A 112077-nucleotide genomic window follows, 5' to 3' on the forward strand; every position below is an offset into this window, starting at 1 on the left:
GCCGCCCCGGGCGTGGCTCGTCCAGCAACCCTTCGAGCCGATCTGCGGCGAACCGGTTACGCCACTTAGTCACCGTGTTCCGGGAGACCCCGAGTTCCTCGGCGATCACCCCGTTCGGCGCACCGGCCGCATCCGCACAGGCCAGCACCACCCGCGACCGCATCGCAATCGCCTGAGCGCTCGACGGACGCCGTAACCAGGCAAGCAACTGCTCCCGCTCATCATCAGTGAGCACGATCGGCACAGCTATCGAGGACGGCATACCACCCACCGTACCCACTGACAACGATCTAACGACTCAGGACACTAGCGAACCGTGCCCCGCGCCCTGCGAACCGTGCCCCGCGCCCTGCGAACCGTGCCCCGCGGCCTAGTGACCCCTCGCCTTATCGGACATTTCCGTTAAGCCACGCTATAACCGGCTCGCTGGCGCGGAAGAAGTCGACGATCCGCTTCTTGGCGGCGGCCGTGCCCAGCCAGGGCGCGGGCTCCCAGTCCTTCCAGGTGGAGAGTCCCTTGTGGCGCAGCAGGTCGATCCGCGGGTGATCCTTGGGATAGCCACGCGGCGCCGTCTTGAGGCTGTCGTGGCCGACGACACCGACCTTGCCGTCCGCGATGATCTTCGCGAGCTCGGGCCCGGTCAGGTCGTTGGCCACGGCCCGCCGGTAGCGGTCGAGCTGCTCGGGCTCCATGTGGTAGATCCCCGAGCCGGCGGCCAGCCCGTCCGCCGAGAGCTGCACGTAACCGCCGAACTCCAGCCAGGCGCCGAGATGCGTCTTGTACGGGGTCTTGTCCTTGCTGAACCGCACGTCCCGGTACGGCCGGAAGATCTTCCCCGGCCCGAACTCCGGCTCCAGCTCGTCCAGCAACTCCTGCATGGGCCCGCGCACCTGCCGCTCGTAGAACTCCAGGTGCGCGGTCCAGTACGTCTTCGAGTTGTCGGCGCTCAACCCGTCGTAGAACTCGAGCGCCTCACTCGGCCAGCCGCGAAAACTCACGGCCCCAGTTTTTCACTTGATGACGCGCACGCTGAAGGTGGGCGAGGTGGTCGTGCCGAGCGCTTCGAAGGAGAACGCCGGCGGGTCGGTGGTCGCGCCGCCGTTCGTCAGGGCCTGGTTGCCGTACGGGTTCACGTTGAAGCCCTTGTGGCTCACGTTGTAAAGGCCGAAGAGCCACACTTTGTACGCGCCGGAGTCGATCAGAATGCTGTCGGTCCAGCACTGGCCCTGCGGCACCTGGGTGAGCTTGATCGCGCTGCCGGTACTGGTGACCACCTTCGCGTACGCGGTGTAGTTGCCGTGGGCGCACACCTGGATCTTCGCGCGGAGCGTGGTGGTCGCGGCCTCGGCCGGTGTGGCGGTGAGAACGCCGCCGAGTAGGGCCGTGGTCACACCGAGGGTGGCAGTGATGGAGGTACGCATGCCCTCTACCACGGGCCGAGAAGCCCGGAGTTCACCGCGCGGCGCTGATGAACAGCTCCACCAGGTCGAGGGTGGCCTCGCCGGTCCAGACGATCGAGGCGAGGGCCAGGGCGACCGGGATCGCGTACAGGACACGTGGCGCCTTGCCCGTGCTCGGCTGAAGGAGCCGGGCCACCCGGCGGGGCACGACGCCGCCGGCCGCGGCCGCGTGCAGGTGGGCCGGGGTGCGTGGTGCGACGCCGGCCAGAGCCGCGGCTCCGATCGCCCGCGCCACCAGGCTCCGGCTGCCCAGGTCGGCGGCGGCGCGCTCGTCGGCCGCCCGCTCAATCAGGTAGTCGACGTGCCGGCCCACCCACCACAGCGCCGGATGCGCGGCCACCGCGAGGTCGGCCGCCCGGGCCAGGCGGTGGTGGCGCTCGGTCAGGTGGGCGTTCTCGTGGGCGAGCAACGCCTCGAACTGCCGCTCGGTGAGCGCCTCGCGCATCCCGGTCGTGACCACGATCCGGCCCGGCCGCCCCGGCACCGCGAACGCCCGCGCCTCGTCGTCGTCGACCATGACCAGCCCGCCGGCGTCACCGCCGTCCGGGATCATCGCCAGCACCCGCCGGTGCCTCCTGAGCCGCCACACCAGGGCGATGACGGCGTACGCCAGAAGCGCGATGCTCAGCCACGGCACGAACGGCACCCGCTCGGTGTCCTCGTAGACGACCCGCGTCGACCACCCGAGCGCCCCGCCCACGAGCGGAATCTCGGCCACCGCGTGCAGCGCGAACAGCACCAGGTTGAACGTGCTGGCCGCCGCCACGGCAAGGGCCGACCAGGCCACGGCCCGCGCGGCCGCGAAGGGCGCGAGCCGGTCGGCCAGCCACCGCACCGCCAGCACCACCAGCGGCGGCACCACGACCACGGACCAGAGGAAGTGGTCCAACATGACGCTCTCCCCCTCCATCGGCTCACCCGACTGTACGAGAGAGGGGGTCAGGGAGCCACTGCCGGGAACGTCACACGCAGATCGCCGAGAAACGCGAGGTAGTGGTCCCGGCCGTGGGCGACCGCCGCCGACTCCACGGCGGCCACCGCCGCCACCAGCGGAGGGGCAGAGGAGACATCGTTGAGCGCGGAGAGGCCGTAGAACTCGACGATCCACTCCCCCGTGTCTTCGTCGCCGCCGGGCTGGAAGGGAGGCAGGTGCGGTACGGGTGTCCTTGTCGGCACGTTCTCGATGGCCGACATCCAGCCGTGCTCCTCGTCGAACGGCGCCGGAAGCGGCTCGCCGGCCCGCAGAGCGGCGACGGCCGGCGCGACCGTAGGGTGTTCGGCCAGCCCAGCCTGGGTCACCGCCCGCAGCGCTGCCCACCGGGCGATGTCACGCAGGGTGTCGTCATCAAGCTCGGACAGCGCGATGACCAGGTCCCGGTCGAGCAGGACCATGCCGGCGGTGCAGCCGTCGGCGGCTCGGAGCCGGGCGTTGGGCGTTCGGCCGTACTTGTTCAGAAAATACTGTTCGTCCTCGGTGTCGCTGGTCTGGCGCAGGATCCGGTCGGGCGACGGCGGGGCCGGCCAGAACTGGAGCAGGTAGAAGTCGACCGGGTCGGCACCCTCGTCGAGCTGGTCGACGTCGCGGCCCTCGTCGATGCCGCGGGCGCAGTAGCGGACCCGATAGTCGCCGGGCGGCACGGGCAGCTCATAGCCGTCGCTCTCCCAGCCCGCCAACCGGACTCCACCGGGCTGGGCGGCGAAGGAGACCTCGACCGCCTCCTCCCACTCCTCCCCCAGCGGCGGCTCGGTGGCGTGCACCTCCACGTCCAGGCCCACCTCGCCGAAGCGCAGGCCGGTCATGAGGAACAGCGCTCCGGGGACGGCCGCGCCGCAGAGCCCGTTCGCCTGACCCGCGAACGCCTGTTTAATGTCCGGCTCGGCGTCGCCACTGAGCACGTACATCTGGGCATAGTCGACCCTCATCCCGATGATCTTTCCAGAAACAAGGTATTGACATGCATGAATCAACGGCGTAAACCGTTGTTAACGTTCACAGACGCGTGACTCCCCGAGTGGCGAGAGCTGCTCCGCGCGTAGCGAAAGGGGTAATCATGAAACTGTGGCGAACGGCGGCGGTGCTGCTGCTGACGGCCGGCGGGCTGGTGGCCGGGGGCAGCGCGGCCAGCGCGGCCGGCACCGGGCCGTGTGACATCTACGCCGGTGGCGGCACGCCCTGTGTGGCGGCGCACAGCACGACCCGGGCACTCTTCGGGTCGTACGGCGGATCGCTCTACCAGGTTCGGCGATGGTCGGACGGCGCCACCTCGAACATCGGGGTGCTCAGCGCCGGCGGCTACGCCAACGCCGCCACCCAGGACTCGTTCTGCTCGGGCACCTACTGCACGATCGTGCGGATCTACGACCAGACCTCGCGGCACAACGACCTCACCATCGCGCCCGGCGGCGGCGCCAACCCGACCGCCGACCAGGGGGCCAACGCCGCCGCGCTGCCCGTGACGGCCGGTGGGCACAAGGTCTACGGCGTCTACATCTCGGCCGGCAACGGCTATCGCAACAACGCCACCAACGGCATCGCCACCGGCAGCGCGCCCGAGGGCATGTACATGGTCACTGAGGGCACGCACGTCAACGACCGGTGCTGCTTCGACTACGGCAACGCCGAGACCAACAACATGGACACCGGCAACGGCGACATGGACGCCATCTACTTCGGCAACCTCTGCTGGTTCTCGCCCTGCTCGGCCGGGCCGCGCGTGGCCGCCGACCTGGAGAACGGCCTGTTCGCCGGCGGCAACGGGTCGTGGACGGCCAACACCGGGCGCAACAGCGCCTTCGTCACGGCGGTTCTCAAGAACAACGGCACTTCGACGTACGCCATCAAGGACGGCAACGCGCAGTCGGGCGGCCTGAAGACCCAGTACAACGGGTCGCTGCCGACGCAGTCCGGATACAACCCGATGACCAAGCAGGGCGCGATCATCCTCGGCATCGGCGGCGACAACAGCAACGGCTCGGTCGGCTCGTTCTTCGAGGGCGTCATGACCAGCGGATATCCGTCCGACGCGACCGAGAACTCCGTACAGGCCAATATCGTCTCGGTCGGCTACGGCAAGAGCGTGACATTCCCGGCCAACGGGGCCACCTATCGCCTGACCAACCTGGCCGCCGGCAAGGTTCTCGACGCGGTCAACTGCGGCACCGCCAACGGCACCGGCGTGCAGGTGTGGCAGTCGCTGGGCAATACCTGCCAGCAGTGGCGCTTCAACAGTGTGGGCGCTAACAAATGGACGATCACCAATGTTAACAGCGGCAAGGTGCTCGACGCCGTGAACTGCGGCCTGGCCCTCGGCACCGCGGTCAACCTGTGGCAGTCGCTCGGCAACACGTGCCAGCAGTGGGCGGTCATCCCGGCCGGCAACGGGCGGTACGAACTGGTCGTCGAGAACAGCGGCATGGTCCTCGACGATCAGAACTGCGGCACCGCGAACGGCACGAAGGCCCAGCTCTGGATGTGGTTGAACAACACCTGCCAGCTCTGGGCCATCGCACCTTAGACGTCGACGCTGGTGAACTGCTTTCCGGCCGTGTTCACGACCCGGACCGACGCGACGTCGGAGGGGTCGATCAGCGCACTGCCGTTGAGCGTGGTGCCACCGGCCTCACCGGCCGGCGACACGATCCAACTGCCGGCCTGGACGGCGTAGCCGTCCTTGGCCACCACTTCGAGAATGCACCGCTCACCAGCCGGAATGCCGGACACCGCGGCCGTGACCCGCACCCACCCGGGCGCGGGGGCCACCGCCGCGGTGATCCGGGCTCCGGTGGTGGGGTCGACCGCCGTCCCGGTACGCGTCCCGGGAACGTCGGTGGGAACGGATGCGATCGGCGGCTGCGCGGTGGGGGTTTCGGGAGCGGTGGCGCGACCGGCGAGCACCCCGGCCCCGATGACCGCGACGGCGACGACCGCGGCGGCCGACGCGAGCAGCGCCCTCGATCGGTGGCGCTGCCCTGACGATTCCTGGCGTACCTGACGCAGCGTGCGCTGCAGCAGGAGGTCACCGCCGTCGGGCGGTCCCTCCATCAGCATGGCCTCGGGCACCGACTCCAGCGCCGTCCGCCAGCTCCGCAACGATTCGACCTCGTCACGGCACCGGGCACAGCCTGACAAATGCCCCTCGACCTCCCGGCGCTGCTCCGGGCTGAGTGTCTCGACGAGATAGCCGGCGAGATCGACGTGCTCGCTCATGTTTCACCTCCCTACAGACGCTAGAGACACGACGTGCGTACGCCTCGCGGTTCATCCTGATCTCGAACCGGCGGTGTCGTCGCACGCCCGTCCCGCGTTCAGGCAGGTCACGACCCGTTCCATCAGGGCGTCGGGCATGAGGTTGACCATGAAGCCGTGGTCGGTGAGCGGGCTGTAGCGCTGCCCGTCGAAGGCGTCGATGCGATAGCGGCGGCCGGCCGGCACGGCGTACGTCATCGAGATCTCGAGATGGGGAACCGCGAAGGTGCCGGCCGGGCATCCGCCGCCGGCCGCCGGGAAGGCCATCTGCTGCCGGTGGTTGGGACTGTCCAGCTGGCGGCCGTCCCAGCAGCTCGGGAAATCGAAGATCCTGACCACCTCGGCGCCGTCGTCGCAGATCGGGTACTTCATGGTCGTGCGATCCGGCGTGTTCGAGCAAGACCAGACAGCACGGGCCAGACCATTCTTATTGGTGTACGCGTACGCGTCGCCCACGGCCGCCACGAGCAGGCGCGGCATGGCCACGACCGGTCCGCGTAGGTTGCCCAGATATCGCATGGTCAGCGAGGTCGGGACCAGCGCCGGGCCGTGATGGTCCGTCGAGCCGCCGAGGCGCAGCACCGGCCAGTAGTACGTGGACGCGTCACCGTTCGTACAACTGGTGGGCTGCCCTGGAAGATCCTCCACGCTGGAGACCGGCCCGACGCCGAGGTTGCCGATGAAGTCGTGCTCATGGTGGGCCGGTCCGGCGACGCCCGGCGAGACGACCGGATTGCCGGTGTTGCGGTGGCCGTCCTGGTTGCGGCCGCAATCCCAGGTGTACGAGCCGGTGGAGGCTCCCGCCACGGGTTTCGCCGCCGCGGGCACCCGCGCGGCGTCCGACATGGACGTGTAGAAGGCGCGGTCCGCATCCCGTACACCCAAATAAGCGGCCGAAGCGCCCAGAACGACCACCGCCAGCACGGCCTCGAGCCTGAGCCAGGGCCGTCCCATCGACATGTCTCTACGGTACGCAGCGCGTCGCCATGGTCACTGTCCGATGCAGAATTTTCTCGCTGGGAAAACTTGCACGTTGGGCACGTATTGAGGAAAGCTTGTCTGTGGCATTCATCGAATCCTGGAGAAAGGCACGTGCCATGGACGGCGCCACGCAGGCGGTAGCCGAACGCCTGCAGGACCTGCTCAAGGTCACCCGGCTGCTCAAGCACCAGCGGACGGCGGAACGGCCGGCGATCCCGGCCGGACTGGTCGGGCTGCTGGCCCACATCGACCGCACCCCCGCCGGCTGTCACGCCCGCGAGCTGGCCCTGCACGCCGCGCTCGACCCGTCGACGATCAGCCGTGCCGTGGCCACCCTCGTCACCGACGGCCTGGTGGCCCGCGAGCCCGACCCGCACGACGGGCGGGCCAGCGTCCTCGTCGTGACCGACAAGGGCCACGCCGCGATGGAAGAGGCCATGCGGTGGTACGGGAGCCGGATCGAACAGGCGCTGGCCGACTGGACCCCCGACGAGATCGCGACGTTCAGCCACGGACTCGACCGCTTCACCCGGGCGCTCGGCGGCGCCACCACCTCGCACGTCACCACGGAGGCCGCGGCATGACCACAGCACCACCCGCACCGTCGAACCACCGGCAGACCCTCGAGGCCCTCAGCGGCCTGCTGCTGGTGCTGTTCGTCGCGATGCTCAGCAGCACGGTCGTGTCGACCGCGCTGCCGAAGATCATCGGCTCGCTCAACGGGTCGCAGACCCAGTACACCTGGGTGGTCACGGCCACCCTGCTCACGGCCACCGCGACCACGCCCATCTGGGGCAAGCTGGCCGACCTGTTCAGCAAGAAGCTGCTGATCCAGCTCTCCATCGTCATCTTCGTGGCCGGCTCGGTGGTGGCCGGCTTCAGCCAGTCGGCCGGCGCGCTGATCGGCGCCCGCGCCTTCCAGGGCATCGGCGTCGGCGGCCTGCAGGCCCTGGTCCAGGTCGCGATCGCCGCGATGATCCCGCCGCGCGAGCGCGGCCGCTACAACGGCTATCTGGGCGGCGTCATGGCCCTGGCCACCGTCGGTGGCCCGCTGCTGGGCGGCCTGATCGTCGACACCTCCTGGCTGGGCTGGCGCTGGTGCTTCTTCATCGGCGTCCCGGTCGCGATCATCGCGCTGGTCCTGCTCCAGTTCACCCTGAACCTGCCGGTCATCCGCCGCGAGAACGTGAAGATCGACTACCTGGGCGCGACCCTGATCGCGGCCGGCGTCAGCCTGCTGCTCATCTGGATCTCGTTCGTGGACAGCTCGTTCGCCTGGCTCTCGTGGCAGACGTACACCATGGTCGGCGGAACGATCGTCCTGCTCGCCCTGGCCGTGCTCGTGGAGTCGCGCGCCAAGGAACCGATCGTGCCGCTGCCGATCATCCGTGAGCGCAACACGGCCCTGGCCATCCTGGCCAGCCTCGCGGTCGGCATGGCCATGTTCGGCGGCGCCGTCTTCCTCGGCCAGTACTTCCAGATCGGCCGCGGCTACAGCCCGACCGAGGCCGGCCTGCTGACCATCCCGCTGATGGCCGGCGTGCTCGTCACCTCGATCATCTCCGGGCGCCTCATCACCGCCAGCGGCAAGATCAAGCCGTACATCGTGGCCGGCGCGATCGCCCTGGTCGGCGGCTTCGTGGTGCTCTCGCCGATCGACCACGAGACGCCGCTGTGGTACATGGGCATCGGCATGTTCCTGGTCGGCGCCGGCGTCGGCATGAGCATGCAGAACCTGGTGCTGGCGGTGCAGAACAGCGTCTCGCTCAAGGACATCGGCGCGGCCAGCTCGACGGTGGCGTTCTTCCGCTCCCTGGGCGGCACGATCGGCGTCTCGGTCCTGGGCGCCGTGCTGGCCCGCCGCGTGGCCGACCAGATCACCGAGGGCCTGACCGCGGCCGGCATCCCGGCCACGGGCGGCGGCGACGGTAGCAGCAGCCTGAATCTGGCCGCCCTGCCCGAGCCGATCGTGCGCATCGTCCGCGCCGCCTACGGTGACGCGACCGGCCACATCTTCCTGATCTCGGCCATCATCGGCGTCGTCGGCATCATCGCCGCCCTCGCCCTGCGCCCGGTCATGCTCCGCACGAGCATCGACCTGCCGGACGAGCTGAAGTCGGCCGCGGTGGCGGCCGACGCCATCGACGGCTCGGGTATCGACATCGCCCGCACTCCCAGTCGTTAGTTCACAGGACGGTGGTGAGCACGCCACCGTCGACACGCATGGAAGACCCGTTGATCGCGGACGCGACCGGACTGGCCAGGAAGGTCACCGCGTCCGCGATCTCGGCCGGCTCGATGAAACGCCCCAACAGAGACGTCGCGTTGGCCCCGATGATCGCCGCCTTCATCTGCTCCTCGGGAATCTGCTGACGGCCGGCCAGCGCCTGAACGGTGGTGGCGACGCCGTCGGAGTAGGTGGGGCCACCCAGCACCGAGTTGACGGTCACGGCGGTGCCCTTGGTGAGCTTCGCCAGCCCGTTGCCGACGGCGAGCACGGCGGTCTTGGAAGCGCCGTAGTGAATCATGTCGGCCGGGACGTCGACCCCCGACTCGCTGCTGACGAACACGATCCGGCCCCATCCCCGCTCGAGCATCCCGGGCAGGAGCCGCCGGGCCAGCCGAACCCCGCTGAGCACGTTGACCTCGTAGTAGAGCCGCCAGTCGTCGTCGGAGATGAGCTCGAAGGGCTTGAGCTCGAAAAGCCCGACATTGTTGACCAGAATGTCGACGCTCGGGAGCTGGTCGCACAGCCGCTCGACGTCAGCGGCGATCGCGAAGTCGGCCGGCACGCCACTGACGGACGCCCCGGGCACCTCACGGCGCAACTCTTCGACGGCCTTGCCGAGCCTCGCTGCGTCGCGCCCGTTGAGAACCACCTCGGCACCCTCCCCGGCCAGGGCCTTGGCGGTGGCGTAGCCGATGCCCTGGCTGGATCCGCTGACGAAAGCGGTCTTACCGGCGAGCTGCAGATCCATACGTCCTCCTCGAGACAGGCCACCATCCGGCGGCTGGTCCCAGGTTGCCGCGCCCCGATGAGCATCCGATGAGCACGGCCTTCGGCGGCTACCGATAAAGTTCGGCCATGGGCGGTCCCACCAGCGAGTTGGTCGGCCGGTCGCAGGAGATCGACCGGCTCACGGGCGTGCTGACCGGTGATCTTCGGGCCCTGGTGGTCGAGGGGGACGCGGGGGTCGGCAAGACCGCGCTGCTGGATGATTTCGGCCGGCGTGCCCGGGCCGAGGGCTGGTCGGTGGCCCGGTACCAGTGTGTGGAGGCCGAGCGCGACTTCCCGTACTCCGCGCTGGACCAGATCCTGCGGCCGCTCGTGGGCTACGCCGGCGAGCTGGCCGACCATCAGCGCCACGCCGTGGACGTCGTCCTCGGGCGCACGGTCGGCGATGCTCCCGGCGTGATGGCCCTGGGCACCGCGGTTCTCAGTCTCCTCGTGCTGGCCGGCGCCGATCGCCCCCGGGCGGTCATCGTCGACGACGCGCACTGGATGGACGCCGCGAGCGGCCAGGTGCTGATGTTCGTGGCTCGCCGGCTCAGCGGGCCCCCGGTGTGCGTCATGCTCGGCGTGCGCACCGGAGAGCCCACCGACCTCGACATCACCGGCATCGCGCATGTCGACGTCCGCCCCCTCGACCCGGCGAGCGCGGCCGAGCTCCTCGACGCTCGTCACCCTGGTCTGTCCCCGGAGCTGCGGGCCGAGGCGCTGCGGTGGGCTGTGGGCAATCCGCTGGCCCTCACCGAGTTGCCGGCGTCGCTGGCCGCCCGGTCGCCGGCGGCTTCGCGGGTGGAGCTGCCGCTGCCGCGGCGCCTCGAGCAGGTCTACGCCCAGCGACTCGGCCGGCTGCCCGACGACGAGAGGTTCGCCCTTCTGCTCCTCGCGCTCGACGGCGTCGCGGACGCCCTCCCGTACCGTCTGGACGGGGCCCGCGCGGCCGGGCTGGTGGACCAACATCGGCCCGACGACCGGCCTTCGTTCCGGCACCCCCTGGTGCGCTCGGCGGTGGTCGGCTCGGCCCGGCTGGAGCAGGTGCGGGCCGCGCACCTGATGCTGGCCGAGGTCCGGGGGCACGATCCACTGCGACGGGCCCACCATCTCGCGGCGGCCACCGACGCGCCCGACGAGACCATCGCGCGCCAGGTGCAGCTGGGCGCGGAGTACGCGGTTCACCGCGGCGGAGCCGCCGTCGCGGTGCAGCTGCTGGTCCGAGCGGCGGCGCTCAGCGAGCAGCCGGACCGGCGTGAGCGCCGCCTCGCCGACGCTGCCTTCGCCGCCACCCGTGCCGGCCTCCTCGATGAGGCCGCCAGGCTGGTGGGGCGGCTCGACCGGCTCAGCGGCGACCTGGTCGCACCGTCGACGTTGCTCACCGACGCCACCTTGCAGCTCTACCGCCACGGTGCCGTCGGGCCGACGCATCGCCTGGTCCTGGACCTGGTCCGGCGGCAGGGCCACGATCTCGACGACGAGACGCTCGCCCGCCTCGTCGGCCTGCTGCTGCCGCTCTGCATGTACTCGGCCGACCCGGGCCTCTGGGAGCGGACCGAGCCCGTGATCGACGAGTACGCCGACCGGCTCAGCCCGGTGACCCTGCTGGTCCGCGATGTCGGAGGTGATCTGCTGCGCCATGCCGACGGGGCCCGTGACCGTGTGGCCGAGGCGTTCACCCGGTCCGGCCGCACGACCTTCGAGGGGACGATCCTGGCGCTCTGCGCCTACTTCGTGGACTCCCTCGGCGAGCATCGCCCCCTCGTCGACCGGATGGTGGAGCGCGAGGCGGAGGCCGGGTCCCTGACCGACGTGATGACGTTGCTGCACCTGACGCTGCTCGACGAGACGGTGCGGGGACGGTGGGACGATGCCGCGAGGAGCTTCGCTCGCGGCCTGGAGCTGAGCGCCCGCCTCGGGAACGAGATGTTCGGTTACCTCTACCGCGCGTTCTACGCGCGCGTCCTGGCTCAGCGCGGCGACATCGCGGGCGCCCGTGAGCTGGGCCTGGCGGTGGACCTCTGGGCGCGACCCCGCGGCCTGGGGGTGATGGTCCAGCACGTCGAGGCGGCCGCGCTCGCCGGATCGCTGGCGATCGGTGCCTACGACGCGGCGTGGACTCACGCGCTCGGCCTCACCTCGCCCGGCTCCTTCCGGCCGTACGTGCACGAGTCATTCCGGTGCGTGCTCGACGTCGTCGAGGCCGGGATGGCCAGCGGCCACGTCGACGAGGCGCGCCGGCACGCCGAGGCGGCGGCGGCTCGGCACGTGGGTGCGGTGTCGCCCCGGATGGACATGCTGTGCACGGCGGCCCTGGCGATCACGGACGCCACCGAGGAGGCCGGCCGGCTGTTCGAGGCGGCGACCGGCCACCCGGCTGCGGCTTCCTTCCCGTTCGACCTCGCCCGCGTCAGCCTCGCGCACGGCCGGTGGCTGCGGCGCAGGCAGGACCTGCCGGGCGCCCGCGCCGCCCTGAGGCGTGCCGTCGACCTGTTCGACGGGCTCGGCAGTCCGCCGTGGGCCGAGCGCGCCTCGCACGAGCTCTCGTTGGCGGGGGCGTCCGCCGACCACCTCACACTCCTGACGGCGCAGGAGATGCGCATCGTCGAGCTAGCCGCGTCCGGGCTGACCAACAAGCAGATCGGCGCTCAGCTGTTCCTGTCGCCCCGCACGGTGGCCACCCACCTCTACCGCGCCTTCCCCAAGCTCGGCATCACCTCGCGCGCCGCCCTGCGCGACGCGCTCGCCGGCACCTACGTCGACAGGTGAAGTCATTCGACTGACAGCGACCGCGTGATCCGTCGCGAGGCTGGTGGCGAAGCCTTCGACACACGGATGCGAGAACAGAATGCCCAAGATCACGGTAGGCGCCGAGAACGGCGCGCCGGTGGAGCTGTACTACGAAGCTCACGGGAGTGGGGCGCCGGTCGTCCTCGTCCACGGATGGCCGCTGAGCGGCCGGTCCTGGGAGAAGCAGGTCACCGCCCTCGTGGAGGCCGGATACCAGGCCGTCACCTACGACCGCCGCGGGTTCGGCCACTCCACGCCGACCTGGGACGGCCACGACTACGACACCATCGCGTCCGACCTCGACGCCCTGCTCACCCATCTCGACCTGTCCGGCGTGACGCTGGTCGGCTTCTCCGCCGGTGGCGGCGCGGTCGCCCGCTACATCGCCCACCACGGCACGGCCCGCGTCGCCAAAGCGGTGCTCGCGAGCTCGGTCACCCCGTTCCTGCACGTCACCGAGGGCAACCCCGAGGGCGGGCTCGACGACGGCACGATCGCGCACTTCGAGTCCGGCATCCGCGCCGACCGGCCCGGCTTCGCCGACCAGTTCGTCACGCTGCTCTACTCCGCTTCCGGCACGTCCTCGGTCAGCGAGGCGCAGCGTCTTTTCGCACGCGACCAGGCCAGCCTGGCGTCGGCGCGGGCCACTCTCACCGGTCCTTCGCAGTTCGGGCGCACCGACTTCCGGCCCGACCTGGAGAAGTTCGACGTGCCGACACTGGTCATCCACGGTGACTCGGATGCGGTCGTGCCGTTCCACGTCAGCGGCCGCCGGTCGGCCGCCGCGATCCCCGGCAGCGAACTGGTCCTGATCGAGGGTGGCCCGCACGGCGTCAACGTCTCGCACGCCGACGAGTTCAACACGGCGCTGCTCGCCTTCCTCGCCCGCTGAAAACAGTAAGGAACGACTATGTTCTCTCTCTCGAAGAAGACCCGCCGGCTGGCGATCGGAGCGGCCGGCCTGGGCGCGCTGATCGCCCTGACCGGGGTCGCCGGCCCGGCCGTCGCCGGAACCGGCCTGCTGCACCACGGCAAGGACAAGCCGACCGTCGTCCTCGTGCACGGCGCGTGGGCCGACGGCTCCAGCTGGGACAAGGTGGCCGCCAAGCTCCAGCACGACGGCTACACCGTGGTGACACCGCCGAACACGCTGACCGGCGTGAGTGACGACGCGGCGAACCTGCGGGCGTACCTGGACACGATCACCGGACCGGTCGTGCTCGTCGGGCACTCGTACGGCGGCATGGTCATCACGAACGCCGCGCTGGGCGACAAGCAGGTCAAGGCCCTGGTGTACGTCGACGCGTACATCCCGGACAAGGACGACACCGTGCTGTCGCTGACGACGGCCAAGCCGGGCTCGGTCTTCGCCGTCGCCGACACCTCCACCGTCTTCAACCAGGTGCCGATCCCGGGGAACAAGGACGCCGGCAACCTGTACGTGAAGCCGTCGGTCTTCGGCAAGGCGTTCACCGGCGGCTTCGTGCCGGCCAAGGACGTGGCGCTGCTGGCGGCCCGGCAGCGGCCGCTGTCCTCGGCGGCCCTGGGTGAGAAGTCCGGTGCGCCGGCGTGGCGCTCCATTCCGTCCTGGTCGGTGATCGGCAAGCAGGACGCCGTCATCCCGCCGGCCGAGCAGGTAGTCATGTCCCAGCGGGCCAAGGCGCACACCATCGAGATCAACGCGCCTCACCTGTCGATGGTCACCGCGCCGGGTGCGGTCACCGGCCAGATCGAGGCGGCGGCCAAGGCCACCGACTGACACAGCAGCCGGCCGTGGCATCGCTCACCGCGGCGCCACGGCCGGCTACCTGGTCAGAAGCGGTGTGTCGACTCGGCCAGGCGGGTCAGGGCGGGCAGGGCCTGGACGATGGCGTCGCGGTCGGGCTTGTCGAGGTCGTCGAAGAGCTTGTCGATGGTGGCGGCGTAGTGGGCGTGGGTGCGCTCGACCAGGTCGCGGCCCGCGGTGGTGGTCTCGACCAGGACGCCGCGGCCGTCGGTGGGGTCGGGGACCCGCTTCACCAGGCCCGCCTTTTCCATGCGGCCGACCAGCTGGGTCATGCCGGGCTGGGACGCCCGCTCCTGGCGGGCCAGGTCGGTCAGGCGGATCGGGCCCTCGCGGCCCAGCCGCCGCAGGACCGAGAGCGCCACGGGGCTGGGGTTGTCCGGGCCCTCGAGCTGGCGCAGGAAGCGGACCAGCTGACCGAGCACCGGCAGCAGCTGGGATCCGCGACTGGGGGTTTCCATAACCCCATTATGCACGGCGTGTCGAATCAGGGGACGACCGTGACCGGCCAGCGCCCACAGCGTACGAGCTTGACCGCCAGCGAGCCCGCGATGCGATGCAGCACCTTAGCCGACTTGCCCACGATCACGGCGTCGGCCCTGGCCTCCTTGGCGGCGGCGATCAGTTCCGCGTACGGCTCGCCCGTGCGCACCTGGAAGCTCGCCTCGATGTCGAGCTGCGGCACATGATCGCGGAACGCCGCCCGCAGCTCGCGCTCGATCTCGTCCTGGGCCTCGATCGCGGTGGCCGCGGCGGCGCCGCTGTCGTCGCCCAGCGGGATCATCGTCGGCGGGCCCTTGCGGACGTACACCGCGATCAGCCGGCATCGCTGGCGCCGGGCCAACCCGGCCGCGTAGGCGGCGGCACGAAGGGACGACGTCGATCCGTCGACACCGACCAGGATGGCGCTCATCTCAGCTCCCGTTCACTTGCCGGCAAGGCTATCCTGACGGAAACCGTTCAGCAATGCGCCGGGAGCCACGTGACCACATCATCTTCGCCGGGGCGCCCCCGCGACCCGGAGGTCGACCGCCGGATCGCCCGGGCCGCGCTCGACGTCTTCGGTGACACCGGCTGGGCCGGCTTCGCCATGGAGACCGTGGCCCGCCGCGCCGGCGTCGGCAAGGCGTCGCTCTACCTGCGGTGGAGCAGCAAGCAGGCGCTGCTGACAGACGCGCTCGGCGAGGGCCTGCCCCGGGTCAGCGACGTCGACACCGGCACCCTGCACGGCGACCTGGTCGAGCTGGCCACCCAGATGCTCGGCCTCTACGCCGGGCCGTCCAGCCGGGCCGCGCTGCGCCTGTCGGTCGAGGCCGGCTCGATCCCCGGCGTGGCCGAGCATTACGAGGCGCTGCGGCAGGCGCAGATCCTGGCCGCCCGGGCCATCGTGCGGCGGGGCATCGCCCGCGGCGAGCTGCCGGCCGCGGCGTCGGTCACGTTGCTGCTCGAGACGCTGATGGGCGGGGCCATGATGCACGCGCTGACCACACCGCCCGAGAGGCGCCCGGAGCTGGCGAACGACACGGCCGCTCACGCCCGCCGGCTGGTCGACTTCCTGATGCACTCGGTGACCGCGGGCGCCCACGCATGATCGTCACCGGAACCGCCCAGCACCGGGCGTGGCAGGAGCGCGTCCTTCCGCCGGTCGAGCAGGTGCGTCCCGGCCTGTGGTCGATCCCCGTGCCGATACCGGACAACCCGCTGCGCTACACGCTCAGCTACGCCTTCACCGGCGAGGACGACGGGGTCCTGCTGATCGACCCCGGCTGGGATTCGGCTGAGGGCCGGGCCGCCCTCACCGCGGGCCTGCTCACGGCCGGCGCCGCCATCGGCGAGGTCACCGGCGTCGTGGTCACTCACGTGCATCCCGACCACCACGGGCTCAGCGGCTGGCTGAGGGCCCAGGGCGCCTGGATCGGCATGCACCCGGCCGAGGCGGCGACGCTTCCGAGCCGCTTGTGGAGCGACCGGCGCCCGTCGCAGGACCGGGACTGGCTCCGCCGGCACGGCGTTCCCCCGGCCGACGCCGAACGGCTGGCCATCACGCCCGAGCGCATGCGCGGCCTGCTCGCCATGGCCGAGCCCGACCGGCTCGTCGAGGACGGCGACCTGCTGCCGCTGACCGGCCGCTCGGTGCGGGCGGTGTGGACGCCGGGGCACACCCCCGGCCATCTGTGCCTGCACGACGCGGAGGCCGGCCTCCTGCTCACCGGCGACCACCTGCTCCCCCGGATCAGCCCGACGGTCGCGGTGCACCCCCGGGACGAGGGCGATCCGCTGAGCGCCTATCTGGAGTCCCTGGAGCAGACCGGCAAGTTCGCGGCCGAGGAGGCGCTGCCCGCCCACGAGTACCGCTTCCGCGGCATCGACAGCCGGGCCGCCGCGATGATCGGCCACCACGACGACCGCAACCGGGAGATCCTGCGCGCGCTCGACGCCCAGGGCACGGCCACCGCCTGGCAGATCGCCGCCGCCCTGACCTGGTCGCGCGGCTGGGCCAGCCTGCGCGGCCTGATGCGCCGGATGGCCCTCGGCGAAACCCTGGCCCACCTGCACCACCTGACCACCGTCGGCGCCGTCCGCCAAGCCGCTGAAGAACCGACGAGGTGGGCCCGCACCTGACGCCGCCGTCACGTATTCACAGCGGCGCGGGCGTCACGGGATCGGGCCGGTGCGGAGCTGCACCGTGACCTCGCTCCCGTAGCGAACGACGCGGCCCCCGGACGGCGGCGGCTTCCACACCCAGGCGCCGGGGCCGGTCTGGCCGGCGAACCTCGGGACCAGGCCCGCGGCCACGGCGCTCTGGTGGGCGATGTTCTGGCGCAGCTCCTGGACGAACGGGACCGTGGCCGGCGAGAAAGGCAGCAGGACGCGGCGGACCTGCTGGGCGCAGACCGCGCAGAACTCCCGGTCGATTTCGCGCATCCGGCAGTCGAACTGCGGACGGAACGCCCCGCAGCGGTAGTAGTGTGCGCCCTCGTACAGGCCGACGGTCGCCGCCGGGAGCAGTCGGCGTTGCGGGTCGCCGGGATCGGCGTGGCCGCCGCGACCAGCGAGCGTCACTTGAGGGTGGCGCGGTTGGTGTTGACTGTGACGTTGGGCTCGCCCGGCTCGACCGCCGGATGCCGGTCGCGGTCCGTGTCCACACCGCATCCGACGAAGTACTCGGACTCGTCGGCCAGGCCGAACGCCGAGTGGCCCAACTCGTGCAGGGCGATCTTTTCGGCCCCGGCGGCCAGGGAGTACGCGGCCGCGGCGCCACCCGAATCGCGCCCCTGGCGATTTGTGCGTTTGTGCGGCGAGTACTAGACACCAGGGCCTAGCCCTTCCCGCTACGTGAAGGCGGTACGACGGTCCGTGATCGGCGCCGGAAACTCAAAAGGGTATGAGCTGCGGAATTGCATTTCCGGGTGATCAGGAAAGGTGATCTGACTAGTCAAGTCCGCCTATTGACCCTGCGTGCATGATGTTTGGCGTGGCAACGGAATCGCATGTGGGGCGACGGCGCCGGGCTGACCCGATCACCTATGACAGCCGGCCGGTGAATCCGCGCGAGTTCATACCCGTGGCGGCCCGGCCGTCGCATGCGGCGCCGGTTTATCCCGGTGATCTGCCCGAGCGGGGCGAAGCCATTCAGGCGCTCACCCGCGAGGTGCTGATCCGGCGGTCGCTGGAGGTGTCGCCGACCGCCTTCATCACGATCATCAGCATCATCCAGGGTGTCGCCCTGGGCCTGCTCGCGCAGAACGCGTTCGCCCGGCCGGGGCTGCTCGTCGCCGTACAGGCCGTCACCATGCTCCTCGTTCTGGTCACGGTTTTCTATTTTTACTTGACCATTAGCATTCTGCTGCGCTGGGCACCCTCCTTTCTCGACTGCCTGCTGCCGTTCGGCATCGCCGGGCTGGAGATCCCGGGCGCCTTCTTTCTCGGCAATGTCCGCGCCTGGAATCTGTGGCTGGGCGCGTTCTGGTTCGGCACGTTCATCGGTTTGTGGATCACCAAGAAATGGTCACCGCCGTCGCACTTCGGGAAGGAGGTCGACGCCCACCGCACGCTGCACGACATGCTGCACGAGTTGCGGCTGACCGCCGGGACGGGCGCGCTCGCCGTGGGCTGGTGCGGCCTGTTCGCTCTGCTGATGCCGGCCGGTCAGCTCTTCTGGGGCCTGCTCGGGGCCGGAATGGTGCTGGCCACGGTGGCCATGGTGGTCGCGCGCACCGAGCTGCGGTCCTCGCAGATCCACGCGCACTACGGCGTCAATCGACCACCGTTCAATTGAGACGGAAATCGTGTAATGATCGCGGCATGAGGCGGCGAGGCATAGCCGACGTCATCGGCCGGCGCTACGACGAGTTCTTCCGCGACCGCACCCCCGTGCCGTTCGAGGTCCTGGACCGCGACGGCACCACCCACTGTTTCGGCGTCGGCGGTGACGCTCCCCCGCGCTACACGGTCATCGTGCGCGACGACAAGGGCCGCGACGCGTTGACCTCCCTCGATCAGCTGCAGGTCGCGCTGGCGTACCTGCGCGGGCATCTCGACGTCGACGGTGATCTGGCCGCGGCGCTGAGCATGCGTGAGTTCTTCTCCGACATCCATCCGGTCGCCTTCCTCGGGCGCTGGATGCCGTCGCTGTGGCACGGCAAGACCGAGCACGACAACCGGGCCATCTCGCAGCACTACGACGAGGATTCCGAGTTCTTCCTGACCTTCCTCGACACCCGGCACCGCTGCTACACGCAGGGTGTCTTCGCCGCCGACGACGAGCCGCTCGAGGAGGCGGTGACCCGCAAGCTCGACATCGCGCTGGACGCCATCCAGGTCAAGCCCGGCGATCGGGTGCTGGAGGTGGGCGGCGGCTGGGGCGCCTTCTCGGAGCACGCGGCCCGGCGCGGCATCGACGTCACGACGGTCACGCTGGCCGCCGAGTCGGAGCGCTTCCTCAAGGACCTGTTCGGCCGCGAGCAGCTGCCGGTCACCGTGGTGCGCGAGCACATCCTGCGCTACCAGAACGACCGCCCCTTCGACGCGATCGTGAACATGGGCGTCACGGAACACCTTCCGGACTACAGAGCGACGCTTCAGACGTACGCCCGTCTCCTGCGCCCCGAGGGCAGGGTCTACCTCGACGCTCTGGCGATGCGGCGCAAACACACTGCCTCGACCTTCTTCAAGCAGTACGTCTACCCGGGCCGATCGGCGCCGCTGCTGTTGCACTCGTATCTCCGGCACGTGGCGCACTCGCCGTTCGAGCTGCTCAACGTGGAGGACGACCGGCACAACTACTTCCTGACGTGCCGGGCCTGGGCCCAGCGCCTCGACGCCCGCCGCGAGGAGATCGTGGCCCGCTGGGGCGACGAGCTCTACCGCCGCTTCCGCATCTTCCTGTGGGGCTCGGCGTCGGGCTTCGACACGCGGCTCGTGCAGGCCTACCGCTGGACGTTACGGCTGACTTAGCCGCTCGAGCCGGGTCCATCGCGCCCAGCCCCGCTCGCGCATCAGCGCCAGCAGCCGGGTCACGCGGGGATCCGTCTCGACGGCGAGCACGACCGAGGTCATGGTGGCGAGCAGTGAGGTCGGCACGTGTGCCCAGAGCACGCCCGAGCGGGCGATGGGCATCGACTGGAAGCGTTCGAAGATTCCGCTCTGGAGGTCGGTGAGCTCGGCCAGGGTGCCGTCGACGATGATCCGGCCCTCGTGCAGGATCGCGATCCGGTCGGCGAGCTGCTCCGCCTCGTCCAGGTACTGCGTCGTGAGGAGAACCGTCGTTCCGCCCTCGGCCAGCGTCCGGACGGCGTGCCACACCTCGATGCGCCCCCCGGGTCGAGCCCGGTCGCCGGCTCGTCGAGGAACACGACCGGCGGGCTCCCGATCAGGCTCATCGCGATGTCGAGGCGGCGGCGCATGCCTGTTCTCGCGCCCGGTGAGGATCTCGTCGACGGCCGCGAACTGGCCGGTCGGGCTGATCGACGCGCGGACGCCGGCCGCGCGCGCCGCGACGTCGAAGCCGTTGATCCGGGCCGTGCCCGCGTCGGCCGCCAGCAGGGTGGCGAGGATCCGCACCACAGTGGTCTTGCCCGCTCCGTCAAGGCTGGTCGAGGTGGGTGCGCAGCGCGGCGGCGATCTCGGCGGCGGCGGCGATCTGCGCCGGGGTCAGCGCGTCGACGAAGAGTTCGCGGATGGCCTTCAAGTGGGGAACGGTGGCGGCGTCGAAGGCCTCCGTGCCGGCGGCGGTCGGCCTCACGAAAGCGCCCCGGTTGTCGGTGGCGCAGTCCTCGCGCTGGATCAGTCCGCGGCGTTCCATCCGGCCGAGATGGTGCGACAGACGGCTGCGTTCCCAGCCGATGTGGGCGGCGAGGTCCGACGAGCGCATCTCCGACATTTCACTCAAGGCGAGCATGACCGAATAGTCGCCCGGGGAGAGACCGGTCTCGTCGTGCAGCCGTCCGCCGACGCGCGACCGGAGGGCCTCGGTGGTCTCGATGAAGTCGCGCCACGCGGCGAGTTGGTCCCGGGTGGGGAGCCTGCGGTTGCCGGGCATAAATCCGAACCTCCGGTAGTTGACGTGTCCAGCATAAGCGATTGACACGTCAATTATTCCTGGGAGCAGTCATGATCCTCGGTCTGGACAACTTCGGCGACGTGCCCGCCGGCCTGACCCACGCCGCCGCGATCCGGCAGGTCGCCGACGAGGCCGTGATGGCCGACGAGCTGGGCGTGGACGCCATCGCGCTCGGCGAGCACCACCGGCCCGAATACTCCATCTCCACCCCGGAGACGGTGCTGGCCGGCATCGCCGGCCGGACGAAGCGCATCAAGCTCGGCTCCGGCGTGACCGTGCTCAGCTCCGACGACCCGGTGCGGGTGTTCCAGCGCTTCGCCACCGTCGACGCGCTGTCCAACGGCCGGGCCGAGGTCATCCTGGGCCGCGGTTCCTTCACCGAGTCGTTCCCGCTGTTCGGCTACGACCTGAGCGACTACGACGTGCTCTTCGAGGAGAAGCTCGACCTGTTCGTGAAGCTGCTCGACGAGCAGCCGGTGACCTGGTCCGGCACCACCCGGGCGCCGCTGGTGGACGCGGACGTCTTCCCCAAGACGGAGTCGGGCCGGCTGGCCACGTGGGTCGGTGTCGGCGGATCGCCGCAGTCGGTCGTCCGTACGGCCAAGCACGGTCTTCCGCTCATGCTGGCCATCATCGGCGGGCAGCCGGAGCGCTTCGCCCCGTACGTCGACCTCTACCGGCGCGCGGCCGAGCAGCTGGGCACTGTCGCCCACCCGGTCGGCATGCACTCGCCCGGCTTCGTCGCCGACACCGACGAGCTGGCCAAGGAGAAGTTCTACCCGTACTACAAGGAGCAGCGGGACCGGATCGGCGCCCTGCGCGGCTGGCCGCCCCTGCGCCGGCCGGAGTTCGACGCCGAGGTCGAGGGCGGTTCGCTGTACGTCGGGTCGCCGGATACGGTTGCCCGCAAGATCGCCCACGCGGTGAAGGCCCTCGACGTCGGCCGCTTCGACCTGATCTACACGGTCGGCGCGCAGCCGGTCAGTGACCGTTCGCGCGCCGTCGAGCTGTTCGGCTCGAAGGTGGCGCCCATGGTCCGCGACATGATTTCGGAGAACTGATGACGACCGTAGGCATCCTCGGCGCCGGCAAGCTCGGCACGGTGCTGGCCCGGCTGGCCGTGTCGCACGGGTACGACGTGCTGGTGGCCGGCTCGGGCGACCCGGCCAGGATCTCGCTGATCGTCCAGATCATCACGCCGGGCGCCAGGGCCGTGAGCGCGGCCGAGGCGGCGAAGAAGGCCGACATCGTCATCCTGGCCCTGCCGCTCGGCAAGTACGAGACGCTGCCGGTGGACGCGCTGCGCGGCAAGACCGTCGTCGACGCGATGAACTACTGGTGGGAGGTGGACGGCATCCGCGACGACCTGACCGATCCGCGCACCTCCTCCAGTGAGATCGTGCAGGCGTTTCTGCCCGATGCGCGGGTCGTGAAGGCCTTCAACCACATGGGCTATCACGACGTGGAAGGCGAGTCCCGTCCGGCGGGCTCGCCCGGCCGCAAGGCGATCGCGCTCGCCGGGGACAACCCGGCCGCCATGGCCGAGGTGGCCGGGTTCATCGACACGCTCGGCTTCGACCCCGTCGTGGCCGGGTCGCTGTCCGAGGGCGTACGGATGGAGCCTGGAACCGAGCTCTTCGGTGCGAACACCGACGCCGGCCAGGTGAAGGCCATGCTCGCCCGCTTCGAGGAGTCGGAGAGGGGCCGGGCCGTCACCGAAGCCCGGCGTTGACGACGGCTTCGCAACATTGCGATAGTTTTCGAATGAGCGGAGATCAGCGGCGGGCCACCCTGGCGGCGGTGGCCCGCGAGGCCGGCGTCTCGGTCCCCACCGTCTCGAAGGTGGTCAACGGGAGGACCGACGTGGCGCCCGAGACGCGGGCGCGCATCGCGGCGCTGCTGACGCGGCACGGCTACGTGGGGCGCGCACAGGCCGCGGCGCCGGCCGGGGTCCGTACGGTCGACCTGGTCTTCGACGGCATGGAGACACCGAACAATTTGAAGATCCTCAAGGGGGCCATCGGCGCCGCCGCCGAGGAGGACGTGGATGTCGTGGTGGGGCTGGCGCCGGCCCGCCCGCAGAGCGCCCATCGCGAAGGCATCGTGCTGGTCACCTCGAGCATCACTTCCGAGCAGTGGCAGCATTTCACCGAGCGCGGCATCCCGATCGTCACCATCGACCCGCACGACGTGCCGTCGGCGGAAGTTCCGAGCGTCGGGGCCACGAACTTCCAGGGCGGCATGGAGGCCACGTCCCACCTCACCGGGCTCGGCCACCGGCGCATCGCCTTCATCGAAGGGCCGCCCGAGCGCGGGGTGAGCATCGCCCGGCTGCACGGCTACCAGGCCGCGCTGTCGCAGGCCGGCGTGGCGTACGACCCGGAACTGGTCAAGGCCGGGCCGTTCACCTTCGACGCCGCCTTCACGGCCGGCATCGCGCTGCTGACCTCGGAGAACCGGCCGACGGCGATCTTCGCGTGCAACGACACCCTCGCCCTGGGCGCGATGGAGGCGGCCCGCACGCTGGGCCTGCGCATCCCGTCCGACGTCAGCGTCGTCGGCTTCGACGACATGCCGGTCACGCAGTGGTCGGCTCCCCCGCTGACGACTGTGCGGCAGCCGTTCACCGAGATGGGCCGGGTCGCCATGCGGCGCCTGCTGCGCCTGGCCGCCGGGGAGCCGCTCGACTCGCCGCGGATCGAACTGGCGACCGAGTTGATCGTTCGGAAGTCGACCTCGAAAGTTTCGAGCATTGACTGATAATGTTTCGCAAAGTTACGTTGGGCCGGTCCTCCTTCACGAAAGGCCTGACATGACGCTCCTCCATGTGGCGACGACCGGATCCGATGACGCCGAGGGCTCGGAGAAGCAGCCCCTGCGCACCATCAACCGGGCCGCCGAGCTCGCCCGCCCCGGCGACACGGTGATCGTGCACGCCGGCGAGTACCGCGAGTGGGTCACGCCGCGCCGCGGCGGTCTCAGCGACGCGCGGCGCATCACCTTCACGGCCGCCGAGGGCGAGCACGTGGTGATCAAGGGCTCCGAGCGGATCACGAACTGGGTCAACGACGGCGGCACGGTCTGGAAGGCCGAGGTGCCCAACTCGCTGTTCGGAGAGTTCAACCCGTACGCCGAGGAAGTGGCCGGCGACTGGATCGTCTACCCGGCCGGCGCTGCCCACAAGCACCTCGGCGACGTCTACCTCAACGGTCTTTCGTTCTACGAGGCCGCCTCCCGGGCCGACCTCGACAACCCGCCGGCGCGCACCACCGTGCTCGACAACTGGACCGCCGTCGACGACACCGTCCGCAACGTCGAGCAGACCCAGCTCGTCTGGTTCGCGACCGTCGACGCCGAAACCACCACGATCTGGGCGAACTTCCAGGGCGCCGACCCCAACGCCGAGCTGGTCGAGATCAACGTACGGCGGTCGGTCTTCTACCCGCTCGTCCCGCACCTGAACTACATCACCGTGCGCGGCTTCGAGCTGGCCCAGGCGGCCACCCCGTGGACCCCGCCGACCGCCGACCAGCCCGGCCTGATCGGCCCCAACTGGGCCAAGGGCTGGATCATCGAGGACAACGTCATCCACGACGCCAAGACCTCGGCCGTCTCGCTCGGCAAGGAGGCCTCGACCGGCCACAACTACGCCACCGAGCGCCGCGACAAGCCCGGATATCAGTACCAGCTGGAGTCGGTCTTCTCGGCCCGCCAGATCGGCTGGGACAAGGAGCACATCGGCTCGCACGTCGTGCGCCGCAACACCATCTACGACTGCGGGCAGAACGGCGTCGTCGGCCACCTCGGCTGCGTCTTCTCGACCATCGAGGACAACCACATCTACAACATCGCGCTCAAGCGCGAGTACTACGGCTACGAGATCGGCGGCATCAAGCTGCACGCCGCGATCGACGTGCAGATCCGGCACAACCGCATCCACGACACGTCGCTGGGCATCTGGCTCGACTGGCAGACGCAGGGCACCCGGATCACCCGCAACGTGTTCTACAACAACAACCGCGACCTGTTCATCGAGGTCAGCCACGGCCCCTACCTGGTCGACCACAACGTGCTGGCCTCCAAGGCGTCGTATGAGTCGTTCAGCCAGGGCGGCGCATTCGTCGGCAACCTGTTCGCCGGCACCGTGCGCCTCGAAGCCGTGATGGACCGGGCCACGCCGTACCACCAGCCGCACAGCACCCAGGTGGCCGGTTACGCGTACATCCGCGGCGGCGACGACCGCTACGTCGGCAACGTCTTCCTGGGCGGGGAGCTCTCGCAGGCGTACGGGCAGGGCGGAGACGGCAAGGCGGTTCCGGCGTACGGCCTGACGGGTTACGACGCGCATCCGGCGTCGTTCGCCGAGTACCTCCAGCGGATCGAGGAGCAGCCGCCGGGCGACCACCAGCGGTACCTGGACGTGCTCCAGGCCGTCTACGCGAAGGGCAACGTGTACGCCTCGGGCGCGCAGCCGTTCGCCGGCGAGACCGACCCGCACGTCATCGGCGACGCGACCTTCCGCGTGGTCGAGGAGGGCGACGAGGTCTACCTGGAGACCGACCTGCCGGCCGCCTTCGACCAGGCCGGCTTCGTCACCGTCGGCGGCCGCGACTTCGAGCGCGTCCGCTTCGCCGACGCCGACTTCGAGGAGCCGGACGGCACCCCCGCGGTCATCGACGTCGACCTGACCGGCACCCGGCGCCCGGCCGGCGAGTCGGCCGCGGCCGGCCCGCTGTCGACGCTGGCCTCCGGAAACACCCGCACCCGCATCTGGTGATCGGCAAGGCCCGGGAGTTTCGGCTCCCGGGCCTTGAACCGGAAGTGATCCCATCCGTCGTCAGGGCGTGGATCAGCCCTCGATCAGCAGTTTGGCCGGCCGTTACAAGCTCCTGAGCCCGCTCGGGCAGGGCGGGATGGGAAGGGTCTGGAAGGCGCACGACCAACTGCTCGGGCGGGATGTGGCGCTCAAGGAGATCGCGCCGGACGGGGTGAGCGCGGCTGAGCTGGGCGACCTGCGCGAGCGCGCCATCCGGGAGGCAAGGGCCATCGCCCGGATCGACCATCCCCACGTCGTACGGATCTTCGACGTGGTGGAGCACGAAGGCTCGCCGTGGATCGTGATGGAGCTGATCCGGGCCCGATCGCTGTTCGACGTGGTGAACGAGGACGGGCCGCTGGAGCCGGCCCGGGTGGCCCGGATCGGGCTTGACGTGCTGGGCGCGTTGCGGGCCGCTCATCGCGCCGGGATCCTGCACCGTGACGTGAAACCGGCCAACGTGCTGGTCGGCGTGGGCGGCCGGGTGGTGCTGACCGACTTCGGCCTGGCGATGACGGCCGGCGACTCGGCGATGACCCGGACCGGGGTGATGCTCGGCTCCCCGTCGTACCTGGCCCCGGAACGGGCCCGCGACGAGCCGGCGTCGGCGAAATCGGACCTGTGGTCGCTGGGCGCGACGATGTTCGCCGCGGTCGAGGGCAAGCCGCCGTACCAGCGCTCCTCCCCCATGACGACGCTGGCCGCCCTGATGGTGGACCCGCCGGCGACCCCGGAACGGGCCGGCCTGCTGGAGCCGGTCCTGGAGGCGCTCCTGGAGAAGGACCCGGCCGCCCGGGCCACCGCCGAGGAGGCAGCCGACCTCCTGCACTACGTCCTGGCGGAGGCGTCGCCACCGCAGCCCTCCGTGGCCGCGGTGCTCTCCCACCGCGGCGTGCGGGAGCCGGTGGCGCAGCCGCTGTCGAGCGCGGAGACGTCCGGCGTACCGGCAGTGACCGGTGCCACTACGCCCAGCCGCCGGGCGGTGGCTCTGCCACCGCCCGCGAAGGCTTCTTACGCGCCCAGCGGGCGGCCGCCGAGCGCCAAGCCGTCCAAGTCTGGGCAAGTGAGCGCGCAGGCCGCACCGAGCGCGACGCCGGCCCCGGTCAAGGCCACGACGACCGTGGCGCCCAAGCCTGCTCCCGTGGTGGTGAGCTTCGAAGCCGAGAGCTACACCGACAACCACGGCACCGAGGATTCGTTCCCGGACGGGGCCAGCGGCGGCCGCGTGGTCGGCAAGACCGACAACGGCGACTACGTCGGGTACGGGAACCGCTCGCTGGCGGGCATGCGCAAGGTGAGCCTGCGCTACGCGGCGGGCGACGGCGCCACCGAGGTCGCCATCCGTGCCGGGTCCGGCTCCGGCGCGGAGCTGGCCCGGGTGACGTTGCCCGGCACCGGGAACTTCCAGACCTACGCGACCGTGACGGCCACGCTCACCGCGGCCGGATCCGGAGCACCGTATCTGGTCTTCCTCGGCCCCAAAGCCTCCGACATCGATGTCGTGACGCTGTCCACATAGCCGCGCCGGGCGCGCCTGTGCCAAGATCCTCCGGGCCGGGACGGCGGATCTTGATACGACCGGCTACTCTCCCGGGCCGTAAGTGAGAATTCTTCACGTTGAGCACGGCAGGAAGAGAACGGTGACCGTACTCGCGGAAAAGATCGCGCCCGCTCCGCTCGCCCCGGCACCGGAACGGCCGCCCGGCCGGCGTTTCCGGCCATCGGCCGGCTGGCTTCCCTTCCTGCTCGTCGTCGCGGCCGTCGCGCTGACGCTGGACCACTACGGCGTCGCGCCCGCCGAGACCGCCACGTTCGCCGGGTACACGCTCTTCGCCAACACCCTGCCGGGCTTGCTCATCTGGCGGTCGGTGCGCGGGCGGGCCGACTACCTGCCCCTGGACGCGGCCCTGGGCACGGTCGCCGGTTTCATCGTCGAGTTGCCCCTCTACATGCTTGTGCGGCAGCTCGATGTCCCGTACGCCATCGGGGTCTGGCCTTTGATGGTCCTGGTCCTGTTCGCCGTCGTGCCCCGGCTGCGGCGGCATTGGCGCGGCGGTGGCCGGCGCCTGCCGCTCGGCACGTCGTGGACCGTGGCGGTCAGCTTCCTCTGGATCCTCGCGCTGGTCGCCTTCTCGACGCTGCGCTCGAACGGCTTGAGCGAACCGCTCAACGGCGCCATGAGCGTGGACTTCCCGTTCCAGTTCGCGCTGGCCGGCGAGTTCAAGCATCCGGTGCCGCTGAACACGCCGTGGGTGACCGGCATCGGCCTGAACTACCACTGGTACGTCTACGCGCACGCCGCCGCCGCGAGCTGGCTCACCGGGATCGAGCCGCAGACGCTGATCCTGCGCCTGCTGCCCCTTCCCATGGTGGCCGCTTTCCTACTCGCCCTGGTGGCCGCGGTACGGCAGATCACCGGCCGCTTCTGGCCGGGCAACGTGGCCGTCCTGCTGATGCTGGCCGGAACTTCGGTCAACCCGTTCTCGTGGACCGGATCACCTTTCCTCAGCGGCATCATCACCACGAATCTGTTCGTGAGCCCGACACAGACGTACGCGGCGCTGTTCTTCGCGGCCGTCGTCCTCCACCTGGCCGTGCTGTTCCAGCTCGACCGGAAAGCCTTGCGGCGCCCCATGCCGTGGGCCGTGCTGACCGTTCTGATGGGCGCGCTGGCCGGCGCCAAGGCGACGTTCATCCCGATGGTGTTGTGCGGCCTGCTGCTGGCCGTGGTCCTGCGCGGCGTGTTCACGCGCAGGCTCGGACCGGAGCTGCCCGTGCTCGGGATCACGTTGCTGTGGTTCGCGTTCGCGCAATTCGTGCTCTACGGCTCGGGTTCGCAGGGCGCCGTGGTCAATCCATTTCAGACAGTCAAATGGAGCCCGGTCGGTCAAGCCGTGATGGGCCTTCCCGACGAGGCCGATCAGTGGCCGCCGATGCTGGCGCTCACCGGTTTCGGCATCCTGGCCACCGCGTTCGGCTGGGCCGGGATGGCCGGTCTGCTGCGCCGCGGATGGCGCTCGAACCCGATAGTGCACGTGATGCTGGGCTTCGCGGCGGCCGGCACCGGCGGCATGTGGCTGGTCGCGCATCCCGGCCTGAGCCAGACGTACTTCGCCCAGTCGGCCACGCCCTACCTGGCCATGGCGTCGGCGGTCGGCCTGGCCGCGCTCATCCCGGCCGGCCGGCGGGCGCCGAGAAAATTCATCTGGCTTGGTGTGTACGGGGTGACGGCCGCCGTCGCGGGTCTGCTCGTGATCCGGTCGACGGCCGGGGCGGACGCTCCCGCGTCGATGTTCGGCGGTTTCCCGTTGCGGAGCGTCGTCATGGCGTACACCTGGACGGTCTCGCTCGTCGCCGTCGTCGGCGTGACGGTGGCGCTGATCGCCTGGCGGGTGCGGCTGCCCCGGCGGCTCACCGTGGCGGTGCTGGCCCTGACCGTCCTGAGCACCGCGGTGGCCAGCGGCCTCATCGGCAGTACCCGCTATCTGGCCACCTCGGCCACGGCGCAGGAGCCGGCGCGCCTCAGCACGTTCCCGCGCGGCGCGCTCGAGGCCGGCCGCTGGCTGCGTGACCATTCCGGCCCGCGCGACGTGGTGGCCACCAACAGCCATTGCCGCCAGAACATCCACGGCTGCGACAGCCGGGACTTCTGGCTGGCCGCCTATTCGGAACGCCAGATCGTGGTCGAGGGCTGGAGCTACACCGAGCCGGCCTTCGCCTCCGGCGGCCTGTGGGACGGCACGCTGTCCCGCTCCCCGTTCTGGGACCAGGCCCTTCTGGCCGAGAACGACGCCTTGTTCTACGTACCGACCGCCGAGAACGTGGCCGCGTTCACCACCGCCCACAACGTCCGCTGGCTGGTGGCCGTCGACTGGACCCAGGACCCGACCGACATCGGCCGAACCCGTTTCCTCAACGCCGATCCGGCTCTTGCCGACTTCGCCACCGAGCGCTTCCGGTCCGGCGCCATCACCGTCTACGAGGTATCGCCGGCTCCTTCGGAAAGTCTTCGATGATGTCGGCGTCCGGAGCGGTCGCCCCGGACGCCGAGAACATCAGACCGACGGCACCCAACAGCAGGGCCGAGACGGCCAGGAACACGTCCAGCGCGCGTGGCGAGAGCAGCAACGTCGGCGATCGCGTTCCCAGGTCCCCCGCGACCAGCGCGGCAACGCCGGACGCGAGTATCACCAGAATCGGCGCCCAGACCCGACACCGCTCGGCATACGCGGCCATGACCGCTTGCACGCGAGAAGTCAGCGACACGGCCAGCACCAATCCGAGCGCCACCGTCAGCCCGGCGCCGAGCGGCGGTATCGCGGCGACACAGGGCTCGCCGCGAAAGGCTGCCCGCATGGCTTCGGTGTCGGCGGCGCCCTGAGCAACGAAGTACATGGCCAGTGCGGGAAACACCACTACGCCCGCGACTCGCGCCGCACGCGCGGCGACAGGATCCACGCCGGCCCGGCGCATGAGAACGGCAACGCCTTGAAACAGGGCGACGACCGCCAGTCCGAAGGCAAGACCATCGATCAACTCGACCGTCGCCGCCCTGGCTCGGGCCGCCTCCATGTCCTCACCGGCGAGCAGGGAGTACAGCAGCGTCGTGACGATCAGAGCGATCAACGCGCTCAGCAGGGTCAGGGAGGCGCCGGCGCTCCAACTGGGCGTCCGGGTCGAGCCGCTTCCGGGCGCCAAAATGAGAACCAGCGCGGCGAAGGCGAATCCCGCGAGAACGCCGGTCATCTGGCCGTAGTTCTCCGCGATCGTTGCGAGGTCGACAAGCGGTGTGCAGGACACCGCGCCACCATGCCGCGCGCCCAGGGGCGCCGCTAGTACGCGGCCGCGAACCGGACGTCGGGCGCCGGCTCGGTGCGCCCGGTTGCGGCTACGAGTTCTCCTGGCGCTGGGCCAGCTCCGCCAGCTCGGCCCGGCCCGCGGTGCCGGTCTTGCGGAGCATGTTCGAAACGTGCACGCTCACCGTCTTCTCGCTCAGCACCAGCGCCCGCGCGATCTCGGCGTAGGTCCGCCCCGCGACGAGGTGGGACAGGACCTCGCGTTCGCGCGCGGTCAGTCCCGGAATCGTGTCGCCGGCCGCCGCTGGTTCCGCCGCGACCGTCAGTGGCACGTGGGCGTTGCGGGCCAGGAGGTCGATGCTCGCCAGCAGCGGCGCCGCCCCCAGGTCCAGCGCCAGTTCGTGCGCGCGCCGCAGCGCCGCCGTCCCCCGCCTGCGGTCCACCCGGCCGCGCAGGGATGTCTGAGCCTCGCGCCATCGGCAGTACGCCTCGTCCCACGGTGCGATGGCCGTGCGGCACGCCTCGGCGGCCCGGTGCCAGGCGGCCGGCTCGCCGGGGTCGCGCCGGGCGCGCAGCGTCTCGGCCTCGGTCAGGTCCTGCATGGCGGCGATCCGCCGTGCCTCGAACTGCGCACTCGCGCCCCGGTCGACGACGACGGCCGGGCAGCGCTCGCGGAGGTCGCGGAGCCGGTCGAGCTCGGCGGCCGGGTCGGCGCCCCCGTCACGGCAGGCCTGTGCTCGGTCGGCCAGGGCCCGCACGGCCAGCGGCAGCAGAAGGTCCACGTCCAGCGGCGGCGGGGCCATCTCGAGGCCGTGCAGCGCGTACGTCAGCGCTCGCTCGGTGTCGCCGACGGTCACGGCGAGCTCCGCCCGCACCGCGTCGAACGGGAACGGCAGAAAGCCGGCCGAGTCCGCGATCAGCTCCTCCGCGCGGCGGGCGTGGGCCTCGGCTTCGGCCGCCCGCCCCTGACGGCAGGCGAGCAGGGCGGCGGTGTGCCGGCCCCGCGCGTCGGCCAGCGGGCTGGGCCGGGCGCCGAGCGTGACCCGGAGCCGCTCGACGCAGCCGCGCCAGTCACCGACGATCAGCAGGTGCTGAGCCTCGAGCGAGCACACCTCCGACACCTGGGCGTGTGGAGCGCCCGCGCGTTCGAGCAGCTGACGACACTCCCGGAGCACGTCGACGACGGCCCGGAAGCTCGGACCGTCGGTGTTGTTGACGATCCAATAGGTGGCCTCGACCGCCCGCGCGAAGTCGCCGCGGCTCATCGCCAGCGCGAAGGCTTCCCGGGCCGCCGCCGCCCCGGCGACCAGGTCACCTTCGACCGCGCGGGCGTGCGAGACGGCCACCAGGGCCTCCGTGATCGCGTCGGGCCAACCGCCGGCGCGCGCGAGCCGCAGCGCCTCGTCGGCCCTGTCGGCGGCGCCGTCGACCGCGTGCCACAACCGCGCGTAGGCGGCCGTCGCGAGCGCCAGCGCGTGTTCGCGGCTGCGCGGGTGTGCCGCCGACAAACGCTCAGCTTCCGCCGCGTCGGCCAGCACGATGAGACCGCGACCGGCCACGGGTCCGCGCTTCGTCCGCCGCGCCAATAGCTCGGCCGCCGTCAGGGGCCGCGCCGCCCGGTCGACGTGCTCGAGCAGTTCGTCGATCGCCTCGAGCTCGTCCACGGCCCGGCCCGCCGCGTGAGCGGCTTCCCGGATCCGGTGCAGTATCTCCTCCGCGTGCGCGCTGTCGTCCGCGTGCAGCCGGAGGGCGCGGCGGAGCAAGCGGATGGTTTCGGCTCCCCCTCCGGCCGCGTCGGCGGCCGTCAAAGCCCATTCGTAGGCCTCGTCGGTCATCCCGGCCTCGAAGTAGTGGTCGGCGCGGGCGATCGGATCGCCGGCGGTCGCGGCGAGCGCGGCGTGCCGGGCCCGGCGCTCCTCCGGCAGCAGACTGTCGGCCAGCACTTCGGCGAGCAGCGGATGAGCGAACCAGTAGCGCCCGTCGGCGGTGGCGGTCAGCACGCCCGCGTCCACGGCCTCACGGAGCGCGGGCAAGGAGAAGGAGCCCGACCGCGACGGCTGACCGGCGGTGGCGAGTTCCATGGTCAGCTCCCGGGCCGGTGCGGGCAGATCGCGCCACGTCCGGGCCAGGGCGCCGCGCAATTCGTCCGGGAGATGGGGCGGCAGATGGCGGGCGTCCGGGTCCAGACCACGGATCAAAAGCTTCGTCAGGTACGGATTCCCGGCGCTGCGGGCGAACACCTCATCCACCAGCGACTCGTGTGGTGGGCGGGCCAGCAGCGCGGTCATCTGCTCGTGGGTCTCGGGGCGGTCCAGGCGGCGCAGCGCCCTCTCCCGTACACCCGGAAGCCGGCGTATGTCGGCCAGCCAGCGATGCAGCCGGGTCTCCTCGCCGGTTCTCAGGGTGGCCAGCACGGCCAGGCGCCGGTTCGGGCGGCCGGCGATGACGTAGTGCAGGACGTCCAGGGAGCTCTGATCGGCCCATTGCAGGTCGTCCACCACCAGCGCCGCCGGTTCCCGCTCGGTCAGCCGGTCGAGCCAGGTGTCGAAGGCCAGGACGGCGTCCGGGGCGTCCAGCGATGGCGGATCGGGGATCGTGCGTAACCCCGTACGCAAGGGAAGAAGTGGCATTGCGAGCGAGCTCAGTGGGAGGCAGGGCGCCCAGATGACCCGGACGGCGGTGGTGTCGCAGGCGTCGCGGAGCAGCGTCGTCTTGCCGGCGCCCGCCTCGCCCGAGACCAGCAGCGTGCCGGAGTGGCCCCGGGTGGCGGCGCCGATCGCCGCGAGCACGGCGGCGGCGTCGTCCGCCCGGCTCCCCATAGTCCGAGCATCCTCGCCCGCCCGGAACCGTGGAAGCCCCGAACCGGCGACGAAGGCGGTCAGGCGCGGTTGACCCGGTTGCGGCCGCCGGCTTTGGCCGCGTACATCGCCGAGTCGGCCCGGCGGAGCTCGCCGTCCGGGTCGGCGCCGGTGGCGGCGGTAATGACGCCGATGCTGGCGCCGATGTAGACCGGGCGGGCCGGAGTGTCGAACGGCTCGGCCAGCGCGTCCAGGATGCGGGTGGCCACCTTGTCCGCTGTAGCGTCGTCGGTCCAGGGCAGGATCACCGCGAACTCGTCGCCGCCGAGGCGGGCCACCACGTCGCCGGCCCGGATGACGCCGTTGATGCGCTCGGCCACGGCCACCAGGACCGCGTCGCCCGCCTCGTGGCCGAACGTGTCGTTGACCGGCTTGAAGCCGTCCAGATCGATGTAGAGCAGCGCCGTCGGGCCCACCGAGTCGTGCAGGGCCGAACCCCAGCGGTCGTGGAAGCGGCGCCGGTTGGCCAGCCCGGTCAGCTGGTCGGTCGTGGCCTGCTCCTCGACCTGGCGCAGCGCGCCCGACAGCAGCCGCACCAGGCCGTCCAGGCGGGCGATGACCAGCAGGAACAGGACCACGCTGCCGACCACGATGATCGGCACGTCGATGGTGCGATCGGTCAGCCACTGGATGGCCAGCACCGCGGGCGCGGTCAGGCTGGCCACCGCGAGCCCGATGACCCGCAGCCGGGGCGCCTCGCCCTGGCCGGCCGGCGGGCTCTTGCGGGACAGCGCCGCCACCGACGGGTGCAGGGCCGCCGCGCCGCCCAGCGCCTGCATGGCCAGCCAGCCCAGATCGACGATGCTTCCGGGCTCGTAGGTGCCCATCAGGCCGAGCACGGTGTACGCCGTGTCGGCCACCAGCAGCGACAGGATGCTCCCGATGAACAGGAAGAACGCCGGCGGCCGGTCGCCGCGCCCGGTGACCAGGCGGGCCAGCACGGCCAGCACCAGCAGGTCGGAGGCCGGGTAGGCCAGTGACACCGCGCGCTCGAACGCGTTGAGCGTGTCGTCACGCACGTACGGAACGATCAGGAAGACCCAGGCCAGCATGGCCGCGCCGGTCGAGAGCACCAGCGCGTCGAGCAGTCCCGGCCGGTCCTTCCCGGGCCGGCGGGCCCGCACCAGGCCGACCACCGCGATCGCCAGCAGGGCCGCGAAGCTCAGGTAGAACCCGTCGGCCGGCCCCGGGAACATGTCGCCGCCGGTGACGAAGACCTGGATCCAGTAGACGAGCTCGCCCAGCGCGAAGCACGCCCGCGCGGCCGCCATGAGATACCAGGGCCAGCGCACGGCCGGCTTGTTGATGCGGACGCCGACCAGGATCGCCGCCGACGAGGACAGCCCGAGCACGCTGACCAGGACGGTCTGCACGGCCTCGACCGGAACCAGGTAGTAGACGGCCGCGATCACCGCGGACACCGCCAGATAGACCTTCCAGGCCTTCGTCACGTCGGGGTCATCGGCCGCCCGCGCGAACCCTTGAGGGGAGTGTCGGTCAGACGTTTTCAGGTTGATCGACGATCACCCGGGTAGGTGCCAGAGTGATCAGAACGCGAAAGGGGTTCACAGTGCCGGCAGTGACTCACGACATCGAGGACCTTCGTCAGAACAGCCGCATGTACGACGCCGTCATCGAGGAGATCGACGGGCGCCGCATCCGGATCGGCCGGGACTGGCTGGTCGACTGGGCGTCCTGCAACTATCTCGGCTTCGACCTCGACGAGGAGGTCATCCAGGCCGTCGAGCCCCAGCTGCGCCGCTGGGGCACCCACCCGAGCTGGTCGCGCATGCTGGGCAGCCCGAAGATCTACCCCGACCTCGAGGAGCGCCTCACCGAGCTGCTCGGCGCCGAGGACGTCCTGCTGCTCCCGACCATCTCGCAGATCCACCTGGGCGTCATCCCGGCGCTGATCGGCCAGGGCACGGTCATCATGGAGAGCCGCGCGCACCGCACCATCTACGACGGCTGCGTCTTCGCCCGCGGCCAAGGCGCGACCATGAAACGTTTCCGCAGCGGCGACGTCGAGGAGCTCACCCGCCTGCTCCAGGAGGCCACCGCGCGCCCGGTCATGGTCTGCATGGACGGCGTCAACAGCATGACCGGCGACGTTCCGGATCTGCGCGTTTACGCAAAACTGTGCAGAGAGTTCGACGCGACGTTGTACGTCGACGACGCGCACGGCATGGGCGTGATCGGCGAGCGCGGTCCCGAGGAGACCTCGCCGTACGGCATGCGCGGCAACGCGATCGTCCGGCACTTCGGCGAGACCTACGACAACGTCATCCTGGTCGGGGGCTTCTCCAAGGCGTACTCCTCACTCCTGGCCTTCCTCGCCCTGCCGACCGCGGTGAAGAACCAGCTCAAGGTGGCCGCGCCCACCTATCTCTACTCGGGCCCCTCCCCGGTGGCCTCGCTGGCGACGGTCTGGGCCGGTCTCGACGTCAACGAGAAGCGAGGCGACGACCTGCGTGGTCACCTCTACCGCCTCACCGATCAACTGCTTTCCCATGTACGGGGTATGGGCGTGCACACCCTCAACGTGGACAACACCCCGGTCGTCGAGATCCCCATCTCCCCCGACCACGACCTGATCGCCGTCTCGGAGCGGCTGTGGGCCGCCGGCCAGTACGTGACGCTCGCGCCCTACCCCGGTGTGCCGCGCGACGAGATCGGCTTCCGCGTGCAGCTCACGGCCGCCCACACGAGCGAACATGTCCGTTCGCTCACCGACGTGCTGACCGAGCTAGCACAGGACGGCGCGCTCCGCCCGGCCCTCCCGCAGCAGCGCCGCCACGCCTGACAAGGCAGGATGCGGGTCATGCCGGTGATTCACGATCTCAGTTCCCTGCCGTACGCCGAATACCTGCGGCCGCTGGACGAGGAGCTGAGCCACGACGGCGACCACAGCGAGATCCACCTGGACGCCGTGGAGCTGGACGGGGCCACGGCCGCCGGCTCCCGCTTCTCGGAGAGCGCGATGACCGCGGTCACCTTCACCGGCGGCACGTACGACAAGGTGCGCCTGGACGACGTGTGGCTCTCCCGGTGCCGCTGGATCGGCGGCACCTGGGGAGAGGCCCAGCTGCTGGACACGACGGTCCTCGACAGCGCCATCGCGGGCGTCCAGGCGTACGGCTCGCAGTGGCGCCGGGTGGTCGTGCAGGGCAGCAAAATCGACAGCCTGAACCTGCGCGGCGCCCGATTGCAGGACGTCGAGTTCCGCGACTGCGACCTGTCGGAGGTCGACTTCGGCGGCGCCACCCTGATCAACGTGACGTTCCCGGGCTCGGCCCTGCGCCGGGCCCGCTTCGACAAGGTGACGGTGAAGAAGCTCGACTTCCGGGGCGCCCGCGAGCTGGACGTGGCCCAGGGCTGGGACGCCCTCCGCGGAGCCGTCATCTCCTCAGGTCAGCTGGCCGAGGCCGCCCCCGCCCTGGCCCAGGTCCTGGGCATCGTCGTCAAGGACCGCTGACCTCCCCGCCGGGGTGCGCCCAGCCCGCGCCGATCACGCCGTGCTCGCCGCCTTGGCGTCCTGCTCGATCTCGGCGGTGTCCGCCTTGAGCTGCCGCGCCTCGACCTTCTCAGCGTTCTTCAGCGCCTTCTCCACCTTGGCCCCCATGTCGGAGACGGCGACGACGACAAGCCCCGCCTGCCCTTCGTCGAGGTGTTCACCGAGCTCCTTGAGATCGGACCGGCTCATCCCGGCCGCGGCGTGCCCGGCGACGGCTCCCAGCACGGCCCCACCACCGGTGGTGGCGGCCAGAAGCCCACCACCGAGCGCGGCGAACGGGAAGAGCGCCACGACAAGCCCGGTGGCAAGCCCGATGCCACCACCAAGCACCCCACCCACCCGGGTCGGCGTCTCATGCCGCTTCACGATCTTCGACTTGCCGTCAGCGCGGCGCTCGATGACGGCAGCGTCGTACGCGTCGATCAGATCCGCCTTGCGGTGCAACTCCTTGACCACGTCATAGTCGGCCTCGGCCTGCGCCACCGTGGGGTAGACACCGACATACACCATGAACGTATCGATGGCCATCGCCTTCTCCTTCCGGGCTGGTCCCGCCCTAGACAGTGGCGGAAGCCCTCCGGAGGCGCCTCATCCGTAAGGAATGACCACTCAGCGCCCGGGACGCCGCAGCCGGATCATCTCGACCCGCTCGACGCCACCACCCACGACGGGCACCTCAGGCCGCGCGTCGCCGTCGCCCTCCAAGTGCAGCGGCTCCATGAGATCGAGAACCTCCGGGATGGCGATTCCCCATTCTTTGGAGATTGCCCGGATGACGATTCCCGGAGAACCGAAATTGCCTGTGGCGTACCACCACACGCGGGCATCCCATCCGTCACCGGCCGGCTGCGCGTCGGCGAAGGCCTGGTCCTTCGGAGAGGGAAGAATCTCCTCGGGGAAAAGCCATCTGGTGTAAAGACTGACGAAGAGGCAGTTGTCGCCGAGACTCAGTTCCCGATGGTGACGCGACATGAACCATGGCCGCCCGCCCTCACGGAAGTGGACGTAGAACAACACGTTCGACACCAAGAAGATCTCATCGCGAGCGCCCACCCACCGATGAATCGCCGGGACGTCCAATGCGGCCGAGTTGGTCAACCCGCACGGGAGCCCGGCGGCCATCGCGCCCAAGCCTCTCGCCACTCCGCTGAGAATATGCCGGGACTCCGTGTCCATGTTCTCGAAGGACGCCGCCTGAGATTCCGCCCACTCGGTCAATCGTCCGGTGCCGATGTCGGGAAAGGCCTGCAACCGGTCCGCGGTCAAGGGGTTCCCGGAGAAGACGCCCATCGTCTCGGCCAGCGTGGCGGACTGGAGACCCCCGACGTAGATATGGGATTCGCAGAACACGTACCACCCGACGCCCTCGGCACCTTCCCAGACGGACGCCATCATCGCGCGCCCGACCACGCGACCACTCTCGTCCCGGAGTACCTGGGCCCGCTCCAGGAAACGCTTGCAATACACGTCGAGCGCCGCCCGCTCCTTATAGCTGTCGTCCGGGCGGCGATAGACGCGGTCGAACAGCTCCGTTTCCGAGATCGATGTCCAATCATCGGCGGAAATGACACGCACCGGCCTGGCGTCATCCGGGCCCTGCACGTCGATGTTGACACGGGCAAGCGCGCACAACGGCCGTACCAGAGCGTGCAGGTGTTCCGTATGGCTGAGTTGCCGACTGCCGCTTCGGAACAAACCGTTCATCGACCGGGGGTCCTCGCGAAGCCGGGCGGTGACTTCGGTACCCGCACGGCGCAGCCACTCATCCGGCTCGGCCGTGCGGAGCAGTGGGCGGACCGCGAGGCCACCGGTGAACTCGAGGAGATGTGTGTCCCTGGGTGCCTCGTCGAGGGCAAGGCTGCGCACCCTGACTTCGTCCGCCACCATGAAGACCGCAAAGAACCCGATGCCGAATCTGCCCGTCGGCTCGAATCCGACGAGATCCGGGTGCTCTATGAGCAGGTCGGTGGAACGCCACCGGGAGTTTCCGAAGTCGGTCAGCGACGACACCATCGCCTCTCGCCGCATCCCGATGCCCTCGTCAGCGACGGTAAGCCACCAGACATCGTCGATCTCGGCGAGTTTGATGGTCACGGTGCCCGGCTCGGTCCCCTCCCGCAGGGCCCGCGCAAGCGTCGCATCGGAGGCGTTCGCGACCAGTTCGCGCAGGGCTATGTCGGGCCGCTTTCCGTAGAGTTTGTCGCCACCCAGATTTCCGACCACTTTGCCGACATCCGTCACCCGAATACGGGCGTCTATCGGGTGCCAGCGATCGGTCCGCAGATATCTGGCAAGCCGTTCAGGACTGTCGGCACCGGCCACCGAGCGCACCGGGAACCTAGGGCGGCCCAGGTCGGCCAGCAGAGCATCGACCCGCCGCAACTCCGTGTCGATCATCTTGATGATGTCGTAGGCGAGCCACCATGACGGTGCCTCACTTCCCGTGAACCGCCGGGTCGAGGTGTAGGCCAGGCGATCCTGTTGCACGTCGGGACGCATCAGCCGTTCCTGGAATTCCCAGTGCTGCGCCGACACCCCCGTCGGGTGCCGGAAGGCGTACAGGTGGCATGGCGCCCGCCTGCTGTCGATATGCGCGGCATCGGCGAGACGGAGGATACAGGCGATCTTGAGCTTGTCGACCGCCCACTCGCGCGGGTGATCCGGCCGGGAACTTCGGGGCCCGTCCAACTCGTGCAGTCGTTCCACGTCCCACCAGTGGCTCGCGGCGATCTCGCCGATCATGTCGCCGTAATCGAGCCGAAGACTCAGATCCTGGAGCAGATGAAACGTGCTGCCGTCGGAGAGCGTGAAGGGAATTCGCAGCAGCTCCTGCGCGCGGTCCGCATGCCGGCGGCGGAGCAGTTCGACGATAGCCTCCGACCGAGCCCGCTCGGCGATCGACGTCTCTTCGGCCGACGGCTCCAATCGGCGGATGCGGTCGGTGGCCACGGCCAGGAGACCGGCATAGGAGCGGTCGGCCGTCACTTCGTCAGCCCCGTCCGGATAGGCGCACAGGCCCATGCCGAGATCGTGCATGAGGAAAGCTCCGCCCAGCACGAACGCCTCGGCCGGGTTCAGCTCGAAGTCATCGCCGCAGATGATCGAGGCTGTGTCCCAAAGAGCGTCGATGTGGGCAATCGAATGATCGGTGAACATCGGCATCGACAGGGCGATCTCGCCCGCCAGAGGGGCGACTGTCTCCCGGAACTGCCGGTAGGCCGCCCTGAGTTTCTCGCGCTGTTCGTGCCACGGATCGTCCGGAATCTCGGCCAGAGTTCGACGCCACAAGGGCGTAGCTTCATACGGACTCTGCGCGAAGCCGGACAACGCCACTCCTCGTCAGCCGCGGGTGGACCAACCTTATTGGACTCGCGGCTCGGGAAACAGACACGGTGTCCGAACGGCTGACCGGTTCCGGTTAGCGCAGCACCACCACGCCGTCCTCGTCGGAGACGATCTCGGCGCCGGGCGGGAAGTCGCAGCCGCCGATGTGCAAGGTGATGTCGCGGTCGCCGGCACCCGTTTTCGTGCTCTTTCGGGGGTTGGAGCCCAGCGCCTTGATGCCCAGCGGCAGGGTGCGGAGCTCGGCCACGTCGCGGACGGCGCCGTTGATGATGACGCCGGACCAGCCGTTCGCGACCGCCAGGCCGGCGATCACGTCGCCCATCAGGGCGCGGTGCAGGGAGCCGCCGCCGTCCACCACCAGGACGCGGCCGTGGCCGGGCTCGGACAGCACCGACTTCAGCAGCGCGTTGTCTTCGAAGCAGCGGACTGTCACTGCCGCGCCGCGGAACGCGGTGTTCGCGCCGTACTGGCGGAATTGGGTGTCGCAGGAGCCGATGGTGTCGCCGTGTTCGTCGATGAGGTCGGCGGTTTTCGTCATGGTCGGCCCTCCAGGAAAGCGGTGATCACCGGGGTCAGGTCGTCGGCGAACTCGTCGAAGAAGCCGTGGCGGCCGCCCTCGTGCAGATGCAGAGTGGCGTCGGGGATGCGGCCGGCCAGCAGTGGGGCGTTGGCGCTGGGGACCATCAGGTCGTCGGTGCCGTGCAGGATCAGGGTGGGTGCCTCGATCCGCGGGAGCACGTCCCAGGCGTCGTGGCGGTTGCTCGCCCGCAGGTGGGCCCGCGCCTCGGGCGGCGACATCGTGGGGTCGCCGAAAAGGTGGCTGTGGCCGGACCACGCCGGGGTGTAGAAGAGCTCGCGCAACGTGTCCCGGCGGGCGGTGGCCAGGCGCTGGCGGATTTCGTTCGAACGCTCAAAAGCGTGCACGCCGCCGGGTGAGGTGCACGCGAGGACCAGGCGGGAGACCAGCGACGGGTGGTGGGCGGCCAGGAACTGGGCGACCCGACCGCCCATCGAGGTGCCGTAAACGAAAGAGGAACGACCAGCCAGGACGCGCGCGGCATCCGAAGCGAAAAGGGCGGTGGACCAGTCTGCGACCGGGCCGCGGCTTCCGCCCGTACCCCGGTAATCAAAGGTGATGACGCGGAAGCGGGACTCGAAACGCGAACGGATGCCCGTCCACCAGTCGTGCGAGTTCGCCTGGCCGGACAACAGGAGCAGGGGTGGGCCCTGGCCGCTCTCCTGAACGGCCAGGGGGAACTCGCTCAGGGCTTGCGGCCCACGGCGGTCCAGACGTTGATGTCGGAGCGCTCGGGGATCTCAGCGCCCGGCTCGGGGCGCCACTCGCTGGCGGGGACGACGCCCGGCTCGACCAGCTCGAGACCCTCGAACAGGGCCTCGAACTCGTCCTTGGGGCGGGTCCAGACGTCGGACTTGCCGGACTCCACCAGCTGACGATAGAGCGCCTGCTGCTCGGGCGTGCCGAAATCGGAGGTCGCGTGCGTGGCGACCAGGTAGCTGCCGGACGGCAGGGCGTCGAGCAGGTGGCTCACGATGGGCTTGGCCGCGCCGTCGCCGTGGATGAAGTGCAGGACGGCGATCAGCATGAGGCCGACCGGCTGCTTGAGGTCGAGGGTCTCGTCGATCGCCGGGTCGGCCAGGATGCGCGCCGGATCGTTGAGGTCGGCCTCGATGTACGCCGTCCGGCCCTCGGGGCTGCTGTTCAGCAACGCCCGGGCGTGCACCATGACGAGCGGGTCGTTGTCGACGTACACGATCTTCGAGGTGGGCGCGTAGCGCTGGGCCACCTCGTGCGTGTTGTCGGCGGTCGGCAGGCCGGTGCCGATGTCGAGGAACTGCCGGATGCCGGCTTCCTCGGCCAGGAAGCGCGTGGCCCGCTGGAGCATCGCGCGGTTGGCGAGGGCGCCCAGGCGCACCTTGGGGAAATGGCGTTCGAGCTCGTCGCCCGAGGCGCGGTCGGCGGCGAAGTTGTCCTTGCCACCGAGCCAGTAGTTGTAGCGCCGGGCGGGGTGGGCGACGTTGGGGTCGATGCCGGAGGCGACGGGATCCACAGGGGAACAATAGGTCAGCAAGATTCGTAGTGATACCCCGCCTCGCCCTGTGGGATGACGTCCCGATCGCGCAGGATGATCGATATGCGCGCCCCGTGATCCCGGCACGCCTGACGGTAGGCGCCGATGCCGTTATCGGTGTATTCGATCTCGTACACCTGGTCGCCGTAACGCCCGAGATAGGTGCCGCACTCGTCGTACACCGCGCATTCCTCGGTCACCGCGAAGTCGAACCCGATGCGCCGGCCGTCGAAGTCGGCGGCGTTCTTCTGCCCGATGGCCAGGCCGCTTTCATGGGCCTTCACAACCAGGATTTGGGCGTACGCCACGGCGTGCTCCTCGGAGAGCAGACCCCCGGACCGGGTGTACGAGTCGAGGTTGTCCGGCTCGACCGCACGGAACCCGCTCGCCGCGCATCCGGCGAACCAGCCGCCGACGATCTCGCCGAGCGCCGCCCGCTTGGCCGGGGTGGAGATGTCCAGGAGATGTTCGCCCGGCCAGTCCGGGTCTTCCTTCTTCAGGACGAGGTCGGGATGCTCCGCCTGCCACCAGTCGTTCTCGCCGGGCTGGGTCTGATAAGCGTTCACATAGCAAATGCCGTAAATATCGGGCAGAGCCGGGGCGGTTCGATCGCGGTCGACGATCGTGACTCCGGCCGCCGGCTGATAGGCGCCCCCGAGCTGGTAGTCGAAGAGCCCGTTGGCCGGCGGCGCCGCCCATCCCCGCGCCGCCGCCGAGTTCGGCCCGGAGGGGGACCGCACGGGCTCAGGGTCGGCGCCATCGCAGGCCGCCGCGGCCAGAACGGCGGCGATCGACGCCGCCGCCAAGATCCGTCGCATTTCTCTACGGTAGGCGGTCACGATGCGGGCGGGACCGGACAAGGGCAGAGACGTGAGAGCAGGCACCGAACACGAGGAACGCTTCCGCCGCGTCTACGACAGCCATTTCGACTCGCTGCTGACCTATGCCCTGCGGCGCGTCGAGCAACCCGCGGACGCCGCGGACGTGGTGGCCGAGACGTTCCTCATCGCATGGCGGCGGGACCGTGAGCTGCCCGCCGGCGACGCGGCCAAACTCTGGCTCTACGGCGTGGCCCGCAAGGTGCTGGCCAACCACCATCGCGGCGGCGTCCGCCGGCAGCAGCTCGGCGAACGGATGCGGCAGCGCCTGCGGGTGGCGACCGCCCCCGACCCGGGCCACGAGGTGCCCGAGCGGCTCACGGTCCGCGCCGCGCTCGCGCAGCTCGCCGAGATCGACCGTGAGGTGCTGATGCTGACGTTCTGGGAGGGCCTGGAACCGCGCGAGACGGCCGAGGTCCTCGGCATCAGCGCCACCGTGGCCCGGGCCCGCTTGTCCCGGGCCCGCGCCCGGTTCCGTGACCTGATGGCCCCGGCCGGGCAGGTCCTGGGCATGAAGGAGGGGAAATGACCGGCGAGAACTACGACCAGATGCTGCGCGACGCCAACCCGCACCGGCCCGCCACCGTCGACCTCGACGGCGCCGACCAGGAGCTCCTGGCGCAGATCGTCGCCGAGCCGGTCCGCCGCCGGCTGCCGTGGGCGCTGGCCGCCGCGGGCGCCGCGGCGGCGGTCGTGGTCGCCGTCGTCGTGGCGTTGCCGGCCACCTCGACCAGCCGGCCCGAGCCACCGGCGGTGTCGGTGAGCCCTTCCGCGCCGGCGAAGCCGAAACCGGAGCCGACGACGGCGTCCGGCGACGTCTCACGAGCGGCCGCGGGAAGTCCGCGCCTGTTCCCCGGCGCGGACTGGACGGTCATCCATCTGGCGCCGATCGGCCCGCGGCAGGGCGAGATGGCGTACCGGAAAGGCGATCGTCGTTTGATGCTCACCTGGCACCCCACCGCGCATTACGACACCTACCGCAAGGACCGCTACAAGACCAAGGAGAAGGTCGCGGTGGCCGACCTGACCGGCTATCTGGTGACGATCGGCGGGAGCGGCTTCGACGTGGTGACCGAGCCCCGCGACGGCGTGTTCGCCGAGCTGCGCAGCGATGACAGCTGGACGCGCGAGGAGTCCCGCTCGTTCCTGGCCGGGTTCCGCCGGGTCGACGTACCCACCTGGATCGCCGCGGTCACCCCGATGGTCGATCCGTCGGGGGCGTCCGCCGACCGGGTGGCCGAGGCGCTCAAGGAAGTCCCGCTCCCGCCGAGCTGGCGTTCGGACGGCCTCGGCACCCCGGAAACGGACACCGCGGTGGTCCGGCGGGTCGTCTGCAGCTGGCTCGCCGAATGGCAGCGCGCCACCTTCGACGACGACCACGACGCCGCCAAGAGGGCCGTCGGCGCCCTGCTCACCAGCCCTGATTGGCCGGTGGTGCAACGGATGGAGCCGGGCAGCGCACTGCCGCGCACGATCAAGGTGGTCGCCCGCCGCATGGCAGACGGCCAGGCGGACGACCTCGAGGTGGACAGCTATCGCCGCACCTTCTGCGGCCAGAACTAGCCGAAGAGCGAGCCGCTGCGCTTGCCCCCGAAGCAATGCCGCGCGTGATGGGCCATGCGCGCGGCATGCTCCGGGTGATCACCGAGGGACGAGATGCCCTTCGCGAAGTCGAGCTCGATGAGCCCGGTCAGGTGGGCCAGGTAGATGTCGAAGCCCGGGTACCACAGGCCGTACTCGGGGATGTCGCGGGCGAGGTCGGCGTAGTAGAAGACCGGCCACTCCCCCTCCGCGTCCGGCTCGCTCGCCACCAGCACGTGGTGCAGGCCGACGTCCTCGTTGGGGCTGGGCAACGGGAATGCCCTTTCGAAGCGGGCCAGGGATCGCAACGACGTGTCGCTGAAGATGTCGTTCCACGAGGCGTCGTCCTCGTCCGGCTCGTCGAGCAGCGCCCGCAGGCGCGACGGCTCGGCGGTGACGGCCTCGATGACGCGCTCGATCATCTGCACGCCGGGCAGATCAGCGGACGCGGGCGTCACCTCAGCGGGCCGCTACCAGATCCCGTACGGCGATCGCGGAAAGCTCGATCTTGGAAAGGAAGCCGATGGCGGGACTGGCCGCGATCAGGTCGGCGTAGTCCTCGCCCGAATGCGTCGAAATCATGATCACCGGGATCGGGGCCAGCCGCGCGGCCAGGTCGAAGCCGCTCTCGCCGCCCAGGTTGATGTCGACCAGCGCGACGTCCGGGTGCAGCTCGGCGGCCCGGCCGAGCGCGCCCGCGCTGTCCTCCGCGGTTGCCGCCACGGTCAGGCCCTCGCGTTCCAGCAGGTCACGGGCGGCGAGGAGGAAATGCTGGTTGTCGTCGACCAGGAGGCAGCGCAATGTCACCTGACGAGGGTGACAGGCCGCGGGCCCGGGCGCATTCCTGCCAGCCGGAAGTTCACACCGGCACGCGGCAGGTGATGGTCGTGCCACCGCCGGGCGGGCTGGCCACCTCGATCGTGCCGCCGAGCGCCGCGATCCGGTCGGTCAGGCCGACGAGTCCCGAGCCGCGCGATGGGTCGGCCCCGCCCACCCCGTCGTCGCGCACGCACAGCTCCAGCACGTCCTCGCCGACGGAGACCTCGACGAGGACGACCGTGGCGTTCGCGTGCTTCACGGCATTGGTGAGCACCTCCGAGACGACGTAGTAGACGCCGATCTCGACCGCCGACGGCAGGCGCGCGTCGAGGCGTACGTCAATCTCCACCGGAAGAGGCGAACGGCGCGCCAGCGCACGCAGAGCCGGCCGCAGACCGGAATCGGACAGGACGGCCGGGTGGATGCCGCGGGAGAGTTCGCGCAGCTCGTCGATGACCGTCATGAGATCGGCGGCGACCTCCGCCGCACCGTCGGCGTCGGTCACCGAGCGCAACCGCAGGGCGAGCGCGACGAGCCGCTGCTGGGCGCCGTCGTGCAGGTCCCGCTCGATCTGCCGGCGGGCCTCGTCGGCCGCGGCGACCAGGCGGGCGCGGGAGCTGACCAGCTCGGCCCGGCTCTGCGCGTTGGCCACCGCGATGGCGCAGAGCTCGGTGAACGCGGCCATCCGGGCTTCGGTGTCGTCCGGCAGCCGGCCCTCGCTCGAGCCGACGGCGATCATGCCCCAAAGGCGGCCGTTGGCGTGGATCGGCATGCCGACGGCCGAGATCAGGCCCTCGTCGGCGTATTTCTGCCCGCCCGGCAGCTCGCGGAAGTCGTTGATCCGGCCGATCTTGCCGGTGCGCTGGACGCTGGCCGTGAGCCCGGCCGGCGGATAGCCCTCCCAGCGCTCGCCGACGCGCACGTGCGGGCCGGTCGTGCCCTCGTTGGCCAGCAGCGTGACCGTGCCGTCCAGCTCGTACCGGAAGAGCCGGGCCGTGCTGCCGCCGAAGTGGCGCCAGATCTCCTTGCAGACCGCCGCGAACACCTCTTCGGGTGGCACACCCTGGGCGACCAGCAGCGCGAGCCGGCGCAGCTGCACCAGCGTCTCGGCGTCGTCCATGTGTCCGTGCACCCGTCGAGGCTGCCATCCGGCGGCCGGAACCCACAAGATCGGCCGTTTGTCGTACCGTGCCTGCGATGGAGAGCCGACGGGTGGTGAGCGACGACGAGGTGACCCGCGCCGGGTGCCGTTTCTTCCTGGCGCACGGGACCGTCGAGATGAGCCGGCTGGCCGAGGACATGTGCGTCAGCAGGGCAACCCTCTACCGGATCACGCACAGCCGGGACCGGTTGCTGGGCGACGTGCTGTGGCGGCTGGCCGAGCGGATGCTGGCCGACGCGCGCCGCGAGTGCACCGCGACCGGCGCCGAGGGCGTGCTGGAAGTCACGCGGCGCTTCACCGAGCGGTTGCTCGCGGCCGAGCCTTTCCGCCGGTTCCTGACCGCCGAGCCCGAGGTCGCGGCCCGCGTCCTGATGACCGGGGCCGGCCGCGTCACCGAGCGGGTGGTCGCGGCCCAGCACGAGATCTTCCGCGAGGCCGGACTGCCCGAGGCCACCGACGACCTCGCCTATCTGTACGTCCGGATCATCGAATCGGCGCTGTACGGCGAGCTGGTCGACGGCCGCAATGCCGATCTCGCCCTGGCCGAGCGGGTCCTGAAAGAGATCTTGAGACAGCTGTCGCACGATCCCCGGTGACCATGGTGTTACAGATCGACTAACGCTTATGGTTCGGCGTGCCCAAGCCCCGAGCCCTGTGGCTGCTGGCCGTGCCGACGGCCGCGCCCTTGATGACCCCCTTCGTGAACCGGATCGAGCCCGCGTTCCTGGGCGTGCCGTTCTTCTACTGGTACCAGTTCGCCTGCGCCTTCCTGGCCATCGGCGTGCTCACCACGGTCTACCTGATGACGGCGGAGAAGAGATGACCGACGTCACCGTCTTCGTAATCCTGATGGTCGTGGTGCTGTCGGCCGGCTTCCTCATGGCCCACCGCGGCCAGGCCCGGCACCGCGAGACCCTCGAGGAGTGGGGCGTCGCCGGCCGCGCCTTCGGCAACTGGACCACCTGGTTCCTGCTCGGCGGCAGCATGTACAGCGCGTACACCTTCATCGCCGTGCCCGCCCTGACCTACGGCATCGGCGCGATCGGCTTCTTCGCGGTGCCGTTCGCGATCATCACCGCCCCGCTCACCTTCGTGCTGACCACGAAGATCTGGTCGGTGGCCCAGCGGCACGGCTTCCTGACCCACGGCGAGTTCGCCGGCGCCCGCTTCGGCTCGCGCCCGCTGAGCGCCCTGATCGCCGTCACCGGCATCCTCGCCACGATGCCGTACATCGCCGTCCAGCTCATCTCGTTGCAGGCCATCCTCCGCACGATCGGCCTCGGCGGCGAACTGCCCCTGCTGGCCGCGGTCGGCGTGGTCTCGATCTGCACGTTCCGCTCCGGCCTGCGCGCGCCGGCCCTGCTCTCCATCGTCAAGGACGTGCTGCTGGCCTGGATGCTGCTGACGGCCGTGCTGATGGTCGCCATGTTCGGCGGCTGGGACAACACGTTCCACCAAGCGGGACAGCGCCTGCCGGCCGGCCTGCTGCTGCCCGACAACGGCCAGCTCGGCTTCCTCACCCTGGTCATCGGCTCGGCGCTGGCCATCTTCGCCTATCCGCACGCCCTGACCGGCATGCTCGCGGCCAAGGACCGGGCGACGGTGCGCCGCAATGCCGCCGCCCTGCCGATCTACTGCCTGGCCCTGGCCCTGATGGCCCTGCTCGGGTTCTTCGCCCTGGCCCGCGGCGTGACACCGCTGGACGGCGACCTCAACACGGTCATCCCCCGCATGATCCAGGAGTACTTCCCGCCCTGGTCGGCGGGCGTCGCGTACGCCGCGCTGAGCATCGCCGCGCTGATCCCGGCCGCGGTCATGTCGATCGCCGCGGCGAACTGCTTCACCCGCAGCATCTACCGGCCTTATCTGCGCCCCCAGTCGTCCCCGGCGGAGGAGGCGCGGGTCAGCCGCTGGACGTCGCTGGCGGTCAAGTTCGGCGCGGTGGCCTTCATCCTGCTGCTCGACCCGGCGTATTCGGTGGAGCTCCAGCTGATCGGCGGCGTCATCATCCTGCAGACGGTGCCGGCGGCCGTGCTGGGCCTGCTCACGAACTGGTTCCACCGCAAGGCCCTCATCGTGGGCCTGCTGACGGGCCTGGCCGTGGGCGTGGTCATGCTCTACAACATCCCCCGCCTCGATGCGACGGGCCGCGTCGCCGAGGCTCACTTCGGCGGCTCGAGCTGGTCCTTGGGCGACGGCCGCACGGTCTACGTCGGACTGGTCGCGCTGGCGGTCAACCTGCTGGTCACTGTCGCTTTCACCGCCCTGCTGCGCTTGGCCGGCGTCCCTTCCGGACCGGACGCGACCCGCCCGGAGGACTACGACACCGACACCGACGACCCGCGCCAACGCCGCCTCGACGCCCTGCTGGACGGTCTGCCGCGCCAAACCATTCATTAGAGGTACGGGCTCTCGAACAGCACCGGGAAGCTCCCCCACGCACCGTCGTCCCTCGCGCTCTCGTCGTGCGTTCCGGCCGGTGCGTACCCTCACCCTAAACCCGGACATTTCACCCATATAATCATTTCATGCTGCGATCCCCGATGGTGGTCTCACTCCTGGCCGCGCCCGCCCTCGCACTCACGGCGGCTCCCGCCTTTGCCGCCGCGGCAGCGCCGGATGCTCTTCCCGCTTCGTGCCCGGCGGTGGTCACGGCTCCCACCGCCACCAGCGACCACCTCACCTCGACCGGCGCCGGCCTGCACAAGCAGACCGTCACGGTCGACGTGCCGCCCGGGTGGCGCATGACCCTCGACAACCGCGACCCCTCGTACATCCAAACCGTCCTCGTCCCCGACGGCTTCTACACCCAGGACTCCCCGCGAACCGTCACCTACACCCCGAAGCTCCGCTTCATCGGCACCGCCGCCCCCGTGACGATCCGCCTGAGCGCCCCCGACGGCCGATCCCGCACCGTGACCTACTCCGCGACGGTCACCTGCCCGCCTCCCCCGTCGGCCCCCGACCACACCACGACCGGTTCCAGCCGCGCCTTCCAGTCGGTCACCTTCGCCATCCCACCGGGCGGCGTCATCGGCCTGGCCGACGGCCAGCCCTTGCACCTCCCCCAGGGCGAACTTGGCCTGGCCATGATCTCGTCGATCTCCACGATCCCCGGCCAGCCCCACGACGACACCCTCATCGGCGCCGCCGGCACGCTGGTCTTCACCCCCACCCGCGGCGCGTCCGGCCCGATCCCCCCGGTCCGCTACACGGTCACCGACTCGTACGGCCAGACTTCGACCGGCCTCTACACCCCGACCATCAAGGGCTACTAGGCCGATTCGCGAGAAACCGCCCACTTGCAGGGCTTTTGCGTGATTAATTCTTCCCAGCCGCACCGTCGCGGCCATTGTCAGGAAGAGAGCCCTATGCGCATCAGCCATTCCCGCCGGCCGGTTCGGGTGACCGCCGCCGTCGCCGCAGTGTTGCTCGGCGCCGGCGGCATCGCCGCCGTCGGTGCCGCCGCCCAGGCCCGGCCGGCCGTGCCCGCCTCCGTCGCCGGCCTGTCGCCGGAGCTGCAACGGCTGCTCGATCAGGTGGGACGGCACGTCTCACTGCGCGAGCTGGAAGCCGACGGCACCCTGGCCGGCCTGCAACGGGCCACCCGCGAAGCCGATCCGAGCAGCCTCGACCTCACCGCCGAGGAGGCCGACCGGCCGCGGTCCGGCAAGGTGGCCACGCCGGGCGCGACGTTCGACATGGCCTGGTTCGAGCGCAACCTGCGGGCCGCGCTGACCAACAGGACCGTCGGGTACGCGTACTCGATCGGCAAGGACGGTCAGCTGGACCGGCAGGCCGGGGTCGGCTCGGCGCGGGTGGCACCGGACAACCCGGTCACCGCCCAGTCGGCCACCAAGGCGATGACCATCGCCAGCGTCAGCAAGCCGGTGACCACGGCGGCCGTGCTGCGCCTGCTGGAGCAGAAGGACATCTCGGTCGACAGCGGGATCGGGCCGTGGCTGCCGTCGGCCTGGAAGCGCGGCGCCGGCGTCGACAAGATCACGTTCCGGCAGCTGATGACGCACACCAGCGGCCTGCTGCAGAACTACCAGACCGCCACGAACACCACCGGCGGCAAGTCGACCGGCTCGTGGGACAACATCCGCATCGCGATCGGCCAGGACCTGGGGTCCAAGAGCTTCAAGTACGCGAACATGAACTTCAGCATCTTCCGGATCATGGTGCCGAAGATCGCGTACGGGGTGGACCTGAGCCCGCAGTACGACGCGCCGCCGGCCGACGTCACCCCGGCCCAGATCGACTACCTGACCGGGATCGTGTTCCAGGGTTACCTCAAGCCGGTCCTGGCGCTGGCCAAGGCCCCGGTGGGCTGCGCCAACGCCGACGCCAACCCGACCAAGCTGTACGCCTACCCGACCGGCGGCCAGGCCGGCTAAGGCCCGCAGGACTACACCACCGGATGCGGCGGCTACGGCTACAACATGTCGGCCAACGGGATCACCTCCTTCCTGTCGCACCTCCGCTACACCGACAAGGTGATCTCGGCCGGCGCGCGCAAGCTGATGGTCGACGAGAACGTCGGCATGTACTCCTACACCGGCGCTTACGGCACCTACCACGGCCACAACGGCGTGTGGACGCAGTCCGGCAACCGGGGCATGCGCAGCTGCGCCATGTCGTTCCACATCCACGTCGACGCGTCGCTGCTGGTCAACAGCCGCGGCGACTACCCGAGCCCGTGCACCATCCTGCTCGACGCGTTCGACAACGCCTGGCACTGAACCGCGTTCAGGCGCCAGCCGCTTCGACGAGCGCGTCCACCGCACTCTCGTACTCGTGCTGCTGCGGCGTGGCGTATCCGATCACCACCCCGAGCGGGGCCTCCTCCGGGCGGTGGTAGAAGGTGCTGAGGCCGTCCACCGCGACGCCGTTCTCCCTCAGCCGGTCCAGCAGTCGAGCCTCGTCGCGCGCGGGACCGGGAAGATGCAGAACGGCGTGCAGACCGGCCGCGATCCCGGACAGCCGGGCGCCGGGCAGCCGCGCCGCGACCACCCGCCCCAGGTGGTCGCGGCGGTGGCGGTAGCGCGCCCGGCACCGCCGGAGATGCCGGTCGAGGTCGCCCCGGCGGATCAGGTGAGCGAGCACCAACTGGTCGATCACGTTGACGTGTGCCTCGTCGTGGCGCAGCGCCTCACGAAGGGCGGGGACGACGCGGGTCGGCGCGGCCAGCCAGGCGATCCGCAGGGCCGGTGCGACGGACTTGCTCACCGTCCCGGCGTAGACGACGTCGCCGGGCGCCAGCGCCTGGAGAGCGCCGACCGGCTGCCGGTCGTAGCGGAACTCGCCGTCGTAGTCGTCCTCGACGACGAGCGATCCGTTGCGGCGGGCCCAGTCCAGCAATTGGAGGCGCCGCTGCGGCGCCAGCGTGACGCCGAGTGGGAACTGGTGGGCCGGGGTGACCACGGCGGCCGCCGCGTCGCCGAGGGCGCCGACGACCAGTCCGGCCTGATCCACAGCGATGTGCTCGACCCGCAGACCGATCTCCGCGGCCATCGCCGGATAGTCGGGCAGGGCCGGATCCTCGAAGGCGATCGAGGCGCCGGCCCGGCTCAGCGCCCGGCAGACGATCCTCAGCGCGTGCGTGTACCCGGCACACACGATGATGTGCTCCGGCGTGGTGATCACCCCACGCGACCGCCCGAGATATTCCGCCAGCGCCTGCCGCAGATCGGCGTGACCGGTCGGGTCGCCGTAGCCGAACACCGAGTGCGGCGCCGATTGCAGGACCTGCCTGGTGGCGGCGAGCCATTCACGGCGCGGGAAGGTCGCCAGGTCGGGCAGACCCGGCCGCAGGTCGAACCCGTCGACCGGGGGCCGGAACGACGGGGCCGGGGGCAGGACGGGGCCGGGGGCGGCCCCGGGCCGGGGCGCCACGCGAACGCCCGACCGGGGCCGGCTGGTCAGGAAACCCTCGGCCGTGAGCTGCTCGTACACCTGAGTGACCGTGCCGCGGGCGACGCCCAGCTCCAGTGCGAGAACGCGGGAGGAGGGCAGGCGGTTGCCGGGCGACAGCCGGCCGCTTCGCACCGCTTCTCGCAGAGCGTGCTCGAGCCCGCCGCGCAGCCCGCGCGCCCGATCGATCCGCAAGTGAAGATCCAGGCCGATTCTGGCCCACTGATCCGACATGCAACTGGACTATATCGATGAGCCAGATGATTCCTAGATTGACGGCATGAAGCACCTTGCGGCCGCGATCGGCCTCACCACCCACCTCGTCGGACCGGCCCGGCCGGCTTCGCCGGCATGCCGCCGGCGCCGGTCATTCATGCGCCGGCTCCTATTCAGACATGGACCAACCTGCTCGTGAGCCAGACCCTGGGTCGTCTTCCCGGCGGCCGCCGCGCTCGCGCCCGATTCGCCCGCTGCGTCATGCTGAGGTCCAGCGCAGCTGATGCTCCTCGTCGTCCTCTCCGACGTGGACGAAGCCCAGCCGTTCGTACAGTCTGCGGGCGCCGGCGTTGTCCTTCTCGACGCCGAGGAGCAGCGGCACCTTCTCCCGGCGGGCCGCGTCCTGCAGACCGCGGATGATCGTGGTGCCGATGCCCCGGCGTTGCCAAGCCGGCAACAGCTGAATGCCGGCCAGCCGGAGAAACGCCTCCCCGCCGGTTCCGCGCACCAGCCGCAACCGGCCCACGACCTGCCCGCCGGCCACCACCACGGCGAGCACATTGCCGGGATCGGCCTGCTCCACGGTCTGACGACTCCAGCCGGCGAAGCCCTTCCGCCAGTCGGCCTCGTCGGCCGCGCTCATCTCAGGCCGGCGTCCCTGCGCCTCGGTCGCGGCCATGACGATATCGGCCAGGAGCTCGGCGTCGTCCACCGTCGCGGGGCGAAGAGCCAGGCTCGCGTCGTCGTCAAGCAGCCGGCTGAGCCACGTCATCGAGCCTTCCCCGCGTCGTCGGGTATCCCCCAGCGGGCGAAGCGGGCCCGGGCGTGGCGTTCGCCCCGGGCGAGCAGCAGGCGGCGGCCCCCGGGGAGGCGGCCGAGGGCGTGGGTCATGACCATGTTGGCGGCCACTCTCCCCAGGCCGTACCAGGGCGGGCGGTACGGCAGGCCCAGGTCGTGCATGGCCCGGCGGCCCAGGAGCCAGGAGCTGATCGAAAGTGCTCGTTCGCGCTCGAAGCGACGGCGCCGACGGCCGGGGAACTCCTGATCGGTCATGGCGATCAGGGCCTGGGCGAGGGCCCGGCTGTTGTCGTCGGGCGGCGGGTCGTACGACAGGAAGTGGTAGAGCAGCCGGCGGCCACGTTTCTCGGTGTGCGGGAGCCACTGCTCGTCGACGCCCATGAGCCAGCCGATGTACGACCAAACGTGCATCACTGCGTGCGCGTCCCTGCGCGAAACGCGAACACCGAGCAGGCGCAGGTGCAGCAGGAAGCTCGTGCTGAAGACGCCGAGGGTGCTGGCCTGGTCGTACTGGTTGATCGGCGTGCCGCGCAGCGCGGTGTCCCAGGTGGGATCCTCGGCGAGGCGGGCGTTGACCAGGGCGTGCATGACGCGGACGTGCAGCGTCAGGCGGAAGCCGTCGCGGCCCGGTTCGAGGCCGCCGGGTGCGGTGACGGCCCGCCACCAGATCGAGGTCTCCTTGATGCGGCGCAGGGTTTCCCCGCCGGCCATCCGCCCGGTGCGGACCAGCGGTTCCAGAGCGGCGGCGGTGCGATAGCCGCCCAGCAGCGAGCCGTAGGCCAGCACCAGCCCGGCATCCATGCCGAACGCACGGCACGCTTGCGCCCCACGCTCGAGCAAGCGATCGTCAACCCACGCGGGACGCTCCAGCACAGCCTCGAAAAACGCGCGGACGGCCACGGGGGCGGAAGCGGCCGCCGCAGGACCGGCCGCGTCAGAGTTGGCTACCGCTGAGGCGCTCACCTCAAAAACGCCCGCCCCAGGACTGGCCACCGCGGACGCCGCCGCCACGGAGGCGCCCGCGGCGAAGGGACCGACCGCGGAAAGGCCCACCCCGGCCGGGCGGACCACGGAAAGGCCCACCCCGGCCGGGCGGACCACGGAAAGGCCCACCGCGGCGGGGCCCGCTGCGATGGCGCGATGCAACTCGCGGGCGGGGACGGCCCGTACCAGAGCTGCCGCCAGCTCGTCCTGCTGCGACAGCGCGTGGCGGAGGGCCTCGAGCTCGTCGGCGCTCGGCTGGGCGCCTCGGCCGCAAAGGCGGCGCAAAGGGGCGGCGGCGCGTTCGCTCCATGCGCGGTCTTGAGCGAAACGAGCAGGAGTCGTCATTCGAAGAGCTTGCGGATCTGCTCGTTGAAGGTCAGCACGGACAGGAAGCCGAACAGCAGGAACGACCAGACGAGCGCGGCCATGCGGCCGATGCCGGGGCGGATCTCGGGCGGGAGCAGGCGACGGTTGATCAGGAGCAGGAGGGCCGAGTAGATGAACATCATCAGGCCGCCGGTGACGGCCGAGATGACCAGCAGGACCAGCGGCTGGGTCACGCCGGACAGCAGCACGACGATGCCGACCAGGACCAGGCCCCAGACCAGCGCGAAGTAGATCTTGCTCTCGTGGAAGGACTTCAGGTACGCGGTCTTGAGCACGTCGGCGGCCAGGCGGCTCGTGTAGTCGACGATGCCGAGCGCGGCCGCGAACAGCGAGAAGGCGCCGATGATCCAGAAGAAGGTGCCGAACCAGCCGCCGACCGCCTCGTTGAGGGCCGCGCCCTCCGCTTTGAGGAACGAGATGTTGTTGGTCAGTCCTTCGTCGCCGTAGACGGTGGCGTAAGCCAGCATCGAGGTGAAGAAGATGGTGAGAAACGTGATGAACACGAACGTCGTGAGTTGTTCGACGTTCGCGAAGCGCCACCAGCGGCGCCACCGGCTCATGTTCGCGTCGGTGGTCTCGAAGATGAAACCGGTCGACGGCGCCGCCTCGAGCTGACCCGTCACCGGGCTGACGATGCGCGGAACGTACGCGCCCATCCCGAAGCCCTTGTCCCGGATCCAGTTGCTCTGGCACAGGTTCTGGCCGCCACCCGCGCCCGCGAAGGCGAGAGCGCCCATCAGGAGCGCGAAGCCCAGCTCCTCGTACGGAAGCCCGGCCTTGGTGATGATCTGCGGGGCGTCGGCCCAGGCCGAAGCGCCGATCGCGGCGAACGACCCGACCGCGAGCAGCAGCAGGACGGCCGCCACCTTCACCATCTCGATCTTCTCCAGCGCCTGGTAGACGACCGGGGCGAGGGTGAGGATGACGCCGATCAGCAGCAGGAAGCCGATGGCGATCGGGGTGACGCTGCCGCCGACCAGATAGGTCGTGAGGGTGGCCGAGCTCGTCGCCCAGCCCGGCCAGATGTTGGCGAAGTAGGCCAGGATCGCGAAGAACAGCCCCCAGTGCCGCCAGTAGCGGCTGAAACCGGTCAGCGCGGTCTCTCCGGTGGCGAGCGTGTACCGCTCGATCTCCATGTTCAGGAAGTACTGCGTCGCCAGGCCCACGAACGCGGCCCAGACGAAAACCAGACCGACTTGCGAGGCGATGTACGGAAACAGGATGAACTCGCCGCTGGCCAGCCCCACCCCGGCGGCGACGACGCCGGGCCCGATGACGCGGCGGAAGTTGGCGGGCGGATCCGGAAGCTCGCGTACCTCGTGCGCGGGAAGGTGCTTGGTCGGAGACACCATGGACATCAATCTATGCTTACTCGTAGATCAGGTCCATCCTGTCGGTGCGCCCCGACCAGGTGAGAGTCAGGCGCCAGCAGCCCGCCCGCGGCAGATCGACCAGCGACGGCCCCGGCCCGCCCGCGACCTTCTGCTCGACCCGCACGTCCGTGCCGTCCAGCGCCGCCGCGATGACGAGATCGCCGCCCGGCTCGGCGGATTCCCGGGCCACCCAGAGGATCTTGTTGGCGCGCCCCTCAGCGGGCGGGCTCTTCAACGGCGCCCCGAACACGACAGCCAGGATCTCCCCCTGCTCGCCGTACACGTGCGGCATGCCGGCGCCGTCCCAGCTGAACCCGCCCCGCGCCCATTGCGGCAGCGCATCCGTCCGCACATCGGAGGCACACTTCGAAACAGGCGCCGGCTCCGGCGCCGGATGCGAACACCCCGCGAGCACGAGCAAGACAACAACAAGCGCCTTCATACCCGAACGACACCGCAGGGCAGCCAGGGGTTCCATCGACGCCGGGCCGATCCGCTGCGATGCTGGGCCGGTGGAGACCACCGTCCGGGTCGAGCGACGGCCCGAGCTTGATGCCATTCGGCTTGTGGTGGTGCTCGGGCTGGTGTTCTTTCACGCCTCGCTGGTGTTCGACACGCGGGACGACTACTACGTGAAGAACGCGCAGACGACCGAGGCGGTCACCTGGGTCGCCGGGCTGGGCGTCGTGTGGGCCATGCCGGCGCTGTTTCTCATCGCGGGGCTCGGGTCGTGGCACTCGCTGGGGCGGCGGGGCACCGGCGGGTTCGTGCGGGAGCGGCTGCTGCGGCTCGGTGTGCCGCTGGTGTTCGCGTCGCTGACCATCATCCCGATTCCACAGTGGATTCGGTATGGGGCGTCCGAGCCGTACCTCGAGTTCCTGCGCAGCTACTTCGACGTTCACCTGGAGCTGTCGGACTTTCCGTTCGTCGTCCAGGGTGAGTTCTTCGAGACGGGTCACCTGTGGTTCGTCGTCCTGCTGCTGACCTTCTCCCTGATCCTCGCCCTCGTGGCGGGGCGCCTGCCGCTGATCGGCGGGCCGATGCGGCATCGCGGCGTGGTGTTCCTGCCGGCCCTTCCGCTCGCGCTGATCGGGGCCCTGCTGGGCATGGAGGAGGCTTTCGCCGGGTGGAGCCGCTGGGCTTACCTGCTTTTCTTCCTGTACGGGTTCCTGCTCGCGGCCGACGGCCGTTTCCGTGCCGCCATGCGGCGTGACGCCCGGTGGGCCGCGGTGATCGGGTTCCTGCTGTTCGGGGCTTCGGGGGCGACGCTGAGCACCGCCGGCGACGATCCGTTCACCTCGATGACCCCGCACGCGATCGTCGCGCGGGTGCTCTTCGGGCTGGCCGGATGGTTCTGGATCGTCGCCATCCTGGGGCTGCTCGACCGCGGGTCGCCGCCGCCGCGCAGCCGGGCCGTCGGCTATCTGGCGGTGGCCGCGCTGCCGCTCTACATCCTGCACCAGCCGATCCTGGTGGTCGTCGCGTTCTTCGTGGTGAGGTGGGACCTGCCGGTGATCGGCAAATACCTTGCCATCGTCGCGATCACGTTCGTGGTCATGTTCGCTGTCTACGATGTGCTGGTGCGGCGTACGAAGGTGACGCGGTTCCTGTTCGGGATGCGGCCGTGAGCATCGTCCTGACCGGGGCCACCACGGGGATCGGCCGAGCCACCGCCCGCCTGCTGGCCGGCTCGGGCGACCATCTCATCCTGCACGGGCTCGAGCCGACGATCTCCGACTTCTCCCCCGACGACCGGATCACCTACTTCCCGGCCGACTTCGGCGATCTGAACGAGGTCGAGCGGCTCGCGGCGCGGATCCGGGCCGCGACCGACAAGATCGACGTCCTGATCAACAACGCCGCCCGGCCGGGACCACCGGTCCGTACGGTCAATGCCGCCGGTCTTGAAGTGACCTTTCAAACGAACTATCTGGCGCCCGTTCTGCTCACGACACGGCTTCTCGACCTGACCCGGCGGGTGGTCAACGTCGCCTCGGCCACGCATCTGTCGGCGACGCTCGGCGACGCCGGCCGTCCCTATTCGGCGGCGGGCGCGTACGCGTACTCCAAATTGGCCCTTGTCGCCTATTCCTGCTGGCTTGCGCGGCGCCGGACCGAGGTCGTCAGCATGCACCCGGGAATCATCGCGACGCCGCTGCTGCACGCCATGTTCGCGATCGGCGGCGACCCGCCCGAGCACGCCGCCGCCAACATCCGCTACGTGGCCTCCCGGCAGCGCGACAACGGCACCTATTACGACGAGCGCAAGCCGGCCCGGCCCAACCCGGAGGCGCTCGACCGGGGCGCGCAGGACCGGCTGATCGAGCTCACCGAGCGCGACCTCGACCTCGAGCTCTGGTGAGCGGCATTCCGTGATGAGATGGGCCGCATGACCTTCCCCAAGCTGATGCACACGGCGCTGGACGCCACGGACGTCCGAGGGCTGGCCGAGTTCTACCGCGAGTTGCTGGGCGTGCGCTACCGCCCCGGCGACGAGACCCCGCAGGAGGGCGAGGACTGGCTCGTGCTGGTCGACGCGGACGGCAAGCGCGTGCTCGCGTTCCAGTGGGTGCCCCAGCTGGCCCGGCCCGACTGGCCGGCCCACGAGGTCCCGAAGCAGATGCACCTCGACTTCCACGTCCCGACCCGGGAAGGCCTGGAAGAGCACCGGCGCCGGGCCGAGGAGCTGGGCGCCACGGTGCTCCTCGACCGAACCGCCGACGACGAGGAGCCGCTGTACGTGCTGGCCGACCCGGCCGGCCACCCGTTCTGCCTCCTCGTCGGAAACCCCTGAGTCCCGGCCCACCAGGCGCCACGAGCCGACATGGAATGATGCCCCTATCTGTCCGCCATGATGACGCCGCAAGACGATTCCCTGGTCAACGACGCGTTCGGTACGGCCACCGTTGATTGTTTCGACTACTACCTTCAGCGGCTGTGCGATTTGCAAGCCTGGCCGGTGTTCCCGCTCGGGCTGGCCGTGGTGTTCTGCAACCTTCCCGGCGAGCAGAGCACCGACTTCCTTCTGTGCCGCAAGGGCGGCGACCTCGCCGCCCACCTGCTGCGGAAACCGGCCTACTGGCCGCACTGGCGGCGCGAGAACGGCGTGGTCGTCAGCGACGGCCGCATCAGCATGCGCGATCCCGGCGGCCGGGCCGGCCTCCCGGACGCCGATCTGATCGAGGTCTCGTCCGCGCTCGCCGCCTGATCGTCACCGACATCTCGTTCTCCTTGGGGTAGTGCCGATGCCGGATCCGATCCTCTGGCCGGCGCCGGACGGCGACATCGGTCATGTGAGCGGCAACAATGGGGGCCTGATGATGCAACGGCTGCTCGACCGGCTTGTCGCGGGTGGGGCCGTGGGCGCGCTGGCCGAGCTGCGCGATGTCAATGGAACGTCACGGGCCTCCAGTGGCGTCGCTGAGCTGGGGACCGCGCGGCCGGTGGATCCGCGGGGGTTCTTCCGGATCGGCAGCGTCACCAAGGTTTTCACGGCGACGGTGGTCCTGCAGTTGGTCAGTGAGGGGCGGATCGCGCTCGACGGACCGGTGGACGGGTACGCGCCGATCACCGTGCGGCAGCTGCTCAACCACACGAGCGGGCTGCGCAACTACACGAAAGACCTGACTACGGAAGGCATTCTGCGCGACCGGAGGCGGAGGTGGACGCCGCAGGAGATCGTTGCGCGGGCCGGTCGAAGTGGACGGGAGTTCGCGCCGGGCACGTCACGGGCGTACAACAACACGGGGTATGTGCTGCTCGGCATGCTCATCGAGGGTGCGACCGGTCAGCCGTACGGGAAAGAGATCGAAGCTCGAATCCTGCGGCCACTGGGGCTCAGCCGGACGCTGGTGCGCGACGACAGCGAGGTGATGCCGTCGCCGCACGCGCGGGCCTATCTGCCGGTGGGCGGGAAGCCGGTCGACATCACCGACTACAACCCGTCCACGGCCGGGCCGGCGGGCGGTCTCATCTCCACCGCCGCGGACGTGAACACGTTCTTCCGGGCGCTGCTGACCGGGGATCTGCTCGGGCCGGGCGAGCACCGGGAACCGCTGACGACCCTGCCGACGGGCACGCCCGGCGTCGAGGGCGGCCTCGGCATCACGCGGTACACACGGCCCGGCGGCGAGACGTTGTGGGGCAAGGAAGGTGGCTTCTTCGGGTATCGCACGTGGTCGTTCCACCGGGAGGACTGCGCATGGCAGTTGACCGTCTCGGCCACGGCCGGGCGCGGCGAGATGCCCACCACGGCCGAGGTCGTCAGACTGCTGCGGGCTCCCTGAGCAGGGAGGCGAGGTCGGCTCGGGCTCGGTCGGTCCATGGGGACGGGCGCTTCGTCGTGGGGTCGAACTTGATGGAGACGCGGTGGCCGTGCGCGTGCTGCACGGAGCCGTCCTCGGAGAGGAGCCGGAAGCCGAGGACCATGCTCGTGGTGCCCGCCTTCTCGGCCCAGATGTGCATGAGCAGCGGGCCGAAGTCGGTGACCGGATGGTCGAACGAGATGGACACCTCGCGCAGCAGCTGGTAGCCGTCCTCGTCCAGCTGATGCCCGGACAGGCGGTAGCCCCGCGAGATCCAGTGGGCGGTCACGGCCCGGTCGAGCAGCGCCACGAAGCGCGGGTGGTACAGCGTGCCGAGGAAGTCCAGGTCGTCCCAGTAGACCTCCACCGGGACGAGGACGCCGTACGGAACGGTGAAGTCGTCGCTCATGTCTCGTACGACGTCCACGGCCGCCCGGGTCTCACCGATGTGATCAACTCCGCACCAGTTTCTCCACCGCCTCGGCGAAGCTCCCGGGCTCCTCGATGTGCCCGAAATGCCCGCTCCTGCCCTGCTCGGCGTAGGTGCTTCCGGGAATGCCGTCGGCGAGCAAGCGCGACCACGAGGGCTCGCAGATCCAGTCGTACGATCCACAGATCGCCAGTGCGGGTGTCGTTATCTGAGCGAGTCGCTCACGAACGTCATACACCTCGCCGTCCTGCGACACGTGCCAGCAGCGGACCGCGTCGCGCAGGGCCCCGTACTCGTCCTCCCGCGCCCGGTAGTCGGCGAAATAGAGCGGCAGGATGGCCTTGAGGTTCGCGGTCGCGCCGGCGTCGGTCTCGGGCCAGGTGGCTTCCAGATCCTGGAGTACGGGGGCCAGACTTGGCACCCGCGCCGCCTGCCGCCGGGCGTTGCGGGCCGCGACCACGTCCAGGTCAGGCCCGTTGCACGGCGCTGTGGCGTACAGGATCAATCCCGCCAGCCGTCCCGGATGGGTGAGCGCGTACTCCTGCGCGACCAGCCCGCCGTGCGAGTGCCCGAGCAGATAGTTCGCGTCCACATGCTCTACCACCGCGTGCACGAACGGAACGTAAGCGCCAACGGTGTAGCCATGCGGATGCGTGGGGAGCCGGCCGGACTCCCCCGTGCCGACCGGCTCCAGGTAGACCGCCGTGACGAACTCCTCGACCAGCGGCATCCGCAGGTAGGACCAGTCGACGCCGGGGCCGCCCGAGTGCATCACGCAGACCGGTCCCCGGCCGGCGACATGAAAACGCTGGACGACCCCGTCCACGGTGATCTCGTGCGTAGTGAGGGCTTGTGTCACTCCCACATCGACGCAACGCGCAGCCGGATGTTCACTTCGCCCGCCATCGCGCACCTCACCGGCCCAGCGCTTAGCGAACGCTCATCTCCCCCTCATCGCGCAGCGAACACTCATCTCCCGACCCAGCGTGCAGCAAACGCGCATCTCAGGGCCCGGCGTGAAGCGAAAGCGCATCTCTCGGCTCAGCGTGCAGCAAACGCTCACCCCTCGGGCCCAGGGTGCAGGGAACGCTCACCCGGCCGTTCAAGTGCGCAGGCGGGTGGTCACGAAATGAGCGATTTCGCGGCGGTTGCGCAGGCGCACGATCGGCAGGGCCGGGCGTCGCGCCGCGGCGGCGGCGATCGTCTGCTCGGTGCGGGCGTGTGTCTTCCACGCCCAGCGGATGATGTGGTCGGGGTCGGTGAAGAACGAGCGCAGCGGGGGCTCCCGGTTGCCGTTCCAGAGCTCCTCACCGCGCGTGGCCCGGCGCACGGTCCGGGCGATGACCTGCCGCATGACCCGCCGGCGCGGCAGGTCGAGCCACAGCAGCAGGTCGGCGCGGTCGGCCAGGTGATCGCGAACGTCCCTGTACTGCCACTCCATCACCCACGCCGGGCCGGCCGCGAACCGGTGAACGTCCTGCACGAACGTGGGCCTCGGCGCCCAGTCAGGGCCGTGCTGAAGAGAGTCGATCTCGACGTACGGCACGTCGAGAACCTCGGCTATGCGCCGCGCCGTCGTGCTCTTGCCGGAGCCGGACGTCCCGGCGACGAGGATGCGGGACGGGTTGTACGGCAGCGGGTCGTCGGGCGACAGCAACGGCACCTCACCAACCTAGCGATCGCCGGGCGGATTCCTCGCACACCGCCTAACCTGATCGATGGGCGTAGATGTCTACCGAAGGGTCGGCGCGATGCGGAAGAAGTTGGCCACCATTCTCAGTGCGGCGCTGCTGGGTGGGGCCCTCTGGTCAGTGCCAGGAACAGCGCAGGCGGCCGCCGGGGAGCGGGCTCCGCTCGTGTCGGCGCGGCCCAGCCCCGCTGAGGTGCAGCGGGCGCTGACGAAGATCGCGCGGGCCAGTGACGGGCGGGTGCGGCTCGGGGTGATCGGGCGCAGCAACGAGGGGCGGGCGCTGCGGCTGGCCAGTGTCGGGCACGGGCCGACGCGGCTGCTCTTCGTCACCCAGCAGCACGGCGACGAGCCGCTGGGCACGCCGGCCGCCATCCGGGCGCTGTGGACGCTCGGTGTGCCGGACACGCCGTGGCAGCGGGCGCTGCTGAAGCGGGTCACGCTCGATGTCGTGGTGCAGGCGAACCCGGACGGCGCGGTGCGCGAGCAGCGGTACAACCACGATCCGAGCGCGTCCGGCGACTACTCGGAGTCGGGCGTCGGCTATGACATCAACCGGTTCCACAATCCCCTGACGCCCATCGAGGAGAACCCGGTGCCGGAGTCGCGGGCCGTCCTGCGGCTGTGGCACGCCAGCCACCCGAAGGTCGTGGTCGACTACCACATGCAGGGGCGCTATCTGCAGCCCGACGGGCGCGAGACGACCGCCTCCATCCTGTGGCCGACGAGTCCGCTCGCCGGGGACGTGACGAAGTCCCGGCAGGTCGCGGTCCGCAACTACGACGCGATGACGAAACTGGCCGGCGCGAACGTCACCCGCTACCCCGGTGGCGAGTACGAAGGCATCGCGCGCAACGCCTACGGAATCCTGGGCAGCGCGTCTCTGCTCGTGGAGCTCTCGGATCTGCCGTACGACCAAATCGAATTTCAGATCCGCACCGCCTACACCTCGATGCTCGCCACCGTCCAGGGCGCGGCCGACGGCTCCCTGTGGCGCGCCGATCCCGCCCGCGCCGACGCGATCCCGGCCCGAGGGCCGGCCCTGCCCGGCGTGACCGCCGAGTCGCTGGACGCCGCGGCCTGACCGGAGCGCCCTGCGAGTTGATCACGGGCGGCGCAGAATGGGGTGATGCGGATTGATCTTTCGGGGAAGACGGCGCTCGTGACCGGCTCTACGCAGGGCATCGGACTGGCCATCGCGGCCGGGCTGGCCGGAGCGGGAGCTCGGGTCGGCGTCAACGGGCGGTCGGGCGAATCGGTTGAGCGGGCCATCGGGGAGCTGGGCGACGGCGATTTCGTGGCGGTGCCGGCCGATGTGGCGACCGAGGAAGGGGCGGCGGCCGTGCTGGAGGTGCTGCCCGAGGCCGACATCCTGGTCAACAACCTGGGGATCTTCGGGGCGCAGCCGGCACTGGAGATCAGCGATGACGACTGGCGGCGGTACTTCGAAGTCAACGTGCTGGCCGCGGTCCGGCTGACCCGCAACTATCTGCCCGGCATGCGCGACCGCGGGTGGGGGCGCATCCAGTACATCGCCAGCGACTCCGCGGTCGTCACCCCGGCCGAGATGATCCACTACGGCATGTCGAAGACGGCGCTGCTGGCGGTGTCGCGCGGTTTCGCCAAGGAGGCGGCCGGTTCCGGCGTCACGGTGAACAGCGTGATCGCCGGGCCGACGCACACCGGTGGCGTCGAAGACTTCGTACGGCAAATGGTCGGCGACGACCTCCCGTGGGACGAGGCACAGCACAAGTTCATGCTCGAGCACCGGCCGCAGTCGTTGCTACAGCGGCTGATCGAGCCCGAGGAGATCGCCAACATGGTGGTCTACCTGTCCTCGCCGCTCGCCTCGGCCACCACCGGCGGCGCCCTCCGCGTCGACGGCGGCTACGTCGACGCGATCCTCCCCTGACGCACGCGGATAAACCTCTGGTGCGAGCAGCCCGCACGGGCCACCATGTCGCCATGTCATCCCAGGTGCGCAGGGTTCGGGCCGGCGAGTGGCGGCTCTATCGCGATTTGCGGCTGGAAGCCTTGCGGGACTCGCCGTCGGCCTTCGACGAACGGTACGCGGATCTGCTGGCATGGCCGGACGACGCCTGGCAGGAGCGGGTCGGGGACGGGGCCACCGGCGCCGAGGAGAGCATGTTCGTGGCCGAGCTCGACGGCAGGTTCGTGGCCAAGGCCACCTGTTTCATCGAGTCGGCCGGAGCATCCGCCCAGGTCGTCGGCGTCTATGTCACTCCGCGCCTTCGCGGCAGCGGCGTCGCCGGCGACCTGATGGCCGCGGTGATGGGGGTGGGCCCGGAACGAGGCCGGTGCGGAGCGGCTTCGGCTTTTCGTCGTACGGGAGAACGAGCGCGCCGCGGCCTTCTACCGGCGCCACGGTTTCGTGGCTACCGGGCTGGCGGTCAAAGGCGAGGACGAGATGGCGTACGACCTCAGGGCAGGGGCGGGATGAGGGCCGCTATCGCCCTCTGGCCGGCGGCGTTCGGGTGGTCGCCGTCGGGGGCCAGCAATGTGGTCGGGTCGTTGGAGCCGTCGGGGCCGTGGAAGGCGGCGTCGGTGGGGATGTAGGTGGAGCCGGTCTGGGTGGCGGCGGTCTGCAGAGCCTTGTTGACCACGGCGGTGGCCGACTCGGAGTCGGAGACCTTGTCGGCGCCGTACGTCTTGGCGGCCACCTTGCCGTCGAGGACCACGTTCCAGTAGCCGAGGACGACCACCCGGGTGCGGTGGACGGCCTCGATGGCCTTGATGGTGGACTCGACGTCGTCCTGGACGCCGGTGGCGACCGCCGGGTATTTCGATGGGTCGTCGAAGTCGCCGGCCATGTCGTTGGCGCCGATCATGATGACCACCTCGGTGGCCGAGGCGAAGACGGCCTTCTCCGCGGGCACGGCGGCCCGTACGTCGGCCGCTGTTGCCCCCGACCTTGCCAGGTTGACGTTCGTCGCGTGCTGGGACGAGGCGTACAGGGCGGGAAATGGTTGGCAGGCGCAGGAAGCACCCGCCGCGACCGAATCGCCCAGGGTGACCACGACCGGCGCCGCCGACGGGTCGCAGGCGGCCAGCAGGAGCAGGAGCAGGACGGCGGCGCGTCTCACGGCTGCGGCCCGGCCAGGTGGGCGGACAGCCAGTCGAAGGCGGGCGCCTCCATCTGGCGCCAGACGGCGCTGCTGTGGCCGCCGTGCGCGACCACCGCGGTCGTCACGGCGAGCGGCTTGTGGGCGGCCGCGGCCAGCAGGCGCGAGTCGTGGGAGCACTGCTTGTCGTCGGCGGCCCAGCCGAGCCACAGCGCGGACGCGGGCTGCGGCAGGTGTTTGAGGCGCCAGAACGGGTTGTTGGTGGTGTGCTCGGAGCCGTCGCCGATGGTGATGCCGGCCGAGGCGTACCCGGAAAGGCTTGCCCCGGCGGCGAACTGGGTGGGATGGCGCAGGGTCAGGTTGATGGCGCAGAACGCCCCGGCCGAGTAGCCGGCGAGGCCCCAGCCGGCGCGGTCGGCGCGAACACGGTAGTGGGCCTTGGCGTAGGCGGGGATGTCGGCGGTCAGGAACGTCTCGGCCTGCGGGCCGTTCTTCAGGTTGGTGCACTCGGTGTCGAGGGTCGGGTTGGTGGTCTGCTGCGGGAAGAGCACCACCGTGGGCGCCATCCGGCCGGAGGCGATCTCCGTGTCCAGTGTGGACTTCACATTGAGCTTGTGCGCCCAGTACTGCGGGGTGCCGGGCACTCCGTGGAACGCCTCGATGACGGGGTAGCGGGTGGTGCCGTCGTGGTAGCCGGCGGGCAGATAGACATACATCGGCAGGGTGAGCTTGCTGGCCGGGCCGTGCACGCTGACGGCGAAAAGTTGGCTCGCGCCGGCGTTGTTCGAGACCGGCACGGCGTCCGTTGCGGTGGGAAAAGCCTCGGTGAGGGCGTTGAGCTGCACGCCCACGGCGGCGACGACGCTGACCACGGAGCCCAGGGCGAGCAGGCTGCGCCACGCCCAGTGCAGCCGGTTCCAGAAGACGGCCAGCGCCACCGCGAACACGAACACGGCGGCCAGCGCCGCCCAGAGCAGGCCGTTCACGTCGGTAGACCCTTCAACGTCTTCGGTGCTTTCAAGGCCGGTGGCAGGGCGCCGTCGGGCTGGTCGAGGACCGCCAGCCCGGCGGGCGCGGCCTTGACGAAGGCGGCGGCCAGCGGCGCGCTCCCCCGCACGTCCCAGTCGATCGCGGTCACCCGCAGGTCGCGGCCGAGCTGAGCGGGCAGCGTCAGCAAGGCGGTGGCGGTCGTGGCCGCGGTGGGTTCGACGGTCACGGTCACCGCTTCGGTTGTACGCCGGGGGGTGCCACCGAACGCCAGCACGACCGGGAAGGCGACGTCGGGCCGGTTCGCGTAGTCGGCCGGGACCGTGATCCGGGGGGCGCGGGCCAGATGCCAGGCGCCCCAGCCCGGCGGGCGCCACTCGAGCGTCCCGGTCAGGGCGTGACCGTCGAGCAGCCCGGCGCGCACCTCCCCGGTGACCGCGACCGTGCCGGTGTCGCCGCGCAACGCCTGCCACGACGGGTAGAACTGCTCGCGCCGGTTGTACTCCAGGCCGGCGGTCAGCACGACGAGCACTTCGAGCAGCAGGATGCCGGCCGTGCGGGTGACCGGGCGCAGCCGGCCGCCGCGCGGCCAGAACACCACCGTTGCCACGCCCACCACGACCGTCAAGGTCGCCGCCAGCGCCAGCAGCGGCCGGCCGGTGAGGCTCACGCCGCCACCTCGGCCCTCTCGCGGGCGGCCCGGCGCAGGCTGGGCAGGCGCGGCTCGGGCAGGAACGCCTCGGCCCGCATGGCCGCGACCGCGATGCGCGGCAGGTCACGGGCGGTCGGGAAGCACAGGTAGCGCGGCACCCAGGACGGCAGATACTTGGCGTTGGAACGGTAGAGCGACTCGATCTGCCACAGTTTCGAAGCGGCGCGCAGCAGCCGGGCCCACAGCCGCAGCACCGGGCCGGCGCCGAGCTCCTCGGCCCGCGCGAAGACCGAGCGCAGGACGGCGAAGTTGAGCGACACCCGCCGTACACCCAAAGAACTTGACTCTTCGAGCACCGAGACGACCATCAGCTCGGTGAGGCCGTTGTCGGCGGTGCGGTCGCCGCGCATCAGGTCGAGCGACAGCCCGTCGGCGCCCCACGGAACGAACTGCAAGAGCCCTCGCAGCTTGCCGTCCTCGTCGTGGCAGAGCACCAGCAGGTTGTCGCCGTCGCACGGATCGCCCAGACGGGACAGCGCCATCGAGAAGCCGCGCTCGACCGGGCCGTCGCGGAAGGCGTCGGCCGCGTGGATGGCGTCGGCCAGCTCGGTACCGGACAGGTCGCGCTGGCGCACCACCCGGCAGGTGTAACCGGCGCGCTGCATCCGGTTGACCGCCTGCCGCACGCCGCGCATGGGCCGGCCGTTCAGCGAGAACGTCGCGGTGTCCACAATGGCCTCGTCGCCGAGCTCGACGACATCGAGACCCGCTTTCTTGTACGCCTTGCCGGCCGCGTTGCCGCAACCGAGCACCGCCGGGGTCCAGCCGTGCTGCTGCGCGTCGGCCAGCCAGGCGCCGATCGCCTCCGGCCAGGCCGACTCGGGGCCGATCGGGTCGCCCGCGGCGAGGCTCACGCCGTTGACGACCCGGTAGGCGATGACGGCGGCCTGGTTCTCCGACCACATCAGGGACTTGTCGTCGCGGGTCGCGAAATAGCTGAGCGAGTCGGCCTTGCCGTACCGCTGAAGAAGCTCGCGCAGGCGCACCTCGCCCTCGGCCGTCCGTTCGGGCCGGCGTGAACCGGGCCGCAGCAGCACCACCAGGGCGACACCGACGGCCAGCAGACCGCACGCCCCGGTCGTGTAGGCGACGATGTCACCGCCGAAACGGTGGCGGAACTCGAGCGGGCCGTGGACGCCGACGAGGCCGAGCGCCGCCTGCTCGGCCCACTGGGAGACGCCCGGGGTACCGACGAGGTGGTTGGCCCGGATCCAGATCTCGATGAAGCCGAGGACGAAACCGGCCGCGGCGAAGCCGATCAGGGCCTGGAGCGAGCGCCAGCGGTTGGGGCGGTCGGCCAGGGCGGTGAACCGGTCCTGCGTGGCCAGCAGCATCACGAAGAGGACGGCGCTGACCCCGGCCGCATAGAAATCGAGACCCTTCAGCAGATGCAGGGCGACGGCGAGCCCCGAGAGGCCGACCGCGACCTGCCAGGCGCGGCGCTTCCCGCGGCGCAGACCGGCGCCCAGATAGATCAGGAGCAGACCCACGACCACGGTGGCCGCGCGGGCCGAGAACACGCCGAAGGCGGGAACGAACTCCATCAGCACGGAGTGGTGTCCGCGCCGGTGCGGTGCGAGGGTGGACAGGACATCGAGGAGGCCGGTCACCTGGACCAACCGGGCGATCGTCCGTCTGGAGAGCGGTGGACTCGCCAACCGGGTCTGCTTCATAGGGCCATCTTCTGTGCGCGACCTGTGTAATGCCCGTGAAGTCGGCTGTGCGCTTGCTCAAGGGTGTCGAGCAGCACAAACTCGTTTTGCGAGGTCACGCGCCGCACGGGCAGCGGCTACTTCCCGTACGGGCAACGGGAACCCGCCGCGCGGCCCGGCGGGTGTGAGCTAGGCCGCAGGGAAATCGGTGGAGCGGCTGACGTGCGCCCACTTCTCGGCCTCGGCGTTACGGGCCGCCCCGGCCTCGAGGGCGGAGGCGACGGCCACCGAACCGAGGGGCAGCCGGCGCGGCGGCTCCTGCTCCTCGACGACGCGGACGATGGCGGCGCCGGCCCGGTCCGGGTCGCCGGGCTGCTTGCCGTCGGTCGCCTCCCGCAGCTCGTGGAAACGGCCCACGGACGCCTCGTAGTCGGGGCCGACCTCGTGCCGGACCATGGAGGCGCCCTGCCAGTCGGTGCGGAAGGCGCCCGGCTCGACGATGATCACCTTGACGCCGAACGGGGCGGTCTCGGCGGCCAGAACCTCGGAGAAGCCCTCGACGGCGTACTTGGCGGTCTGATAGGCACCCATGCCGGGCGTGCCGCCGACCCGGCCGCCGATCGAGGAGACCTGCACGAAGGTGCCGCCGCGCTGGGCCCGCAGGACCGGCAGGGCGGCGCGGGTGACGTTGACGACGCCGAACAGGTTCGCCTCGACCTGGTCGCGGAAATCGGCCGGGTCCATCTCCTCGATGGGGGCGCTGTTGGCGTAGCCGGCGTTGTTCACGACGACGTCGAGCCGGCCGAAGGCCTCGAGGGTGGCGGCGACCGCGGCCTCGGCGGCGGCGGGGTCGGTGACGTCGAGGGCGACGGCCCGCACGGAATCGGGAAACTTCGCCACCAGATCGTCCAGCTGCTCCGGGCGGCGGGCGGTCGCCACCACCGAGGCGCCGTCGGCGGCGGCCGCCTCCGCGATCGACCGGCCCAGGCCGCGCGAACTCCCGGTGACCAGCCAAACCTTGGGCTCAGACATGTTGTCCACCTCTCGTGTTGTTTCCTCAACAATTGCTGCCGAAAGGTGCGGGCGCGCCCGTGTCTCACACGGGTCGTGCGCCCCGGTGACGGCGGTCACGCCGTTTAATCGTCGGATGAAGTTGGTCGTCATCCGCGGTAACAGCGGCTCCGGGAAGACCACCGTGGCCCATGAGGTCCGACGGCGGTACGGGCGCGGTTGCGCGCTGGTCGAGCAGGACTATCTGCGCCGCGTCGTGCTGCGCGAGCACGGCAGCGACGGCACGCCGACGGTCGCGCCGGCCTTCATCACGACAGTCGTGCGGGCGGCGCTCGGGCACGGCTACCACGTGATCCTGGAGGGGATCCTGCACTCGGGCCAGCACGGCGGGCCGCTGCGCGAGTTGATCGCCTCCCACCCGGAGACGAGCATCTACTGGATGGAGGTCTCATTCGACGAGACCGTACGGCGGCACGGACAGCGCCCGGCGCCGATTCCGGTCACCGCCGATCAGATGCGCGCGTGGCACACGCCGATGGACCTCCTCGGCGCCCCCGGCGAGCAGATCATCCCCGAAGCGTCCTCGTTCGAGGCGACGGTCACGGAGATCCTGCACAGCAGTGGACTCGCCGGCGCGGCACCAGAGACACCCTGCCCGGTCCAGTGCCCGCGCTGCGCGGTCAAACGGGGAAGAAGCTCGTCCGGGTGAACTCGACCGCGTCCAGCCGCTCGTAGAAGCGCCGGGCGGAATCATTGCCGCCGATGACCGAGACGATGGCGAAGCGGACGCCGCATCGCCGCCAGTGCGCTCGCACCTCCGCGACCAGAGCCGTACCGAGGCCGTGCCCGCGCGCCTCCGCGGCGACGGCCAGCGTCTCCAGGCGGCCCACCCGGTCGCCGAAGTCCCACGCGCCCGCCGACGAGGTGACCCTGGCGGCGGCGTACCCCTGCACGACGTCGTCTCGTTCGGCGACGAGCAACAGCCAGTCCGGCTCGGCCGACCACGCCGTGTATTGGCGCCGCCGTCCCTGCCAGCTGGCCTCCGGACCCACTGGCGGGACCCGCGCTCCGATGGCCGCGCCGACCTCGTAGTGATGAGCGGTCAACGACTTCCACAACTGGGCGACCTCGTCGATGTCAGCCGCCGCTCGCACCACCGTCATGGCACCATCTTCCATTGATGACCGCAAACAGGCAGCAGGTGCTCGACGAGCTGGCCGGGGGGATTCTCGCGCTCGCGCCCGGTCATCCTGTGCGCGTGGGGGTCGATGGGCACTCGGCCGCCGGCAAGACGACGTTCGCGGACGAGCTGGCGGCGGTGCTGCGCGCGCGGACGGGCCGGTCTGTGCTCCGGGTCATGCTGGACAGATTCAAACGCCACGTCGATTTGCGTACGGGGTATCCGGCCGGCTCGCCGGAAAGCTACTACCACGAGATGTTCGACGTCGACGCGATCCGCGACGTGCTGCTGGCGCCGCTCGGGCCGGGTGGGGATCGCCGCTACCGCACGGAAGTCATGGACTTTCGCGGGCGGACGCCGGTCGACTCCGGCGTGCGGGTGGCGCCGGACGACGCGATCCTCGTGGCCGACGGGGCTTTCCTGCAGAAGCCGGCCCTGGCGCCGTACTGGGATCTGCGCGTCTACCTGCACATCGAGGTGGACGAGGTGCTGCGCCGCGGCACGGCCCGCGACCAGGCCTGGATGGAGTCGGCGGAGGCGGCGGCCCAGCGGTACCGCGACTACTACATCCCCGGTGAGCTGCTCTATCTGGCCGAGGTGGGCCCGGCCGAGCGGGCCGACGTCGTCGTCGACAACAGCGATTTCACCGCGCCTCGGCTGGTGCGCGCAGGTAGCGGCGGCGGTAGACGCGCTGGGCGAGCAGCAGAGCGGGGAACGCCCGGCCCCACCAACCGTCCGCGGGGCGGGTCAGGGAGCGCAGGGTGAGCCAGACGCGGCCGTCCGGGGTGCGGTGGACGATGAAAGCCTCCTCGCCGCTGACCGGGTGGCCGCGCAGGGTGCCGTAGGCGAAGCCGCAACGGTCCAGGCTGTCCACGACGGCGACCACGCGGACCGGCTCGCGCACGCGCAACGGGCCGACCCGGGCTACCAGTTCGTAGCCGGCGCCGGTGCGGGCCCGGATGTCGCCGCCGTCGGCCGGGGTGACGGTGAAACCGCTGCGGCGCTTGACCTGCCAGGTCATCACGGCCTCGGCCACTGCGTGCCAGCGGTCGGCGCCGCCGCCCAGGCCGATGGTCCGCTCGAAGCCCCGGTAGCCGGGCGGCCGGCTCGGCCACTCGTCGTCCGCGGGTCGCGTTGCTCCGGCGACGTCGTAGTTGAGCCGTGGCGTGCGCTGGGTCATGACAGTGAATTCCCTGGATCGCTGTGCGTGGTTCGAGGAATGGCTCACCTCGTGGATTCGCTGCTCGCCGTGGTCCTGTTCGCGCTGCTGCTTCCGCTGCTCGCCCTTCCGTGGATCCACCGGCAGTACAAACGCTACGGCAGGCTGCGGGGATGGTCCGCGATCCTCGCGGCGTCCGAGGTCCTCTATCTCTGCGGGCTGCTGGCCTTCACCCTCTTCCCGCTGCCGGACGACACGGCCGCCTACTGCGCGGCCCGGACCACGGTTCGGTCTGTTCGCGTGCCCCTACCGGGTCGCCGACACCGGCGACCTCATCACCAACACCGCCGGCGCGGTGCTGGGCTGGCTGATCGCGGCCCTGATCGGGCGGTTCCTGCCCGGCCCGCACCCGGCGCCCTCGCCGGACGTCGAGCAGCCGGGTCTGCTGCGGCGGGGCCTGGCCGTCGGCGCCGACCTGCTGATCGGCTTCCTGGCGACGTCGAGCGTGCTCGCCGTCTTCCCGGAGGCCGGGGCGGCGGCGGTGGCGCTCACCGCGTACGGCATAAGCACGCTCTTGATTCCGCTTTCACGCCGTGACCATGCCACGCTGGGCCAGGCCACCCTCCTGCTGGCCCCGGAGTCGGGCCGGGCGGTCTGGCCCCGCTTCCTCGTGTGGTGGCTGCCGGTGGCGCTCCTGCAGGCCGGCGGCCGCTTCGCGGTGATTCTCTGGGCGATGCTGGTCATCGGCGTGCTCGCCCGGCTCCGCCGCGACCGGCGCAGCGTCCTGGAACTGGTGTCGCGGACCACGACCTCGACCAGAGAGGTCAGGCGGCGAGGCTGCTCTTGAGGAAGGCGTCGATCTCGGCCACGGCCGGGTCGACGTACTCCGGCTTGTCGTAGAGGTCGACGTGGCTGGCGCCCTCGAGCCAGACCAGGCGCTTGGGGCCGGTGTGGCGCTGGAAGGCCTCGACGCCCATCCAGGCGGTGACCGCGCGGCGGCCGATGACCGACAGCAGCGGGCGGTCGCCGATCAGCGGGACGGCGGCCCAGGCGTCGAACAGGGCCAGGCGGTCGATGCTCTGCCACGGCAGGGCCTTGGTCGAGCGGGGGTGCTCGCCGCGCGGGGTGCAGTAGTACTCGACACCCTCGAAGCCGTGCTCGCCGCCGAGCTCACGGCCCTGCTCGGGAGTGGCCGGGAAGAGCGGGAAGCTCTGCGAGCCCTCGCCGCGGGCCTCGGCGGTGCGGGCGGCCGCGGCGGCGTCCAGCATGCCCTGGAAGACGGCCGGGTCCTGGTCGCCGTCGGCGCCGAAGCGGAACTGGCGGGCGATGTCGACGCCGCTGACCGTGGCCACCGCCTTGATGCGGTGGTCGCCGGCGGTGGCGTTGAGCACGTAGCCGCCGGAGGCGCAGATGCCCAGCGCGCCGATCCGCTCGGCGTCGGCCTCGGGACGGGTGGTCAGGTAGCTGACGGCCGCCTTGAGGTCCTCGATGCGGTGGGCCGGGTCCTCCAGGCCGCGCGGCAGGCCCTCCGACTCGCCCTGGTAGGCGGCGTCGAAAGCGAGGGCGACGTAGCCGCGCTCGGCCAGCTTTCCGGCGTAGAGGCCGGCCGCCTGCTCCTTGACCCCGCTGCCGGGGTGCCCGACGACGACCGCCGGGAGGTTGCCGATGCCGGCGCCTTCGGGCAGGTAGAGGTTGCCGGCGATGCGGAGGCCCTGGCTGTCGAAGTTCACGTCGATTTTGTGCATGGCGAAATAGCCCTTTCTCATAGGGGTGGTGTGACGGGTCGGTTGGCTCTACGCCTGCGGGACGGTGGTCCAGGAGGCGAGGATGCGCAGGGCATCGTGGGACGGGGTGCCGGGCTCGGCGGTGACGATCATCAGCTCCTGGCCGCTGCCGTCCGGGCTGGCCCAGACATCACAGTCGAGGGTCAGGTCACCGACGACCGGGTGGTGGTAATGCTTGGTGCCGTAGCTGGCGCCGTTGACGCGGTGCTCGGCCCACCACGTACGGAAATCGGGGTCCCGCACGGCGAGGTCGCCGACCAGCCGGACCAGCTCGGGGTCGCCGGGGTCGGCCGCGGCCCGGGTGCGCAGCGCGGCGACGGCATCCCGCGCGTCGTGCCGCCAATCGGCGTGCAGGGCTCGCATTCCGGGGTCGGTGAAGAGCAGGCGGACATAGTTACGGTTCTTCTCCAGTACGCCGGCGAAGTCGGTGAAGAGGGCCGCAGCCGCACTGTTCCAGGCGAGGACGTCCATCCGCTCGCCCAGAACGATGGCCGGCGACTCGCCGAGCTGGTCGAGCAGCCGCCGCATGGCCGGGCGCAGCTTCGGCGCGGGCCGGCGGCGCCGCGGGCGTGCGTCCGTCTTGCCCGCGACCTCGTACAGATAAGCCTCCTGGTCCTCGCTCAGCCGCAAGGCCCGGGCCAGCGTCGCCAGCACCGAGGCCGACGCCGCGACCCGGCCCTGCTCGAGCCGCGCGTAGTAGTCGACGCTGATCGCCGCCAGCGCCGCGACCTCCTCGCGCCGCAGGCCTTTCACCCGGCGGCGGTCGCCGTACCCGGGCAGTCCCACCGCCCGCGGCGTCAGCTCGGTGCGCCGCGCCTTGAGGAAGTCGCCCAGCTCGGAAGAGGTCATGACCCAATACTGCGCGCCCGTCCCCGGCCCTGGCAGGGCAGAATCCTTCCCCCTTTCTCAGGACGAGCGTGGGGAACGGGCGGCGGTCAGTTCGCGGCGGTTGGCCACGCCGAGCTTGGCGTAGACGCGGCGGAGGTGCCATTCGACCGTGCGAGGGCTGAGGAACAGGGCCGCGCCGATCTCGGCGTTGGTGCGGCCGGCCACCGTCAGCTGGGCGATCGCCGCCTCCTGGGTGGTGAGCTCGCGGCGGTCGTCCGGGGTGGCGGCGCCGACCACCTCGCCGGCGAGCACGAGCTCCCGCGCGGCGCGGCCGGCCCACAGGTGGGCGCCCATGGTGGTGAAAGCCTGGTGGGCCGCGCGCAACTCGGCCCGGGCCTCGTCCAGGCGGCCCAGGCGGCGCAGCCACTCGCCGTACAGCAGCCTCGCCCGTTGCCCCTCGACGCCCGTGCCGGTGCGGGAGAGCAGGTCGATCGCGTCGCGGTAGAGCTGCTCGGCCTGACCGTCCGGAGCCGTGAGGGCGTCGACGACCGCTTTCACGCCCAGGGCGCCCGGTGTGGGCGTGGTGGCGACGGTCTCCGCCAGCTGGTCGCGCGCCGCCTCGGCGATGTCCCGTTCGCCGGCGCCGGCGGCCGCCTCGGCCAGCTCGCGAAGGCACCACTGGTAGGTCGCCAGCTCGCGGTAGGCGGTCATCTCCTGTGCCGCCCGCAGCGCCGCCCGATGGTTGCCCAGGGCCAGGTGGAGCTTGGCCAGGGCGTCCTTGGCCAGCGAGTGCAGGCGCCCGTTGCCGTGGGCCGCCGCCTCGTCGAGCTTGGCCGCGATCAAGGTCTCGGCCTCGTCGGCGGGTCCGCGCCGGACCGCGAGGTTGAGGCGGGAGATCTGGTAGACGGAGGCGCCGGTCGCGCGGGCCACCTCGTCGATCTCGTCGAGCACCTCGGCCGCCTCGGTCAGCCGGCCGTCGTTGATGAGGCTGACCGCCCACATGACCAGGGCGTCCGGCAGCTGGGCGAGCGCGCCGGCGCCGAACGCGGAGCGGATCGCCTGGCGGCTCAGGCGGCCCGCCACGTCGGTGCGGAACATCTCGGAGGCGACCGGCAGGGTCAGCCACAGCAGGCCGGGGTCGCCGTGCTCGTCGGCCGCGTCCAGGCAGCGGTTGAGCAGCGGGGCGGCCGCTGTCCGGCCGTCGAGGACCCAGGAGACGAGGCCGGTCAGGAGCAGGTCGGCGAAAGTCTCGCCATCGAGCGCGGCGTCGCGGGCGGCCTGGGCGGCCACCCGTAGGTCGTCGCCGCCGAAACGGCCGGCGTAGACGGCGGCGCCGATCGCCAGCAGGAAGGTGTCGCGGGCGGCGACCGGGTCGAGCTTCTCCAGGCGGCGGGCGGCGGCCAGCAAGGGCGGGCCGGCGTCGCGCCCGTGACTGAGCTTGAACGCGACCTGCGCCCGCAGGCGCTCGAGGCGGGCCTGCTGGAGGGCGTCGAGCGGGCAGAGCTCGGCCGCACCGAGAAGGCCGGGCACGGCCGCGTAGGAACCGGCCTCGGCCTGGGCGCCGGCCGCGGCCAGCAGGATCGTGCCGCGACGGGACGGGGCGGCGGTCAGCTCGGCCGCCCGTTCCAGCAGGGCGGCCGCCGCGGCCCAGCCACCGCGGGCCATCGCCCGGCCGGCGGAGCCCTCGAGCTCGGCCGCGACCTGCTCGTCGGGGCCGGCGGCGGCGTGCGCGCGATGCCAGGCGCGGCGGTCGGGGTCGATGACGGGGTCGGTCACCTCGGCCAGCGCGGCGTGCACGGCGCGGACTTCGGCGGTCGCGGCGCACCGCCGTACGGCCGAACGCACCAAAGGATGCCGGAAGCGCACCCGCGCGCCCAGCTCGATCAGGTCGTCCGCCTCGGCCGGACCGGCCGACTCGGGTCCCACGCCCATCAACTCCAGGGCCCGCCACAGCATCAGCGAGTCGCCCACCGGCTCCATGGCCGCGGCCAGCAACATGGTGCGGGTTGCCGGCGGAAGCGCCCGGATCCGGCGCTCGAAGCCCGCCTCGACCCGGTCGGCGAAGGGGGCCGCGGACGAACCGTCGAACCCGAACGCGAGCTCGGCCGGCGACAGCGACCGCGGCAACTCGAGCAGGGCGAGCGGGTTGCCCCGGGTCTCGGCCACGATGCGGTCCCGGACGCGCGGATCGACCGGACCGGTCAGCGCCGAGTCCAGCAACTCGCGCGCCTCGGCCGCGGGCAGGCCGTCGACGCGCAGCTCCGGCAGGCCCCGCAGCAGGTCGCCGGGGCTGCGAACGGCGAAGACGAGGGCGGCCGACTCGGCCGACAGGCGCCGTGCCACGAAACCCAGGGCCACCGCGGACGCGGCGTCGATCCACTGCACGTCGTCGACGACGCAGACCAGCGGCCGCCGGGCGGCGGCCTCGGCGAACAGTCCGAGCACCGCGACGCCGACCAGCAACTGCTCCGGCACCGGGCCCACGGCGAGACCGAAGGCGGTGTTCAGGGCGCCCCGCTGACCGGCCGGCAGGGCGTCGAGATGGCCGAGCAGTGGCGCGCAGACCTGGTGCAGGGCCGAATAGGCCATCTCCGACTCGGCCTCGACGCCCGAGGCGCGGAGCACCCGGGCGAACGACGCCCGCTCGGCCAGATGGTCCAGCAGGGCGGTCTTGCCGCTGCCGGCCTCACCGCGCAGGACCAGCGTGCCACTGCGGCCCGACCGCACCTGTCCTAACAGGTCGTCGAGCACCTGCCGTTCCCGCCGGCGACCGCGAAGCACGCCCACCAGCCTAAGCCGTCGGCGGCGGCCTCGTCGATCGGCCGCTCCTTCGGCGCTGACACCGGGTGACCCACGTCGCCCACCACCGGTGGTACGGGCCGCACACCCGGGGCCGGGCCAGGGGTCGTCACGGGCTCGCCCGGGTGTCCACCACCGGAAGACTCCGAACCGAGACAGATCACGAAGGGAAACACCATGACCGAGACTTCCGGACCCACCCGGCGGACCGTTCTGCAGACCGGCGTCGCCGCCGGCATCGCCGTCGCCGCCACCGCCACCGGCGCGCTCGGCTCCTCGCCGGCCAGTGCCGCCGCGGCCACCACGACCACCGCCTCCGGCGCGAACAAGATCCGGCCGTTCCGGGCCTCGTTCTCCAACAGCCAGCTCCTGGAGCTGCGCCACCGGATCGGCTCGACCCGCTGGCCCAGCCGCGAGCTCGTGAAGGACCGCGAGCAGGGCGTGCAGCTGGCCACGGCCCAGGCCCTGGCCAAATACTGGAAGACCAAGTACGACTGGCGCCGGTTCGAGGCCAAGCTGAACAAGCTGCCGCAGTTCACGACCGAGATCGACGGCGTCGACGTGCACTTCATCCACGTCCGCTCCCCGCACAAGGACGCGCTGCCGCTGCTCGCCACGCACGGCTGGCCCGGCTCCATCGTCGAGTTTCTGGACGCGGCCGGCCCGCTCACCAACCCGACCGCGCACGGCGGCAAGGCGTCCGACGCCTTCCACCTGGTCATTCCGTCGATCCCGGGCTACGGCTTCTCGAGCCAGCCGACCGTGACCGGCTGGGACCAGAACCGCATCGCCAAGGCATGGGCCGAGCTCATGAAGCGCCTCGGCTACACCAAGTACGTGGCGCAGGGCGGGGACGCCGGCGCGGCGGTCACCGACGCCCTGGCCCGGCTGGCGCCGGCCGGCCTGGCCGGCATCCACCTGAACCTGCTGCTGTCCGCGCTCGGTGGCGCCCAGTTCCCGGCCGCCACCGCCGAGGAGCAGGCGGCGAAGGCGGCGGTCACCCTCTTCCAGACGACCGGCAGCGCCTACCTGTCCGAGCACTCGTTCCGGCCGGAGACCATCGGGTACGCGCTGACCGACTCGCCGGCCGCCCTCGCGGCCTGGATGCTCGACCACGACACCGACAGCTACAACAAGCTCTCGAAGACGTTCCTGGGCGCCTCGCCGTCGGGCAACCTCACCCGCGACCACGTGCTGGACAACATCAGCCTGTACTGGCTGACCGGCACCGGCGTCTCGTCGGCCCGCCTCTACTGGGAGAGCGCCCACCCGCAGAGCGCCACGGCCCCGGCCGCCATCAAGGTACCGGTCGGCTTCAGCGCCTTCCCGGGCGAGATCTTCCAGGCGCCGCGCAGCTGGGTCGAGGCGACCTACCCGACCCTGAACTACTACAACAAGCCGGCCAAGGGCGGTCACTTCGCCGCCTGGGAGGAGCCGCTGCTGTTCACCGACGAGGTGCGGGCGGCGTTCCGGTCCCTGCGGAAGTAAGCAGTCGCAAGAAGGGGCCGGCGAGAGAAGCGCCGGCCCCTTCGGCGAGGAGTCGTCAGCGGATCGTGTGGTTCATCCGGAACATCGTGTCCGGGTCGTAGCGCCGCTTGACCGCTCGCAGGCGCTCGTAGAGCTCCCGTCCGTACACCTCGGACAGTGCTTGCGGGTCGAGGGCCTCCTCCGTCGAGAGGAAGTTGGGCATCCGGCGGCGCTTCGGGTCGGACCACGGCAGCATCGCGGTCATCAGCCGCTCCAGGCGGCGGTGACCGCCGTCCAGGTCGTCGGCGCCGACCGCGAAGGCGAACAACTGGAACGGCAGGCCCCGGCTGGGCACCGAGTCGGTGGTGGCCGGCGGCCGGTCCATGGCACCGCCCAGCGCGCGGATCTCGACGCTGGTCAACGGAATCGGGGTGCCGGGTCCGGTCAGCTCGATGAGCTTGTCGAGGGCCGCGCCGGGCAGGCCGCTCAGCCCGAGGCTGCGGTCCAGGTACGGCATCGCGTCGACCGGGTCGTTGTGCAGCGTCGCCGCCACCTTGTACGGCACCTCGGCCACCGTGTCGATGAGCGCCGGCGCGGCCGCCCGCATCGGCGCCAGCAGCGCCTCGCCGGCCTCGGCCGTTCCCAGGTGGGCGAAGCGGACGCTCAGCACGTGGGCGCCGCGCAACGGCGGGGGTAGTTCCTCGACCGGAGGCAGCCGCTGGACCGCCACCGAAGTGGTCGCCTGCACGGGCAGCGTCGCCGCCCAGTCACGCCAGGTGCGCAGCACCTCGGCCGTCGCGCTGCCCGGGAAGTAGATGCTGCCGGCGAAGACTGTGGTCACCGGGAACAGCTCGATCTCCATGGCTGTGACGACACCGAAGTTGCCTTTGCCGCCGCGCAGCGCCGCGAACAGCTCGTCGTCGCCGCTCACGGTGCGCAGGACCCCGTCCGCGGTGACGATGTCGAACGAGGTCACGTGGTCGGAGGCGTACCCGTACGACCGGGCCAGGATCGGGCCCTGCCCGCCGCCGAGCACATAGCCGATGGCGCCGACCGTGACCGACGATCCGGCCATCGGGGCCAGCCCTTCCTTGGCCGCGGCGTCGATGACCTCCTGCCAGCGCGCGCCGCCGGTCACCCGCGCGGTCCGCCGCCCGGCGTCGACAGTCACCCCGGCCATCCGGTCCAGGGTCACGAGAACGGCGCCCTCGGCCGCGTACGGCTGCATGTGCCCACCACCGCGAACCGCCACCGGCAGCTTGTTTTCCGCCGCATAACGCACCGCCGCCTGCACATCGGCGACGTCGGCGGCGCCGACCGCGATCGCCGGCCGCAACGGGGTCAGCAGGTTCTGAGTGCGGCATTCCGCGTCGTATCCGGGGTCACCCGGGCGCAGCACCGGCCCGGTCAGTTGCTGAAGTTGCGTCATGCCCATGCCGACGCGGGGTACCGCCGCAAGTTCACGGGGAGTGGCGAGCGGTACTTGAGGCCAGGCCGCCGGTACCTGAGAACGATGCGGCGCACCCGCGGCAGCGGCGATCTTTGCGACATGGTGATCCTTCTCAGTGACCCGCGCGTGCTGGCTGTGCCGCTGCGCGACGCCGGAGTCCCGCTCGTGCGGCTCGGCCGCGAGTTCGGGCCGGCGCGGGCCCGGGTGCGGGCCGACCTCGGCGAACGGCTCGGCTGGGCGCGGGCCGCATTGCCGCCGGGCGTCGGGTTGCGCGTGGTGGAGGGCCATCGCGACATCGCACGGCAAAAGCAGATCATTGAGTTGTACGGGGCTCAGGTGCGCGCCGCCCGGCCGACCATCGACGAGGCCGGGCTGCACCATCTGGTGAGCCGCTTCGTGGCCCCGGTCGAGGTGGCCCCGCACGTGGCCGGGGCCGCGGTCGACCTGACGCTGAGCGGGCCGGACGGCGACCTCGACATGGGCACCCCGATCGACGCGACACCCGAGGAGTCGGGCGGCGCCTGCTACTTCGCGGCCGACGGCATCAGCGCGCAGGCGCGGGCCAACCGAATGCTGCTGGCGCGGGTTCTCGGCGGGGCCGGCCTGGTGAACTATCCGACCGAGTGGTGGCACTGGAGTTACGGCGACCGCTACTGGGCTCTGATGACCGGGGCACCGGCCTCGCTGCACGGCCCGGTCGCCGCATGAGTGTCGCCACCCTCGCCGCCGGGCCCCGGGTGACCGTCGACCTCGGCGCCGTCGCGGGCAACACCCGGAGGCTGGCCGCCCGCGCCCGCGGCGAACTGATGGCGGTGGTGAAGGCCGACGGCTTCGGGCACGGGGCGCTGGGCGTAGCCCGCACGGCGCTCGGCGCCGGGGCGGCCTGGCTGGGCGTCACCGGCGTCGGCGAGGCCCTCGACCTGCGCGCGAACGGGCTGACCGCCCCGATCCTGAGCTGGCTCAATCCGCTCGGCGCGGACTTCGATGCGGCCGTACGTCACCGGATCGACCTCGCCGTGCCGAGCCTCACCCATCTGGCCGTTCTTCCGCCCGGCGCTCGCGTGCACCTCCAGCTCGACACCGGGATGGCGCGCGAGGGCGCCTCCCTGGACGAGTGGGCCGCGCTGTGCCGGGCCGCCTTCACCGCCGAGCAGAGCGGCCGGGTGGTGGTCACCGGCATCATGAGCCATCTCGCGGGCCCGGACACGGCCACCGCCACCGCGCGGTTCCGGGAGGGCATCGCGGTCGCCTTCGCGGCCGGCCTGCGCCCTCGGCTGTGCCATCTGGCGGCCACCGCCGCCACGTTGACCCGCCCCGAGACCCATTTCGATCTGGTGCGCACCGGCGCCGGCCTGGTCGGCATCGATCCGAGCGGAGGCACCACGCTGCGGGGCGCCATGACGCTCACCGCGCCCGTCGTCGAGGTGCGCCGGGTCGCGGCGGGCACGCCGGTCGGCTACGACCACACCTGGCGGGCGGCCCGCGACACCCACCTGGCGCTGCTGCCGCTCGGTTATGCCGACGGCCTCCCGCGCGGGGCCGGACCCCGCGCCGAAGTGCTGCTCGGCGGGCGCCGGTGCCGTGTGGCCGGCCGCATCTCCATGGACCAGACCGTTGTCGAGACCGGCCCCGGCGTCCGCCCCGGCGACACCGCGACCGTCTTCGGGCCGGGCGGCGACGGCGAGCCCACCGTCGCCGACTGGGCCACCTGGGCCGGCACGCTTCCGCACGAAATCGTCACCGGGCTCGGCGCCCGACCGCACCGTCACGTCATCGGGGGTAACTGACATGTCCCGCCTCCGCGCCGCCGTCATCGGCGGCGGCCGCAACGGCGAACACCAGGTCTCGCTCGCCTCGGCCGCCTCGGTCGCCGCCGCGCTCGATCCGGAAGGCTATGAGGTCGTACGCCTGACGATCGCGCCCGACGGCACCTGGCGCGACGACGCCGAAGCGCCGATCGGGCTGCCGGCCGCCGTCGGCACCCTGCAGAGCTGTGACGTGGCCCTGCCCATCGTGCACGGGCCACGCGGCGAGGACGGCACCCTGGCCGCGCTGCTGGAGCTGGCCGGCGTCCCGTACGTCGGCTCCGGGGTCCGCCCCGGCGCCCTCGCCATGGACAAGTGGGTGACCAAACTGATCGCCTCGGAGCTCGGCATCGCGACCGCGCCCGGCCGGCTCCTCACCGCCCGCACCGCCGCCGGTTGCGCCTGGAACGGGCCGGTCGTGGTCAAGCCGGTGGCCGCCGGGTCGAGCCTCGGCGTCACGCTCGTCCGCGAGGAGGCGGCCTTCGCCGAGGCCCTGGCCGAGGCGCTCCGGCACGACGACCGCGTCCTGGTCGAGGAGGTGGTCGCCGGCCGCGAGGTCGACATCGCCGTGCTCGGCGACGTCGTCACGCCCGCCCTCGAGATCGTGGCCGACGGCTTCTTCGACTACGAGGCGAAATACGGTGGGGGCACAGTCTTCCGGGTACCGGCCCCGATCGATCCCGCTGCCACCAAGGCGCTGGAGGAGGCCGCTCGCGCCCTCTACGACGCGCTCGGCTGCCGGGGCGTGGCCCGTGTCGACTTCTTCCTGACCGAGGCCGGCCCGGTGCTCAACGAGGTGAACACGATGCCCGGCCTCACCGGGCATTCGCAGGTGCCCCGCATGTTCGCGGCCGCCGGATGGGATTACCCGCAGCTGCTCGACCGCCTGATCCGCGACGCCCTCGCCTAACGTGGAGATCGTGCGGGATCGGACGTGGTGGTGGCCGGACATCGGCGCGGCGATGGCCGTGCTGTTCCTCGGCGCGCTCGAATACACGTCGAACGACTGGCTGTCCTACTTCGGCCCCGTCCGCAAGCTCCTGTTCTGGTTGGTGGTCCTCGGCACCGCCCTCGCGGTCGGCCTGGTGCGCCGGGCGCCGGGCGTCTCGCTCGTGCTCGTCTGGGCGATCCCGTTGTGCCAGGCGGCGACCGGGAGCCCGTACGTCGTCACCCAGATCTCCGTCCTTGTCGTCGCCTTCGGCACGGCACGCTGGGGCGGGAAGGTGACGCTGCGGGCCAGCGCGCTGTCGATCCCGGCCGCCGCGGTCGCCGCCGTGCTTCTGGTCGAGGCCGGCGCGGTCAGAATCAACTTCCCCATCCCCTCGTACGATCTGATCGCCGCGACCGTGGATCAGCTCGGCATCGGCTGGCGGATCGGCGTCGTGGTCGTCATGGCCGCGCTGATCGGCGTCCCGTGGCTGGCCGGGCTGGCGCTGCGCATCTCCGGCCAGGCCCACCTCGACCTGGCCGAGGCGGCCCGGCAGCAGGCGAAAGCCGAACAGACGGCCCGGATCCGCGACGCGCAGACCAGGCTCGCCCGCGACGTGCACGACGTGGTCGGGCATTCCCTGGCCGTGATCCTGACCCAGGCCGAGGCCGCGCAGTACCTTCCGGACGACGACCCGGGCGCGCTCAAGTCGCTGCTGGCCGGCATCGCCACGTCGGCCCGCTCGTCGCTGCGGGACGTGCAGGAGGTGCTGTCCACGACCCGCGACACCACCGACGACATCGACCGGCTCATCGGCAACCTGCGCGACGGCGGCCGCGAGGTCGTCTCGGGCCAGGACGGCACGCCGCGGCCCCTGAACCAGGAGCAGCGGGTGACGGCCTACCGGGTGTTGCAGGAGATGCTCACCAACGCGATCCGGCACGGCCGCCACGACGGCGCGGTCATCGTCCAGCGGTCGTGGACCCCCGACAGCCTGGTCATCGAGGTCCGCAACGCCATCGGCTCCGACTTCTCGCCGTCCGGCTCCGGCTCCGGCCTGGACGGCATGCGGCAGCGGCTCGCGGCGGTCGGCGGCTCGCTGGAGAGCGGCCGCCGCGAGGACGTATTCGTTGCCACGGCACGGATTCCCACCTCATGAGCGACGACATCGAGGTCCTCGTCGTCGACGACCAGGAGCTGTTCCGCGCCGGCGTGGTGGTCATCCTGAACGCGCAGCCGGGGATCCGCGTGGTCGGCGAAGCCGGTGACGGCCGTGACGCCGTACGCCTGACCGAGGAATTGCAGCCCGACGTGGTGCTGATGGACCTGCGGATGCCCGGCCTGGACGGCGTCGAGGCGACCCGGCTCGTCTTCGCCACGTCGAGAGCCCATCCGGTACGGGTCCTGGTGCTCACCACCTTCAACCTGGACGACCGCGCGGCCACGGCCATCCGCTACGGCGCCAGCGGCTTCCTGTTGAAGGACACCACTCCGGCCCAGTTGGCCGACGCCATCCGCAGCGTTCACGCCGGCAACGCCGTACTGGCCCCTGGCGACCTTTCCGCCTTGCTGGAGGGCCGGTTCCCGGCCCGGTCCCCCGTCCCCGACGCCTACCTGGCGCTGACCGACAAGGAACGAGCCGTCTTCCGGGCCGTGGCCCGGGGCCTGTCCAACGCCGAGATCGCCGCCGAGATCTTCGCCGGCGAATCCACCGTCAAGACACACGTCGGCGCCATCCTCCGCAAACTGAACCTCCGCGACCGGGTCCAGATCGTCGTCTTCGCCCACGAACACGGCCTGCTCAGCTGACCCGGCTCCGTCTGACGGCGACCAGCAGGACGCCGAGCAGCAAGCCCATCAGGCACAGCCCGGCGCCATAGCCCCAGGCGAGCTCGAACGGACCGCCGGCCCGCCCGGTGCCGGCGCCCTGCTCCTCGAGCACCCAGGCCGACTGTCCGAACCGCAGCCAGGCACAGCGACACGGCCAGCCAGCAGAGACAGGGCCCGCTCCACACGGAGGCCCCGTCACCGTCGGCCCGCCTCGTCCACCACGGCGCGAAACTGACCACCGCCAGCAGAACACCGCAAACAACCTCAGCACGCCGCCACAGGTAACCGGGCATGGCCTCAGTGCGTGGTGGGCGGTGGCCGGAGCTCGGTCTCGGCCACCGCCGCGGCGGCCGAGCTGATGACCGCGGTGCGCAGAGTGGTGGCGGCGGCCGGGTCCTGAGCTGCGACCGGCGGCTTGGCGCCCGTCGTGCGCAAGGACACCAGGCGGGAGAGCAGGTCGAACCAGAACGGGGCGCCGAGCATCAGGAGCAGGGCGGTGACCAGCCAGCCGGCGACGTGGGACGTGGTCCAGGTGAGGCTGCTCCAGTCGGCGCCGTGGTTCCAGCCGAACGGCAGGCCCAGGCCGGCCAGATCCTGCACGGTCTGGACGTTGCTGTCGACCAGGCCGTCGGGGGACGGCGCCTTCACCGCGGCCTGCTCGGCGGCGTTCAGGGCGGCCTCGCGCACGGCCGGCTGCTGCCACAGGGTCTGCGCCGTGTGGAAGGCCGACACGTTGCCGGCGACCGCGATGCCGAGGCCGACGGCGAACAGGACGGCGGTCACCCACCTCTTGTAGGCGCCGCCGAGCCGGCCCATCGTCTCGTCGTACCAGCTCTCGACGGCCGCCTTGGCGTCGAGGGTGAGCTCGCGGCCCTCGGCCTTGAGACCGGACAGCCAGGTGTTGAGGGGCTCGCGGTCGGTCATCTCGTCGACCGCGTTGGCGAACGAGCGGGCCGACAGATAGGCCGGCCCCAGCTCTGTACGGAACCAGTGCCGGCCGCGCCCCGCCGCCACGTTCGCCGACTGGTAGACCGCCGTGCCGCGGAACAGGTCGAGGGCGCGCCGCGCGGCCGCGTCGAACGACGAGCTGCCGCTGAGCATCTGCCCGATGGTCTCCTCGAGGTCCTTGGCGCGCTTGCGCAGCAGCCGCGACACACCCTCCACAATGGCCGACGCCAGGGAGGCCAGCACGAAGAAGACCAGTGCCAGCCCGACCGCCGTCTCCAGCGCCTGGGACCCGAACATGGGGCGGAGCTTAGCCGAAGGTGAAGCTGTACGTCTCGGCGGCGGGATCGAGGAACGTGATTTCCACAGTGTGATCGGTGATCGGGTCGGGCTGGCGCAGCAGTTGGTACAGGCGGCGGTCGCCGAGCGTGCCGTAGCCGTCGGCGTCGATGTCCTGGCCCGCCGCGGCGGCCGGCGGCTCGCCGTCGATGAGGATCTGGAAACGCACGGGATGGGCGGCGCCGGCGACGATGTTCAGGTCGCGGGCGTGGAAGCGGTAGAGCAGGCGGGCGCCGGCCGTGTTGGAGACGGTGGCCTGCTCGTTCATCGTCCAGTCGCCCTCCAGGGACCACTCGTTGAGGCCGAGCGTGTCCGGCAGCGCGTACTGGTGCGGCTTCCCGAGGACCAGGCCGTCGGGCGAGGCGAAGCGCTCGGTGCGGTCGTACCCGGTGTAGTTCTCCTGCGACTCCAGGGTCGACCAGTCGGCCGCCTCCTCCACCGGGCGCGGCTCGACGACGACCAGGTCGTGGCCGGGGTCGGCGCCGGCCTCGTGGAGCAGGCGCTGGATCGCTTTCTCCGTACGCTCGTACTCACCCTCGCCGAAGTGGTGGAACCGGATGTTCCCCTCGGCGTCGGCCAGATAAAGCGCCGGCCAGTAGTGGTTGTCGAAGGCCCGCCACACGCCGTACTCGTTGTCGAGGGCCACCGGGTAGTCGATGCTGTCGGCGCGCATCTCCCGGCGTACATCATCGAGGTCGTGCTCGAACCGGAACTCGGGCGTGTGCACGCCGAGAACGACAAGGCCCTGCGAGGCGTACTTCTCGTGCCAGGCCCGGACGTACGGCAGCTGGCGCAGCCAGTTGACGCAGGTGAAGGTCCAGAAGTTGACGAGAACGACCTTGCCGCGCAGGTCCTCCGTCCGCAGCGGCTCGCCGTTGAGCCAGCCCGTCGCACCGTCGAGCAGCGGCAGGCGGCCTTCCTTCGGCAGATGGTGTGTCCCTGAGAACATGGCTTCTCCCCTGTTTCGTGGTGCTCTCACCCTCGCGCCTCAGTACCCCGTGGCGCACCCGGGAGTTGCCCTGGTCCGTGTACGGGTCGTCACAGCGCTGAGCTTCGGCCCAGGGAAGTCAGAGCCGTCCTCGTCGGATGCCGAACGGGATGCCGACCGCGGCGATCACGGTGAGAATCGCCCCGATGACAGCCATCTCGACGCGATCGGTCCTTTCAGCGCCCGGTCAGGACATCGCATCGATACCCTCGCGTTCAGAACGGAAACCGCGGGGCACAGGGGCGGGCCGCCACAGGGCCAGCGCGTTCGCCAGGACCACCAGCAAGATGCCGGCCCACTGGTGGAGAGCCAGGGCCTGGCCCAGCAGGATCAAGCCGGCCAGGGCGGCCATCACCGGGTGCACGCTCATGAAGACGCCGAACAGGCGGGGTGGGACGAAGCGGAGCACCACCAGGTCGGCGGCGTAGGGCACGACCGAGCTCAGGAGGCCGGCCGTGACGGCGTACGGCAAAGCCTCGAAGGTGATCGTCAACAGGACCGGAAGGTAGGCCAGGGCGGAGACGCAAGTCGCGACCGCGGGGGCCTGAAGGCCCGTCAGGCGGCGGCCGGCCAGGCGATTGAGCAGGATGTACGCGGCCCAGCAGGCGGCCGCCAGGAGGCCGAGTCCGATGCCGGTGAAGTCGCTGGCCGGGCCCGGGAGCACGAGAACGTGGACGCCGAAGCCGGCGACGGCCGCGCACAGCAGGTCGCGGCGGGTGCGTGAGCCGGCCAGGGCGACGGCGAGCGGGCCGAGGAATTCCAGCGTCACCGCGAGGCCCAGGCCGATCCGGTCGATCGCGGTGTAGAGGCTGAGGTTCATGGTGGCGAAGACCAGGCCCAGCAGCAGTACGGGCCACCACTGCCCCCACGAGAAGCGGCGCACATCGGGGCGGGCGACGGGCAACAGGACGGCCGCGGCGACGAACTGGCGGACGGCGACCACCCCGGCCGGTCCCATCGTGGGAAAGGCGTGCGCGCCCACGGCCGCGCCGGCCTGGTTGCTGGCGGCGCTGGTGAGCATGGTCGCGATGCCCGCGGTGGCTCTGGCGTTCATGCTCACCAGCCTCGGCCTCGCGCGCGCCGTCGAGAAATGCGTTCGGCCGCCGGTCTATACGCTGAGCGCATGAATCTGCGGCAGCTCGAGGCGCTGGTGGCGGTGGCCGACGCGGGCACGTTCACCGACGCCGCGGTGGCGCTCGGCATGTCGCAGGCCTCGGTGTCGCGGGCGGTCGCCGCGCTGGAGGCGTCGCTCGGGGCCCGCCTCCTGCACCGCACGACCCGTCAGGTCTCGCTGACCGCGACCGGGGCGCGAGTGCTGCCGATCGCCCGGCGGGTGCTTTCGGAGGTCGCCCATCTCACGCTGACTGCCACTCGTTCTTTCTCCGAGCTTCGGGTGGGGTACGCCTGGGCGGCGCTCGGCAAGCACACGCGGCGGCTCCAGAAGGCCTGGCCTCACCCGGACGTGCCACTGGTCTTCGTCCAGTCCGGCACGGAGACCGCGGGCCTGGCCGAGGGATCGGCGGATGTGGCGGTGCTGCGGCGGCCGCTCGACGACGACCGCTTCGAGACGGCGCTGGTCGGCACCGAGTCGCGCTACGCGGCGGTGGCCACCGACAACGCGCTGGCCCGCCGGCGTACGGTCCGGATCAGCGACCTGGCCCGCTACACGGTGGCCCTGGACAGCCGCACCGGCACCACGACGGCCTCGCTGTGGCCGGCCGGGTCGGGGCCGGCCTCGACCCGGGAGACGCACGGGGTCGACGAGTGGCTGACGCTGATCGCGGCCGGGCAGGCGGTCGGGGTCACGTCGGAGGCGACGGCCAACCAGAACCCGCGGCCGGGGGTCGCGTATCGGGCGGTCCGCGACGCCCCGCGCATTTCGGTGTGGCTGGCCTGGTGGCGCGATGACCCGCCGTACGGCCTGACCGAGTTAATCGCTCTCGCGCGCGGTGCCTATCAGCCCTCCGACCAGGGCCCGCAGGCCTTCGGGGTAGACATCGCGGGCCACTAGCTCGGGCCAGCGCTCACCGATGGCGGCCAGGGTGGGCACGCGCTCGGGGTCGAAGTCGGTGAACGTGATGTCCCCGCGCCGGGCCGAGCGGGCGCGGACCAGGATCTCGCCGACGGTGTAATACCAGATCGTCCGGAAGACGTCGACGGCCTGCTCGCGGGTGAGTCCGCAGCCGACCGCGCCGTCCAGGATGGCTTCGACGAGACGCAGCGCCGGGGCGCGGAGCCGCCCGACGAAGCCGTCGACAGTGAGCACCTCGGCCGCCCACGGCCACTCGGCCAGGCCGTCGTGCAGGGCCTGGGCGGCGGCGACGACCCGCTCCCGTGGGTCGCCGGGAAGGTCGGGCGGGGCGGCCTGCTCGGCATACTCGTTCAACAACAGAAGAAGAAGGGCTTCCTTGTCGCGGACGTGGTGGTAGAGCGTGGTCGGCCCGATGCCCAGCTCGGCGGCCAGGCGGCGGATCGTCAGTTTCTCCCAGCCGTCGTCGTCGATCAGGCGGCGTGCGGTGGTGAGGATCTCCGCGCGGGAGGTCACCGGCGGGCGTCCGGTTCTTGGCACGTTCACCATCTTGCCCCGGCCGGACGTCGGTACTACTTTTCGAACATGTTCCGAAAGTCGCTCACGCTCACCGTCGTGGCCGTGGTGGGTTTCATGGTGTCGCTTGATCTCTCGGTCGTGAACGTCGGCCTTCCGGCGATCCGGGCCGGCCTCGGCTTCGGCACCACCGGGCTCACCTGGGTCATCCACGCGTACGCGCTCGCCTTCGGCGGGCTCCTCCTGCTCGGTGGCAAGGCCGCCGACCGCTACGGCCGCCGTCGTGTGCTGATGCTCGGCCTGGCCCTGTTCGCCGTCGCCTCCCTGGCCGGCGGCTTCGCCCAGTCACCGGGCCAGCTCGTCGCCGCCCGCTTCGCCCAGGGCATCGGCGCCGCCGCGCTCGCCCCGGCCTCCCTGGCCCTGCTCACGGCCACCTTCCCCAGCGGCCGGGCGCGCGTGCGGGCCTTCGGCGTCTGGGCCGCCACCAACGCGGCCGGCGGCGCCCTCGGCGTCCTCATCGGCGGCGTGCTCACCCAGTGGGCCGGCTGGCGCTGGGTCATGTTCGTCAGCGTCCCGATGGCGCTGCTCGCGCTGGCCCTGACCGTGCGCGGCGTCGCCCCCGACACCCCGGTCGCCCCGCGCGGGCGCCCCGACGCGGCCGGCGCCGTGCTGGCCACCACCGGCATGACCGTGCTGGTCTACGCGATCGTCCGCCAGTCGTGGCTCTGGGCCGCCCCGGCCCTGCTCCTGCTGGCCGCCTTCGTCCTGGTCGAGCGCCGGACCACCCGTGACCCGCTGGTCCGCCCGGGCCTGCTCACCAACCGCTCGGTGGCCGGCGCCAACGCGTACAACCTGCTGGTCGGCGCGGCGATGGCCGCGGCCTTCTACTTCGCGTCGCTCTACCTGCAGGGCGTGCTCGGCATCGGCCCGGCCCTGACCGGCGTGATGTTCCTGCCCTTCGCGCTGGGCGTGGTCGCCGGCTCGGTGCTGGCCGTGCGCCTGGGCTACCGCTTCCCGCCCCGGCTCCTGCTCATCGTGGGGGCCCTGCTGACCGCGGCCGGCTTCGCCTGGTTCTCCCGGATCAGCCCTGACGGCGACTTCACCACCGACATCCTCGGCCCGTCCCTGCTGGCCAGCCTGGGCTTCGGTCTCTGCCTGGCCCCGATCGTCTCGATCGCCACCGCCGGCGTGGCCCCGCACGAGTCCGGCATGGCGTCGGGCCTGCTGAACAGCTCCCGCCAGATCGGCGCCTCCCTGGGCCTGGCCGTCCTGGGCACCACCGCCGCCCATCGCACCGGCGCCATCGCCACCCCGGCTTCGCTGACCGACGGCTACGCCTCGGGCCTGGCCCTGTGCGCCGCCCTCCTGCTCGCGGCGGCGCTCATCGCCGTGACTGTCCTCCCCCGCCCCGTCACGCGGCCGCGGGGCCTTGCGGCCCCACGGCCTTGAGGGGTGGACGTCAGGCCTGCGCGCGCCAACTGGTCGGAATGCCGGGCACGCCGACCGCGCGCCGCTGCTTGCCGGCCGCGTCGACCACGTAGACCTGCGGGTCGGTCACCTCGGAGTAGGTGTCGCCGGTGTCCGGGTCGGTCACCGTGCTCACCTGACTCTCGCTGTAGGCCAGCCACTTGCCGTCCGCCGACCAGACCACGTTGCCCTCGGCCACGTCCGGCGTGTCGGTGAGCCGCTTCTTGGCGCCGGTCGCGACGTCGACCAGCCACAGGTCGTCACCGGACGACACCGCCAGCTTGCCGTTCCTCGGGTTCCAGTCCACGGTGTCGGCGGCCGGCAGGTCACTCACCGCGCGGTTGGCGGAACCGTCCGCCTTCCACACCTGCACGCCCGGTGCCACCCGGCTCGCGGTAGCGATCCGCTTGCCCTGCGGACCCCACGAGAAGGACAGGTTGGTGCCCCCGTTGCCGCCGGTGATGGCGGTGAGGGAGCCTCCGAGGTCCCTCTTGTAGATGTCACCGCAGGCCTCGAAACCGATGCCGGCGCCATCGGGCGACCAGCGGGGACTCGAGGGTCCGCACGGCGCCTGAGAGAACGACTGCGCTCCGGTGCCATCGGCGGCAGCCGTGTAGACGGCGTCGAAGAAATCGTCCGGGCCGCGGGTGACGAAGGCGATGCGCTGACCGTCCGGGGAGTAGTCGGGCGACGAAGACCACTGGACGGTGAGGTTGAGGTCGGTGAGCGCGCTGCCGTCAGGCAGAACGCTCTGCACCTCGCCGCTGCCGTGCGGCGAGTCCACCGTCCGGATGAACAGGAGGCGACCTTCGGGCTGGGCTGCGGGTGCGGCGCTGGCGACGACCGGCGTACCGGCCAGGAATGCCGTGATCGCCCCCGCGACGATCAAGATTCTATTCCTTTGCATGTCCAAGATCCTGGCATTCCACTGTGTACGCCCGCCACCCCGCTCACGCAGCGTCACTGCTGGAAGGAGCGCTTCCAGTAGACGTACCCGGTGTAGAAGGTGTTGATCAGGTAGATCCGGTTCTGAATCGCCGTGAGCCACACGTTGTGTGAAGTCGGCACGTTGCCGGTCGCGACGGACCAGGCGCCGCTCCAGGCCCCGTTAGCGAAGATCTGGGTCAGCAGGATCGGTGAGCTGCCGGTCTGCGGGTCGACGGCGCCGCCGCTGAGCCATACGGCGACCTCGCCGGAGCCGTTGTCGGTCAGCGCCACCGCGGGCGTTCCGGCGGCCGGGGTGTTCAGCGTGCCGAGGCGGGCCGGGTTCGTCCACTGGCTGCTGCCGTAGGTCTGGCGCTGCCAGTAGATCTGACCGTCGGTTCCCCGGTGGATCGAGACGAGCTGGTTCCAGTTCGGGTTGAAGGTCACGCTGTTGGCGGTGTAGCTCTGCGCGTACGGCAGCGTCTGCGGTGCGGCCCAGGTGGTCCCGTCGAAGTACATGCCCCACTGGTTCAAGCCGACGGCGTCGCCCCAGGTCAGGTACATCTGGTTGCCGTTGAGCCGGGTGACCGACGGCGACAGTGTGTCCTCGGTGCGCGCGTTGTTCGGCACCCGGGTCCAGTTGCCGCGAACGTTGTCGGCGTTGGCCGGCACCGGAATGCGCCGGTAGTAGATGTAGCCGTCGCTGCCGGTGTGGAAGACGAAGAAGCCGGCGTTGGTCCACACGATCCGGGGCGCGGCATACGTCGTGGTCGACGGCAACTGCAGCGGCACGCTGTGGTTGATCGCGATGTAGATGTTGGTGTTCCCGTAGCCCCGCCAGACCTGCATCAGATTGCCGTTGTTCAGATCCCGGGCCTCCGAGATGGTGTCGGCGGACCGCAGCGGCGTGTCGTTCTCGATCTCCGCCGCCCAGGCCGCGTCCTCACCCGGTTGCAGGGCCAGTGCGGGAGCGGCGGTGAAGGCCAGCACCGCCCCGACCGCGAAGAGAGTGGTCGCCACGAACCCGGCACGTCTACCCGTCTTCAACATTTCTTCCCTTCCTCCATCGGACCCTCCACAAGGGCTCGCAGAAGTCCACGCCGCTGTTCTCAGGAAGTTCGAAGCAAGTGATCAGGCTCCCAGTTGGAGGACGTACGGTGATGACCATGAGGATTGTCGTGTTGGACGACTATCAGCGGGTGGCCCGGGAGTATGGGCCGTTCGGCAGCCTGGGGGCCGACGTCGAGGTGCTGCACGAGCATCTCGCCGATGAGGACGAGCTGGCGGACGCTCTGCGCGGGGCCGATGTCGTGGTGGCCATGCGGGAGCGGACGGCCTTCACCGCCTCGCTGTTCGGGAAGCTGCCCGACCTGCGGCTTCTGGTCACGACGGGGATGGCCAACGCGGCCATCGATCTTTCGGCGGCGGCTGAGCGCGGGGTCACCGTCACCGGCACTCAGATGTACGGGTCCACGAAGAGTTCCAACACCACGGAACTCACCTGGGCGCTCATCCTGGCCGTCCGCCGGCATGTGGTGGTCGAGGACCGGGCGCTGCGGGACGGGCGCTGGCAGACCACTGTCGGCGTCGATCTGGCCGGCAGCACGCTCGGTGTGCTCGGGCTGGGGCGGCTGGGCCGGCAGATCGCGCGGATCGGGCAGGCCTTCGACATGCGGGTGATCGCCTGGAGCCAGAATCTGACGGCCGAGCGGGCCGAGGAAGCCGGCGTCACTTATGTCGGCAAAGACCAGCTTTTCGCCGAGAGTGACGTCCTGACGATCCACCTCAAGCTCAGCGACCGCACGAAAGGGCTGGTCGGCGCGGCCGAGCTGGGCGCCATGAAACCGAGCTCGGTGCTGGTCAACACGTCGCGAGGGCCGATCGTCGACCAGGGGGCGCTGATCGCCGCGCTCACGGCCCGGACGATCGCCGGGGCCGGGCTGGACGTCTACGACGAGGAGCCGCTGCCGCTGGGCAACCCGCTGCGGGGCGCGCCGAACACCGTGCTGCTGCCCCATCTGGGCTACGTGACCGAGGCCGGCCTGCGAACCATGTACGAGCAGGTGGTCGAGGACATCGCGGCCTGGCGCGACGGGAAGCCGGTAAGGGTGTTGATTTGATCATCGGTTTGGGGCTATGACGTGGCGATGGCGGAGATGACGGTGGCCGACACGAATGGCATCCTCCGCCAGGCGTGGGTCCATCCGGAGCGTACGAGCCGGGGTCTCGGCTGGGAGCAGCTGTACGTCTCCACGCAGCGCGAACAGCCCTATCAGGCGTCCTTCGGCGGCGCCGGCAGCCACCTGGTCATCCTGCACCTGAACGGGCCGGTCACCGTGCGGCGCGGGCACCTCGGGCTGACCCGTGAGCGCACGGTCCCGCCGGGTGGCCTCTTCGTGCACCCGGCCGGCAAGAAGCTCACCGTCGAGCTGGGCGGGCAGCTCGACACCGTGCACGCCTACCTGACCGACGACATGCTGCGCTCGGCCCACGACGGCGCCCCGGTCGAGCTGGCCGAGGAACTGGGCAGCCTCGACCCGCTCGTCGAGCAGCTGCTGCTGACCCTCGACGGCGTGCTGCGGGGCTGGGAGCCGTCGGCGCGGACCTACGTCGACCACCTCGGCCAGGCGCTCGCCGCGCAATTGGCCAGGCGTCATTGCGTACGGCCGAAGCCCGCGACCGAGACGCGGCGCCCGGCCCGCGCGGGTTTGTCGGACCGTCAGGTCAACGCCGTGCGAGACCTGATCGAGGCGAGGTTGGGTGAGCCGCTCCCGCTGTCCGACCTGGCCGCCGCCGCGGGCCTGAGCGTGAGCCAGTTCGCCCGGCAGTTCAAGGCGCGCACGGGCCTGTCGCCGCACCAGTTCCTCATCCAGCGCCGGGTCGACGCCGCCTGCTCCCTGCTGCGCCGCACCGCCATGCCGATCGCCGAGATCGCCCAGCGCTGCGGCTTCTCCCACCAGGAGCACCTGACCAGGGTGCTGCGCGCCCACCTGGACATCACCCCGGCCGCCCTGCGCCGCTCGTGAGCGAGCACAGAATCGACCTGGTCGAGATCTCACTTCCGGAGCCGGCCGCCCCGCGGCGAGCCGCCGAGGTCACACAGTGGTTGCTCGCGACGGGCGTCATCGAGGTCAACAGCGATCGCGACGACCTGTGGCAGCCGAGCGAGTACCGTGCCGGCCCTCGTGTGGAGCAGGCTGCTCCCGGCTTCGAGCGTCCGGCCTACCGCGACGCCGCCAACAACGGCGTGGACGTCATCGCCGGCCGGGGTCTCTACCATCCGTACGAGAACTACGAACCGCCGGACTGCCCGGCCTGCGGAGCACCGATCGACGGCGAGCTTCACACCGGCCTCATCGAGAGCTGGCTGCTCGCGGCGGAACCGGAGCCCGTCTGCGAGAGATGCGGGCACCGGGCGCCGCTCGGTGACTGGGTGGCGCACGGGGACGAGTTCGGCGGGTGGACCTTCCACGTCGCTGAGCTGGCCGTGTCGTTCAACAACTGGCCGGCCTTGAGCGCGAGCTTCGCCGCCGAGCTCGGTGGACGGCTCGGGCCGCGCTGGCGTGTCGTCGCCGAGCATCGTTGAGCCGCGAATGTGCAGCGGAATTGTGCAGGATCGGCGGGGGCCGGCGGGCTGACACTGGGCGCGTGGAGTCGTTCGAGTACAACGCGCACGCCTCGCGGGTGATTTTCGGGGTGGGGACGCTGAGCCGGCTGCCGGATGAGGTGGCGCGCGTCGGCGGGGCGCGGCCGCTGCTGCTCACCACGCCGGGGCGGCCGGGTGTGGCCGGTGTCGAGGCGCGCTTCGACGGGGTGGCCATGCACACGCCGGTCGAGGTGACCGAGCGGGCGCTGGAAGTGGTGCGCGAGCAGAAGGCCGACTGCCTGGTCGCGCTCGGTGGCGGGTCGAGCACGGGGCTCGGCAAGGCCCTCGTGGCGCGGACCGGCCTGCCGCTGATCGCGGTTCCCACCACGTACGCCGGGTCGGAGATGACGCCGGTCCTCGGCGAGACCGAAGGCGGGGTGAAGACCACCCGCCGCGATCCGGCGCTCGTGCCGAAGGCCGTGATCTACGACGTGGAGCTGACCCGGACGCTGCCGGCCGGGCTGTCGGTGACCAGCGGACTGAACGCGATGGCGCACGCCGTCGAGGCCCTGTATTCGCCGCAGGCCAACCCGGCGATCGACAGTTTCGCCCTGGACGCGATCGGCCGGCTCGCCCGGGCACTGCCCCGCATCGCCGAGGATTCGGACGATCTCGACGCCCGCACGGACGCGCTCGTCGGGGCCTGGCTCGCGGGGATCTGTCTCGGCACGGTGACGATGGGGCCGCACCACAAGCTCTGCCACGTTCTGGGCGGCTCGTACGGTATGCCGCACTCCGAGACGCACACGGTTCTGCTGCCGCACGTGATGGCCTACATGGCACCCTCCGCGCCCGCGGCCATGCGCCGTGTCGCCGCCGCGCTCGGCGTGCCCGACGCGCCCACCGGAGTCTTCGATCTGGCCGTACGCCTCGGGGCGCCCACCTCGCTGGCCGGGCTCGGCCTCACCGAGACGGCGCTGGAACCGGTGGCCGCCTCGGTGAAGGACGCCGAGGGCATACGTCCCTTCCTGGACGAGGCGTGGCACGGCAGCCGGCCGGCATCGGCCGCGGACAACCTCACCCGGCTCACCGCGGAGGTGGTCGCCAGCTTCGCGAACGCGCCCGACAAGCGGCTCGCCTCGCTGCTCGGCGACCTCGTCACCCGGCTGCACGGCTTCGTGGCCGACAACGACCTCACCGAGGACGAGTGGAAGGCCGCCGTCGGCTTCCTCACCGAGACCGGGCAGCTCTGCTCGCCCACCCGGCAGGAGTTCGTGCTGCTCAGCGACACCCTCGGCATCTCCAGCGCGGTCGACCTGCTGAGCAACTCCCGCTCCCCCGACACCACGCCGTCGGCCGTGCTCGGGCCCTTCTACGTCGAGGGGCCGCCTGTCAGGGAGCACGGCGCCGACCTCGCCGAGGGCCTGGCCGGCACACCGCTGCGGGCCGACATCGCCATCACCGACCTCGACGGGCGACCGGTGGCGGGCGCCACCGTCGACGTCTGGCAGTCCAATCAGGACGGCTTCTACGACGTGCAGTTGCCCGACCTGGAGGGCCCGGTCCTGCGGGCCCGGCTGCGCAGCGGCGACGACGGCCGCTTGCGGTTCTCCTCGATCCTGCCTTCGGAGTACCCGATTCCCGACGACGGCCCGGTCGGGCGGATGTTGCGGGCCACCGGCCGGCATCCGTACCGGGCGCCGCACCTGCACTTCATGATCAGCGCGCCCGGGTTCCGCCGGCTCGTCACCCAGCTCTTCGTCGCCGGCGGGCCATACCTCGACTCCGACGCGGTCTTCGGCGTCAAGGACGACCTGATCGTCGACTTCCCGGCCGGCGAGGACGGTACGCGCCGTGTCGCCTTCACCTTTCGATTGGGGCCCGAGAATGCTGGAAACTGACGTTCTCATCGTCGGCAGCGGCCCGGCCGGTGGCGCCGCCGCGCTGCTGCTGAGCACTTACGGCGTACGCAATGTCGTCGTCACCAAGTACGCCAACCTCTCCGACACTCCCCGCGCCCACATCACCAACCAGCGGACCATGGAGGTGCTGCGCGACGCCGGCGTCGAGGACCAGGTGGTCGCCCAGGCCACCCCGCAGCACCTGATGGGCGACACCACGTTCTGCACCAGCCTGGCCGGCGAGGAGCTGGGCCGGCTGCACACCTGGTACACCCACCCGTCGCGGCTGGCCGACCACCTGCTGGCCTCGCCGTCGAGCATCTGCGACATGCCGCAGCACCTGATGGAGCCGGTGCTGGCCTCGAACGCGATCGCCCGGGGCACGTCGTTCCGCTTCCAGACCGAATATCTCTCGCTGGAGCAGGACGAGGACGGGGTCACGGCGACCGTGCGGGACCGGTTGCGCGGCGACGAATACCAGATCCGCGCGAAATATCTGATCGGCGCCGACGGCGGCCGCAGCAAGGTGGCCGAGGACATCGGCCTGCCCATGGTCGGCCGGATGGGCGTGGCCGGCAGCATCAACATCGTCTTCGAGGCCGACCTCACCAAGTACACGGCCTACCGCCCGAGCACGCTCTACTGGGTGCTGCAGACCGGCTCCGACGTCGGCGGCATCGGCATGGGGCTGGTCCGCTGCGTGCGGCCCTGGCACGAATGGCTCATCGTCTGGGGCTACGACATCGACGGCGAGCCGCCGGACCTCACCGAGGAGTACGCCCGGCGGATCGCCCACCACCTCATCGGCGACGACACCGTGCCGGTCACCATCAAGTCGTCCTCGGCGTGGACGGTCAATCACCTGTACGCCGAGACGTACCACCGCGGGCGCGTCTTCTGCATGGGTGACGCCGTGCACCGGCATCCACCGTCGAACGGTCTCGGTTCCAACACGTCGATCCAGGACGCGTACAACCTGGCCTGGAAGTTGAAGTTGGTCCTGGACGGCACGGCCGGCCCGGGGCTGCTCGACACCTTTTCGGCCGAGCGCGCCCCGATCGGCAAGCAGATCGTCGACCGGGCCAACCGCAGCATCGGCGAGACCGGCCGCGTCTTCGAGGCGCTGGGCCTGCTCTCCACCGGCGATCCGGCCCAGCTGCGGGCGAACATGGCGGCCCGGAAACTGCCGACGCCGGAGGCCGAGAAGCAGCGGCGCGCGCTCCGCGAGGCCATCGAGTTCAAGAACTACGAGTTCAACACCCACGGCGTCGAGCTTGACCAGAGGTACGCCTCGGACGCCGTCACGCCGGACGGGACACCGTTCCCGGCGAATCCCCGCGACGAGGAGCTCTACCACCACGCGACGACGTGGCCCGGCGCGAAGGTTCCCCACGCGTGGGTGACCCGCGGCGCCGAGCGCCTGTCCACACTGGATCTGGGCGGCCAGGGCCGTTTCACGCTGCTCACCGGGATCGGCGGCGAACAGTGGGTTTCCGCGGCCCGCTCCCAGGGCGTCACCGCCGTCACCATCGGCCCCGGCGCGGACTACGAGGATCCGTACGGCGACTGGGCCCGCCTGCGCGAGGTCGGCGACGGCGGCTGCGTCCTGCTCCGCCCCGACAACTACGTCTGCTTCCGCAGCTACGGCCCGGCCGACGACCCGGCCGCCACCCTGCGCGAGGTCCTGGACCGGGTGCTGGCCCGGGGCTCGGTCAGCGGAACTCCGCGACGACGGTGATCTCGCCGACGATGTTGGCGTTGAGCTCGGGCAGATCCTCGGCCGGGATCCAGTACTCGAGGATCGTCCGGCCGCCGGCCTGATGCACCTCGTAGCGGTCCAGGAACGACTTGCGGACCTCGAAGCGGGTCACATAGCCCACGCCGGAGGCCGGGACGTTCCAGTCCCGGGCGATCATGGTCGCGTACTCCTCGTTCAGGACCGGGTAGAAGATCGGCTGGTCCGGAAGGCGCGGCGGCCAGGCCCGCCCGCCGGACGCCTCGACCAGGGCCAGCTCCTGGGGGCCGGTGGGGCGCCACAACGTGATCGTCTCGGTGATCGGCACCCACCCATGATCGTGAAGTGGAGGACGGACGGCCAGCGAATAACCGCCCGGGTCAGCTGTGGATCGCGGTGAGAAGGCGGCGAGTCTGGGCCACGAGGACGCGGGCCCGCTCCACCAGGTAGCCGGAGGTGGCGACCACCTCGGCCGCGGCGGAGAGGGGATCGCGGGGAACGGAGCGGCGGGTCCAGCGGTGGGCGCCGCCGGACGGGCCGTGCAGGCGCGGGACGGCGGTGATGTCGAGGATCTGGGCGACGATGCCGGCGGCCTCACCGATCCGCAGTTCGGCGCCCACGGCGAAGGCCCGCGCCCGGCAGTCGAGCAGGGTCGCCACGCAGGCGGCGTCGATGAAATCGAGGTGGCGCATGTTCATGTCGATGACCCGGCGGCCGGCGGCGAGCTCGACATAGACCGCGGTGGCGAACCGGTCGCAGTTGTCGCGGTCGAACTCGCCGTGAGCGTGCAGCGTGGCCGCACGCGGGGTGACCGGCTCGTGGATGATGACACCGTCAGCCATGGGTGCTCCCCCCGGGTGCGGTCCACATGTTACTCGCGTGTCGCGGTCAACGGTGTGGCGATGTCCTCCAGACTGCGGCGCTCGGCCTTGACGCCCAGGAACGCCTCGACCACACCGCCGGCGATCATGACGGCGGCGCCGATGACGAAGGCCAGGACCGTGTCGCCGACCTTGCCGGTGCCGACGAGCCCGGAGAAGATCAGCGGCCCGGTGATGCCGCCGGCCGCGGTGCCGACCGCGTAGAAGAACGCGATGGCCAGGGCCCGGGTCTCCATCGGGAAGATCTCACTGACGGTGAGGTACGCCGAGGAGGCGCCGGCCGAGGCGAAGAACAGCACCACACACCAGCAGGCGGTCATCGTGACCGCGTTCAGCACGCCCGTGCTGAACAGCCAAGCAGTGGCGAGAAGCAGGACACCGGAGAGGACGTACGTGCCGGTGATCATGATTTTGCGGCCGACCGAGTCGAAGAGCGGGGCCAGCAGCAGCGGGCCGAGCAGGTTGCCGACCGCGATGACGGCGAAGTAGTAGCCCGTACTGCCGGACGGCACGTCGAAGAAGGTCTGCAGGATCTGCGCGTAGCCGAAGGTGATCGCGTTGTAGAGGAACGCCTGGCCGATGAACAGGGCCAGGCCCAGCCCGGCCCGCTTCGGGTACCGGGTGATCAGGGTCTTGGCGATGGTGCCGAACCCGATGGTCTTGCGGGTATGAATCTCGATCGAACGGGAGACCGGCTCGAGCTTGACGTGGTCCTCGCGTTCCACGGTCTTCTCGACGTCGGAGACCAGGGTCTCGGCCTCCTCGCCGCGGCCGTGGATGAACAGCCATCGCGGGCTTTCCGGCACGTGACGGCGTACGAGGAGAATCACCAGGCCGAGGACGACGCCGAGGCCGAACGCGACCCGCCAGCCCCAGCCGACCGGCAGTTGGGTGAGGATCGGCACGGTGAGCAGGGCACCGAACGCGGCGCCGGCCCAGTACGTGCCGTTGATGATCAGGTCGATGCGGCCGCGGTACCGGGCCGGGATGAGCTCGTCGATAGCTGAGTTGATCGCCGCATATTCGCCGCCGATGCCGGCGCCGGTGACGAAGCGGAACAGGAAGAACCACCACGGGTCGAACGACAGGGCGGTCATCGCGGTGCCGAACAGATAGACGGCCAGGGTGACCATGAACAGCTTCTTGCGGCCGAACCGGTCGGTAAGCCAGCCGAAGAAGAGCGCGCCGCAACACGCTCCGAGCACGTAGATCGCCGCACCGAAGCCGGTGACCTGACTCTGCGTGATGTCGAGGCCACTGCCCGGCTCGGCCAGCCGCCCGGACAGGTTGCCGACGATCGTCACCTCGAGGCCGTCGAGCACCCACACCGTGCCGAGCCCGATAACGATCATCCAGTGCCAGCGAGCCCAGGGCAGCCGGTCGAGCCGGGCCGGGACATCGGTGCGAATGGTTCCGGAGGACATGAACCCGGGCTACCCAAAGGTAAGACGATTCGAACCTCCCGGGGTGACGACCAGGGTCTCCACGGGTTCGGCTCAGCGCCCGCGTGCGCGATGCTGGCTGTACCAGAAGATCTGAGGAGACATCATGAGCAACAGCGACGTGGCCGCCCTGGCCGACCTTCTGCACGAGACCGCCGAGCACCACGACGCCTTCGAGAAGGCGGCCCCACCGCACAACTGGTGGGACTGGTACGCGGCTTACCTGAACGCCCGCCAGAACGGCAGCACCTCGGACGAGGCGGTCGCCGCCGGCAACAAGTACATGGCCGAGGTCAAGAACGTGGTCATCCCGTCCTGACGGGCGGCTGGGCGGCGCCGGGAACCAGCGCCGCCCAGCCCTCAGGTCAGGAGCCGATGGTGCACAGGTCGTCGATGGCCTGCCCGTCGGCCGTGATGCGCTGCATGGCCGCGGCGTCCGGGGCCTTGCCCGCCTTGGCGTCGGCCATGAGCTTGGCGTAGTCGTCGGCCAGGGTCTTCATGGCCTTGCGGACGTCATCGTCCTTGGCCTTGCCGGCCGCCGCGTTCAGTTCGGCGATCGCGGTCTCGACAGTGGCCGGCGTCGCGTTCGCATCGAGCTTGAAGATCGCGGCCTTGCCGGCGGTGCAACCGGGGTCGATGACTGTCGACTTGGACAGCGAGTAGATCAGCGCGCCGGCCGAGGCCATGACGACGACCGACAGGACAACGCCGGTGACGGCCAGGCCGCGTCCCCGCTTCTTGGCGGCCCCGGTCTGGAAGACGGCGATCAGGCTCAGAATGAAACCGACGAACGGCACAAAGATCGCCAGGATCACGCCGGCGATGGCGAGACCGCTGAATCCTCGCTGCGCCGCGACGGGCGCCGGCGCCGGCGGGTAAGCGGGGTCCGCGGGCGGGGCGAAGCCGGGCTGAGTGGGCTGCGGGGCAGGGGGCTGCGTCACTGCGACGGTCCTATCAGAAGATCCACATATTTGAGCGCCCGGATGGTACGTGGTTCGGCGCCCCGTCCGCAGCGAAGGTCGCCCACCTCACGTGCGGAACCGGAAAGAGTCTTCACAGATTCATTGAGGGGTGTCTATGGTCGAGGGATGCGCATCGTTGCCGCCGCCCTGCTCGCGCTTGCTCTGCCGCTGACCTCGGCGCAAGTGCCCACCGAGAGTCCGGCCATCGCTCTCGGCAGTGTCGTGCCGGCGCCGCTGGAAGTGCGGCAGCACGGAGCGGCGTTCCGGATCACCGATCGGACGGTCATCGAGGCGCCGCGAAGCGCCCGGAATGTCGCGGATCGGCTGGCGGAGGCGTTGCGGCCGGCCACCGGATATCGGCTGCCGGTGGTCGGCCAGGCGGGATCGAACAAGATCTCCCTTCGTACGGACGGAAGCCCCGGTTATCGCCTGACCGTCACCAAGAGCGCCATCACCATCGGCGCGCGGGAGAACGCCGGCCTCTTCGCCGGTGTGCAGACGCTGCGGCAGCTACTGCCGCCCGCCATCGACGCCGCCACGCCACAGAGGGCCAAGTGGGTGGTCTCCGGTGGGGAGATCGTCGATCGGCCGCGGTTCGAATATCGCGGAGCGATGCTCGATCTGGCCCGGCACTTCCACACGCCGGCCGAGGTCAAGAAGTACATCGACGCGATCAGCCGATTCAAGATCAACTACCTGCACCTGCATCTCTCGGACGATCAGGGCTGGCGCATCCAGATCGACTCGTGGCCGCGGCTGACGGCGGTCGGCGGCGCGCCGGGCACCGGTGTCGACGGGGCCGGCGGCGGCTTCCTGACCAAGGCCGACTACCGCGACCTGGTGCGCTACGCCGCCGACCGGTACGTGACGATCATTCCTGAGATCGACATGCCGGGGCACGTCAACGCCGCGCAGGTCGCCTACCCCGAGCTGACCTGCGACGGTGTCGCTCCCCCGCCGCGCACCGACACCGAGGTGGGCTACAGCTCGCTGTGCATCGGCAAGGACGTCACCTACCGGTTCGTCGAGGACGTCATCCGCGAACTGGCCGCGCTGACGCCGGGGCCGTACCTGCACATCGGCGGCGACGAGGCGCACGCCACCACCGAGGCCGACTACATCGCTTTCCAGCAGCGGGTGCTGCCGCTCGTCGCGAAGTACGGCAAGACCCCGTACGGCTGGAACGAGATCGACCAGGCACCCGCCGCGACCGGCGCGGTTCTTCAGTACTGGAACCTGGAGCCCACCTTCACCCCGGTGCACGCCTCGAAGGTGGTCCTGTCGCCGGCCAACCGCGCCTACCTCGACATGAAGTACGACCCCGCCACCCGCCTGGGCCTGAGCTGGGCCGCCTACATCGAGGTCGACGACGCGTACGGCTGGGATCCGCTCTCCTACACTCCCGAGCGCAACATCCTCGGCGTCGAGGCGCCGCTCTGGTCGGAGACGCTGCGCAGCATCGACGACATCGAGTTCATGGCCTTCCCTCGCCTCGCCGCGATCGCCGAGATCGGCTGGTCGGCGCGCAAGGACTGGGAGTCGTTCCGCACCCGGATCCGCGAGTATTACCCGCGCTGGGAGCTCCAGGGCGTCGACTTCTACCGGTCGCCGCGGATCGGTTAGAAGCGGTCGAACTTGGCTTCCAGCTCGGCCGGAGAGGTGCCGGCGCCGCTCATCGCCGGCGCCGGGGTGTCCCAGGGCGAGGCCGCCGGATAGGCGCGGGCCTCGGCGTGGCCGCTGAACGCCGGGCGGTGCGACGGCGTGGCGCCGCCGGTGTGGAAGAAGTCCATCAGGGCCGTGAGCTGAGCGGTCTGGGCCGACATCTGCTCGGCCGTGGCCGCCAGCTCCTCGCTGGAGGACGCGGTCTGTTCGGTGACCTTGCCGATCTGGCTCATCGCGATGTTGATCTGGCGGACGCCGGTGGACTGCTCGCCGCTGGCGGCGGCGATCTCCTGCACCAGGTCGGAGGTGCGGATGATGTTCGGGATCATCGTGGAGAGCAGGTCGCCGGCCCGTTCCGCGGTCTGCACGCTGCCCGCGGCCAGCTGGCTGATCTCCTGGGCCGCGACCTGGCTGCGCTCGGCCAGCTTGCCGACCTCGCTGGCCACCACGGCGAAGCCCTTGCCGTGCTCGCCGGCCCGGGCCGCCTCGATCGTCGCGTTCAGGGCAAGCATGTTGGTCTGGAAGGCGATGTCGTCGATGATGCCGATCTTGCTGGTGATCTCCTTCATGGCCGCCACCGTGCGCTGCACCGCCTCGCCGCCCTCCTGGGCCTCGGCCGCCGTCGTGGTGGCGATGCCCTCCGTCGCGGCCGCATTCTCGCTGTTCTGGGCGATGCCGGCGGTCATCTGCTCGATGCTGGCCGTGGTCTCCTCGACGCTGGCCGCCTGCTCGGTGGCCGCCTGGGACAGGCTCTGCGAGGCGCCGCTGATCTGCAGGGAGGCGCTGTTGAGCTGATTGGCCGACTCGACGACCGTGCTGACCGTGTCGCCGAGGCGGCCGAGCGCGCTGTTGAGCGCCGTGCCCATCCGGCCCACCTCGTCGCGGCCGGACACCGCGACCCGCTGGTCGAGGCGGCCCTGCGCCATCGCGGTGAGCACGGTGACCGTCTCCTTGAGCGGGTTGGCCACGGCCCGGGTGATCATCTGCACCACGGTGAAGGTGAGGATGAGGGCGAGCAGGCTCAGGATGATCAGCACGAGTCGCGCCGTCGAATAGGCCGAGGAGGAATCGTCGAGCGACTTCTTGGCCGCGGTGTCGTCCTTGCTGATGAGGTTGTCGACCGCGGTCTCGATGCTCTGGGAGATCGGATTCACCTGCGCGCTGATGACGGAGTTGAATTCGGCGATGCGGTTGGCGGTCGCCAGCGGCTTCAGTTTCTCCTCGGCGATCTTCTTGTACGAGGCCCAGTTCGTGGCGAACGACTCCGCGTCGGCGTCGCCCGGCGCCGATCCGGCGAACTCGCCCCACACCTGGTCGAGGGCGGCCATCGAGTTGTCGAAGTTGTCGACGGCCGTGTCGGTCGCCGCGGCGCCGCTGGCCATGGCCACGTTGCGCAACTTCAGGCGTACGTCGGTGTAATCGGTGGAGATCTCGCCGAGCAGCCGCACGTCGTGCAGGTTGCTGTTGTAGAGATGCGACAGCCGGTTCTGAGTCTGGCTGAGCTGATAGATGCCCACGGCGCCGATGACGATCAGCAGAACGCAGACCACCCCGGCCAGTCCCCGCAGTTTCCAGGCGATGGGAAGGTCACGAAATCCGCCGCGGGAATGTGTCAGCTCGGCCATGGAAGTGATCGTAACGAGGGAAGTATCCCCCTATCCGGCGAAAATGCATTCGGCATTGAGGGCCGATAGCGGACAACGAGGGCCTTTCGAGCCTAAGTCGTTGTTCCCGCACGCGGTCCGGAAAGGATCTGATCGAATCGGGTCATGAACACGGTTACCGAGGCCGGGCGGTACCTGACGTTCACGCTGAACGCCGAGGCGTACGCGCTCGACATCTTCCACGTCACGGAGATCCTCGAGTACCGCACGCTGACCGTGGTGCCGATGATGCCGGAGTTCATCCGTGGCGTGATCAACCTGCGCGGGCGGGCGGTGCCGGTCATCGATCTGGCGATCCGCTTCGGGCGCGGCCGCACCGACGTCGGCCGCCGCACCAGCATCATCATCGTGCACGTGGACGACCCGTCGCCGGCCGAGATGGCCGAGTTCGACACGGACGAGAAGGGCTCGGCCGGCGGGCAGGACATCGGCGTGCTGGTCGACTCGGCCAGCAAGGTGGTCACGCTCTCCCCCGACGACCTGGAGCCGGCCCCGTCGTTCGGCGCGGGCATCCGGGCCGACTACATCAGCGCGATGGCCCGCCGCGACGACGACTTCCTGATCCTGCTCGACGTCAGCCACGTGCTGTCCATCAGCGACATGGTCCGCCTGAGCGAGGCGGCCCAGCGGCATCCGACGGAAGAGTCGTGACGGCCCCGCTCGCGTACGCGCGGACGATCGGCAAGGCGGACTTCGAGTACATCACCGGCCTCCTGTACGACCACAGCGGCATCCGGCTCGCCCCGGGCAAGGAGGCGCTGGTCTCGAGCCGGCTCGACAAGCGGATCCGCGCCCTCGGGCTGCCCGGCTACTCCGACTACGTGCGCCTGCTGCGCGAACGCTTCGACCCGGCCGAGCTGCGCCACCTGATCGACCTGCTCACCACCAACGAGACGTTCTTCTTCCGCGAGCAGCAGCACTTCGACTATCTGCGCCGGGTGATCATCCCGGAGCGGCAGACCGGGCGGATGTTCCGGTTCTGGAGCGCCGCCAGTTCGTCCGGCGAGGAGGCGTACACCGCGGCCATGGTCATCGGCGACGTCCTGCCGCCGCATTCGTGGGAGATCGTCGGCACCGACATCTCGAGCCGGATCGTGGAGAATGCCCGCGCCGCCCTCTACCCGATCGCGGCCGCCGAGAAGATCCCGAAACCGTTGCTGCGGCGGTTCTGCCTCAAGGGCCGCGACGAGTACACGGGCCTGATGACCGTGACCAAGGAGCTGCGCTCGCGGGTGCAGTTCCACTGCCGCAACCTCAACCACGACTTCCGCGAACTCGGCAAGTTCGACGTGATCTTCCTGCGCAACGTGATGATCTACTTCGACATGGACACCAAGCGGGCGCTGGTGCCGCGGCTGGTGGAACAGCTCGTGCCGGGCGGGCATCTGATCATCGGCAGCTCCGAGTCGCTCAACGCGATCCCGTCGAAGCTGCGCATGATCGAGCCGTCGATCTACCGGCTGGACGACGCCCGTGCCTGAGGTCTTCCTGCATCCCGGCGACTACCACTTCGGTGGGGCGGACACCCGTGTGCACACCGTGCTCGGCTCGTGCGTCTCGATCACGCTGTGGCACCCGGGTCTGCACGTCGGCGGCATGTGCCATTACATGCTCCCGGTGCGGCGTCAGGGTGACGGGCCGCCGGACACCCGATACGCGGACGGCGCGATCTGCCGGTTCCTTCGGGACGTACGCCATCACCACACCACCCCGCAGCAGTACGAGGTCAAGATGTTCGGCGGCGGCGAGCAGTTCCCGCATCTGCGCGTGCCGGCCCCGCTCGACGTGGCCGGCAACAACGTCCAGGCCGGTGTGTCCCTGCTGGAGAAGTACGGCTTCAAGCTCAGCGTCCGTGAGTTCGGCGGCACCGGAGCGCGCCGCCTGATCTTCGACATCGCCACCGGCGCCGTCTGGATGCGGGCCCTGGAGCCGATGCCTCATGGCGGGCCGCCGACGTGACCGGCGCGAAGATCGGGGTGCTCATCGTGGACGACTCGGCGGTCGTGCGCCAGGTGCTGTCCGCGCGCCTGCGCGAGAACCCCGGCATCGAGGTCATCGCCGCCTGCCCCGATCCCCTCTTCGCCATGGAGCAGATGAACAAGCGCTGGCCGGACGTGGTGGTGCTCGACCTGGAGATGCCACGGATGGACGGCCTCACCTTCCTGCGCAAGATCATGGACGTACGGCCGACGCCAGTGGTCATCTGCTCGACGCTGACCCAGCGCAGCACCCAGACCTCGATGGAGGCGCTGGCCGCCGGGGCCGTCTCGGTGATCGCCAAGCCGGAGTCCGGGCTCAAGAAGTTCATGCAGGACGACGCCGGCGACATCGTGGCCGCCGTCCGGGACGCGGCCGCCGCCGGCGCGCGCCGCAAGCGGAGCGCTCCGGCCCGTACCCCCGCCATGGCCGGCGCCGGGCCCACCGCCGCGCCCCACCTGCGGTCCCGGGCCGCGGTCGACGAGCGGATCATCGCCATCGGCACGTCGACCGGCGGCACCCAGGCCCTGGAGAAGGTGCTGCCCGCCCTCCACCCCGGCATTCCCGGCGTCGTCGTCGTGCAGCACATGCCGGAGAAGTTCACCGCCGCCTTCGCCGCGCGGCTCGACACCATGTGCCGGGTACGGGTGCGCGAGGCCACCGACGGCGAGCCCGTGCTGCCCGGGCACGTGCTGGTCGCGCCCGGCGGGCGCCACCTCGAGGTGCTGCGCATGGACACCCGGTTCCGCGTCCGCGTCTTCGACGGGCCGCCGGTCAACCGGCACCGCCCGTCGGTCGACGTGCTGTTCCGCTCGGTGGCCAAGGCGGCCGGGCCCGAGGCCCTCGGCGTGATCATGACCGGGATGGGCGACGACGGCGCGCGAGGGCTGCTCGAGATGAAACGAGCCGGCGCCTTCACCGTGGCGCAGGACGAGGCCACCTGCGTCGTCTACGGCATGCCCCGGGAGGCCGTCGAGCTCGGCGCCGTCGACCGCGAGACACCGCTCCCACAGATCGCGGAGGTGATCCACCACCATGGCTGAGCTGCTCATCGGCGCGATTGCGCTGGCCGCCGGGTTCGGCGCCGGATATCTGGCGCGCGGCCGACGGCCCTCGGCCGCGTCCCTGCCGGCGGCGCCCCCGGACCGGTACGCCGAGAAGGTGGCCGACTTCGCCGGCGCCGTCGCCCCGGTCTGGTCGGCCCAGATCGACTCGTCCCGCGCCCAGATGGAAACCGCGATCAGTCAGCTCACCGAGACGTTCGCCGGCATCGTCGAGAACCTCGACTCGGTGCTGGCCTCCTCGGCCGGCGCACTCGCCCAGGGCCAGCACGGCTCGTTCGACCGCAGCCGTGACCGGCTCGGCGACGTGGTCGGCTCCCTCGACGAGGCGCTGAGCGCCAACCACGAGTCGCTGAACGAGCTGCACTCGCTGCTCGGGCTCAACGAGGAGCTGCGCAGCATGTCGGGCGAGGTCACCCGGATCGCCGCGCAGACCAACCTGCTCGCCCTCAACGCGGCCATCGAGGCGCAGCGGGCGGGCGCGGTCGGCGCCTCCTTCGGCGTGGTCGCCATGGAGGTGCGCCAGCTCGCCGACCGGTCGCAGAACACCAGCGCCCGCATGGTCGAAAAGGTGGACCGGGTCGCCGAGGCCATCAACTCGGTGCTGGCCGCGGCCGAGGCCAGCGGCGAGCGCGAGGGCAACGCGGTCGCGCACGCCAACGGCGAGGTCCAGGCCGTCCTCGACGATCTGATGGGCGCGCTCTCGCAGATGCAAAGCTCGTCGCAGGAACTCGAGCGGGCCGCCATCGGCATCCGCGGCGAGATCAGCGACTCGCTGGTCAGCCTGCAGTTCCAGGACCGGGTGGGCCAGATGCTGGAGCACCTGCGCGACAACATCGCCCGGTTCCCCGAGGTGGCGGCCACGCTCGACTCACGCGCGCTGCTCGCCGAGCTCTCGTCCAAATACACGATGGCCGAGGAACACCAGGCGCACACCTCGCAGAAGGCCTCCAAGGTCAGCGAATCCGAAATCACCTTCTTCTAGGAGACGGCCATGGCCAAGACCATTCTCATCGTGGACGATTCCGCGTCGGTGCGGCAGGTCGTCAGCATCGCGCTCAAGGGCGCCGGGTACGAGGTGATCACCGCCAACGACGGCAAGGACGCGCTGAGCAAGATGAGCGGCGGCCAGCGCCTGCACCTGATCATCTCGGACGTCAACATGCCGAACATGGACGGCATCACCTTCGTGGCCGAGGCCAAGAAGCTGCCCGCCTACAAGTTCACGCCGATCATCATGCTGACCACCGAGTCGCAGGACGACAAGAAGAAGCAGGCCCAGGCGGCCGGCGCGAAGGCGTGGGTGACCAAGCCGTTCCAGCCCGAGCAGATGCTCAGCGCCGTGTCCAAGCTGGTCGCGCCGTGACCGCACGCCGGCTCACGGTCGACGACGAGCTGACCATCATCACCGCCGCCGAGCACCGCGAACGCCTGCTGGCCGCGCTGGCCGACGGCGAGGGGGTGCGCATCGACCTGGCCGCGGTCGGCGACATCGACACCGCCGGCCTGCAACTGCTGCTGCTGGCCCGCCGCGAGGGTGACCGGCTGCACGTGCCGGTCGAGTTCGTCGACCCGAGCCCGGCCGTGACCGAGGTGCTCGCCCTGACCCGCCTGGAGCTGTGATGTCGCTCGACGACGACATGCGCGAAGCGCTCGACATGTTCGTGACCGAGGCCCGCGACCTCGTCCAGGGCCTCGAGGAAGGCCTGCTGGAGCTGGAGGACCAGCCCGGCGGGGGCGAGACGGTCAACGCCATCTTCCGGGCCGCGCACACGCTGAAGGGCTCGTCCGGGCTGTTCGGCATGCGGCACCTGGTCGAGTTCACCCACGTCGTCGAGACCGTGCTCGGCTCGGTGCGCGACGGAACCCTGGACGTCTCTCCGGGTTTGGTCAGCGCCCTCCTGCCGTGCACCGATCACATCTCGTCGCAGATCGAGAATCTCGCGGCGGGGCAGATGGAACCGGACAGCTCCCAGGCCGCGGAGGGCATGCGGTTGTTGGAGGGCCTGAACCCGTACCTCCAAAACGGAATGACCACGACGGGCAGTGAGAAAGTCGCCGAGGAGGCCGAGCCCGCGCAGCGGGAGAGGTCCTGGCAGCTGGCGCTGAACTTCGGGCCGGACTGCCTGCGCAACGGCATGGACCCCCTGTCCTTCCTGCGCTATCTGTCGTCGCTGGGCGAGGTGACCGACGTGGTGACCAGCGTCGAGGCGCTGCCCGAGGCCGACGCGATGGACGCCGAGTCGTGCTATCTGAGCTTCGACGTGACACTCGTGACGGCCGCGCCGAAGAGCGAGATCGAGACGGTCTTCGACTTCGTCCGTGAGGACAGCGACATCCGGATCGTGCCGGCCGAGAGCGAGCTCGACGCCTACGTGCGGGCGATCCGGGCCATGCCGGAGAACGACCGGATCGGCGACGTCCTGATAACCAGCGGCGCCGTGACCGAGCTGGAGATGGAAGAAGCCCTTCGACTTCAACAGGAGCGGGCCGTACGCCAGGGAACGCAACCCGAGCCGATCGGCGAGCTCCTGGTCGAGATGGGCATC

At 70.7% G+C, this 112077-nt stretch carries 114 protein-coding genes and 2 pseudogenes (1 of these 116 only partly in view); 59 read left to right on the forward strand and 57 right to left on the reverse strand.

What is annotated here, in order from left to right:
• From CRP55_RS35425 to CRP55_RS35445, 5 genes are all read right to left on the reverse strand, one after another.
• Nucleotides 1-262, reverse strand: a 262-nt coding sequence (locus CRP55_RS35425) for a helix-turn-helix domain-containing protein (RefSeq protein WP_143235122.1), incomplete at its 3' end; no start/stop codon positions are given.
• A gap of 124 nt (nt 263-386) precedes the next feature.
• On the reverse strand, nt 387-998 hold the full coding sequence (locus CRP55_RS35430; RefSeq protein ID WP_097326118.1) for a DUF2461 domain-containing protein: 612 nt from the start codon (nt 996-998) through the stop codon (nt 387-389).
• A gap of 12 nt (nt 999-1010) precedes the next feature.
• The gene (locus CRP55_RS35435) at nt 1011-1421 is read right to left on the reverse strand and encodes a hypothetical protein (RefSeq protein ID WP_097326120.1); all 411 of its coding nucleotides are present in this window, start codon (nt 1419-1421) and stop codon (nt 1011-1013) included.
• A 31-nt stretch (nt 1422-1452) separates the two neighbouring features.
• Complete coding sequence (locus tag CRP55_RS35440; RefSeq protein WP_097326122.1) at nt 1453-2352, reverse strand: M48 family metalloprotease; 900 nt, start codon at nt 2350-2352, stop codon at nt 1453-1455.
• Between the two features lie 47 nt (nt 2353-2399).
• Nucleotides 2400-3383 (reverse strand): hypothetical protein, encoded by a 984-nt coding sequence (locus CRP55_RS35445; protein ID WP_097326124.1) that lies wholly within the window; start codon nt 3381-3383, stop codon nt 2400-2402.
• A gap of 128 nt (nt 3384-3511) precedes the next feature.
• On the opposite strand from CRP55_RS35445, the gene CRP55_RS35450 reads away from it, so the two are divergent.
• Nucleotides 3512-4975: an arabinofuranosidase catalytic domain-containing protein gene (locus CRP55_RS35450; protein WP_097326126.1), complete on the forward strand. Its 1464-nt coding sequence runs from the start codon at nt 3512-3514 to the stop codon at nt 4973-4975.
• On the opposite strand, the gene CRP55_RS35455 is transcribed toward CRP55_RS35450, so the two are convergent.
• On the reverse strand, nt 4972-5667 hold the full coding sequence (locus CRP55_RS35455) for an anti-sigma factor family protein (RefSeq protein WP_097326128.1): 696 nt from the start codon (nt 5665-5667) through the stop codon (nt 4972-4974). The two genes, CRP55_RS35450 and CRP55_RS35455, sit on opposite strands and share 4 nt — an antisense overlap.
• A gap of 51 nt (nt 5668-5718) precedes the next feature.
• A complete protein-coding gene (locus CRP55_RS35460) occupies nt 5719-6666 on the reverse strand; it encodes a DUF1996 domain-containing protein (protein WP_097326130.1) in 948 nt (315 codons plus the stop codon).
• Between the two features lie 137 nt (nt 6667-6803).
• Between CRP55_RS35460 and CRP55_RS35465 the strand changes: the two genes are divergently transcribed.
• Both CRP55_RS35465 and CRP55_RS35470 read left to right on the forward strand, forming a co-directional pair.
• Entirely contained in the window at nt 6804-7271 is a 468-nt protein-coding gene (locus CRP55_RS35465; protein ID WP_097326132.1) for a MarR family winged helix-turn-helix transcriptional regulator, read from the forward strand.
• Nucleotides 7268-8872 (forward strand): MFS transporter, encoded by a 1605-nt coding sequence (locus tag CRP55_RS35470; RefSeq protein WP_097326134.1) that lies wholly within the window; start codon nt 7268-7270, stop codon nt 8870-8872. The genes CRP55_RS35465 and CRP55_RS35470 overlap by 4 nt, the downstream gene beginning before the upstream one ends.
• Nucleotide 8873: 1 nt before the next feature.
• On the opposite strand, the gene CRP55_RS35475 is transcribed toward CRP55_RS35470, so the two are convergent.
• On the reverse strand, nt 8874-9665 hold the full coding sequence (locus tag CRP55_RS35475) for an SDR family NAD(P)-dependent oxidoreductase (RefSeq protein ID WP_097326136.1): 792 nt from the start codon (nt 9663-9665) through the stop codon (nt 8874-8876).
• Between the two features lie 107 nt (nt 9666-9772).
• Between CRP55_RS35475 and CRP55_RS35480 the strand changes: the two genes are divergently transcribed.
• The 3 genes from CRP55_RS35480 to CRP55_RS35490 all read left to right on the forward strand — a co-directional run bounded on the left by CRP55_RS35480 (nt 9773) and on the right by CRP55_RS35490 (nt 14234).
• Entirely contained in the window at nt 9773-12454 is a 2682-nt protein-coding gene (locus CRP55_RS35480; RefSeq protein WP_097326139.1) for an ATP-binding protein, read from the forward strand.
• Nucleotides 12455-12533: 79 nt separating this feature from the next.
• Complete coding sequence (locus CRP55_RS35485; RefSeq protein ID WP_097326141.1) at nt 12534-13367, forward strand: alpha/beta fold hydrolase; 834 nt, start codon at nt 12534-12536, stop codon at nt 13365-13367.
• An 18-nt stretch (nt 13368-13385) separates the two neighbouring features.
• Complete coding sequence (locus CRP55_RS35490; RefSeq protein WP_097326143.1) at nt 13386-14234, forward strand: alpha/beta fold hydrolase; 849 nt, start codon at nt 13386-13388, stop codon at nt 14232-14234.
• Nucleotides 14235-14287: 53 nt separating this feature from the next.
• Here CRP55_RS35490 and CRP55_RS35495 read toward each other — a convergent pair whose 3' ends face one another.
• Together CRP55_RS35495 and CRP55_RS35500 are read right to left on the reverse strand one after the other, a co-directional pair.
• The gene (locus tag CRP55_RS35495; RefSeq protein ID WP_097326145.1) at nt 14288-14719 is read right to left on the reverse strand and encodes a MarR family winged helix-turn-helix transcriptional regulator; all 432 of its coding nucleotides are present in this window, start codon (nt 14717-14719) and stop codon (nt 14288-14290) included.
• A 26-nt stretch (nt 14720-14745) separates the two neighbouring features.
• Nucleotides 14746-15171, reverse strand: a complete 426-nt coding sequence (locus CRP55_RS35500) for a universal stress protein (protein ID WP_097326147.1) — start codon at nt 15169-15171, stop codon at nt 14746-14748.
• 69 nt (nt 15172-15240) lie between these two features.
• Here CRP55_RS35500 and CRP55_RS35505 point away from each other — a divergent pair, with 69 nt between their 5' ends.
• Both CRP55_RS35505 and CRP55_RS35510 read left to right on the forward strand, forming a co-directional pair.
• Nucleotides 15241-15849 carry a TetR/AcrR family transcriptional regulator gene (locus CRP55_RS35505; RefSeq protein ID WP_097326149.1) on the forward strand — a complete coding sequence of 203 codons (609 nt, stop codon included), beginning with the start codon at nt 15241-15243 and terminating at the stop codon, nt 15847-15849.
• Entirely contained in the window at nt 15846-16880 is a 1035-nt protein-coding gene (locus CRP55_RS35510) for an MBL fold metallo-hydrolase (protein ID WP_097326151.1), read from the forward strand. The genes CRP55_RS35505 and CRP55_RS35510 overlap by 4 nt, the downstream gene beginning before the upstream one ends.
• Nucleotides 16881-16913: 33 nt before the next feature.
• On the opposite strand, the gene CRP55_RS35515 is transcribed toward CRP55_RS35510, so the two are convergent.
• Both CRP55_RS35515 and CRP55_RS55830 read right to left on the reverse strand, forming a co-directional pair.
• Nucleotides 16914-17321 carry a M64 family metallopeptidase gene (locus tag CRP55_RS35515; protein ID WP_179855462.1) on the reverse strand — a complete coding sequence of 136 codons (408 nt, stop codon included), beginning with the start codon at nt 17319-17321 and terminating at the stop codon, nt 16914-16916.
• On the reverse strand, nt 17318-17497 hold the full coding sequence (locus CRP55_RS55830) for a M64 family metallopeptidase (RefSeq protein WP_097326155.1): 180 nt from the start codon (nt 17495-17497) through the stop codon (nt 17318-17320). The genes CRP55_RS35515 and CRP55_RS55830 overlap by 4 nt, the downstream gene beginning before the upstream one ends.
• A gap of 224 nt (nt 17498-17721) precedes the next feature.
• On the opposite strand from CRP55_RS55830, the gene CRP55_RS35525 reads away from it, so the two are divergent.
• On the forward strand, nt 17722-18537 hold the full coding sequence (locus CRP55_RS35525) for a hypothetical protein (RefSeq protein ID WP_143235126.1): 816 nt from the start codon (nt 17722-17724) through the stop codon (nt 18535-18537).
• 26 nt (nt 18538-18563) lie between these two features.
• The gene (locus CRP55_RS35530; RefSeq protein WP_097326159.1) at nt 18564-19715 is read left to right on the forward strand and encodes a class I SAM-dependent methyltransferase; all 1152 of its coding nucleotides are present in this window, start codon (nt 18564-18566) and stop codon (nt 19713-19715) included.
• Nucleotides 19716-19907: 192 nt separating this feature from the next.
• On the opposite strand, the pseudogene CRP55_RS35535 reads toward CRP55_RS35530, so the two are convergent.
• Nucleotides 19908-20345: pseudogene (locus CRP55_RS35535) on the reverse strand (ATP-binding cassette domain-containing protein); the annotation flags it as partial.
• Complete coding sequence (locus CRP55_RS35540) at nt 20344-20799, reverse strand: MarR family winged helix-turn-helix transcriptional regulator (protein ID WP_097326161.1); 456 nt, start codon at nt 20797-20799, stop codon at nt 20344-20346. The pseudogene CRP55_RS35535 and the gene CRP55_RS35540, both read right to left, overlap by 2 nt.
• A 71-nt stretch (nt 20800-20870) precedes the next feature.
• On the opposite strand from CRP55_RS35540, the gene CRP55_RS35545 reads away from it, so the two are divergent.
• The 6 genes from CRP55_RS35545 (at nt 20871) to CRP55_RS35570 (ending at nt 29652) form a co-directional block, all read left to right on the forward strand.
• Nucleotides 20871-21881, forward strand: a complete 1011-nt coding sequence (locus tag CRP55_RS35545; RefSeq protein ID WP_097326164.1) for an LLM class flavin-dependent oxidoreductase — start codon at nt 20871-20873, stop codon at nt 21879-21881.
• Nucleotides 21881-22552 carry an NADPH-dependent F420 reductase gene (locus tag CRP55_RS35550; RefSeq protein WP_097326166.1) on the forward strand — a complete coding sequence of 224 codons (672 nt, stop codon included), beginning with the start codon at nt 21881-21883 and terminating at the stop codon, nt 22550-22552. Before CRP55_RS35545 ends, CRP55_RS35550 begins: the two co-directional genes overlap by 1 nt.
• 32 nt (nt 22553-22584) lie before the next feature.
• Entirely contained in the window at nt 22585-23580 is a 996-nt protein-coding gene (locus CRP55_RS35555; protein WP_097326168.1) for a LacI family DNA-binding transcriptional regulator, read from the forward strand.
• Nucleotides 23581-23632: 52 nt separating this feature from the next.
• The gene (locus tag CRP55_RS35560) at nt 23633-25597 is read left to right on the forward strand and encodes a right-handed parallel beta-helix repeat-containing protein (RefSeq protein ID WP_097326170.1); all 1965 of its coding nucleotides are present in this window, start codon (nt 23633-23635) and stop codon (nt 25595-25597) included.
• A 67-nt stretch (nt 25598-25664) separates the two neighbouring features.
• A complete protein-coding gene (locus tag CRP55_RS53435) occupies nt 25665-27155 on the forward strand; it encodes a protein kinase domain-containing protein (RefSeq protein WP_179855464.1) in 1491 nt (496 codons plus the stop codon).
• 121 nt (nt 27156-27276) lie between these two features.
• Nucleotides 27277-29652: a hypothetical protein gene (locus CRP55_RS35570; RefSeq protein ID WP_097326171.1), complete on the forward strand. Its 2376-nt coding sequence runs from the start codon at nt 27277-27279 to the stop codon at nt 29650-29652.
• On the opposite strand, the gene CRP55_RS35575 is transcribed toward CRP55_RS35570, so the two are convergent.
• The 3 genes from CRP55_RS35575 to CRP55_RS55835 all read right to left on the reverse strand — a co-directional run bounded on the left by CRP55_RS35575 (nt 29606) and on the right by CRP55_RS55835 (nt 34741).
• Complete coding sequence (locus tag CRP55_RS35575; protein ID WP_097326173.1) at nt 29606-30436, reverse strand: hypothetical protein; 831 nt, start codon at nt 30434-30436, stop codon at nt 29606-29608. The two genes, CRP55_RS35570 and CRP55_RS35575, sit on opposite strands and share 47 nt — an antisense overlap.
• Nucleotides 30437-30524: 88 nt before the next feature.
• Complete coding sequence (locus CRP55_RS35580) at nt 30525-33251, reverse strand: helix-turn-helix transcriptional regulator (RefSeq protein ID WP_097326176.1); 2727 nt, start codon at nt 33249-33251, stop codon at nt 30525-30527.
• A gap of 59 nt (nt 33252-33310) precedes the next feature.
• Nucleotides 33311-34741: a GGDEF domain-containing protein gene (locus tag CRP55_RS55835; RefSeq protein WP_097326178.1), complete on the reverse strand. Its 1431-nt coding sequence runs from the start codon at nt 34739-34741 to the stop codon at nt 33311-33313.
• Nucleotides 34742-34869: 128 nt separating this feature from the next.
• Between CRP55_RS55835 and CRP55_RS35590 the strand changes: the two genes are divergently transcribed.
• Nucleotides 34870-36093, forward strand: a complete 1224-nt coding sequence (locus CRP55_RS35590) for an aminotransferase class I/II-fold pyridoxal phosphate-dependent enzyme (RefSeq protein ID WP_245923579.1) — start codon at nt 34870-34872, stop codon at nt 36091-36093.
• A gap of 18 nt (nt 36094-36111) precedes the next feature.
• Nucleotides 36112-36765: a pentapeptide repeat-containing protein gene (locus tag CRP55_RS55840; protein ID WP_179855465.1), complete on the forward strand. Its 654-nt coding sequence runs from the start codon at nt 36112-36114 to the stop codon at nt 36763-36765.
• Between the two features lie 33 nt (nt 36766-36798).
• Here the strand turns inward: CRP55_RS55840 and CRP55_RS35600 are convergent, their stop codons facing one another.
• The 6 genes from CRP55_RS35600 to CRP55_RS35625 form a co-directional block, all read right to left on the reverse strand.
• A complete protein-coding gene (locus CRP55_RS35600) occupies nt 36799-37332 on the reverse strand; it encodes a DUF1269 domain-containing protein (protein WP_097326182.1) in 534 nt (177 codons plus the stop codon).
• Nucleotides 37333-37413: 81 nt separating this feature from the next.
• A complete protein-coding gene (locus tag CRP55_RS35605; RefSeq protein WP_143235129.1) occupies nt 37414-40131 on the reverse strand; it encodes an HD domain-containing protein in 2718 nt (905 codons plus the stop codon).
• Between the two features lie 91 nt (nt 40132-40222).
• A complete protein-coding gene (rraA, locus tag CRP55_RS35610; protein WP_097326185.1) occupies nt 40223-40687 on the reverse strand; it encodes a ribonuclease E activity regulator RraA in 465 nt (154 codons plus the stop codon).
• Nucleotides 40684-41439 (reverse strand): alpha/beta fold hydrolase, encoded by a 756-nt coding sequence (locus CRP55_RS35615; protein WP_097326187.1) that lies wholly within the window; start codon nt 41437-41439, stop codon nt 40684-40686. The genes rraA and CRP55_RS35615 overlap by 4 nt, the downstream gene beginning before the upstream one ends.
• Complete coding sequence (locus CRP55_RS35620; protein ID WP_245923581.1) at nt 41412-42218, reverse strand: SAM-dependent methyltransferase; 807 nt, start codon at nt 42216-42218, stop codon at nt 41412-41414. The genes CRP55_RS35615 and CRP55_RS35620 overlap by 28 nt, the downstream gene beginning before the upstream one ends.
• 14 nt (nt 42219-42232) lie before the next feature.
• Nucleotides 42233-43057 carry an endo alpha-1,4 polygalactosaminidase gene (locus CRP55_RS35625; protein WP_097326189.1) on the reverse strand — a complete coding sequence of 275 codons (825 nt, stop codon included), beginning with the start codon at nt 43055-43057 and terminating at the stop codon, nt 42233-42235.
• A gap of 52 nt (nt 43058-43109) precedes the next feature.
• On the opposite strand from CRP55_RS35625, the gene CRP55_RS35630 reads away from it, so the two are divergent.
• The gene (locus CRP55_RS35630) at nt 43110-43646 is read left to right on the forward strand and encodes an RNA polymerase sigma factor (RefSeq protein ID WP_097326191.1); all 537 of its coding nucleotides are present in this window, start codon (nt 43110-43112) and stop codon (nt 43644-43646) included.
• Complete coding sequence (locus CRP55_RS53440; protein WP_097326193.1) at nt 43643-44680, forward strand: hypothetical protein; 1038 nt, start codon at nt 43643-43645, stop codon at nt 44678-44680. Before CRP55_RS35630 ends, CRP55_RS53440 begins: the two co-directional genes overlap by 4 nt.
• Here the strand turns inward: CRP55_RS53440 and CRP55_RS35640 are convergent.
• From CRP55_RS35640 to CRP55_RS35650, 3 genes are read right to left on the reverse strand one after another with little or no spacing between them, the layout of a single operon-like run.
• Nucleotides 44677-45126, reverse strand: coding sequence for a hypothetical protein (locus tag CRP55_RS35640; RefSeq protein WP_143235133.1), 450 nt, complete (start codon nt 45124-45126; stop codon nt 44677-44679). The genes CRP55_RS53440 and CRP55_RS35640 overlap by 4 nt on opposite strands.
• A 31-nt stretch (nt 45127-45157) precedes the next feature.
• Entirely contained in the window at nt 45158-45505 is a 348-nt protein-coding gene (locus tag CRP55_RS35645) for a response regulator (protein WP_097326197.1), read from the reverse strand.
• A 52-nt stretch (nt 45506-45557) separates the two neighbouring features.
• Complete coding sequence (locus CRP55_RS35650) at nt 45558-46649, reverse strand: GAF domain-containing sensor histidine kinase (RefSeq protein ID WP_245923582.1); 1092 nt, start codon at nt 46647-46649, stop codon at nt 45558-45560.
• Nucleotides 46650-46714: 65 nt separating this feature from the next.
• Between CRP55_RS35650 and CRP55_RS35655 the strand changes: the two genes are divergently transcribed.
• The 6 genes from CRP55_RS35655 to CRP55_RS35680 all read left to right on the forward strand — a co-directional run bounded on the left by CRP55_RS35655 (nt 46715) and on the right by CRP55_RS35680 (nt 51424).
• A complete protein-coding gene (locus tag CRP55_RS35655; RefSeq protein WP_097326201.1) occupies nt 46715-47275 on the forward strand; it encodes a QsdR family transcriptional regulator in 561 nt (186 codons plus the stop codon).
• 38 nt (nt 47276-47313) lie between these two features.
• A complete protein-coding gene (locus CRP55_RS35660; protein ID WP_101536228.1) occupies nt 47314-47502 on the forward strand; it encodes a DUF3311 domain-containing protein in 189 nt (62 codons plus the stop codon).
• Nucleotides 47499-49079 (forward strand): sodium:solute symporter family protein, encoded by a 1581-nt coding sequence (locus CRP55_RS35665; protein ID WP_097326202.1) that lies wholly within the window; start codon nt 47499-47501, stop codon nt 49077-49079. Before CRP55_RS35660 ends, CRP55_RS35665 begins: the two co-directional genes overlap by 4 nt.
• Nucleotides 49080-49207: 128 nt before the next feature.
• Nucleotides 49208-49957: a hypothetical protein gene (locus CRP55_RS35670; RefSeq protein WP_143235135.1), complete on the forward strand. Its 750-nt coding sequence runs from the start codon at nt 49208-49210 to the stop codon at nt 49955-49957.
• 93 nt (nt 49958-50050) lie between these two features.
• A complete protein-coding gene (locus CRP55_RS35675; protein WP_097326204.1) occupies nt 50051-51079 on the forward strand; it encodes a serine hydrolase domain-containing protein in 1029 nt (342 codons plus the stop codon).
• A gap of 45 nt (nt 51080-51124) precedes the next feature.
• The gene (locus tag CRP55_RS35680; RefSeq protein WP_097326206.1) at nt 51125-51424 is read left to right on the forward strand and encodes a hypothetical protein; all 300 of its coding nucleotides are present in this window, start codon (nt 51125-51127) and stop codon (nt 51422-51424) included.
• 7 nt (nt 51425-51431) lie between these two features.
• Here CRP55_RS35680 and pdxR read toward each other — a convergent pair whose 3' ends face one another.
• From pdxR to CRP55_RS35705, 5 genes are all read right to left on the reverse strand, one after another.
• Complete coding sequence (pdxR, locus tag CRP55_RS35685) at nt 51432-52829, reverse strand: MocR-like pyridoxine biosynthesis transcription factor PdxR (RefSeq protein WP_097326207.1); 1398 nt, start codon at nt 52827-52829, stop codon at nt 51432-51434.
• A gap of 241 nt (nt 52830-53070) precedes the next feature.
• Complete coding sequence (locus tag CRP55_RS35690; RefSeq protein WP_097326208.1) at nt 53071-53583, reverse strand: GNAT family N-acetyltransferase; 513 nt, start codon at nt 53581-53583, stop codon at nt 53071-53073.
• Nucleotides 53580-54938, reverse strand: coding sequence for an oxygenase MpaB family protein (locus CRP55_RS35695; RefSeq protein WP_245923583.1), 1359 nt, complete (start codon nt 54936-54938; stop codon nt 53580-53582). The genes CRP55_RS35690 and CRP55_RS35695 overlap by 4 nt, the downstream gene beginning before the upstream one ends.
• A complete protein-coding gene (locus CRP55_RS35700) occupies nt 54935-56332 on the reverse strand; it encodes an Nramp family divalent metal transporter (RefSeq protein WP_218854782.1) in 1398 nt (465 codons plus the stop codon). The genes CRP55_RS35695 and CRP55_RS35700 overlap by 4 nt, the downstream gene beginning before the upstream one ends.
• A gap of 16 nt (nt 56333-56348) precedes the next feature.
• The gene (locus CRP55_RS35705; RefSeq protein ID WP_245923584.1) at nt 56349-56705 is read right to left on the reverse strand and encodes a hypothetical protein; all 357 of its coding nucleotides are present in this window, start codon (nt 56703-56705) and stop codon (nt 56349-56351) included.
• Nucleotides 56706-56865: 160 nt separating this feature from the next.
• Between CRP55_RS35705 and CRP55_RS35710 the strand changes: the two genes are divergently transcribed.
• From CRP55_RS35710 to CRP55_RS35730, 5 genes are read left to right on the forward strand one after another with little or no spacing between them, the layout of a single operon-like run.
• Nucleotides 56866-57981, forward strand: coding sequence for an acyltransferase family protein (locus CRP55_RS35710; RefSeq protein WP_097326213.1), 1116 nt, complete (start codon nt 56866-56868; stop codon nt 57979-57981).
• Nucleotides 57978-58715 (forward strand): SDR family NAD(P)-dependent oxidoreductase, encoded by a 738-nt coding sequence (locus CRP55_RS35715; protein WP_097326215.1) that lies wholly within the window; start codon nt 57978-57980, stop codon nt 58713-58715. The genes CRP55_RS35710 and CRP55_RS35715 overlap by 4 nt, the downstream gene beginning before the upstream one ends.
• Before the next feature lie 27 nt (nt 58716-58742).
• Nucleotides 58743-59147 carry a VOC family protein gene (locus tag CRP55_RS35720; RefSeq protein ID WP_097326417.1) on the forward strand — a complete coding sequence of 135 codons (405 nt, stop codon included), beginning with the start codon at nt 58743-58745 and terminating at the stop codon, nt 59145-59147.
• A gap of 57 nt (nt 59148-59204) precedes the next feature.
• Nucleotides 59205-59561, forward strand: a complete 357-nt coding sequence (locus tag CRP55_RS35725; protein WP_097326217.1) for a hypothetical protein — start codon at nt 59205-59207, stop codon at nt 59559-59561.
• A gap of 37 nt (nt 59562-59598) precedes the next feature.
• Complete coding sequence (locus CRP55_RS35730) at nt 59599-60639, forward strand: serine hydrolase domain-containing protein (protein ID WP_097326219.1); 1041 nt, start codon at nt 59599-59601, stop codon at nt 60637-60639.
• Here the strand turns inward: CRP55_RS35730 and CRP55_RS35735 are convergent.
• The 3 genes from CRP55_RS35735 to CRP55_RS35745 form a co-directional block, all read right to left on the reverse strand.
• On the reverse strand, nt 60617-61066 hold the full coding sequence (locus CRP55_RS35735) for an acyl-CoA thioesterase (RefSeq protein ID WP_097326221.1): 450 nt from the start codon (nt 61064-61066) through the stop codon (nt 60617-60619). The genes CRP55_RS35730 and CRP55_RS35735 overlap by 23 nt on opposite strands.
• Before the next feature lie 43 nt (nt 61067-61109).
• Nucleotides 61110-61946 (reverse strand): alpha/beta fold hydrolase, encoded by an 837-nt coding sequence (locus CRP55_RS35740; RefSeq protein ID WP_218854783.1) that lies wholly within the window; start codon nt 61944-61946, stop codon nt 61110-61112.
• 243 nt (nt 61947-62189) lie between these two features.
• A complete protein-coding gene (locus tag CRP55_RS35745; RefSeq protein WP_218854784.1) occupies nt 62190-62750 on the reverse strand; it encodes a P-loop NTPase family protein in 561 nt (186 codons plus the stop codon).
• A gap of 88 nt (nt 62751-62838) precedes the next feature.
• Between CRP55_RS35745 and CRP55_RS35750 the strand changes: the two genes are divergently transcribed.
• From CRP55_RS35750 to CRP55_RS56335, 3 genes and pseudogenes are all read left to right on the forward strand, one after another.
• Nucleotides 62839-63858 carry a M14 family zinc carboxypeptidase gene (locus tag CRP55_RS35750; RefSeq protein WP_179855466.1) on the forward strand — a complete coding sequence of 340 codons (1020 nt, stop codon included), beginning with the start codon at nt 62839-62841 and terminating at the stop codon, nt 63856-63858.
• A gap of 45 nt (nt 63859-63903) precedes the next feature.
• Nucleotides 63904-64686: an SDR family NAD(P)-dependent oxidoreductase gene (locus CRP55_RS35755; RefSeq protein ID WP_097326222.1), complete on the forward strand. Its 783-nt coding sequence runs from the start codon at nt 63904-63906 to the stop codon at nt 64684-64686.
• Nucleotides 64687-64739: 53 nt separating this feature from the next.
• Nucleotides 64740-65235, forward strand: a pseudogene (locus CRP55_RS56335) (GNAT family N-acetyltransferase).
• On the opposite strand, the gene CRP55_RS35765 reads toward CRP55_RS56335, so the two are convergent.
• The 5 genes from CRP55_RS35765 to CRP55_RS35785 all read right to left on the reverse strand — a co-directional run bounded on the left by CRP55_RS35765 (nt 65216) and on the right by CRP55_RS35785 (nt 70240).
• Nucleotides 65216-65878 (reverse strand): SGNH/GDSL hydrolase family protein, encoded by a 663-nt coding sequence (locus CRP55_RS35765; RefSeq protein ID WP_097326226.1) that lies wholly within the window; start codon nt 65876-65878, stop codon nt 65216-65218. The pseudogene CRP55_RS56335 and the gene CRP55_RS35765 sit on opposite strands and share 20 nt — an antisense overlap.
• Nucleotides 65875-66843 (reverse strand): alpha/beta hydrolase, encoded by a 969-nt coding sequence (locus CRP55_RS35770; RefSeq protein WP_245923585.1) that lies wholly within the window; start codon nt 66841-66843, stop codon nt 65875-65877. Before CRP55_RS35770 ends, CRP55_RS35765 begins: the two co-directional genes overlap by 4 nt.
• Nucleotides 66840-67514 (reverse strand): hypothetical protein, encoded by a 675-nt coding sequence (locus CRP55_RS35775; protein WP_097326228.1) that lies wholly within the window; start codon nt 67512-67514, stop codon nt 66840-66842. The genes CRP55_RS35770 and CRP55_RS35775 overlap by 4 nt, the downstream gene beginning before the upstream one ends.
• Nucleotides 67511-69229, reverse strand: a complete 1719-nt coding sequence (locus CRP55_RS35780; RefSeq protein WP_097326229.1) for a phosphatidylglycerol lysyltransferase domain-containing protein — start codon at nt 69227-69229, stop codon at nt 67511-67513. The genes CRP55_RS35775 and CRP55_RS35780 overlap by 4 nt, the downstream gene beginning before the upstream one ends.
• A gap of 168 nt (nt 69230-69397) precedes the next feature.
• Nucleotides 69398-70240 (reverse strand): oxidoreductase, encoded by an 843-nt coding sequence (locus CRP55_RS35785; protein WP_097326428.1) that lies wholly within the window; start codon nt 70238-70240, stop codon nt 69398-69400.
• Between the two features lie 115 nt (nt 70241-70355).
• On the opposite strand from CRP55_RS35785, the gene CRP55_RS35790 reads away from it, so the two are divergent.
• On the forward strand, nt 70356-70928 hold the full coding sequence (locus CRP55_RS35790; protein ID WP_097326231.1) for an AAA family ATPase: 573 nt from the start codon (nt 70356-70358) through the stop codon (nt 70926-70928).
• Here the strand turns inward: CRP55_RS35790 and CRP55_RS35795 are convergent.
• Entirely contained in the window at nt 70900-71382 is a 483-nt protein-coding gene (locus tag CRP55_RS35795; RefSeq protein ID WP_179855467.1) for a GNAT family N-acetyltransferase, read from the reverse strand. The genes CRP55_RS35790 and CRP55_RS35795 overlap by 29 nt on opposite strands.
• Nucleotides 71383-72042: 660 nt before the next feature.
• Nucleotides 72043-72579: a DUF1990 domain-containing protein gene (locus tag CRP55_RS35800; protein WP_097326234.1), complete on the reverse strand. Its 537-nt coding sequence runs from the start codon at nt 72577-72579 to the stop codon at nt 72043-72045.
• A 334-nt stretch (nt 72580-72913) separates the two neighbouring features.
• Between CRP55_RS35800 and CRP55_RS35805 the strand changes: the two genes are divergently transcribed.
• Nucleotides 72914-73405 carry a hypothetical protein gene (locus CRP55_RS35805; RefSeq protein ID WP_097326235.1) on the forward strand — a complete coding sequence of 164 codons (492 nt, stop codon included), beginning with the start codon at nt 72914-72916 and terminating at the stop codon, nt 73403-73405.
• On the opposite strand, the gene CRP55_RS35810 is transcribed toward CRP55_RS35805, so the two are convergent.
• The 3 genes from CRP55_RS35810 to CRP55_RS35820 are packed head-to-tail and all read right to left on the reverse strand — an operon-like array spanning nt 73383 to nt 77951.
• A complete protein-coding gene (locus tag CRP55_RS35810) occupies nt 73383-74324 on the reverse strand; it encodes an alpha/beta hydrolase (RefSeq protein WP_218854785.1) in 942 nt (313 codons plus the stop codon). The genes CRP55_RS35805 and CRP55_RS35810 overlap by 23 nt on opposite strands.
• 27 nt (nt 74325-74351) lie before the next feature.
• Nucleotides 74352-75191: a helix-turn-helix domain-containing protein gene (locus tag CRP55_RS35815; protein WP_097326239.1), complete on the reverse strand. Its 840-nt coding sequence runs from the start codon at nt 75189-75191 to the stop codon at nt 74352-74354.
• A 57-nt stretch (nt 75192-75248) separates the two neighbouring features.
• The gene (locus CRP55_RS35820; RefSeq protein ID WP_245923586.1) at nt 75249-77951 is read right to left on the reverse strand and encodes an ATP-binding protein; all 2703 of its coding nucleotides are present in this window, start codon (nt 77949-77951) and stop codon (nt 75249-75251) included.
• A 195-nt stretch (nt 77952-78146) separates the two neighbouring features.
• On the opposite strand from CRP55_RS35820, the gene CRP55_RS35825 reads away from it, so the two are divergent.
• The gene (locus CRP55_RS35825; protein WP_097326433.1) at nt 78147-79457 is read left to right on the forward strand and encodes an epoxide hydrolase family protein; all 1311 of its coding nucleotides are present in this window, start codon (nt 78147-78149) and stop codon (nt 79455-79457) included.
• Nucleotides 79458-79512: 55 nt separating this feature from the next.
• Here CRP55_RS35825 and CRP55_RS35830 read toward each other — a convergent pair whose 3' ends face one another.
• A complete protein-coding gene (locus CRP55_RS35830) occupies nt 79513-80865 on the reverse strand; it encodes an FAD-binding oxidoreductase (protein ID WP_097326435.1) in 1353 nt (450 codons plus the stop codon).
• Between the two features lie 120 nt (nt 80866-80985).
• On the opposite strand from CRP55_RS35830, the gene CRP55_RS35835 reads away from it, so the two are divergent.
• From CRP55_RS35835 to CRP55_RS35855, 5 genes are read left to right on the forward strand one after another with little or no spacing between them, the layout of a single operon-like run.
• Nucleotides 80986-81594, forward strand: coding sequence for a M15 family metallopeptidase (locus CRP55_RS35835; protein WP_097326241.1), 609 nt, complete (start codon nt 80986-80988; stop codon nt 81592-81594).
• On the forward strand, nt 81591-82673 hold the full coding sequence (gene alr, locus CRP55_RS35840) for an alanine racemase (protein WP_097326242.1): 1083 nt from the start codon (nt 81591-81593) through the stop codon (nt 82671-82673). The genes CRP55_RS35835 and alr overlap by 4 nt, the downstream gene beginning before the upstream one ends.
• A gap of 1 nt (nt 82674) precedes the next feature.
• Entirely contained in the window at nt 82675-83601 is a 927-nt protein-coding gene (locus CRP55_RS35845) for a D-alanine--D-alanine ligase family protein (RefSeq protein ID WP_097326244.1), read from the forward strand.
• 10 nt (nt 83602-83611) lie between these two features.
• Nucleotides 83612-84778, forward strand: coding sequence for a sensor histidine kinase (locus tag CRP55_RS35850; RefSeq protein ID WP_143235141.1), 1167 nt, complete (start codon nt 83612-83614; stop codon nt 84776-84778).
• Nucleotides 84775-85428 carry a response regulator gene (locus CRP55_RS35855; RefSeq protein ID WP_097326249.1) on the forward strand — a complete coding sequence of 218 codons (654 nt, stop codon included), beginning with the start codon at nt 84775-84777 and terminating at the stop codon, nt 85426-85428. Before CRP55_RS35850 ends, CRP55_RS35855 begins: the two co-directional genes overlap by 4 nt.
• On the opposite strand, the gene CRP55_RS53445 is transcribed toward CRP55_RS35855, so the two are convergent.
• The 4 genes from CRP55_RS53445 to CRP55_RS35870 all read right to left on the reverse strand — a co-directional run bounded on the left by CRP55_RS53445 (nt 85421) and on the right by CRP55_RS35870 (nt 88775).
• Nucleotides 85421-85561 (reverse strand): hypothetical protein, encoded by a 141-nt coding sequence (locus CRP55_RS53445; protein ID WP_179855468.1) that lies wholly within the window; start codon nt 85559-85561, stop codon nt 85421-85423. The two genes, CRP55_RS35855 and CRP55_RS53445, sit on opposite strands and share 8 nt — an antisense overlap.
• Before the next feature lie 185 nt (nt 85562-85746).
• Complete coding sequence (locus CRP55_RS35860; protein ID WP_097326251.1) at nt 85747-86694, reverse strand: hypothetical protein; 948 nt, start codon at nt 86692-86694, stop codon at nt 85747-85749.
• A gap of 10 nt (nt 86695-86704) precedes the next feature.
• The gene (locus CRP55_RS35865) at nt 86705-87682 is read right to left on the reverse strand and encodes a redoxin domain-containing protein (RefSeq protein ID WP_097326253.1); all 978 of its coding nucleotides are present in this window, start codon (nt 87680-87682) and stop codon (nt 86705-86707) included.
• A gap of 226 nt (nt 87683-87908) precedes the next feature.
• On the reverse strand, nt 87909-88775 hold the full coding sequence (locus CRP55_RS35870; RefSeq protein ID WP_218854787.1) for an EamA family transporter: 867 nt from the start codon (nt 88773-88775) through the stop codon (nt 87909-87911).
• 69 nt (nt 88776-88844) lie between these two features.
• Here CRP55_RS35870 and CRP55_RS35875 point away from each other — a divergent pair, with 69 nt between their 5' ends.
• Nucleotides 88845-89732 carry a LysR family transcriptional regulator gene (locus tag CRP55_RS35875; RefSeq protein WP_218854788.1) on the forward strand — a complete coding sequence of 296 codons (888 nt, stop codon included), beginning with the start codon at nt 88845-88847 and terminating at the stop codon, nt 89730-89732.
• Here CRP55_RS35875 and CRP55_RS35880 read toward each other — a convergent pair.
• Complete coding sequence (locus tag CRP55_RS35880) at nt 89652-90290, reverse strand: TetR/AcrR family transcriptional regulator (protein ID WP_218854789.1); 639 nt, start codon at nt 90288-90290, stop codon at nt 89652-89654. The two genes, CRP55_RS35875 and CRP55_RS35880, sit on opposite strands and share 81 nt — an antisense overlap.
• A 45-nt stretch (nt 90291-90335) precedes the next feature.
• Between CRP55_RS35880 and CRP55_RS35885 the strand changes: the two genes are divergently transcribed.
• Nucleotides 90336-91715: an MFS transporter gene (locus CRP55_RS35885; RefSeq protein WP_097326259.1), complete on the forward strand. Its 1380-nt coding sequence runs from the start codon at nt 90336-90338 to the stop codon at nt 91713-91715.
• A gap of 10 nt (nt 91716-91725) precedes the next feature.
• Here the strand turns inward: CRP55_RS35885 and CRP55_RS35890 are convergent, their stop codons facing one another.
• Nucleotides 91726-92640 carry a TolB family protein gene (locus tag CRP55_RS35890; protein ID WP_143235147.1) on the reverse strand — a complete coding sequence of 305 codons (915 nt, stop codon included), beginning with the start codon at nt 92638-92640 and terminating at the stop codon, nt 91726-91728.
• 53 nt (nt 92641-92693) lie between these two features.
• Entirely contained in the window at nt 92694-93677 is a 984-nt protein-coding gene (locus CRP55_RS35895; RefSeq protein WP_097326263.1) for a hypothetical protein, read from the reverse strand.
• Between the two features lie 146 nt (nt 93678-93823).
• Between CRP55_RS35895 and CRP55_RS35900 the strand changes: the two genes are divergently transcribed.
• The 5 genes from CRP55_RS35900 (at nt 93824) to CRP55_RS35920 (ending at nt 99882) form a co-directional block, all read left to right on the forward strand.
• Nucleotides 93824-94777: a D-2-hydroxyacid dehydrogenase family protein gene (locus tag CRP55_RS35900; RefSeq protein ID WP_097326440.1), complete on the forward strand. Its 954-nt coding sequence runs from the start codon at nt 93824-93826 to the stop codon at nt 94775-94777.
• A 27-nt stretch (nt 94778-94804) separates the two neighbouring features.
• A complete protein-coding gene (locus tag CRP55_RS35905) occupies nt 94805-95683 on the forward strand; it encodes a helix-turn-helix domain-containing protein (protein WP_097326265.1) in 879 nt (292 codons plus the stop codon).
• Nucleotides 95680-96243, forward strand: a complete 564-nt coding sequence (locus CRP55_RS35910; RefSeq protein ID WP_097326267.1) for a hypothetical protein — start codon at nt 95680-95682, stop codon at nt 96241-96243. The genes CRP55_RS35905 and CRP55_RS35910 overlap by 4 nt, the downstream gene beginning before the upstream one ends.
• Nucleotides 96244-96305: 62 nt before the next feature.
• Nucleotides 96306-98144 (forward strand): maleylacetate reductase and hydroxyquinol 1,2-dioxygenase domain-containing protein, encoded by a 1839-nt coding sequence (locus CRP55_RS35915; protein ID WP_097326269.1) that lies wholly within the window; start codon nt 96306-96308, stop codon nt 98142-98144.
• The gene (locus CRP55_RS35920) at nt 98131-99882 is read left to right on the forward strand and encodes an FAD-dependent oxidoreductase (RefSeq protein WP_097326271.1); all 1752 of its coding nucleotides are present in this window, start codon (nt 98131-98133) and stop codon (nt 99880-99882) included. Before CRP55_RS35915 ends, CRP55_RS35920 begins: the two co-directional genes overlap by 14 nt.
• Here CRP55_RS35920 and CRP55_RS35925 read toward each other — a convergent pair.
• From CRP55_RS35925 to CRP55_RS35935, 3 genes are read right to left on the reverse strand one after another with little or no spacing between them, the layout of a single operon-like run.
• On the reverse strand, nt 99857-100201 hold the full coding sequence (locus CRP55_RS35925) for a hypothetical protein (protein WP_097326443.1): 345 nt from the start codon (nt 100199-100201) through the stop codon (nt 99857-99859). The genes CRP55_RS35920 and CRP55_RS35925 overlap by 26 nt on opposite strands.
• A 58-nt stretch (nt 100202-100259) precedes the next feature.
• Nucleotides 100260-100721, reverse strand: coding sequence for an STAS domain-containing protein (locus CRP55_RS35930; protein WP_097326273.1), 462 nt, complete (start codon nt 100719-100721; stop codon nt 100260-100262).
• Between the two features lie 29 nt (nt 100722-100750).
• Nucleotides 100751-102184, reverse strand: a complete 1434-nt coding sequence (locus CRP55_RS35935; protein ID WP_097326275.1) for an MFS transporter — start codon at nt 102182-102184, stop codon at nt 100751-100753.
• Between the two features lie 124 nt (nt 102185-102308).
• Here CRP55_RS35935 and CRP55_RS35940 point away from each other — a divergent pair, with 124 nt between their 5' ends.
• Nucleotides 102309-102521: a bleomycin resistance protein gene (locus tag CRP55_RS35940; RefSeq protein ID WP_097326278.1), complete on the forward strand. Its 213-nt coding sequence runs from the start codon at nt 102309-102311 to the stop codon at nt 102519-102521.
• A 46-nt stretch (nt 102522-102567) separates the two neighbouring features.
• Here CRP55_RS35940 and CRP55_RS35945 read toward each other — a convergent pair whose 3' ends face one another.
• The gene (locus tag CRP55_RS35945; protein ID WP_143235149.1) at nt 102568-103143 is read right to left on the reverse strand and encodes a Rossmann-fold NAD(P)-binding domain-containing protein; all 576 of its coding nucleotides are present in this window, start codon (nt 103141-103143) and stop codon (nt 102568-102570) included.
• 147 nt (nt 103144-103290) lie between these two features.
• Here CRP55_RS35945 and CRP55_RS35950 point away from each other — a divergent pair, with 147 nt between their 5' ends.
• Nucleotides 103291-104787, forward strand: a complete 1497-nt coding sequence (locus CRP55_RS35950; protein WP_097326282.1) for a beta-N-acetylhexosaminidase — start codon at nt 103291-103293, stop codon at nt 104785-104787.
• Here CRP55_RS35950 and CRP55_RS53450 read toward each other — a convergent pair.
• Nucleotides 104784-106451 carry a methyl-accepting chemotaxis protein gene (locus CRP55_RS53450; RefSeq protein ID WP_097326284.1) on the reverse strand — a complete coding sequence of 556 codons (1668 nt, stop codon included), beginning with the start codon at nt 106449-106451 and terminating at the stop codon, nt 104784-104786. The two genes, CRP55_RS35950 and CRP55_RS53450, sit on opposite strands and share 4 nt — an antisense overlap.
• A gap of 144 nt (nt 106452-106595) precedes the next feature.
• Between CRP55_RS53450 and CRP55_RS35960 the strand changes: the two genes are divergently transcribed.
• The 8 genes in view from CRP55_RS35960 to CRP55_RS35995 are tightly spaced (at most 9 nt apart) and all read left to right on the forward strand, a layout consistent with a single transcriptional unit that may run on beyond the window.
• Nucleotides 106596-107141 (forward strand): chemotaxis protein CheW, encoded by a 546-nt coding sequence (locus CRP55_RS35960; RefSeq protein ID WP_097326286.1) that lies wholly within the window; start codon nt 106596-106598, stop codon nt 107139-107141.
• Nucleotides 107138-107971 carry a CheR family methyltransferase gene (locus CRP55_RS35965; RefSeq protein WP_097326287.1) on the forward strand — a complete coding sequence of 278 codons (834 nt, stop codon included), beginning with the start codon at nt 107138-107140 and terminating at the stop codon, nt 107969-107971. Before CRP55_RS35960 ends, CRP55_RS35965 begins: the two co-directional genes overlap by 4 nt.
• Complete coding sequence (locus tag CRP55_RS35970; protein WP_097326289.1) at nt 107964-108449, forward strand: chemotaxis protein CheD; 486 nt, start codon at nt 107964-107966, stop codon at nt 108447-108449. Before CRP55_RS35965 ends, CRP55_RS35970 begins: the two co-directional genes overlap by 8 nt.
• On the forward strand, nt 108446-109510 hold the full coding sequence (locus tag CRP55_RS35975; protein ID WP_097326290.1) for a protein-glutamate methylesterase/protein-glutamine glutaminase: 1065 nt from the start codon (nt 108446-108448) through the stop codon (nt 109508-109510). The genes CRP55_RS35970 and CRP55_RS35975 overlap by 4 nt, the downstream gene beginning before the upstream one ends.
• On the forward strand, nt 109503-110513 hold the full coding sequence (locus CRP55_RS35980) for a methyl-accepting chemotaxis protein (RefSeq protein WP_097326292.1): 1011 nt from the start codon (nt 109503-109505) through the stop codon (nt 110511-110513). Before CRP55_RS35975 ends, CRP55_RS35980 begins: the two co-directional genes overlap by 8 nt.
• Before the next feature lie 9 nt (nt 110514-110522).
• Entirely contained in the window at nt 110523-110894 is a 372-nt protein-coding gene (locus CRP55_RS35985; protein WP_097326294.1) for a response regulator, read from the forward strand.
• Nucleotides 110891-111151: an STAS domain-containing protein gene (locus tag CRP55_RS35990; RefSeq protein ID WP_097326296.1), complete on the forward strand. Its 261-nt coding sequence runs from the start codon at nt 110891-110893 to the stop codon at nt 111149-111151. Before CRP55_RS35985 ends, CRP55_RS35990 begins: the two co-directional genes overlap by 4 nt.
• Nucleotides 111151-112077 carry the start of a chemotaxis protein CheA gene (locus tag CRP55_RS35995; RefSeq protein WP_097326298.1) on the forward strand. It continues 1215 nt past the right edge of the window, so 927 of the gene's 2142 nt are visible here — the first part of the coding sequence; it begins with the start codon at nt 111151-111153; its stop codon lies off the right edge, out of view. Before CRP55_RS35990 ends, CRP55_RS35995 begins: the two co-directional genes overlap by 1 nt.

The sequence above is a fragment of the Paractinoplanes atraurantiacus genome, assembly GCF_900215205.1.
Classification (GTDB): domain Bacteria; phylum Actinomycetota; class Actinomycetes; order Mycobacteriales; family Micromonosporaceae; genus Actinoplanes; species Actinoplanes atraurantiacus.

What these genes read in the sequence shown, in the direction of transcription:
- CRP55_RS35545 (WP_097326164.1), top strand. Translation starts at nt 20,871, where the DNA reads ATGATCCTCGGTCTGGACAACTTCGGCGACGTGCCCGCCGGCCTGACC.
- CRP55_RS53450 (WP_097326284.1), bottom strand. Translation starts at nt 106,451, where the DNA reads ATGGCCGAGCTGACACATTCCCGCGGCGGATTTCGTGACCTTCCCATC.
- CRP55_RS35865 (WP_097326253.1), bottom strand. Translation starts at nt 87,682, where the DNA reads ATGTTCTCAGGGACACACCATCTGCCGAAGGAAGGCCGCCTGCCGCTG.
- CRP55_RS35560 (WP_097326170.1), top strand. Translation starts at nt 23,633, where the DNA reads ATGACGCTCCTCCATGTGGCGACGACCGGATCCGATGACGCCGAGGGC.
- pdxR (WP_097326207.1), bottom strand. Translation starts at nt 52,829, where the DNA reads ATGTCGGATCAGTGGGCCAGAATCGGCCTGGATCTTCACTTGCGGATC.
- CRP55_RS35460 (WP_097326130.1), bottom strand. Translation starts at nt 6,666, where the DNA reads ATGTCGATGGGACGGCCCTGGCTCAGGCTCGAGGCCGTGCTGGCGGTG.
- CRP55_RS35755 (WP_097326222.1), top strand. Translation starts at nt 63,904, where the DNA reads ATGCGGATTGATCTTTCGGGGAAGACGGCGCTCGTGACCGGCTCTACG.
- CRP55_RS35495 (WP_097326145.1), bottom strand. Translation starts at nt 14,719, where the DNA reads ATGGAAACCCCCAGTCGCGGATCCCAGCTGCTGCCGGTGCTCGGTCAG.
- CRP55_RS35450 (WP_097326126.1), top strand. Translation starts at nt 3,512, where the DNA reads ATGAAACTGTGGCGAACGGCGGCGGTGCTGCTGCTGACGGCCGGCGGG.
- CRP55_RS35935 (WP_097326275.1), bottom strand. Translation starts at nt 102,184, where the DNA reads ATGTCCTCCGGAACCATTCGCACCGATGTCCCGGCCCGGCTCGACCGG.
- CRP55_RS35815 (WP_097326239.1), bottom strand. Translation starts at nt 75,191, where the DNA reads ATGACCTCTTCCGAGCTGGGCGACTTCCTCAAGGCGCGGCGCACCGAG.
- CRP55_RS35525 (WP_143235126.1), top strand. Translation starts at nt 17,722, where the DNA reads ATGATGTTTGGCGTGGCAACGGAATCGCATGTGGGGCGACGGCGCCGG.
- CRP55_RS35530 (WP_097326159.1), top strand. Translation starts at nt 18,564, where the DNA reads ATGAGGCGGCGAGGCATAGCCGACGTCATCGGCCGGCGCTACGACGAG.
- CRP55_RS55840 (WP_179855465.1), top strand. Translation starts at nt 36,112, where the DNA reads ATGCCGGTGATTCACGATCTCAGTTCCCTGCCGTACGCCGAATACCTG.
- CRP55_RS35985 (WP_097326294.1), top strand. Translation starts at nt 110,523, where the DNA reads ATGGCCAAGACCATTCTCATCGTGGACGATTCCGCGTCGGTGCGGCAG.
- CRP55_RS35725 (WP_097326217.1), top strand. Translation starts at nt 59,205, where the DNA reads ATGATGACGCCGCAAGACGATTCCCTGGTCAACGACGCGTTCGGTACG.
- CRP55_RS35905 (WP_097326265.1), top strand. Translation starts at nt 94,805, where the DNA reads ATGGCGGAGATGACGGTGGCCGACACGAATGGCATCCTCCGCCAGGCG.
- CRP55_RS35700 (WP_218854782.1), bottom strand. Translation starts at nt 56,332, where the DNA reads ATGGTGTCTCCGACCAAGCACCTTCCCGCGCACGAGGTACGCGAGCTT.
- CRP55_RS35980 (WP_097326292.1), top strand. Translation starts at nt 109,503, where the DNA reads ATGGCTGAGCTGCTCATCGGCGCGATTGCGCTGGCCGCCGGGTTCGGC.
- rraA (WP_097326185.1), bottom strand. Translation starts at nt 40,687, where the DNA reads ATGACGAAAACCGCCGACCTCATCGACGAACACGGCGACACCATCGGC.
- CRP55_RS53440 (WP_097326193.1), top strand. Translation starts at nt 43,643, where the DNA reads ATGACCGGCGAGAACTACGACCAGATGCTGCGCGACGCCAACCCGCAC.
- CRP55_RS35435 (WP_097326120.1), bottom strand. Translation starts at nt 1,421, where the DNA reads ATGCGTACCTCCATCACTGCCACCCTCGGTGTGACCACGGCCCTACTC.
- CRP55_RS35875 (WP_218854788.1), top strand. Translation starts at nt 88,845, where the DNA reads ATGAATCTGCGGCAGCTCGAGGCGCTGGTGGCGGTGGCCGACGCGGGC.
- CRP55_RS35665 (WP_097326202.1), top strand. Translation starts at nt 47,499, where the DNA reads ATGACCGACGTCACCGTCTTCGTAATCCTGATGGTCGTGGTGCTGTCG.
- CRP55_RS35730 (WP_097326219.1), top strand. Translation starts at nt 59,599, where the DNA reads ATGCCGGATCCGATCCTCTGGCCGGCGCCGGACGGCGACATCGGTCAT.
- CRP55_RS35835 (WP_097326241.1), top strand. Translation starts at nt 80,986, where the DNA reads ATGGTGATCCTTCTCAGTGACCCGCGCGTGCTGGCTGTGCCGCTGCGC.
- CRP55_RS35465 (WP_097326132.1), top strand. Translation starts at nt 6,804, where the DNA reads ATGGACGGCGCCACGCAGGCGGTAGCCGAACGCCTGCAGGACCTGCTC.
- CRP55_RS35890 (WP_143235147.1), bottom strand. Translation starts at nt 92,640, where the DNA reads ATGCAAAGGAATAGAATCTTGATCGTCGCGGGGGCGATCACGGCATTC.
- CRP55_RS35900 (WP_097326440.1), top strand. Translation starts at nt 93,824, where the DNA reads ATGAGGATTGTCGTGTTGGACGACTATCAGCGGGTGGCCCGGGAGTAT.
- CRP55_RS35550 (WP_097326166.1), top strand. Translation starts at nt 21,881, where the DNA reads ATGACGACCGTAGGCATCCTCGGCGCCGGCAAGCTCGGCACGGTGCTG.
- CRP55_RS35475 (WP_097326136.1), bottom strand. Translation starts at nt 9,665, where the DNA reads ATGGATCTGCAGCTCGCCGGTAAGACCGCTTTCGTCAGCGGATCCAGC.
- CRP55_RS35860 (WP_097326251.1), bottom strand. Translation starts at nt 86,694, where the DNA reads ATGTTCGGGTCCCAGGCGCTGGAGACGGCGGTCGGGCTGGCACTGGTC.
- CRP55_RS35940 (WP_097326278.1), top strand. Translation starts at nt 102,309, where the DNA reads ATGAGCAACAGCGACGTGGCCGCCCTGGCCGACCTTCTGCACGAGACC.
- CRP55_RS35655 (WP_097326201.1), top strand. Translation starts at nt 46,715, where the DNA reads ATGGAGAGCCGACGGGTGGTGAGCGACGACGAGGTGACCCGCGCCGGG.
- CRP55_RS35455 (WP_097326128.1), bottom strand. Translation starts at nt 5,667, where the DNA reads ATGAGCGAGCACGTCGATCTCGCCGGCTATCTCGTCGAGACACTCAGC.
- CRP55_RS35500 (WP_097326147.1), bottom strand. Translation starts at nt 15,171, where the DNA reads ATGAGCGCCATCCTGGTCGGTGTCGACGGATCGACGTCGTCCCTTCGT.
- CRP55_RS35695 (WP_245923583.1), bottom strand. Translation starts at nt 54,938, where the DNA reads ATGACGACTCCTGCTCGTTTCGCTCAAGACCGCGCATGGAGCGAACGC.
- CRP55_RS35830 (WP_097326435.1), bottom strand. Translation starts at nt 80,865, where the DNA reads ATGACGCAACTTCAGCAACTGACCGGGCCGGTGCTGCGCCCGGGTGAC.
- CRP55_RS35960 (WP_097326286.1), top strand. Translation starts at nt 106,596, where the DNA reads ATGAACACGGTTACCGAGGCCGGGCGGTACCTGACGTTCACGCTGAAC.
- CRP55_RS35540 (WP_097326161.1), bottom strand. Translation starts at nt 20,799, where the DNA reads ATGCCCGGCAACCGCAGGCTCCCCACCCGGGACCAACTCGCCGCGTGG.
- CRP55_RS35800 (WP_097326234.1), bottom strand. Translation starts at nt 72,579, where the DNA reads ATGACCCAGCGCACGCCACGGCTCAACTACGACGTCGCCGGAGCAACG.
- CRP55_RS35780 (WP_097326229.1), bottom strand. Translation starts at nt 69,229, where the DNA reads ATGAAGCAGACCCGGTTGGCGAGTCCACCGCTCTCCAGACGGACGATC.
- CRP55_RS35625 (WP_097326189.1), bottom strand. Translation starts at nt 43,057, where the DNA reads ATGCGACGGATCTTGGCGGCGGCGTCGATCGCCGCCGTTCTGGCCGCG.
- CRP55_RS35855 (WP_097326249.1), top strand. Translation starts at nt 84,775, where the DNA reads ATGAGCGACGACATCGAGGTCCTCGTCGTCGACGACCAGGAGCTGTTC.
- CRP55_RS35870 (WP_218854787.1), bottom strand. Translation starts at nt 88,775, where the DNA reads ATGAACGCCAGAGCCACCGCGGGCATCGCGACCATGCTCACCAGCGCC.
- CRP55_RS35790 (WP_097326231.1), top strand. Translation starts at nt 70,356, where the DNA reads ATGAAGTTGGTCGTCATCCGCGGTAACAGCGGCTCCGGGAAGACCACC.
- CRP55_RS35675 (WP_097326204.1), top strand. Translation starts at nt 50,051, where the DNA reads ATGCGCATCAGCCATTCCCGCCGGCCGGTTCGGGTGACCGCCGCCGTC.
- CRP55_RS35920 (WP_097326271.1), top strand. Translation starts at nt 98,131, where the DNA reads ATGCTGGAAACTGACGTTCTCATCGTCGGCAGCGGCCCGGCCGGTGGC.
- CRP55_RS35735 (WP_097326221.1), bottom strand. Translation starts at nt 61,066, where the DNA reads ATGAGCGACGACTTCACCGTTCCGTACGGCGTCCTCGTCCCGGTGGAG.
- CRP55_RS35510 (WP_097326151.1), top strand. Translation starts at nt 15,846, where the DNA reads ATGATCGTCACCGGAACCGCCCAGCACCGGGCGTGGCAGGAGCGCGTC.
- CRP55_RS35690 (WP_097326208.1), bottom strand. Translation starts at nt 53,583, where the DNA reads ATGACGTGGCTCAGCCGGCTGCTTGACGACGACGCGAGCCTGGCTCTT.
- CRP55_RS35580 (WP_097326176.1), bottom strand. Translation starts at nt 33,251, where the DNA reads ATGGGGAGCCGGGCGGACGACGCCGCCGCCGTGCTCGCGGCGATCGGC.
- CRP55_RS35445 (WP_097326124.1), bottom strand. Translation starts at nt 3,383, where the DNA reads ATGAGGGTCGACTATGCCCAGATGTACGTGCTCAGTGGCGACGCCGAG.
- CRP55_RS35555 (WP_097326168.1), top strand. Translation starts at nt 22,585, where the DNA reads ATGAGCGGAGATCAGCGGCGGGCCACCCTGGCGGCGGTGGCCCGCGAG.
- CRP55_RS35845 (WP_097326244.1), top strand. Translation starts at nt 82,675, where the DNA reads ATGTCCCGCCTCCGCGCCGCCGTCATCGGCGGCGGCCGCAACGGCGAA.
- CRP55_RS35470 (WP_097326134.1), top strand. Translation starts at nt 7,268, where the DNA reads ATGACCACAGCACCACCCGCACCGTCGAACCACCGGCAGACCCTCGAG.
- CRP55_RS35785 (WP_097326428.1), bottom strand. Translation starts at nt 70,240, where the DNA reads ATGTCTGAGCCCAAGGTTTGGCTGGTCACCGGGAGTTCGCGCGGCCTG.
- CRP55_RS35485 (WP_097326141.1), top strand. Translation starts at nt 12,534, where the DNA reads ATGCCCAAGATCACGGTAGGCGCCGAGAACGGCGCGCCGGTGGAGCTG.
- CRP55_RS35795 (WP_179855467.1), bottom strand. Translation starts at nt 71,382, where the DNA reads ATGACGGTGGTGCGAGCGGCGGCTGACATCGACGAGGTCGCCCAGTTG.
- alr (WP_097326242.1), top strand. Translation starts at nt 81,591, where the DNA reads ATGAGTGTCGCCACCCTCGCCGCCGGGCCCCGGGTGACCGTCGACCTC.
- CRP55_RS35490 (WP_097326143.1), top strand. Translation starts at nt 13,386, where the DNA reads ATGTTCTCTCTCTCGAAGAAGACCCGCCGGCTGGCGATCGGAGCGGCC.
- CRP55_RS35885 (WP_097326259.1), top strand. Translation starts at nt 90,336, where the DNA reads ATGTTCCGAAAGTCGCTCACGCTCACCGTCGTGGCCGTGGTGGGTTTC.
- CRP55_RS35670 (WP_143235135.1), top strand. Translation starts at nt 49,208, where the DNA reads ATGCTGCGATCCCCGATGGTGGTCTCACTCCTGGCCGCGCCCGCCCTC.
- CRP55_RS35480 (WP_097326139.1), top strand. Translation starts at nt 9,773, where the DNA reads ATGGGCGGTCCCACCAGCGAGTTGGTCGGCCGGTCGCAGGAGATCGAC.
- CRP55_RS35720 (WP_097326417.1), top strand. Translation starts at nt 58,743, where the DNA reads ATGACCTTCCCCAAGCTGATGCACACGGCGCTGGACGCCACGGACGTC.
- CRP55_RS35930 (WP_097326273.1), bottom strand. Translation starts at nt 100,721, where the DNA reads ATGGCTGACGGTGTCATCATCCACGAGCCGGTCACCCCGCGTGCGGCC.
- CRP55_RS35680 (WP_097326206.1), top strand. Translation starts at nt 51,125, where the DNA reads ATGTCGGCCAACGGGATCACCTCCTTCCTGTCGCACCTCCGCTACACC.
- CRP55_RS35600 (WP_097326182.1), bottom strand. Translation starts at nt 37,332, where the DNA reads ATGGCCATCGATACGTTCATGGTGTATGTCGGTGTCTACCCCACGGTG.
- CRP55_RS35950 (WP_097326282.1), top strand. Translation starts at nt 103,291, where the DNA reads ATGCGCATCGTTGCCGCCGCCCTGCTCGCGCTTGCTCTGCCGCTGACC.
- CRP55_RS35440 (WP_097326122.1), bottom strand. Translation starts at nt 2,352, where the DNA reads ATGTTGGACCACTTCCTCTGGTCCGTGGTCGTGGTGCCGCCGCTGGTG.
- CRP55_RS35750 (WP_179855466.1), top strand. Translation starts at nt 62,839, where the DNA reads ATGCGGAAGAAGTTGGCCACCATTCTCAGTGCGGCGCTGCTGGGTGGG.
- CRP55_RS35810 (WP_218854785.1), bottom strand. Translation starts at nt 74,324, where the DNA reads ATGAGAAAGGGCTATTTCGCCATGCACAAAATCGACGTGAACTTCGAC.
- CRP55_RS35825 (WP_097326433.1), top strand. Translation starts at nt 78,147, where the DNA reads ATGACCGAGACTTCCGGACCCACCCGGCGGACCGTTCTGCAGACCGGC.